The sequence below is a fragment of the Idiomarina sp. HB genome (assembly GCF_048059115.1).
GTDB classification, from domain to species: Bacteria; Pseudomonadota; Gammaproteobacteria; order Enterobacterales; family Alteromonadaceae; genus Idiomarina; species Idiomarina abyssalis.
This window is the reverse complement of sequence record NZ_JAYLVU010000001.1, coordinates 804164-918641: the sequence shown is the minus strand read 5'-3', so window position 1 is coordinate 918641 and position 114478 is coordinate 804164. Positions and strand designations below refer to the sequence as shown.

117 protein-coding genes and 7 tRNA genes (2 of these 124 cut by a window edge) are annotated in these 114478 nt (G+C 46.3%); 77 read left to right on the top strand and 47 right to left on the bottom strand.

Annotated features, from left to right (window positions below):
• Positions 1–555: the 5' portion of an NAD(+) kinase gene (nadK, locus tag VBY75_RS04650; RefSeq protein WP_199494418.1), read on the bottom strand. 324 nt of this gene lie to the left of the window's left edge; only the first 555 of its 879 coding nucleotides appear in the window; its start codon is at positions 553–555; its stop codon lies beyond the left edge, outside the window.
• A 142-nt stretch (positions 556–697) separates the two neighbouring features.
• Between nadK and grpE the strand changes: the two genes are divergently transcribed.
• From grpE to VBY75_RS04600, 10 genes are all read left to right on the top strand, one after another.
• Entirely contained in the window at positions 698–1363 is a 666-nt protein-coding gene (gene grpE, locus VBY75_RS04645) for a nucleotide exchange factor GrpE (protein WP_199494419.1), read from the top strand.
• 105 nt (positions 1364–1468) lie between these two features.
• Positions 1469–3397, top strand: a complete 1929-nt coding sequence (gene dnaK, locus VBY75_RS04640) for a molecular chaperone DnaK (RefSeq protein WP_199494420.1) — start codon at positions 1469–1471, stop codon at positions 3395–3397.
• A 102-nt stretch (positions 3398–3499) separates the two neighbouring features.
• Positions 3500–4651: a molecular chaperone DnaJ gene (gene dnaJ, locus VBY75_RS04635; RefSeq protein ID WP_054487028.1), complete on the top strand. Its 1152-nt coding sequence runs from the start codon at positions 3500–3502 to the stop codon at positions 4649–4651.
• A gap of 50 nt (positions 4652–4701) precedes the next feature.
• Entirely contained in the window at positions 4702–5535 is an 834-nt protein-coding gene (locus VBY75_RS04630) for a M48 family metallopeptidase (protein ID WP_416511253.1), read from the top strand.
• Between the two features lie 129 nt (positions 5536–5664).
• Positions 5665–6897, top strand: a complete 1233-nt coding sequence (locus tag VBY75_RS04625) for a dicarboxylate/amino acid:cation symporter (RefSeq protein WP_199494421.1) — start codon at positions 5665–5667, stop codon at positions 6895–6897.
• A complete protein-coding gene (gene dapB / locus VBY75_RS04620; RefSeq protein ID WP_222236764.1) occupies positions 6897–7703 on the top strand; it encodes a 4-hydroxy-tetrahydrodipicolinate reductase in 807 nt (268 codons plus the stop codon). The genes VBY75_RS04625 and dapB overlap by 1 nt, the downstream gene beginning before the upstream one ends.
• A gap of 158 nt (positions 7704–7861) precedes the next feature.
• A complete protein-coding gene (gene carA, locus VBY75_RS04615; RefSeq protein ID WP_416511250.1) occupies positions 7862–9007 on the top strand; it encodes a glutamine-hydrolyzing carbamoyl-phosphate synthase small subunit in 1146 nt (381 codons plus the stop codon).
• Between the two features lie 58 nt (positions 9008–9065).
• Entirely contained in the window at positions 9066–12290 is a 3225-nt protein-coding gene (gene carB / locus VBY75_RS04610; RefSeq protein ID WP_054487038.1) for a carbamoyl-phosphate synthase large subunit, read from the top strand.
• Positions 12287–12763: a transcription elongation factor GreA gene (gene greA, locus VBY75_RS04605; protein WP_054487040.1), complete on the top strand. Its 477-nt coding sequence runs from the start codon at positions 12287–12289 to the stop codon at positions 12761–12763. The genes carB and greA overlap by 4 nt, the downstream gene beginning before the upstream one ends.
• Positions 12764–12912: 149 nt before the next feature.
• Positions 12913–13440: a hypothetical protein gene (locus VBY75_RS04600; RefSeq protein WP_054487042.1), complete on the top strand. Its 528-nt coding sequence runs from the start codon at positions 12913–12915 to the stop codon at positions 13438–13440.
• Here the strand turns inward: VBY75_RS04600 and yhbY are convergent.
• Complete coding sequence (yhbY, locus tag VBY75_RS04595) at positions 13437–13733, bottom strand: ribosome assembly RNA-binding protein YhbY (RefSeq protein ID WP_054487044.1); 297 nt, start codon at positions 13731–13733, stop codon at positions 13437–13439. The two genes, VBY75_RS04600 and yhbY, sit on opposite strands and share 4 nt — an antisense overlap.
• A gap of 91 nt (positions 13734–13824) precedes the next feature.
• Here yhbY and rlmE point away from each other — a divergent pair, with 91 nt between their 5' ends.
• The 17 genes from rlmE (at position 13825) to VBY75_RS04510 (ending at position 31152) form a co-directional block, all read left to right on the top strand.
• Positions 13825–14451: a 23S rRNA (uridine(2552)-2'-O)-methyltransferase RlmE gene (rlmE, locus tag VBY75_RS04590; protein WP_416511247.1), complete on the top strand. Its 627-nt coding sequence runs from the start codon at positions 13825–13827 to the stop codon at positions 14449–14451.
• Positions 14452–14492: 41 nt separating this feature from the next.
• Positions 14493–16439, top strand: coding sequence for an ATP-dependent zinc metalloprotease FtsH (gene ftsH / locus VBY75_RS04585; protein WP_054487048.1), 1947 nt, complete (start codon positions 14493–14495; stop codon positions 16437–16439).
• Positions 16440–16515: 76 nt separating this feature from the next.
• Positions 16516–17331: a dihydropteroate synthase gene (gene folP / locus VBY75_RS04580; RefSeq protein WP_224798024.1), complete on the top strand. Its 816-nt coding sequence runs from the start codon at positions 16516–16518 to the stop codon at positions 17329–17331.
• Entirely contained in the window at positions 17328–18668 is a 1341-nt protein-coding gene (gene glmM / locus VBY75_RS04575) for a phosphoglucosamine mutase (RefSeq protein WP_054487051.1), read from the top strand. The genes folP and glmM overlap by 4 nt, the downstream gene beginning before the upstream one ends.
• A gap of 87 nt (positions 18669–18755) precedes the next feature.
• Positions 18756–19514 carry a triose-phosphate isomerase gene (gene tpiA, locus VBY75_RS04570; RefSeq protein WP_416511244.1) on the top strand — a complete coding sequence of 253 codons (759 nt, stop codon included), beginning with the start codon at positions 18756–18758 and terminating at the stop codon, positions 19512–19514.
• A gap of 4 nt (positions 19515–19518) precedes the next feature.
• The gene (secG, locus tag VBY75_RS04565; protein ID WP_054487056.1) at positions 19519–19860 is read left to right on the top strand and encodes a preprotein translocase subunit SecG; all 342 of its coding nucleotides are present in this window, start codon (positions 19519–19521) and stop codon (positions 19858–19860) included.
• A 7-nt stretch (positions 19861–19867) separates the two neighbouring features.
• A tRNA-Leu gene (locus VBY75_RS04560) sits at positions 19868–19954 on the top strand.
• A 75-nt stretch (positions 19955–20029) separates the two neighbouring features.
• Positions 20030–20106: transfer RNA gene (locus VBY75_RS04555), tRNA-Met, on the top strand.
• Between the two features lie 175 nt (positions 20107–20281).
• The gene (gene rimP / locus VBY75_RS04550) at positions 20282–20740 is read left to right on the top strand and encodes a ribosome maturation factor RimP (protein ID WP_054487058.1); all 459 of its coding nucleotides are present in this window, start codon (positions 20282–20284) and stop codon (positions 20738–20740) included.
• A gap of 26 nt (positions 20741–20766) precedes the next feature.
• Positions 20767–22266: a transcription termination factor NusA gene (gene nusA / locus VBY75_RS04545; protein ID WP_199494425.1), complete on the top strand. Its 1500-nt coding sequence runs from the start codon at positions 20767–20769 to the stop codon at positions 22264–22266.
• A 26-nt stretch (positions 22267–22292) separates the two neighbouring features.
• On the top strand, positions 22293–24983 hold the full coding sequence (gene infB / locus VBY75_RS04540) for a translation initiation factor IF-2 (RefSeq protein WP_054487063.1): 2691 nt from the start codon (positions 22293–22295) through the stop codon (positions 24981–24983).
• A gap of 18 nt (positions 24984–25001) precedes the next feature.
• Positions 25002–25388: a 30S ribosome-binding factor RbfA gene (gene rbfA, locus VBY75_RS04535; RefSeq protein ID WP_054487065.1), complete on the top strand. Its 387-nt coding sequence runs from the start codon at positions 25002–25004 to the stop codon at positions 25386–25388.
• On the top strand, positions 25388–26320 hold the full coding sequence (gene truB / locus VBY75_RS04530) for a tRNA pseudouridine(55) synthase TruB (RefSeq protein WP_416511240.1): 933 nt from the start codon (positions 25388–25390) through the stop codon (positions 26318–26320). The genes rbfA and truB overlap by 1 nt, the downstream gene beginning before the upstream one ends.
• Before the next feature lie 96 nt (positions 26321–26416).
• Positions 26417–26686: a 30S ribosomal protein S15 gene (rpsO, locus tag VBY75_RS04525; protein WP_054487070.1), complete on the top strand. Its 270-nt coding sequence runs from the start codon at positions 26417–26419 to the stop codon at positions 26684–26686.
• 179 nt (positions 26687–26865) lie between these two features.
• A complete protein-coding gene (pnp, locus tag VBY75_RS04520; RefSeq protein ID WP_199494427.1) occupies positions 26866–29016 on the top strand; it encodes a polyribonucleotide nucleotidyltransferase in 2151 nt (716 codons plus the stop codon).
• Positions 29017–29140: 124 nt separating this feature from the next.
• A complete protein-coding gene (gene nlpI / locus VBY75_RS04515) occupies positions 29141–30025 on the top strand; it encodes a lipoprotein NlpI (protein ID WP_416511237.1) in 885 nt (294 codons plus the stop codon).
• Positions 30026–30036: 11 nt separating this feature from the next.
• Complete coding sequence (locus VBY75_RS04510) at positions 30037–31152, top strand: peptidase (protein WP_416511235.1); 1116 nt, start codon at positions 30037–30039, stop codon at positions 31150–31152.
• A gap of 16 nt (positions 31153–31168) precedes the next feature.
• On the opposite strand, the gene VBY75_RS04505 is transcribed toward VBY75_RS04510, so the two are convergent.
• From VBY75_RS04505 to VBY75_RS04400, 22 genes are all read right to left on the bottom strand, one after another.
• A complete protein-coding gene (locus VBY75_RS04505) occupies positions 31169–31561 on the bottom strand; it encodes an MAPEG family protein (RefSeq protein WP_199494430.1) in 393 nt (130 codons plus the stop codon).
• Between the two features lie 15 nt (positions 31562–31576).
• Complete coding sequence (gene lipA, locus VBY75_RS04500) at positions 31577–32545, bottom strand: lipoyl synthase (protein WP_054487081.1); 969 nt, start codon at positions 32543–32545, stop codon at positions 31577–31579.
• On the bottom strand, positions 32529–33194 hold the full coding sequence (lipB, locus tag VBY75_RS04495) for a lipoyl(octanoyl) transferase LipB (protein WP_054487083.1): 666 nt from the start codon (positions 33192–33194) through the stop codon (positions 32529–32531). The genes lipA and lipB overlap by 17 nt, the downstream gene beginning before the upstream one ends.
• Positions 33195–33238: 44 nt before the next feature.
• Positions 33239–33505, bottom strand: coding sequence for a DUF493 family protein YbeD (gene ybeD / locus VBY75_RS04490; RefSeq protein ID WP_054487085.1), 267 nt, complete (start codon positions 33503–33505; stop codon positions 33239–33241).
• 12 nt (positions 33506–33517) lie between these two features.
• Positions 33518–34675, bottom strand: coding sequence for a D-alanyl-D-alanine carboxypeptidase family protein (locus VBY75_RS04485; RefSeq protein ID WP_199494431.1), 1158 nt, complete (start codon positions 34673–34675; stop codon positions 33518–33520).
• Between the two features lie 62 nt (positions 34676–34737).
• On the bottom strand, positions 34738–35565 hold the full coding sequence (locus tag VBY75_RS04480; RefSeq protein WP_199494432.1) for a septal ring lytic transglycosylase RlpA family protein: 828 nt from the start codon (positions 35563–35565) through the stop codon (positions 34738–34740).
• Complete coding sequence (mltB, locus tag VBY75_RS04475; protein ID WP_416511231.1) at positions 35552–36523, bottom strand: lytic murein transglycosylase B; 972 nt, start codon at positions 36521–36523, stop codon at positions 35552–35554. The genes VBY75_RS04480 and mltB overlap by 14 nt, the downstream gene beginning before the upstream one ends.
• 13 nt (positions 36524–36536) lie before the next feature.
• On the bottom strand, positions 36537–37655 hold the full coding sequence (gene rodA, locus VBY75_RS04470; protein WP_199494434.1) for a rod shape-determining protein RodA: 1119 nt from the start codon (positions 37653–37655) through the stop codon (positions 36537–36539).
• Positions 37642–39537 (bottom strand): penicillin-binding protein 2, encoded by a 1896-nt coding sequence (mrdA, locus tag VBY75_RS04465; RefSeq protein ID WP_199494435.1) that lies wholly within the window; start codon positions 39535–39537, stop codon positions 37642–37644. Before mrdA ends, rodA begins: the two co-directional genes overlap by 14 nt.
• An 8-nt stretch (positions 39538–39545) precedes the next feature.
• Positions 39546–40016 (bottom strand): 23S rRNA (pseudouridine(1915)-N(3))-methyltransferase RlmH, encoded by a 471-nt coding sequence (rlmH, locus tag VBY75_RS04460; RefSeq protein WP_054487098.1) that lies wholly within the window; start codon positions 40014–40016, stop codon positions 39546–39548.
• Entirely contained in the window at positions 40017–40337 is a 321-nt protein-coding gene (gene rsfS, locus VBY75_RS04455) for a ribosome silencing factor (RefSeq protein WP_199494436.1), read from the bottom strand.
• 63 nt (positions 40338–40400) lie between these two features.
• Positions 40401–41030, bottom strand: coding sequence for a nicotinate-nucleotide adenylyltransferase (gene nadD, locus VBY75_RS04450; protein ID WP_224798030.1), 630 nt, complete (start codon positions 41028–41030; stop codon positions 40401–40403).
• Positions 41027–42109 (bottom strand): DNA polymerase III subunit delta, encoded by a 1083-nt coding sequence (holA, locus tag VBY75_RS04445; RefSeq protein ID WP_416511227.1) that lies wholly within the window; start codon positions 42107–42109, stop codon positions 41027–41029. Before holA ends, nadD begins: the two co-directional genes overlap by 4 nt.
• A gap of 12 nt (positions 42110–42121) precedes the next feature.
• Positions 42122–42607 (bottom strand): LPS assembly lipoprotein LptE, encoded by a 486-nt coding sequence (lptE, locus tag VBY75_RS04440; RefSeq protein WP_199494439.1) that lies wholly within the window; start codon positions 42605–42607, stop codon positions 42122–42124.
• Between the two features lie 3 nt (positions 42608–42610).
• Positions 42611–45187, bottom strand: coding sequence for a leucine--tRNA ligase (gene leuS / locus VBY75_RS04435; RefSeq protein WP_416511225.1), 2577 nt, complete (start codon positions 45185–45187; stop codon positions 42611–42613).
• A 36-nt stretch (positions 45188–45223) separates the two neighbouring features.
• Entirely contained in the window at positions 45224–45421 is a 198-nt protein-coding gene (locus tag VBY75_RS04430; RefSeq protein WP_054487112.1) for a hypothetical protein, read from the bottom strand.
• Between the two features lie 88 nt (positions 45422–45509).
• Complete coding sequence (gene lnt / locus VBY75_RS04425) at positions 45510–47021, bottom strand: apolipoprotein N-acyltransferase (protein WP_416511222.1); 1512 nt, start codon at positions 47019–47021, stop codon at positions 45510–45512.
• The gene (gene corC / locus VBY75_RS04420; RefSeq protein ID WP_271331540.1) at positions 47021–47908 is read right to left on the bottom strand and encodes a CNNM family magnesium/cobalt transport protein CorC; all 888 of its coding nucleotides are present in this window, start codon (positions 47906–47908) and stop codon (positions 47021–47023) included. Before corC ends, lnt begins: the two co-directional genes overlap by 1 nt.
• Positions 47905–48396 (bottom strand): rRNA maturation RNase YbeY, encoded by a 492-nt coding sequence (gene ybeY, locus VBY75_RS04415; RefSeq protein ID WP_199494441.1) that lies wholly within the window; start codon positions 48394–48396, stop codon positions 47905–47907. Before ybeY ends, corC begins: the two co-directional genes overlap by 4 nt.
• The gene (locus tag VBY75_RS04410; RefSeq protein ID WP_054487120.1) at positions 48396–49385 is read right to left on the bottom strand and encodes a PhoH family protein; all 990 of its coding nucleotides are present in this window, start codon (positions 49383–49385) and stop codon (positions 48396–48398) included. The genes ybeY and VBY75_RS04410 overlap by 1 nt, the downstream gene beginning before the upstream one ends.
• Before the next feature lie 15 nt (positions 49386–49400).
• Complete coding sequence (gene miaB, locus VBY75_RS04405) at positions 49401–50840, bottom strand: tRNA (N6-isopentenyl adenosine(37)-C2)-methylthiotransferase MiaB (protein WP_199496384.1); 1440 nt, start codon at positions 50838–50840, stop codon at positions 49401–49403.
• 79 nt (positions 50841–50919) lie between these two features.
• On the bottom strand, positions 50920–51807 hold the full coding sequence (locus VBY75_RS04400; protein WP_224798035.1) for a DMT family transporter: 888 nt from the start codon (positions 51805–51807) through the stop codon (positions 50920–50922).
• A gap of 88 nt (positions 51808–51895) precedes the next feature.
• On the opposite strand from VBY75_RS04400, the gene VBY75_RS04395 reads away from it, so the two are divergent.
• Positions 51896–53038 carry an FAD-dependent monooxygenase gene (locus tag VBY75_RS04395; RefSeq protein ID WP_416511218.1) on the top strand — a complete coding sequence of 381 codons (1143 nt, stop codon included), beginning with the start codon at positions 51896–51898 and terminating at the stop codon, positions 53036–53038.
• Between the two features lie 77 nt (positions 53039–53115).
• Here VBY75_RS04395 and VBY75_RS04390 read toward each other — a convergent pair.
• The 7 genes from VBY75_RS04390 to VBY75_RS04360 all read right to left on the bottom strand — a co-directional run bounded on the left by VBY75_RS04390 (position 53116) and on the right by VBY75_RS04360 (position 55824).
• Positions 53116–53202, bottom strand: a tRNA-Leu gene (locus VBY75_RS04390).
• A 14-nt stretch (positions 53203–53216) separates the two neighbouring features.
• Positions 53217–53291, bottom strand: a tRNA-Gln gene (locus VBY75_RS04385).
• A gap of 37 nt (positions 53292–53328) precedes the next feature.
• Positions 53329–53403: transfer RNA gene (locus tag VBY75_RS04380), tRNA-Gln, on the bottom strand.
• A gap of 20 nt (positions 53404–53423) precedes the next feature.
• A tRNA-Leu gene (locus VBY75_RS04375) sits at positions 53424–53508 on the bottom strand.
• 19 nt (positions 53509–53527) lie between these two features.
• A tRNA-Met gene (locus VBY75_RS04370) sits at positions 53528–53604 on the bottom strand.
• 144 nt (positions 53605–53748) lie between these two features.
• The gene (locus VBY75_RS04365; protein ID WP_222236777.1) at positions 53749–54417 is read right to left on the bottom strand and encodes an SDR family oxidoreductase; all 669 of its coding nucleotides are present in this window, start codon (positions 54415–54417) and stop codon (positions 53749–53751) included.
• A 24-nt stretch (positions 54418–54441) separates the two neighbouring features.
• Entirely contained in the window at positions 54442–55824 is a 1383-nt protein-coding gene (locus VBY75_RS04360) for a class II fumarate hydratase (RefSeq protein WP_416511215.1), read from the bottom strand.
• A 133-nt stretch (positions 55825–55957) separates the two neighbouring features.
• On the opposite strand from VBY75_RS04360, the gene VBY75_RS04355 reads away from it, so the two are divergent.
• From VBY75_RS04355 to VBY75_RS04340, 4 genes are read left to right on the top strand one after another with little or no spacing between them, the layout of a single operon-like run.
• The gene (locus VBY75_RS04355; protein WP_278355636.1) at positions 55958–56641 is read left to right on the top strand and encodes a methylamine utilization protein; all 684 of its coding nucleotides are present in this window, start codon (positions 55958–55960) and stop codon (positions 56639–56641) included.
• Positions 56638–58926 carry a putative bifunctional diguanylate cyclase/phosphodiesterase gene (locus VBY75_RS04350; protein ID WP_416511212.1) on the top strand — a complete coding sequence of 763 codons (2289 nt, stop codon included), beginning with the start codon at positions 56638–56640 and terminating at the stop codon, positions 58924–58926. The genes VBY75_RS04355 and VBY75_RS04350 overlap by 4 nt, the downstream gene beginning before the upstream one ends.
• Before the next feature lie 2 nt (positions 58927–58928).
• Complete coding sequence (locus VBY75_RS04345; protein WP_416511210.1) at positions 58929–59789, top strand: DUF3034 family protein; 861 nt, start codon at positions 58929–58931, stop codon at positions 59787–59789.
• A gap of 9 nt (positions 59790–59798) precedes the next feature.
• Complete coding sequence (locus VBY75_RS04340; RefSeq protein WP_199494752.1) at positions 59799–60206, top strand: group I truncated hemoglobin; 408 nt, start codon at positions 59799–59801, stop codon at positions 60204–60206.
• Positions 60207–60257: 51 nt separating this feature from the next.
• Here the strand turns inward: VBY75_RS04340 and ychF are convergent, their stop codons facing one another.
• The 6 genes from ychF to lolB form a co-directional block, all read right to left on the bottom strand.
• The gene (gene ychF / locus VBY75_RS04335) at positions 60258–61349 is read right to left on the bottom strand and encodes a redox-regulated ATPase YchF (RefSeq protein WP_054487137.1); all 1092 of its coding nucleotides are present in this window, start codon (positions 61347–61349) and stop codon (positions 60258–60260) included.
• A gap of 6 nt (positions 61350–61355) precedes the next feature.
• Entirely contained in the window at positions 61356–61952 is a 597-nt protein-coding gene (gene pth / locus VBY75_RS04330) for an aminoacyl-tRNA hydrolase (RefSeq protein WP_416511207.1), read from the bottom strand.
• Between the two features lie 14 nt (positions 61953–61966).
• Positions 61967–62635 (bottom strand): 50S ribosomal protein L25/general stress protein Ctc, encoded by a 669-nt coding sequence (locus tag VBY75_RS04325; protein ID WP_199494750.1) that lies wholly within the window; start codon positions 62633–62635, stop codon positions 61967–61969.
• A 139-nt stretch (positions 62636–62774) separates the two neighbouring features.
• Complete coding sequence (locus VBY75_RS04320) at positions 62775–63722, bottom strand: ribose-phosphate pyrophosphokinase (protein WP_199494749.1); 948 nt, start codon at positions 63720–63722, stop codon at positions 62775–62777.
• Positions 63723–63737: 15 nt separating this feature from the next.
• Positions 63738–64601, bottom strand: a complete 864-nt coding sequence (ispE, locus tag VBY75_RS04315; protein WP_416511204.1) for a 4-(cytidine 5'-diphospho)-2-C-methyl-D-erythritol kinase — start codon at positions 64599–64601, stop codon at positions 63738–63740.
• Positions 64592–65218: a lipoprotein insertase outer membrane protein LolB gene (lolB, locus tag VBY75_RS04310; protein WP_054487148.1), complete on the bottom strand. Its 627-nt coding sequence runs from the start codon at positions 65216–65218 to the stop codon at positions 64592–64594. The genes ispE and lolB overlap by 10 nt, the downstream gene beginning before the upstream one ends.
• Positions 65219–65350: 132 nt before the next feature.
• On the opposite strand from lolB, the gene hemA reads away from it, so the two are divergent.
• From hemA to VBY75_RS04260, 10 genes are all read left to right on the top strand, one after another.
• Complete coding sequence (gene hemA / locus VBY75_RS04305; RefSeq protein WP_054487150.1) at positions 65351–66622, top strand: glutamyl-tRNA reductase; 1272 nt, start codon at positions 65351–65353, stop codon at positions 66620–66622.
• A 4-nt stretch (positions 66623–66626) separates the two neighbouring features.
• On the top strand, positions 66627–67721 hold the full coding sequence (gene prfA / locus VBY75_RS04300; RefSeq protein WP_404813274.1) for a peptide chain release factor 1: 1095 nt from the start codon (positions 66627–66629) through the stop codon (positions 67719–67721).
• Positions 67718–68563 carry a peptide chain release factor N(5)-glutamine methyltransferase gene (gene prmC, locus VBY75_RS04295; RefSeq protein ID WP_416511202.1) on the top strand — a complete coding sequence of 282 codons (846 nt, stop codon included), beginning with the start codon at positions 67718–67720 and terminating at the stop codon, positions 68561–68563. Before prfA ends, prmC begins: the two co-directional genes overlap by 4 nt.
• 2 nt (positions 68564–68565) lie before the next feature.
• The gene (locus tag VBY75_RS04290; RefSeq protein ID WP_054487157.1) at positions 68566–70038 is read left to right on the top strand and encodes a DUF3369 domain-containing protein; all 1473 of its coding nucleotides are present in this window, start codon (positions 68566–68568) and stop codon (positions 70036–70038) included.
• A gap of 21 nt (positions 70039–70059) precedes the next feature.
• Positions 70060–70434: a SirB2 family protein gene (locus tag VBY75_RS04285; protein WP_054487160.1), complete on the top strand. Its 375-nt coding sequence runs from the start codon at positions 70060–70062 to the stop codon at positions 70432–70434.
• A gap of 15 nt (positions 70435–70449) precedes the next feature.
• Entirely contained in the window at positions 70450–71721 is a 1272-nt protein-coding gene (locus VBY75_RS04280) for a DUF819 domain-containing protein (RefSeq protein WP_199494746.1), read from the top strand.
• 15 nt (positions 71722–71736) lie between these two features.
• Positions 71737–72579 (top strand): 3-deoxy-8-phosphooctulonate synthase, encoded by an 843-nt coding sequence (gene kdsA, locus VBY75_RS04275; RefSeq protein WP_054487165.1) that lies wholly within the window; start codon positions 71737–71739, stop codon positions 72577–72579.
• Positions 72580–72583: 4 nt separating this feature from the next.
• Positions 72584–74077 carry a TrkH family potassium uptake protein gene (locus tag VBY75_RS04270; protein WP_271331529.1) on the top strand — a complete coding sequence of 498 codons (1494 nt, stop codon included), beginning with the start codon at positions 72584–72586 and terminating at the stop codon, positions 74075–74077.
• 114 nt (positions 74078–74191) lie between these two features.
• Entirely contained in the window at positions 74192–74818 is a 627-nt protein-coding gene (locus VBY75_RS04265) for a TetR/AcrR family transcriptional regulator (protein WP_054487168.1), read from the top strand.
• Positions 74819–74881: 63 nt separating this feature from the next.
• Entirely contained in the window at positions 74882–77221 is a 2340-nt protein-coding gene (locus VBY75_RS04260; protein WP_054487170.1) for an acyl-CoA dehydrogenase, read from the top strand.
• Between the two features lie 19 nt (positions 77222–77240).
• Here the strand turns inward: VBY75_RS04260 and VBY75_RS04255 are convergent, their stop codons facing one another.
• Positions 77241–78581, bottom strand: coding sequence for a S41 family peptidase (locus VBY75_RS04255; RefSeq protein WP_278358363.1), 1341 nt, complete (start codon positions 78579–78581; stop codon positions 77241–77243).
• Between the two features lie 133 nt (positions 78582–78714).
• On the opposite strand from VBY75_RS04255, the gene nagZ reads away from it, so the two are divergent.
• On the top strand, positions 78715–79707 hold the full coding sequence (gene nagZ, locus VBY75_RS04250) for a beta-N-acetylhexosaminidase (RefSeq protein WP_278355930.1): 993 nt from the start codon (positions 78715–78717) through the stop codon (positions 79705–79707).
• Positions 79708–79975: 268 nt separating this feature from the next.
• Entirely contained in the window at positions 79976–80491 is a 516-nt protein-coding gene (locus VBY75_RS04245) for a DUF6174 domain-containing protein (protein ID WP_278358364.1), read from the top strand.
• A gap of 138 nt (positions 80492–80629) precedes the next feature.
• Here the strand turns inward: VBY75_RS04245 and queC are convergent, their stop codons facing one another.
• Positions 80630–81289: a 7-cyano-7-deazaguanine synthase QueC gene (gene queC / locus VBY75_RS04240; protein WP_416511196.1), complete on the bottom strand. Its 660-nt coding sequence runs from the start codon at positions 81287–81289 to the stop codon at positions 80630–80632.
• Between the two features lie 62 nt (positions 81290–81351).
• Here queC and queE point away from each other — a divergent pair, with 62 nt between their 5' ends.
• The 13 genes from queE (at position 81352) to VBY75_RS04175 (ending at position 90372) form a co-directional block, all read left to right on the top strand.
• A complete protein-coding gene (queE, locus tag VBY75_RS04235; RefSeq protein ID WP_416511194.1) occupies positions 81352–82023 on the top strand; it encodes a 7-carboxy-7-deazaguanine synthase QueE in 672 nt (223 codons plus the stop codon).
• A 97-nt stretch (positions 82024–82120) separates the two neighbouring features.
• Positions 82121–82396 (top strand): Flp family type IVb pilin, encoded by a 276-nt coding sequence (locus VBY75_RS04230; protein ID WP_054487182.1) that lies wholly within the window; start codon positions 82121–82123, stop codon positions 82394–82396.
• Positions 82396–83619: a pilus assembly protein TadG-related protein gene (locus tag VBY75_RS04225; protein WP_416511191.1), complete on the top strand. Its 1224-nt coding sequence runs from the start codon at positions 82396–82398 to the stop codon at positions 83617–83619. The genes VBY75_RS04230 and VBY75_RS04225 overlap by 1 nt, the downstream gene beginning before the upstream one ends.
• Positions 83606–84145: a hypothetical protein gene (locus VBY75_RS04220; protein WP_234972448.1), complete on the top strand. Its 540-nt coding sequence runs from the start codon at positions 83606–83608 to the stop codon at positions 84143–84145. Before VBY75_RS04225 ends, VBY75_RS04220 begins: the two co-directional genes overlap by 14 nt.
• Before the next feature lie 2 nt (positions 84146–84147).
• On the top strand, positions 84148–84648 hold the full coding sequence (locus tag VBY75_RS04215) for a hypothetical protein (protein ID WP_054487187.1): 501 nt from the start codon (positions 84148–84150) through the stop codon (positions 84646–84648).
• Positions 84645–84836 (top strand): hypothetical protein, encoded by a 192-nt coding sequence (locus tag VBY75_RS04210; RefSeq protein ID WP_054487189.1) that lies wholly within the window; start codon positions 84645–84647, stop codon positions 84834–84836. Before VBY75_RS04215 ends, VBY75_RS04210 begins: the two co-directional genes overlap by 4 nt.
• Complete coding sequence (gene cpaB / locus VBY75_RS04205) at positions 84833–85540, top strand: Flp pilus assembly protein CpaB (protein WP_416511189.1); 708 nt, start codon at positions 84833–84835, stop codon at positions 85538–85540. The genes VBY75_RS04210 and cpaB overlap by 4 nt, the downstream gene beginning before the upstream one ends.
• The gene (locus VBY75_RS04200; RefSeq protein ID WP_416511187.1) at positions 85525–86727 is read left to right on the top strand and encodes a type II and III secretion system protein family protein; all 1203 of its coding nucleotides are present in this window, start codon (positions 85525–85527) and stop codon (positions 86725–86727) included. The genes cpaB and VBY75_RS04200 overlap by 16 nt, the downstream gene beginning before the upstream one ends.
• Entirely contained in the window at positions 86727–87950 is a 1224-nt protein-coding gene (locus VBY75_RS04195) for a CpaF family protein (protein WP_278354839.1), read from the top strand. The genes VBY75_RS04200 and VBY75_RS04195 overlap by 1 nt, the downstream gene beginning before the upstream one ends.
• The gene (locus VBY75_RS04190; RefSeq protein WP_416511185.1) at positions 87932–88783 is read left to right on the top strand and encodes a type II secretion system F family protein; all 852 of its coding nucleotides are present in this window, start codon (positions 87932–87934) and stop codon (positions 88781–88783) included. Before VBY75_RS04195 ends, VBY75_RS04190 begins: the two co-directional genes overlap by 19 nt.
• Positions 88780–89568, top strand: coding sequence for a type II secretion system F family protein (locus VBY75_RS04185; RefSeq protein WP_199494733.1), 789 nt, complete (start codon positions 88780–88782; stop codon positions 89566–89568). The genes VBY75_RS04190 and VBY75_RS04185 overlap by 4 nt, the downstream gene beginning before the upstream one ends.
• Positions 89565–89957 (top strand): DUF192 domain-containing protein, encoded by a 393-nt coding sequence (locus VBY75_RS04180; RefSeq protein WP_054487201.1) that lies wholly within the window; start codon positions 89565–89567, stop codon positions 89955–89957. Before VBY75_RS04185 ends, VBY75_RS04180 begins: the two co-directional genes overlap by 4 nt.
• Positions 89944–90372: a hypothetical protein gene (locus tag VBY75_RS04175; protein WP_416511183.1), complete on the top strand. Its 429-nt coding sequence runs from the start codon at positions 89944–89946 to the stop codon at positions 90370–90372. Before VBY75_RS04180 ends, VBY75_RS04175 begins: the two co-directional genes overlap by 14 nt.
• Positions 90373–90420: 48 nt before the next feature.
• On the opposite strand, the gene VBY75_RS04170 is transcribed toward VBY75_RS04175, so the two are convergent.
• The 3 genes from VBY75_RS04170 to VBY75_RS04160 all read right to left on the bottom strand — a co-directional run bounded on the left by VBY75_RS04170 (position 90421) and on the right by VBY75_RS04160 (position 92116).
• A complete protein-coding gene (locus VBY75_RS04170) occupies positions 90421–90774 on the bottom strand; it encodes a DUF805 domain-containing protein (protein WP_416511181.1) in 354 nt (117 codons plus the stop codon).
• 191 nt (positions 90775–90965) lie between these two features.
• Entirely contained in the window at positions 90966–91184 is a 219-nt protein-coding gene (locus VBY75_RS04165; RefSeq protein WP_416511179.1) for a hypothetical protein, read from the bottom strand.
• 20 nt (positions 91185–91204) lie between these two features.
• Positions 91205–92116, bottom strand: a complete 912-nt coding sequence (locus VBY75_RS04160; protein ID WP_416511177.1) for an alpha/beta hydrolase family protein — start codon at positions 92114–92116, stop codon at positions 91205–91207.
• 248 nt (positions 92117–92364) lie between these two features.
• Here VBY75_RS04160 and VBY75_RS04155 point away from each other — a divergent pair, with 248 nt between their 5' ends.
• The 6 genes from VBY75_RS04155 (at position 92365) to VBY75_RS04130 (ending at position 95474) form a co-directional block, all read left to right on the top strand.
• A complete protein-coding gene (locus VBY75_RS04155; RefSeq protein WP_054487210.1) occupies positions 92365–92580 on the top strand; it encodes a DUF1653 domain-containing protein in 216 nt (71 codons plus the stop codon).
• Positions 92581–92589: 9 nt separating this feature from the next.
• The gene (locus VBY75_RS04150; protein WP_416511175.1) at positions 92590–93123 is read left to right on the top strand and encodes a DUF1543 domain-containing protein; all 534 of its coding nucleotides are present in this window, start codon (positions 92590–92592) and stop codon (positions 93121–93123) included.
• Positions 93124–93201: 78 nt separating this feature from the next.
• Entirely contained in the window at positions 93202–93549 is a 348-nt protein-coding gene (locus VBY75_RS04145; protein ID WP_054487214.1) for a DUF6249 domain-containing protein, read from the top strand.
• A complete protein-coding gene (locus VBY75_RS04140) occupies positions 93542–94084 on the top strand; it encodes an RNA polymerase sigma factor (protein ID WP_199494725.1) in 543 nt (180 codons plus the stop codon). Before VBY75_RS04145 ends, VBY75_RS04140 begins: the two co-directional genes overlap by 8 nt.
• Positions 94081–94380 carry a hypothetical protein gene (locus VBY75_RS04135; protein ID WP_222236793.1) on the top strand — a complete coding sequence of 100 codons (300 nt, stop codon included), beginning with the start codon at positions 94081–94083 and terminating at the stop codon, positions 94378–94380. The genes VBY75_RS04140 and VBY75_RS04135 overlap by 4 nt, the downstream gene beginning before the upstream one ends.
• Positions 94381–94463: 83 nt before the next feature.
• On the top strand, positions 94464–95474 hold the full coding sequence (locus VBY75_RS04130; protein WP_222236794.1) for an alpha/beta hydrolase family protein: 1011 nt from the start codon (positions 94464–94466) through the stop codon (positions 95472–95474).
• A gap of 33 nt (positions 95475–95507) precedes the next feature.
• Here the strand turns inward: VBY75_RS04130 and VBY75_RS04125 are convergent, their stop codons facing one another.
• Positions 95508–95996: a histidine phosphatase family protein gene (locus VBY75_RS04125; RefSeq protein WP_244994826.1), complete on the bottom strand. Its 489-nt coding sequence runs from the start codon at positions 95994–95996 to the stop codon at positions 95508–95510.
• Positions 95997–96110: 114 nt separating this feature from the next.
• On the opposite strand from VBY75_RS04125, the gene VBY75_RS04120 reads away from it, so the two are divergent.
• The gene (locus VBY75_RS04120; RefSeq protein WP_416511171.1) at positions 96111–96650 is read left to right on the top strand and encodes a DUF924 family protein; all 540 of its coding nucleotides are present in this window, start codon (positions 96111–96113) and stop codon (positions 96648–96650) included.
• A gap of 2 nt (positions 96651–96652) precedes the next feature.
• Here the strand turns inward: VBY75_RS04120 and VBY75_RS04115 are convergent, their stop codons facing one another.
• Positions 96653–97324, bottom strand: coding sequence for a haloacid dehalogenase type II (locus tag VBY75_RS04115; protein ID WP_416511481.1), 672 nt, complete (start codon positions 97322–97324; stop codon positions 96653–96655).
• A gap of 167 nt (positions 97325–97491) precedes the next feature.
• Between VBY75_RS04115 and VBY75_RS04110 the strand changes: the two genes are divergently transcribed.
• Positions 97492–99867: a TonB-dependent receptor domain-containing protein gene (locus VBY75_RS04110; protein ID WP_416511169.1), complete on the top strand. Its 2376-nt coding sequence runs from the start codon at positions 97492–97494 to the stop codon at positions 99865–99867.
• A gap of 262 nt (positions 99868–100129) precedes the next feature.
• Positions 100130–102022, top strand: a complete 1893-nt coding sequence (locus tag VBY75_RS04105) for a GGDEF domain-containing protein (protein ID WP_416511167.1) — start codon at positions 100130–100132, stop codon at positions 102020–102022.
• 8 nt (positions 102023–102030) lie between these two features.
• Here the strand turns inward: VBY75_RS04105 and VBY75_RS04100 are convergent, their stop codons facing one another.
• Entirely contained in the window at positions 102031–104031 is a 2001-nt protein-coding gene (locus VBY75_RS04100) for an LTA synthase family protein (protein ID WP_416511165.1), read from the bottom strand.
• A gap of 125 nt (positions 104032–104156) precedes the next feature.
• On the opposite strand from VBY75_RS04100, the gene VBY75_RS04095 reads away from it, so the two are divergent.
• The 9 genes from VBY75_RS04095 (at position 104157) to VBY75_RS04055 (ending at position 111348) form a co-directional block, all read left to right on the top strand.
• Positions 104157–104516, top strand: a complete 360-nt coding sequence (locus VBY75_RS04095; protein WP_054487232.1) for a diacylglycerol kinase — start codon at positions 104157–104159, stop codon at positions 104514–104516.
• A 142-nt stretch (positions 104517–104658) separates the two neighbouring features.
• Positions 104659–105258, top strand: a complete 600-nt coding sequence (locus VBY75_RS04090; protein ID WP_416511162.1) for a thermostable hemolysin — start codon at positions 104659–104661, stop codon at positions 105256–105258.
• Positions 105255–106646: an AMP-binding protein gene (locus VBY75_RS04085; RefSeq protein ID WP_416511160.1), complete on the top strand. Its 1392-nt coding sequence runs from the start codon at positions 105255–105257 to the stop codon at positions 106644–106646. Before VBY75_RS04090 ends, VBY75_RS04085 begins: the two co-directional genes overlap by 4 nt.
• Entirely contained in the window at positions 106633–107298 is a 666-nt protein-coding gene (locus VBY75_RS04080; RefSeq protein WP_222236800.1) for a TenA family transcriptional regulator, read from the top strand. The genes VBY75_RS04085 and VBY75_RS04080 overlap by 14 nt, the downstream gene beginning before the upstream one ends.
• Complete coding sequence (locus VBY75_RS04075; RefSeq protein WP_416511157.1) at positions 107295–108101, top strand: SDR family oxidoreductase; 807 nt, start codon at positions 107295–107297, stop codon at positions 108099–108101. The genes VBY75_RS04080 and VBY75_RS04075 overlap by 4 nt, the downstream gene beginning before the upstream one ends.
• The gene (locus VBY75_RS04070; RefSeq protein ID WP_416511155.1) at positions 108088–108747 is read left to right on the top strand and encodes a tetratricopeptide repeat protein; all 660 of its coding nucleotides are present in this window, start codon (positions 108088–108090) and stop codon (positions 108745–108747) included. The genes VBY75_RS04075 and VBY75_RS04070 overlap by 14 nt, the downstream gene beginning before the upstream one ends.
• Before the next feature lie 20 nt (positions 108748–108767).
• A complete protein-coding gene (locus tag VBY75_RS04065; protein ID WP_054487244.1) occupies positions 108768–109430 on the top strand; it encodes a response regulator transcription factor in 663 nt (220 codons plus the stop codon).
• Positions 109421–110797 carry a histidine kinase dimerization/phospho-acceptor domain-containing protein gene (locus tag VBY75_RS04060; RefSeq protein ID WP_271331509.1) on the top strand — a complete coding sequence of 459 codons (1377 nt, stop codon included), beginning with the start codon at positions 109421–109423 and terminating at the stop codon, positions 110795–110797. The genes VBY75_RS04065 and VBY75_RS04060 overlap by 10 nt, the downstream gene beginning before the upstream one ends.
• 56 nt (positions 110798–110853) lie before the next feature.
• Positions 110854–111348, top strand: coding sequence for a cytochrome b/b6 domain-containing protein (locus VBY75_RS04055; protein WP_416511153.1), 495 nt, complete (start codon positions 110854–110856; stop codon positions 111346–111348).
• Positions 111349–111397: 49 nt separating this feature from the next.
• On the opposite strand, the gene VBY75_RS04050 is transcribed toward VBY75_RS04055, so the two are convergent.
• Entirely contained in the window at positions 111398–112324 is a 927-nt protein-coding gene (locus VBY75_RS04050) for a D-2-hydroxyacid dehydrogenase (protein WP_271331507.1), read from the bottom strand.
• Positions 112325–112514: 190 nt separating this feature from the next.
• On the opposite strand from VBY75_RS04050, the gene VBY75_RS04045 reads away from it, so the two are divergent.
• The gene (locus tag VBY75_RS04045) at positions 112515–113135 is read left to right on the top strand and encodes a hypothetical protein (protein ID WP_416511150.1); all 621 of its coding nucleotides are present in this window, start codon (positions 112515–112517) and stop codon (positions 113133–113135) included.
• A gap of 85 nt (positions 113136–113220) precedes the next feature.
• Here VBY75_RS04045 and VBY75_RS04040 read toward each other — a convergent pair whose 3' ends face one another.
• Entirely contained in the window at positions 113221–114036 is an 816-nt protein-coding gene (locus tag VBY75_RS04040; RefSeq protein ID WP_224797572.1) for an NAD-dependent protein deacetylase, read from the bottom strand.
• A gap of 152 nt (positions 114037–114188) precedes the next feature.
• Between VBY75_RS04040 and VBY75_RS04035 the strand changes: the two genes are divergently transcribed.
• Positions 114189–114478: the 5' portion of an OmpA family protein gene (locus VBY75_RS04035; protein WP_054487254.1), read on the top strand. Its footprint extends 337 nt past the window's final position; only the first 290 of its 627 coding nucleotides appear in the window; it begins with the start codon at positions 114189–114191; the stop codon falls past the right edge of the window.

Sequence of the window (114478 nt, the reverse complement as noted above, 5' to 3'; positions counted from 1 at the left end):
TGTTGGTGTTGCGCAGATTAATCCATCTGAGCGTTGGCTGAAGACAAAGTGATCATCGACATAAAGTTCGAACTCAATCATGTGAGCGACTTTGTCTGAGTGCAGGACTATTTCATTAATTGCACGGCCGGTGCCTGATGATTCTCCGTTACTAATGACTTCCGCTGAGAGCAGAAAGCGTTCTTCAACGTGGTAGTCCCCGTTTAAAACGGCAAGTAGGGGAGTCATAACTTCATCTGGATCCAGATCGGTTAGAAAACCTAAATTTCCCCGGTTAACACCGATGACACCAACGTTGTGTTCGCACAAGGCTCTGGCAGCCCCCAGCATATTGCCGTCACCGCCAACGACAATGGCAATTTCCGCCCATTCCCCTAAGTCCTGAAGACTGAGTGTTTCAACTTGCTCTGGTAAGGTCAGCTGCTCGGCTGTGCGGGTCTCCAGGCACAGACTGAATCCGCGATGGATCAAAGCGGTGGTAATTGTTTCTAAGGTTAACTGGGTACCACGATCATTGGCTTTTCCAAGCAGTCCAATTTTTTTAAAAGCACTCATTCATAGGATCCTTATGCGGTCGTGTGGTTACGCTACGATGAGCAAGAAAATTTATCAAGTGAGAGAAATCCCCTTGAAAGAAAAAAACTTGCCCCCATTAACTTGGCAACCTCAATTTAAAACTGGTTAAAGAGAGTCACTTATGACCGACAAAAACGATTCTAAACAAAAAGCTGAAGCGGCTAACGAACCGACAGTAGAGCAGCAGAAAGCTGAACAGGAAGCCGCGCAAGCGGCGGAAGATGCGTTGCAGCAGGATGTAACTGCTGATGAGGCTGAAACAGCAGGTCAGTCGTCTGAGCAAACCGATCGCATTGCTGAGCTAGAGCTAGCGCTGAGTAAAGCTGAAGCAAAAGTGAATGATCAGCGTGACTCGGTGCTTCGCACACAGGCTGAAATGGAAAATGTTCGTCGCCGAGCTAGTCAGGATGTTGAAAAGGCACATAAGTTCGCGCTGGAAAAGTTCGCTAACGAGATACTGACTTCGGTAGATAACTTAGAGCGAGCTTTACAGCTGGCTGATAAAGAAGACGAAGCGAACAAAAATTTTGTGGAAGGTATAGAGCTGACCTACAAAAGCTTAACTTCAACGCTTGAAAAATTCGGCGTTAAAGCCATAGGCGAAGAAGGCGAAGCCTTTAATCCCGATCAGCATCAGGCTATGTCGATGCAGGAGTCGGACGACCACCCGAACAACACTATTATGGCAGTTATGCAAAAAGGCTACGAGCTGAATGGACGCTTGTTGCGCCCCGCGATGGTGATGGTTGCGCGTAACTCGAGCTCTGGTGTCGACACTAAAGCGTAACAAAATTGAAAATTATCCCCTTGTTGGGTATTGAAATTCAGACATGGGCACCCCAGATAAAGGGTATCGAAACAAATTACATGAATTAGAAGTTGGAGACGAATCATGGGTAAAACGATTGGTATTGATTTAGGTACAACAAACTCTTGTGTTGCTGTACTGGATGGTGGCAAAGCTCGCGTAATTGAAAACGGCGAAGGCGACCGTACAACCCCGTCAGTAGTTGCATTTACTGACGATGGCGAAATTTTGGTAGGTTCACCGGCGAAACGTCAGGCAGTAACCAACCCAAATAAAACCTTGTTTGCGATTAAGCGCTTAATAGGCCGTCGCTTTCAAGATGAAGAAGTACAACGCGACATCGGTATCATGCCTTACAAAATTGTTAAGGCAGACAATGGCGATGCATGGGTAGAAATTGATGGTGATAAGAAAGCACCACCACAGATTTCTGCTGAAGTTTTGAAGAAAATGAAGAAGACCGCCGAAGAGTTTTTGGGTGAGTCGGTAACTGATGCTGTTATTACCGTACCGGCATACTTTAACGATGCTCAGCGCCAGGCAACCAAAGACGCGGGTAAAATCGCAGGTCTTAACGTCAAACGTATTATTAACGAGCCAACAGCTGCTGCATTGGCGTACGGTATGGACAAGAAGTCCGGCGACAATGTGATTGCTGTGTATGACTTAGGTGGTGGTACGTTCGATATCTCAATCATCGAAATTGATGAAGTTGAAGGCGAGCACACTTTTGAAGTACTGGCGACCAACGGTGATACGCACTTAGGTGGTGAGGACTTCGATAACCGTTTGATTAACTACTTAGTTGAGCAGTTCGAAAAAGACCAGGGCATTGACCTGCGTAAAGATCCGCTGGCTATGCAGCGCTTAAAAGAAGCGGCAGAGAAAGCGAAGATTGAACTGTCATCTGCGCAGCAGACTGAAGTTAACCTGCCTTACATTACGGCAGACAACACCGGTCCTAAGCACATGGCTATTAAAGTGACTCGTGCGAAACTGGAATCACTGGTTGAAGACTTAATTAAGAAGTCGCTTGAGCCACTGAAACAAGCATTAGCTGATGCTGACCTGTCTGTTAGCGATATCCAGGATATCATCATGGTCGGTGGTCAGACTCGTATGCCGAAAGTACAGGCTGCAGTAACGGACTTCTTTGGTAAAGAGCCACGCCGCGACGTGAACCCTGATGAAGCGGTTGCCGTTGGTGCTGCGGTTCAGGCGGGTGTTCTACAGGGCGACGTTAAAGACGTGCTGCTGTTAGACGTATGCCCTCTGTCGCTGGGTATTGAAACCATGGGCGGCGTAATGACGAAACTGATTGAGAAGAACACCACGATTCCAACCAAAGAATCGCAAACCTTCTCAACGGCTGAAGACAATCAATCTGCAGTAACCATCCATGTTATACAGGGTGAACGTAAACGCGCAGGGGATAACAAATCTCTGGGTCAGTTTAACCTGGAAGGCATTCGTGCAGCGGCTCGCGGTGTGCCACAAATTGAAGTCACTTTTGACATTGATGCGGACGGTATTCTGCACGTATCAGCCAAAGATAAAGACACAGGTAAAGAGCAGAAGATTACGATCAAAGCATCTTCTGGTCTGGATGAGTCTGAAGTCGATAAAATGGTTAAAGATGCCGAGGCTCACGCTGAGGAAGATAAGAAATTTGAAGAAATGGTTCAGGCACGTAACCAGGCCGATGGTTTGGTTCACGCAACCCGTAACCAGCTGAAAGAAGTTGGCGATGCCTTGTCTCAGGAAGACAAAGATGCGATTGAGAAAGCTTGTGAAGAACTTGAGCAAGCGTCTAAAGATGGTGATAAAGAAGCCATTGATGCAAAATCTCAAGCGCTGATGGAAGCGTCGCAGAAGCTGATGGAAGCGGCTCAACAGCAGCAAGCTCAGCAAGGAGCTGAAAGTGCGGCTGGCGGCGAACAGCAGTCGTCCAAAGCTGATGACGATGTCGTTGATGCTGAATTTGAAGAAGTTAAAGACGACGATAAGAAGTAAGCATTAAGGCAACTTCGCAAAAGCACACGGGTGTTGCCGCAAGGTAATACCCGTGTATTTGTATCAGGCTGACATACCAGCATAGATAGAAGACGAAGAATTATGGCGACGCAAGATTTTTATCAGGTTCTGGGCGTATCAAAAGACGCTAACGAACGTGACATTAAAAAAGCCTACAAACGTATGGCTATGAAGTATCACCCCGACAGAACTAAGGGTGATAAAGAGATGGAAATAAAGTTTAAGGAAATTAAACAGGCGTACGAAGTCCTTTCCGATCCTCAAAAACGTCAGATGTATGATCAATATGGGCACGAAGCCTTCGAACAAGCACGTCAGGGCGGCGGTGGCCATGGTGCAGGTGGATTCGGCGGTGGTGCTGATTTTGCTGATATCTTTGGCGATGTATTTGGTGATATTTTTGGTGGTGGCAGACGCCAGCAGGCACGCGCTCAGCGTGGAGCAGACTTACGTTACAACCTGGATATGTCGCTGGAAGAAGCGGTTCGGGGTAAGACTGTCGAGCTGGAGATTCCAACGCTGGTTGAATGTGGTGACTGTGGCGGCAGCGGTGCTAAAAAAGGCAGTAAACCGCAGACTTGTGGACATTGTCATGGTGCCGGTCAAATTCAAATGCGCCAAGGCTTTTTCGCCGTACAGCAAACCTGTCCGCAGTGTCGGGGTAAAGGCACGATTATCAGTGATCCTTGCCGTACTTGTCATGGTCAGGGCCGTAAGGAAGAAACCAAAACCTTATCGGTTAAGATCCCATCGGGTGTCGATACGGGTGACCGCATTCGTTTAGCCAATGAAGGTGAAGCAGGTGAACATGGAGCGCCTGCCGGTGATTTATATGTTCAGGTTCATGTTCGTGAACATCCTATCTTCGCTCGTGATGGCAATAACTTATTCTGTGAGGTGCCGGTCAGTTTCACTAAAGCTGCTCTTGGCGGTGATATCGAAGTGCCGACGCTTGATGGCAAAGTGAAGCTTAAGGTTCCGAAAGAAACGCAGACAGGCAAGCATTTCAGATTGCGCGGTAAAGGCGTTAAGTCTGTGCGGACAGGTGCAGTAGGCGATTTAATCTGCAAAGTTGTGATTGAAACGCCTGTTAATTTGTCGTCCAAGCAGCGTGATATGCTTCAAGAGCTTGAAGATTCAATGGGAACGGGTGATGAAGCCGCAAAATTCCGACCCAAAGAAAAAGGCTTTTTTGACGGCGTAAAACAATTTTTTGATGACTTACGCAGTTAGATTGTCTATCACTATATAAGTGCATGACATAAAAAGACCGGAGGCAGTCAATGAATTGGAAAACCACAACGTTAAGTGCTTGTACGTTAGTCTTACTGGCGAGTTGTGCAGAATCTCCAACGGGACGTTCTCAGTTACAGCTTTATTCTAACAGTGAACTGAACAAAATGGGGGCTGCCTCTTATAAGGAAATGCGGGAAGAGGAAAAGATTAACGAGGATGCTGAGGTCAACGCTTATGTTCGTTGCATTAGTGATGCGTTAATTGAAAACTTGCCCGGTGATTACAGTCAAATGGATTGGCAGGTCACTGTGTTTGCGGAACCAACGGTGAATGCCTTTGCTCTGCCGGGTGGCTATATTGGTGTTTATGACGGTTTGATCGAAGTTGCCGAAAATCAGCATCAACTAGCCGCCGTTATTGGTCATGAAATTGGTCACGTTATTGCTGAACACAGTAATGAGCGGATTTCCAGCAACATGATGGTTGGGCTTGGGCTGCAACTGGGGGGCATACTTGCCAGTACGCAGCTTGATAGCAATGAAGCGGGTTTATTGATGGCTGCTTTAGGTGTTGGTGCTCAGGTCGGTATCCTGTTGCCTTATTCGCGTACTCATGAATCTGAGTCAGACGAATTAGGTATGGAATATATGGCAGACGCCGGCTTTAAACTGGATCAGGCTCCTGAGTTGTGGCGCAATATGCAAGCAGCGTCAGGTGGTGAGTCTCCCCCTGAGTTGTTATCGACGCACCCGAACCCGCAAACCCGAATTAAAGATCTGGAAGCTTTAATTCCTTCTTTACAGGAAAGGTATGAAGCGGCTCGTGCTGCAGGAAACAAACCCGCTTGTGCACGTCCGGCTTCTGTAGACAGCGAAGACTGAAATAATTAAGGGGATTCGCAGGTTTCCCCTAAACCTCCTGAAAAGTTATAACCTAGTCCAATTTGTTCTTTTTGTTACTTCTATGAACGATTTACCCTAGCAGCCATTTTTTAAAGCTGCTGGGGTTTTATGTTTAAAGCTTGGTTTGCAATTCCATTTTGGCAACGCGTTTTAGGCGCTTTTGTCTTAGGCATGTTGATAGGCGGGTTGGCACCTGAGGTGGGTGTAGCACTAAAACCACTTGGCGACCTGTTTATAAAAGCTATTAAGATGCTCGTTGCGCCACTTATTTTCTGTGCAATTGTTAGTGCAATAACTGATCTTAATGACGGCAAAAAGCTTGGACGACTGGGAGCCAAAACCGTTGGCTTGTTTATGGTTACCGCGGTTATAGCCAGCGCTATCGGTTTAACCCTGGCAAGTTTAATTGATATGAGCCCAGCAACGACGCTGACTGCCACTGAGCAGGCAGAAAAACAAATTCCGAGTGTTGCTCAGGTGTTCCTTAATTTTGTGCCCAGTAATCCTTTTGCCGCTCTGACTGAAGGCAACGTTCTGCAAATTGTGGTATTTGCTGCGTTGGTCGGTATAGCTATTCAGCGTTTAAAAGAACGGGGCGAGCCTTTGCGCAAGACCATTAAGTCTGGCGCAGAGGTGATGTATGAAATTACTCGCATGGTCTTACAATTGACTCCAATAGGCGTACTTGGATTAATGTCCTGGGTTATCGGTGAGTATGGTTTTAGTACTTTACTGCCGCTGGCTAAGTTTGTCGGGGTTATTTATTTGGCCTGTCTTATTCATATTATTGTTGTTTATGGTGGTCTGATCCGTACCGCTGGGGGAATGAGCCCCTGGCAGTTCTTCAAAGCGATATTCGATGCACAGATTGTCGCCTTTACCACCTGCAGTTCGTTTGGATCATTACCTGCCGCGCACCGAGCCGTTACCGAAAGGTTGGGCGTTTCTAAAGACTATGCCAGCTTTGTGTTACCACTGGGTGCAACGATTAATATGGATGGTTGCGGTGGTATTTATCCGGCCGTTGCGTCTATTTTTATTGCGCAGCTGTACGGAATACCATTAGAGTGGATGGACTATGGCTTGATCATGTTGACGGCAACTTTAGCGTCAGTAGGAACTGCGGGTGTACCAGGCACCGCTTTAGTGATGCTGACCGTAACGCTGAATGTTATTGGCTTACCTTTAGAAGGTATTGCTTTTATCGCAGCTATTGACCGAATAATCGATATGGCCAGAACACTGACGAATGTGACCGGCGATATGATGGTTTCCAGAGTTGTTGCACGCAGTGAAAACCTGTTGCAGGATCAGGCCCATTTAGCAACGGAGTCAAAATAATGATCAATGTGGGTGTGCTCGGAGCTTCCGGCCGAATGGGGAATGCTGTCATTCAGGCATTAACAACTGACAGTGATGCGAAATTGGCCGCTGCGATAGTCCGGAAAAACAGCTCAAGTTACGGGAAAAGTGCAACGGAAAATGAACCCGTTCACTTCACCAGTGCTGAGGAGCTGCAACCCGATAAAATCGACGTCCTGATTGATTTCTCACTACCTGAAGCATTGACTGAGAACCTGAAGCTCGCTGAGCAGTATCAACTGCCCATAGTCATTTGCACCACAGGTTTGAACGACGAACAAAAAGAGCGACTGGCTCAGGCCGCTGAAACGGTGCCTGTATTATATGCCAGTAATACCAGCATAGGCATAGCGTTACTTGAGCAACTGGTGGGGCTAAGCAGCGCCGCGTTACCCGATGCAGACATCGAAATTTTTGAAGCGCACCATCGTCATAAAAAAGATGGCCCGTCGGGAACGGCAATTACTTTGGGACAAGCCGCAGCGAAAGGTCGGGAACAACGTTGGGAAGAAGTGAATGATGGTGTCCGGACTGATGGTGTGCGCAGTGAGAAAGGGATAGGCTTTTCAGTAATGCGGGCGGCGGATATTGTCGGTGAACACCAGGTGACTCTGGCTGTTGACGGCGAGCGCGTAGAAATTGGTCATCGAGTCAGTAACCGTAAGATTTTTGCTGAGGGCGCTATAAGGGCTGCTAAATGGCTTAAAGAGCAAGCTCCTGGGTTATTCAGTCTGCAAGACACACTTAACTTGCAGGATATCCTGCAACGCTTACTTAAGCGATAAATACTGCTGGACGATTTTCGTAAAATTTCGTAGAATAAGTGCAATTTGCCTGAATCAGTCCGAAGGCTGGCGTGATTTGGCAAAATGCGCGGTTCAGGACGCAAAACGGGGAAGTCAAATTATTGATTCACCCGTTTTTTTATGTACGGAGGTTGCCCTTGAGTATTCTAGCGAGTCAATCCGCTAAACGAGCGATTCTGGTGCTTGCTGATGGGACCGTGTTTCGCGGGACCGCTATTGGAGCCGAAGGCTCCGCAGTCGGCGAAGTGGTCTTTAACACGGCCATGACAGGCTACCAGGAAATTCTTACCGACCCATCTTATACCGAACAAATCGTTACTCTAACTTATCCCCATATTGGCAATACCGGCACCAACTCAGAAGACGAAGAGTCTGACAAGGTTTGGGCCAAAGGTCTTATCATCAGAGACTTGGCAATGAAAGCCAGTAACTTCCGTAGTGAGGAAACCTTGAGTGCCTATTTGCAACGTCATAATGTGGTAGGCATTGCGGACATTGATACGCGCCGTTTAACTCGCATATTGCGCGAGAAAGGTGCTCAAAATGGCTGCATCATGGTTGGTGAACTGGATGAAAACAAAGCGCAGGAATTAGCGCAGAAGTTTCCCGGATTAAAAGGCATGGACCTTGCCAAAGAAGTTTGCTGTGACAAAGCTTATGACTGGTCTGGTGGTAGTTGGCAGTTGGGCGAAGGGCACACTAAACCTGAGCAAAGTCAGTACCATGTGGTTGCATACGATTATGGGTGTAAGCACAACATTTTACGTTTGCTGGCAGACAGAAACTGTAAAATTACCGTTGTACCGGCACAGACCACGGCTGAAGAAGTTTTAAAGCTAAACCCGGACGGTATTTTCTTGTCGAACGGGCCTGGCGACCCAGAGCCCTGTGACTACGCTATTACAGCAATCAAGATCTTACTGGATAAGGACATTCCAATATTTGGTATTTGTCTTGGACATCAATTGCTGGCCATCGCCAGTGGTGCGCGTTCAATGAAAATGAAGTTCGGCCACCATGGTGCGAACCATCCCGTACAAGATTTGACAACGAAGCGGGTTATGATCACCAGTCAGAACCATGGCTTTGCGGTGGATGAAAAACAGTTACCAAACAACCTGGAAGTGACTCACGTGTCGTTGTTTGACGGAACACTGCAGGGGATTCGTCGTAAAGATAAACCTGCGTTTAGTTTCCAGGGGCACCCGGAAGCAAGCCCTGGTCCACATGATGCCAGTGAACTGTTTGACCACTTTATTGAATTGATGCAGGCCAATGCCTGATTCGTCGAATGATATTCGATACCGTCATCCGTAGCGAAAGGACAGATAGAGCGACTTTATGCCAAAACGTACCGACATTAAAAGTATTCTGATTCTGGGCGCAGGCCCGATTGTTATTGGCCAGGCGTGTGAGTTTGATTACTCTGGAGCTCAAGCGTGTAAAGCGCTGCGCGAAGAAGGTTACCGGGTAATTCTGGTTAACTCTAACCCCGCTACCATTATGACCGATCCGGAAATGGCCGATGCCACTTATATTGAGCCTATTCACTGGGAAGTGGTCGAGAAGATTATAGAGCGTGAACGTCCTGATGCTGTTTTACCGACCATGGGTGGGCAAACAGCTTTGAATTGCGCTTTGGATCTTGACCGACACGGTGTACTTGAACGTTATAAAGTGGAAATGATTGGCGCCAATGCAGACGCTATTGATAAAGCCGAGAACCGTGACCGCTTTGACAAAGCGATGAAAGCAATTGGACTTGAGACACCTAACGCTGAAATGGCACACAGCTTAGATGAAGCCTTCGATGTACTTAGCCGATTGGGTTTCCCTTGTATTATTCGTCCGTCTTTCACTATGGGTGGCAGCGGCGGCGGTATCGCTTATAACCGCGAAGAATTTGAAGAAATATGTCGTCGTGGTCTGGACTTATCGCCAACTAATGAGTTGTTAATTGACGAATCGTTACTGGGCTGGAAAGAGTACGAAATGGAAGTTGTGCGCGACAAAAGCGACAACTGCATCATTGTTTGTACTATTGAAAACTTTGACCCTATGGGCATTCACACCGGTGACTCAATTACGGTTGCGCCTGCCCAGACGTTGACAGACAAAGAGTTCCAAATTATGCGTGACGCTGCCATGGCGGTATTGCGCGAAATTGGTGTGGAAACTGGTGGTTCAAACGTACAGTTTGGTGTTAACCCTGATACCGGGCGTATGGTTATCATTGAAATGAACCCCAGGGTATCGCGTTCTTCTGCACTGGCTTCAAAAGCCACAGGCTTCCCAATTGCTAAAGTTGCAGCCAAACTTGCCGTTGGTTACACCCTGGATGAGCTTGAAAATGAAATAACAGGCGGCAGAACGCCGGCCTCATTTGAGCCAGCGCTTGACTACGTTGTGACAAAAATTCCACGTTTCAACTTTGAAAAATTTGCTAACTGTAATGACCGCCTGACCACGCAAATGAAGTCGGTTGGTGAAGTTATGGCTATTGGGCGTAACTTCCAGGAGTCAATGCAAAAGGCTCTAAGAGGTTTAGAACTTGGCGCTTCGGGTTTTGATCCCATTGTTGAGATTGATTCAAAAGACGCTCGTTCTAAAGTTATCCGTGAGCTTAAAGAGCCAGGCGCTGAAAGAATTTGGTATATCGCTGATGCGTTCCGCTTGGGCATGACCGTTCGAGAAGTGTTTGAACTGACACGAATTGATGAGTGGTACCTGATTCAAATTGAAGAGCTGGTTAACCTTGAAAAAGAAGTTGATGAGCTTGGCTTGGCCGGACTGACTTCTGAGGTTATGACGGTATTGAAGCGGCGCGGTTTCGCCGATTCAAGAATTGCTGATGTTTTACACGTCAGCGAAGCAGAAGTCCGTAAAAAGCGTCACAAGTTTAAAATTCATCCCGTTTATAAACGAGTTGATACCTGTGCGGCGGAGTTTGCTTCGGGTACTGCTTATATGTACTCAAGTTACGATGAAGAGTGCGAATCGGCACCGTCGGATAAAGACAAGATAATGGTTATTGGCGGTGGGCCTAACCGCATAGGGCAGGGTATAGAGTTCGATTATTGCTGTGTGCATGCCTCACTGGCTTTACGCGAAGATGGTTATGAAACCATTATGGTGAACTGTAACCCAGAGACCGTTTCAACGGATTATGACACCTCTGATCGCCTTTACTTTGAGCCGATTACTCTTGAAGACGTACTGGAAATTGTACGCATTGAGAAGCCAAAAGGGGTTATCGTCCAGTACGGTGGCCAGACACCATTGAAGTTAGCTCGCGAACTTGAAGCAAACGGTGTTCCGATTATTGGTACATCACCCGATGCTATCGACCGAGCAGAAGATCGCTCAAGATTCCAGACCGCAGTGCGTCGCCTTGGCTTAAAACAACCGGAAAACTCAACGGTAACCGGTTTTAACGAGGCATTAACGGAAGCTAAGCGTATTGGTTATCCGTTGGTTGTGCGCCCATCCTACGTATTGGGTGGCCGGGCTATGGAAATTGTTTATGATGAAGCCGACTTGCAACGTTATTTGACCGATGCGGTCAAAGTATCTAACGATGCGCCGGTACTGCTGGACCGTTTCCTTGATAATGCGGTTGAAGTGGATGTCGATGCTATTTGTGACGGTAAGGATGTGCTTATTGGCGGTATCATGCAGCATATTGAAGAGGCAGGGGTTCACTCAGGTGACTCAGCTTGCTCATTACCACCTTATTCTTTAAGCGATATCATTCAGGCACAACTGCGCGAACAAATGCGCAAGTTAGCTTTTGAGCTGAACGTAAATGGTTTGATGAATGCTCAGTTTGCTGTAAAAGACGAAGAAATTTACCTTATTGAAGTAAACCCAAGAGCGGCACGTACCGTACCTTTTGTTTCTAAGGCAACAGGCGTTCCATTAGCGAAAGTCGCCGCGCGGGTTATGGTGGGTCAGTCACTGCAGCAGCAGGGCTATGTGAAAGAAATTATTCCGCCATATTATTCGGTGAAAGAAGTGGTTATTCCTTTTGCTAAGTTTCAGGGGGTAGACCCAATCCGCGGCCCTGAGATGCGTTCAACCGGTGAGGTTATGGGTGTAGGTGAAAGCTTTGAAGAAGCCTATGCCAAAGCGAACCTTGGCGCGGGTGAAGCATTAGCGAAAAAAGGGAAAGCTCTGATTTCAGTAAAAGACAGTGATAAGCAACGTTTAATGGACCTGGCTCGTGGTTTATTAGCTTTAGGCTTTAGCCTGGAAGCGACGCGAGGTACGGCGAAAATGCTTGGTGAAGAAGGTATAGACTGCAGTATCGTTAATAAACTGCAAGAAGGGCGGCCAAATATCGTTGATGCCATAAAAAATGGTGAATATAGTTATATTATCAATACGGTAGAAGGGCGTCGTGCGATAGAAGACTCTGTTTATATTCGTCGTGAAGCACTGTTGAATAAAGTGATTTATACTACAACGTTGAATGCTGCATTTGCGACAGTTAAAGCAAATACAGCGGATGATCGAGCTCGAGTCAGTTCGGTACAAGAATTACATAAAAGGGTGTCGTTAATATGAACCAGATTCCAATGACGGAACATGGCGCGCAATTGTTACGTGATGAGCTCAAGCGTTTAAAAACGGTAGAGCGCCCACGTATTGTTGAAGCTATAGCTGATGCACGCGAGCACGGAGATTTAAAAGAGAACGCTGAATATCACGCGGCGCGTGAGCAGCAAGGTTTTTGTGAAGGCCGTATTCAGGAAATTGAATCAAAACTTTCCAATGCACAAATTATTGATGTCACTAAAGTACCCAATAACGGAAAAGTTATTTTTGGTTCAACGGTCACCGTTTACAATACAAAAACGGACGAAGAAGTGACCTATAAGATCGTGGGTGACGATGAAGCTGATATTAAATCAAATTTAATTTCTGTGAACTCGCCAATAGCTCGCGCATTAATTGGTAAAGAAATTGACGAAATTGCAACAGTAACTACACCCAATGGTGAAGTTGAGTACGAAGTGGTTGCTGTAGAATATAAGTAATACTAAAACTCGTAATAAAAAGGCTGGAAACGAAAGTTTACCAGCCTTTTTGTTTTTATACGTCGAGTCGTTTGTTTTTTGTACTTGTTATTGTATAGTTCGCAGTTCAACTGGATTTTTAACATTAAATCAACAAAAGAAGAACTGCAATGGACAAGGAAACGTCACCAACATCTCAAACACCTCAATACACACCACTTGATGAATTAACGGTTACGGAATGCTTTGAACGTTTAAAGCTGGTTTCGCAGAAAGGAACCTATAAAGACGTTTCTCTGTGGCTAGGAAAAAAGCCTAACGACTATGCCAATAGGAAGCGCAGCAACAGAATACCCTTTGCTGAGATTATTCGAAAGTTACTGCAGGAACGAATCTCTTTAAATTGGTTTTTCGCACCGGGCTATACTTTGCACGAACCAACCTATTCCTATACTCAGCCAGATTATGTGAAAAGCAGTGTTGCAGAAGAAGAGCGTAAACGTCGACTTGAATTTCTAAAAGCCCATCGAAAAATAGAGCCTTTCCTAAAAGCCTACAACCTGGAAAGCGATGAACAATGCCTGGAAGTGATGCTGGATGTCTACTTTTCGACTAAAGACAAGTGGATGGAAAAGTCGCAGGCGTTGGAGCTGGTCGCTAAAGCATTGTCGCTAACGCCTGCGAGCAAAAGAGACTAGCCGCGGGGAAGGCGAATTTTAGGCTCTTCGGCTGGTCGGTATATCACCTGCGTTTTACCGATAATTTGCACTTCAGAAGCACCGGTTTCGTGTACAATAGTGGCCATAATTTGTTTTCTGAGCTCACGGTCTTCTTCCGGAACTTTTACTTTAATCAGTTCGTGGTGATCAAGTGCCTGCTCAATTTCTGCAAGAACACCTTCAGTCAGGCCGTTAGCCCCAAGCAGTACGACTGGCTTTAACGGGTGTGCCAGACCTTTTAAATGTTGTTTTTGCTTATTACTTAATGACATTCGATAATATCCGTTTTAGAGCTTGATTTTTTAACATTGTAACGCCAGATCAGGTATTCAGGCCAGACAATTAAGGAAACTTCGTTAAATTATGGGAAAAAAACGCAGTGTGAGCAGTCAACGCTGGCTGAAAGAACATTTTGACGATCAGTTTGTCCAAAAAGCACAGAAGAAAGGACTCCGTTCTCGTGCTGTTTTTAAGTTAGAGGAAATGCAGCAAAAAGATAAGTTGATCAAAAAGGGTCAAACTGTCGTTGATTTAGGTGCTGCTCCCGGAGGATGGTCTGAGTACGTAGCTGACTACTTTAACGGAGATGGTCAGGTTATTGCTTGCGATATTTTGGCGATGGATCCAATCGTCGGAGTCGATTTCCTCCAGGGCGACTTTAGGGAAGAAGCGGTATTAAATGCATTGCTTGATCGTATTGGTGGTAAAAATGTTGATGTTGTGCTGTCGGATATGGCACCAAATATGAGTGGTAATGGTACGGTAGATCAGGCTCGCTCTATGTATTTAGTAGAGCTGGCGCTGGATATGTGTCACCAGGTTTTAAAGCCTGGCGGGAGTTTTGTCGTAAAGGTGTTTCAGGGACAGGGTTTTGAACCTTTCCTAAAAGACATTCGTGCGGCATTTAATAATGTGAAAACCAGAAAACCAGAGTCCTCCCGGGCACGTTCCAGAGAGGTCTACTTGGTAGCGACAGATTATAAACTGTAGTACCCTGTTGGGTAGTTGATTTTTAATAGAGGTAATAGGCTTTGAGCGATATGGCAAAGAATCTCATCTTGTGGCTTGTGATAGCCGTCGTACTGATGAGCGTTTTTCAGAGCTTCAGTCCGAGCGGAACGACATCGGCGACCATGACATACAATGAATTTGTGTCTCAGGTTAACAATGGCAATATCCGTCGTGCTGAATTTGGTGATGATGGACGCACTATTTCAGGTATGACTCGCAATGGTCAATCTTATAAAACAGTTGTGCCAACTCAGTATGACCCGAAAATTTTGGATGACTTGTTGGCAAACGATGTAGAAACTCAGGGTACCCCACCTGAAGAGCAGAGTATTCTTGCGTCAATCTTTATCTCGTGGTTCCCAATGCTGTTGCTTATTGGTGTATGGATATTCTTCATGCGTCAAATGCAAGGCGGCGGTGGTCGTGGCGCCATGTCGTTCGGTAAGAGTAAAGCGAAGCTCATGAACGAAGAGCAATCAAAAACAACATTTAAAGATGTTGCTGGTTGCGATGAAGCTAAAGAAGAAGTGTCAGAATTAGTTGATTACCTGAAAGACCCTTCTAAGTTCCAGCGTTTGGGCGGAAAAATTCCTAAAGGCGTGCTTATGGTTGGTCCTCCGGGAACCGGTAAAACGTTATTAGCTAAAGCCATTTCCGGTGAAGCAAAAGTGCCGTTCTTTAGTATCTCTGGTTCTGACTTCGTTGAGATGTTTGTTGGTGTTGGTGCTTCTCGTGTTCGTGATATGTTTGAACAAGCTAAAAAGTCGGCTCCTTGTATCATCTTTATTGATGAACTTGACGCCGTAGGTCGCCAACGTGGTGCCGGGCTTGGTGGTGGACACGATGAACGTGAACAAACACTGAACCAAATGCTGGTTGAAATGGATGGCTTTGAAGGCAACGAAGGCATTATTGTTATCGCTGCAACTAACCGTCCAGATGTATTAGACCCTGCACTGTTGCGTCCGGGACGTTTTGACCGTCAGGTTGTTGTTGGTTTGCCAGACGTACGCGGTCGTGAACAAATTCTGAAAGTGCACATGCGCAAAGTTCCTCTTGGTGACGACGTTAAGCCAGAGTTGATTGCTCGTGGGACGCCAGGATTTTCCGGGGCCGATTTAGCGAACTTAGTCAACGAAGCCGCATTGTTTGCCGCGCGTGGCGACAGACGTGTTGTTTCAATGGAAGAGTTTGACAAAGCTAAAGACAAAATCATGATGGGTGCTGAGCGCCGCTCAATGGTTATGACGGACGATGAGAAAGCCATGACGGCTTATCATGAAGCTGGTCACGCTATTGTGGGTCGTCTGGTACCAGAGCATGACCCTGTCTATAAGGTCTCTATTATTCCGCGCGGTCGTGCATTGGGTGTCACTATGTACTTACCAGAGCAGGATAGAGTGAGCCACAGTAAGCAACATCTTGAAAGCATGATTTCTAGCTTGTTTGGTGGTCGCCTGGCTGAAGCAATTATCTTTGGTGACGAGAAAGTCACTACCGGCGCGTCAAATGACATTGAGCGTGCAACAGAAATTGCTCGCAAAATGGTCACTCAGTGGGGCTTGTCTGAAAAGATGGGACCATTACTTTACGCTGAAGATGAAAATGAAGTCTTCCTTGGGCGTTCAGTAACTCAGCATAAGCATATGTCTGATGACACTGCACGGGCTATTGACGAAGAAGTGAAGTCGGTTATTGATCGTAACTATCAACGGGCGAAAAAACTGTTGGAAGAGAACGTCGATATCCTTCATTCAATGAAAGATGCGTTGGTTCGGTATGAAACTATCGATGCCGACCAAATTGATGACTTGATGAATCGCCGAGATGTTCGTCAGCCGAAAGACTGGGATGACAGAGACAGTGGTGGTAATGGTTCGGATGGCGGTGCTGCCAAGGCAGATGAGACCGAAGAGCGTCCTGAACGACCCATCAATGTCGACAAGCCCGGGGATGCAACTTCTTAAAGTTGACTCTTTTTAAAAGCCACCGAGAGGTGGCTTTTTTGTAAGAATAAGAAACAGCAATTAGCGGAGCCGAGTTATGCCTAAAAACCCCAACCCTTTGCAAGTTATGGGTATTGTTAATGTTACGCCGGACTCATTTTCAGACGGAGGTGAATACAATCGCTTAAATGATGCGATTGATCACGTGGCGCAGCTGATAAGTGATGGTGCTGATATGATAGACATTGGTGGGGAGTCAACTCGGCCCGGCTCATTAGCTGTCCTGGAACAAGAAGAGCTCGATAGAGTCATTCCTCTAGTCGAAGCGGTACGACAACGTTTTGATGTATCAATTTCTGTCGATACCACTAAACCGGTTGTTATGACTGAGTCTATAAAGGTCGGTGCAAATATCATTAATGACGTAAACGCATTACGAGAAGAGGGCGCCCTGAAAGCTTTGGCATCAACCTCTGCAAGAGTTTGCTTAATGCATATGCAGGGAGAGCCTAGAAGCATGCAGCACAACCCAGACTACGACGATGTTGTCTGTGACGTTAAGGCTTTTTTACAAGAGCGTATTATTGCCTGTGAGCAAGCAGGTATTGGCAGAGAGCGAATTTGGTTGGATCCTGGTTTTGGGTTCGGCAAGTCTCAACGACATAATTACCAGTTGCTACAAAGGCTACAGGCGTTTCACGAATTACAGTTACCCTTGTTAGTCGGAGTGTCGCGAAAAAGCATGATTGGCCACGTTACGGGACGTGAAGTTAAAGACAGATTAGCCGGCAGTTTAGCTGCTGCAACCATTGCAGCTATGAAAGGAGCACGTATAATTCGCGTTCATGATGTTAAGGAGACAGTTGATGCAATGAAAGTGGTTGCAGCAACTTTAGAAGGAGAGCACCTTTGAGTGAGCGTAAATATTTTGGCACCGATGGCGTGCGCGGACGAGTCGGGCAGTTCCCGATAACCCCTGAGTTTGCCGTAAAGCTTGGCTGGGCTGCTGGCCGAGTGCTGGCTGCAAAAGGTACCAGCCGCGTATTGGTTGGTAAAGATACCCGGGTTTCCGGTTATATGCTGGAGTCAGCTTTGGAGGCCGGACTGGCTGCAGCCGGTGTCGGTGTGGATTTCTTAGGCCCTATGCCCACTCCCGGCATTGCGTATCTGACACGGACATTCAGAGCCGCGGCCGGTATTGTTATTAGCGCATCGCATAATCCGTATTACGATAACGGCATAAAGTTTTTTGCTGACAACGGACACAAACTTCCAGATGCCGTAGAGCTGGAAATTGAACGTCTGTTAGATGAGCCAATGGATTGTGTGATTTCAGAAGAGCTGGGTCGTGCTAAGCGAATAAATGATGCCGCTGGTCGCTATATCGAGTTCTGTAAAAGTGTTTTCCCTAACGAAATGACTCTGGAAGGGTTACACATTGTCGTCGATTGCGCGCATGGTGCGACCTATCACATAGCGCCTAATGTGCTTCGTGAACTTGGTGCTGAAGTGACTGAAATTGGTACTCAGCCTAATGGCCTTAACATCAATAAAGAATGCGGCGCAACTCACCTGGAGGCATTACAGAAAAAGGTACTGGAGACTAAAGCGGATTTAGGCATAGCTCTGGACGGTGATGGTGACAGGATCATGATGGTGACGGAAAATGGTCGCCCAATTGACGGTGATGAAATCCTTTATATGCTGGCTGTGACTGCACAGAATCAGGGGCAGTTACAAGGAGGTGTTGTCGGCACACTAATGACAAACTTTGCCCTGGAAAAAGAACTCGATAAAAGACGTATTCCCTTTGTCCGGGCAAAAGTCGGTGATCGCTATGTTATCGAAGAACTGGTTAAGCGAGACTGGTACCTTGGCGGTGAAAATTCGGGCCATGTGATTAACCGTCAGCACCACACTACCGGTGATGGTATTGTTGCCGGACTGCAGGTACTGGCAGCTATGTATCAGGAACAAAAGTCCCTGGAAAAATTAAGCTGCGATTTTCATAAGTTGCCACAAATTCTTATCAATGTCCGCTTTGACAGCGATAAGCAGCCTTTAGAATCGGCGAATGTTAAAAGTGCGGTACGAGAAGTTGAAAAAGCGCTGTCGGGCAGTGGTCGGGTACTTTTACGGAAGTCGGGCACTGAGCCTTTAATTCGGGTAATGGTTGAAGGCGAAAACGAAGCTAAGGTAAAAGCCTTTGCTCAACAAATAGCGAACGAAGTTGAAGCGGCTACAAATTAAACAGTTAGCGGGCAGCGATGAAAATCTCGCTTGTAAGTTGGCGAGTGTTTCGCTACTATTCCCGCGCTATGAAGTAGAGGACAAACTATGTCTAATGCATCACTAGTGATTGCAAATTGGAAAATGAACGGAAATCGCGAGCTAACGAAAACGATGTCGGTGGCGTTGCGAGAGAAACTTAGCCAGCTTCAGAAGGTTAAGATCGTAGTCTGTCCTCCGTTTACCCTTATCAGTGAGTTGGCAAGTCAATGTTATTATGATGACATTGCCATTGGTGCACAGAATGTTTCTGAACATGCCAGTGGAGCCTATACAGGCGAAACCTCGACAACTCAACTGCAAGAGTTTGGGGTTAGCTACGTGCTCGTCGGGCATTCAGAACGTCGTCAATTGTTTGCAGAAACGGACGACAAGGTAAACGAGAAAGCACTGGCGACCGTCAATGCAGGTATGACAGCAGTAATTTGTGTTGGCGAAAATAAAGCTCAGCGCGATGAGGGGAATACCTGGAAGGTTGTAGCAGAACAAGCGAAAGCTGCGTTGGCAAACCTTCCTAAAGAAAAAGCCGGGAAAGTTGTTTTGGCCTACGAGCCAGTTTGGGCAATCGGTACCGGAGAAACAGCATCACCGGAACAAGCACAGGACGTTCATGCAAAACTAAGAACGTTACTGGTAGAGCAATTTGGCGCGATTGGTGAGAAAATGCCGTTATTGTACGGTGGCTCAGTTAAAGCTGATAACGCTGCCGAATTATTTGCGCAAAAAGACATTGATGGTGGTTTGATAGGTGGGGCGAGTTTGAAAGAATCAGACTTTGTTGCTATCTGCCAGGCTGCTCAAGGGTAAAATTATGTACGAAATTTTAATGATTGCATTTCTCGTTGTTGCTTTAGTCTTAATTGGCTTCATTATGCTACAACAAGGCAAAGGCGCAGGTATGGGCGCATCTTTCGGTGCAGGCGCATCGAACACTGTTTTCGGCTCTTCAGGTTCAGGAAACTTTCTGACACGCGCTACGGCAGGGTTGGCGGTAGTCTTTTTTATTCTGAGTTTGGTGTTGGGTAACTTATCGACCTCTACGGACGAAAGCTCAACAGACTTCTCGGACTTGTCAGTACCTGAAGAAGAGCAACAGTTGCCTCCAGCGGAAGACGAATCAGATCCTGAATCTGACGTACCGCCAATCGACTAAAAATTTTGCAGAAGTGGTGGAATTGGTAGACACGCTACCTTGAGGGGGTAGTGCTCTTACGGGCGTGCGGGTTCAAGTCCCGCCTTCTGCACCAAAATTAGCCCTCTGATTGTTGCGTCAGAGGTTGAAAATAAACGAAAAATACGTATAATGTGCAACAAGTTTCGGACGCGGGGTGGAGCAGTCTGGTAGCTCGTCGGGCTCATAACCCGAAGGTCGTAGGTTCAAATCCTGCCCCCGCAACCAATTTTAGTAGCAGCGTTTCGCATTAGTCGGCGCTTTTGCTAAAATAACTGACAAAGGGTCCAGTGTTCAGAAAGCCCCGCAGCAGCTCGGGGCTTTTTGCTATGCGGCCTTAGCTATCTTAGGATAGCCAGAACACTGGGCGCTTGCGCCCTTTTTTTGTTTCAGGAGGCAGTAATTGGCAAATTTGCAAGAACGGTTAACCGATATGATTCGGCCAGCAGTAGAAGCTCTGGATTTCGAATTATGGGGTGTGGAGTTTGTCCGCGCCGGTAAGTTTTCGACGTTACGAGTGTACATTGATCATCCGGAAGGAATTAGTGTGGACAACTGTGCGGATGTCAGTTATCAGGTCAGTTCCCTATTAGATGTAGAAGACCCGATTAACGTTGAATACAACCTGGAAGTGTCCTCTCCGGGAATGGAAAGACCGTTTTTTAATGCCGAACAAATGCAGCCTTACGTGAATGAAACCGTTGCTTTTGAGTTAGTAGCGGCACAGAAGAACAAAAGGAAGTTCAAAGCGAAATTGATAGCGGTTGAGGGGGAAGAACTGACCCTTTCCGTAGATAACGATACTCTTCAGGTGAATATGCGTGATGTGAAAAACGCTCACCTGGTTCCAACATTTGATTAAAAGATTGCGTTGGCGAGGCAGCACTCATGAGTAAAGAAATACTGTTAGTCGCAGAAGCGGTTTCAAACGAAAAAGCGGTACCACGCGAAAAAATATTTGAAGCTTTAGAGTCAGCATTGGCTCATGCGACCAAGAAAAAATACGACGGTGATATTGAGGTTCGTATCGATATCGATCGCAATACTGGCGAGTTCGATACCTTTCGCCGTTGGTTAGTTGTTGAAGACACGGACACAGGGTTAGAACACCCTTACCGTGAAATTAGCTTGTCAGCAGCGCAATATGAAGACCCGTCGGTTCAAGCTGGGGACTACGTAGAAGAGCAAATTGACTCAATTCAGTTTGACCGTATTACGACACAAACCGCTAAACAGGTTATTGTACAGAAAGTACGCGAAGCAGAGCGCGCACAAGTCGTGGATGAATATCGCGATCAAGTGGGCGAAATGGTTAGCGGTATCGTTAAGCGAGCAAACCGTGAGCACGTTATCCTCGACTTAGGTAATAATGCTGAAGCTATTATTTACCGTGATGAAATGTTACCGCGTGAGTCGGTACGCCCCGGTGACCGAATTCGTGGCTTGCTTTATGACGTGCGTCCCGAGGCTCGTGGTGCACAGTTATTCGTTAGCAGAACCAACCCTAATTTCTTGTTGGAACTTTTCCGTATCGAAGTACCGGAAATTGGCGAAGAAATGATTGAGTTGCGTGGCGCTGCCCGCGATCCGGGTTCTCGTGCTAAAATTGCAGTGAAGAGCAATGATAAACGCATCGATCCGGTTGGCGCTTGTGTCGGTATGCGCGGTGCGCGTGTGCAGGCTGTTTCCGGCGAGCTGGGCGGTGAGCGTGTGGATATCGTGCTTTGGGACGACAACCCGGCACAGTTTGTAATTAACGCAATGGCTCCTGCAGAAGTTGCTTCTATTGTCGTTGACGAAGACGCGCACACAATGGATATCGCCGTAGCGGCTGATAACCTGGCGCAGGCAATCGGTAAAGGTGGACAGAACGTTCGCCTGGCCAGTCAGTTAACTGGCTGGACATTGAATGTCATGACAGAAGACGAGTTCAATGAGAAAAACGAAGCAGAAGCTCAGCGTTTATTGAACTTGTTTGTTTCAACCTTAGATATTGACGAAGACTTTGCAACCGTGCTTGTTGACGAAGGCTTTTCTTCGTTAGAAGAAGTGGCTTATGTTCCGGTCGCGGAGTTCCTTGATATTGAAGGAATGGACGAAGATATCGTAGAAGAATTACGTAGCAGAGCGCGTGCTTATTTAACGACCAAAGCTTTAGCTACAGAAGAATCTCTGGAATCGGCTGAACCAGATGAAACGCTGTTGAATCTTGAAGGAATGGATCGCCACCTGGCCTATGTGTTAGCCAGCAAGGGTGTGACCAGTCTGGAAGAGTTAGCGGAACAGGGCGTTGACGACTTAGCCGATATTGAAGAATTAAATGAACAGCAGGCTGGCGATTTAATTATGAAAGCCCGCAATATTTGCTGGTTCAATGAAGAACAGTAGAACGATCAGCGGAGGTACAACAGACTATGGAAGAAGTAACGCTCGATAAGCTGGCCAAAGATGTCGGTACAACAGTTGATCGTCTGGTTCAGCAGTTCGCTGAAGCGGGCATGACCAAGAAAGCGGGTGATTCTGTTAATGAAGATGAAAAACAGAAATTACTGGCTCACTTGAACCGTCAGCATGGCGGTGGCGGCAGCTCTGAACCCAGCAAAATGACTTTAAAGCGTAAAACGAAAAGTACGTTAAGTGTTGGCGGCGGAAGAGATTCTAAATCCGTTCAGGTAGAAGTGCGCAAAAAACGCACTTATGTCAAACGTTCGGCGAGTGAAGAGCAGGAACGTGAAGAGCAAGAACGCTTAGCCAAAGAAAAAGAAGCAGAAGAAGCTAAACTTCGCGAAGAAGAGCAAAAACGCGAAGAAGAGAAGCAGCGCAAAGAAGCTGAAGCGAAAGCTAAAGTAGAGCGCGAAAAAGCTGAGAAAGAAAAAGCTGAAAAAGAGAAACTGCGTAAAGAAAAAGAGAAGGCACGTCAAAAGGCGGAAGCTGAGAAACGTGCAGCGATGACACCTGAAGAACGTGAAGCGGCAGACAAAGCGAAAGCAGAAGCCGAAAAACTGAAGCGTCAGCAGGAAGAAGAAGCCCGTAAAAAGGCCGAAAAAGAAGCGGAAGCGCAAGCGGAAGAAGCTCGTAAACTAGCTGAAGAGAATGCAAAACGCTGGGAAGAAGAAGAGCAGAAACGTAAGCAGCAAGAGCAGGAAGATGTGCACTTTACAACGTCTTCTACAGCTCAGGAAGCTGAAGACGCTCAGGACTTCGACGAAGAACGTAAAAGTCGCAAGCGCGGCAAAAAACGTCGTCGCAAAGATGAAGAAAGTGATGAAACGCCGCGTCGCGAGAAGCGTCGTAAAGGTGCTCGTCGTGGTTCATCACTGCAACAGGGCTTTAATAAGCCAGCGCAGCCGGTCGAGCGTGATGTAAAAATTGGCGAAACCATTACTGTTGGCGAACTGGCTAACCGTATGGCAATTAAAGCCAGTGAGCTCATCAAGACCATGATGAAAATGGGCGAGATGGTTACGATTAACCAAATTCTTGACCAGGATACAGCAGCCTTAGTTGTTGAAGAGCTTGGACACAAGCCCGCGCTTGTCAAAGACAATGCGTTGGAAGAGGAAGTGCTTTCTGACCGCCATGAAGGTGGTGAAGAAGCACCTCGTGCTCCGGTTGTAACGGTTATGGGTCACGTAGACCACGGTAAGACGTCGTTACTGGATTACATTCGTAAAGCGAAAGTCGCATCCGGCGAAGCGGGTGGTATTACCCAGCATATTGGTGCATACCACGTAGAAACCGGTCACGGAATGGTAACCTTCCTTGATACTCCGGGACACGCGGCCTTTACCTCGATGCGTGCACGTGGTGCCGGCGCAACCGATGTTGTTATTTTGGTTGTTGCAGCGGACGACGGCGTTATGCCACAGACCAAAGAAGCGGTTCAGCACGCGAAAGCAGCTGGCGTACCTCTGGTGGTCGCTGTAAACAAAATGGATAAAGAAGGCGCAGATCCGGATCGTGTGAAAAACGAACTGTCTCAGCTGGAAGTCATTCCGGAAGACTGGGGTGGTGACGTGCAGTTTATTCCGCTGTCAGCTCACACCGGTGAAGGCATTGACGAGCTGTTAGAAGCAATTCTGTTGCAATCTGAAGTACTGGATTTACGCGCAGAAAAAACCGGCATGGCCTCAGGTATCGTGGTTGAATCACGTCTGGACCGTGGTCGTGGACCAGTAGCGACGGTTCTTGTTCAGCGCGGCTTGTTGAAGCAAGGTGACGTTGTTCTTTGTGGCCTTGAGTACGGACGTATTCGTGCCATGCGTGACGAAACCGGTAAAGAAATTAAAGAGGCCGGTCCTTCAATTCCTGTAGAAATACTTGGCTTGTCCGGTGTTCCTCAGGCAGGTGACGAAGCAACGGTTGTTAAGGACGAGCGTAAAGCACGTGAAGTAGCTAACTACCGTCAGGGTAAATACCGTGATGTGAAATTAGCGAAACAGCAAAAAGCGAAACTGGAAAACATGTTTGCGGACATGGCTGAAGGTGACGTTGCTGAACTGAACATTGTCCTGAAGTCAGACGTACAAGGCTCATTGGAAGCGATTTCTGATGCTCTGACTAAGCTGTCGACTGATGAAGTGAAAGTGAACATCATTGGTAGCGGTGTTGGTGGTATCACTGAAACCGATATTTCTCTGGCCAGTGCATCGAATGCGATTGTTGTTGGTTTTAACGTTCGTGCCGAAGCGGCCGCTAGAAAACTGGTTGAGCAAGAAAGTGTAGACTTGCGCTATTACAGCGTCATTTACGACTTGATTGACGAAGTTAAAGCAGCGATGAGCGGTATGCTGCAGCCTGAGTTCAAACAACAGATCATTGGTCTGGCAGAAGTTCGCGATGTCTTCAAATCACCTAAGATCGGTGCAATTGCCGGTTGTATGGTAACTGAAGGTATCGTCAAACGTTCAGCACCAATTCGCGTACTACGTGACAACGTTGTTATTTACGAAGGTGAGCTTGAATCACTGCGTCGCTTTAAAGATGACGTTCAGGAAGTTCGTAACGGCATGGAATGTGGTATCGGTGTTAAGAACTACAACGATGTCAAAGAAGGCGACCAAATTGAAGTCTTCGAAACAGTCCAGATAGAACGTACGCTTTAATCAAGGACACAGTAATTTATGGCACAAGAGTTTAGCCGTACCGAAAGGGTACGGCACCAGCTACAACGAGAAATCGCTATGATCCTGCAGCGCGAGATAAAAGATCCTCGCGTTAGCATGGTCACAGTATCCGATGTGGAAGTTTCTCGCGATTTAGCTTATGCCAAGGTGTTCGTTACCTTTTTTCAAGATGACCCTGAACAAGTTAAGCAGGCGTTAAAAGTGCTGAATGAAGCATCTGGCTTTATTCGTTCTTTGTTAGGTAAACGTATTAAGGCACGCATAGTTCCGCAACTTAAATTCCAGCACGATGCCTCGTTAAATGAAGGTATTCGCATGGGTAAGCTGGTTGCAGAAGCACGCGAGCGAGATAAAAAAAGCAGTGAAAACAGCGGAGACGATTAATGTCTAAAGCTCGTCTACGCAAAGGCCGTGCAGTCACGGGCGTAGTTTTATTGAATAAACCGCAGGGCATGAGTTCAAACCATGCCCTGCAGCATGTTAAGCGCCTGTATAATGCACAAAAAGCCGGTCATACCGGAGCCCTCGATCCTTTAGCCACTGGTATTCTGCCCATCTGCCTGGGAGAAGCGACAAAGTTCTCACAGTACTTACTTGATGCCGATAAAGCGTATCGGGTTGAAGCTTTGCTAGGCGTCCGAACGACTACGAGCGACGCCGAAGGCGAAGTTGTTGAAGAAAAACCGGTTTCGGTTGATGCTAAACATATTGCCGAGGTAATTCAGGACTTTATTGGTAAGCAAGCGCAATCACCCTCTATTTATTCAGCGTTAAAGCATGAAGGGCGGCCTCTGTATTATTACGCTCGGCGCGGTATTGAGGTTCCCAAAAAGACACGCGAAATTACAATACACTCTATAGAGTTGTTGGCTGTCGAGGGAAATAAGGTCGTTCTTCAAGTCAGTTGCAGCAAAGGTACGTACATTCGGACGCTGGTGGATGATTTGGGTCAGGCTTTGGGGTGTGGCGCACACGTTTCCAGTTTGCATCGTAATGCGGTGGCCGATATTAACGAATCGACCATGGTAACGCCGGAGCAGTTGGAAAAAGCGGCGTCGCAGGGCCAGTCTACGCTGGATGATTTGTTGCAACCAGCTGACCTGCTGTTAGGCGAACTGCCAAAGATTACAGTAACTCAGACACAGACCAGAGACTTTCTTCATGGGCAGCCTATTCCTTTACCGGTAAGCGATGCAAATGAAGCCGAAGAGTGGCGGGTCCTTAATGAACAGTCTCAGTTTTTAGGCGTTGGCCGGGTGAAAAATATGGAATTATGGCCGCGTCGCGTTATTGCTCTTGAGTATGCTGATTTATAGTTGTTTTTGTGTTGTTAGGTGGGTATAATCGCCGCCTTCATATCGACGCTGAATTAGTGATTGGCGTCGATCATTTTGACAAACTTAGGAGTTATCATGTCACTAACTGTTGAACAGAAAGCTGAAATTGTAAAAGAATTTGGTCAAGGCGAGAACGATACGGGTTCTCCTGAAGTGCAGGTTGCGCTTTTGACAAAAAACCTGGCTGAATTACAAGACCACTTTAAATCACATAAGAAAGATCACCATTCACGTCGTGGTCTGTTACGTATGGTTAGCCGTCGTCGTAAGCTTCTTGATTACCTGAAGCGTAAAGACGAAAAACGCTATGTAGCACTTGTTGAGCGTTTAGGTATCCGTCGCTAAGACACGCCAACGCATAAAGAATTTTTAAAAAGGGCCTTTTGGCCCTTTTTTTGTATTCTTTTTAGGCTTATGGGTCTTAATTTTGTCACAATTCCCTTATACTATGCGACGAGATAAATAAAGAGAGAAGACGAGTATCAATCCGGATACTCTATATTTTGAAGGTAAAGGAAAGAAACGTGAATCCAATAACTAAACAATTTCAGTACGGTCAGCATACAGTCACATTAGAAACTGGCGTAATAGCACGTCAGGCGACTGGTTCTGTACTTGCCAGCATCGATGATACAACAGTCTTAGTCACTGTTGTTGCCAAAAAAGAAGCACGTGAAGGGCAAAACTTTTTCCCGTTAACAGTCAATTACCAAGAAAAGACTTACGCAGCCGGTAAAATTCCTGGCGGTTTCTTTAAGCGTGAAGGGCGTCCTAGCGAAAACGAAACGTTAACCAGCCGCTTAATTGACCGACCAATTCGTCCATTATTTCCAGATGGCTTCATGAACGAAGTACAGGTTGTTGCTACTGTTGTTTCAGTAAACCCTCAGATTAACCCTGATATCGTCGCTTTAATTGGCGCGTCAGCAGCTTTATCTATTTCTGGTGCTCCTTTTGCAGGCCCAATTGGCGCAGCACGTGTTGGTGTGGTTAATGATGAATACGTACTAAACCCAACCGCCGACGAGTTAGAAAACTCCAAGCTGGATCTTGTGGTTGCGGGTACGGATAAAGCCGTATTAATGGTTGAATCAGAAGCTGAGTTGCTGTCTGAAGACCAAATGCTTGGTGCCGTTATGTACGGTCACGAAGCAATGCAGGACGTTATTAAAGCCATTACTGAATTTACTGCAGAAGCAGGCAAAGAGAAGTGGGACTGGCAGGCTCCTGCAAAAGATGAAAGCTTGCAGACCAAAGTTCGTGAATTGGCAGAGCAAGGTATTGGCGAAGCCTACCGCACTACCGACAAAGCAGAACGTAAAGGTAAGCTTGACCAAGTTAAAGAGCAGATGGTCGAGAAGCTAACTGCTGAAGATGAAAATGTCGATTTAGAAGAAGCCGGCAAAATCTTCCACGACCTGGAAAGTGACATTGTACGTAGCCGTATTATTGCTGGTGAAAAGCGTATCGATGGCCGCGACCCTGACATGGTTCGTGCTATTAGTGTCGCTACTGGTGTATTACCGCGTACTCACGGTTCATCATTGTTTACCCGTGGTGAGACTCAGGCGTTGGTAACTGCTACCTTAGGTACCGATCGTGATGCTCAGATGATTGACGAGCTGACTGGTATGAACACAAATCGCTTCATGCTGCATTATAACTTCCCTCCATACTGTGTTGGCGAAACGGGTATGGTTGGATCGCCAAAACGTCGTGAAATTGGTCATGGTCGTTTGGCAAAACGTGGTATTCAGGCAGTTATGCCTAGCCACGATGAATTCCCTTACACTATTCGTGTGGTTTCAGAAATTACCGAATCAAACGGTTCAAGTTCAATGGCCTCAGTTTGTGGTTCTTCATTGGCGTTAATGGACGCTGGTGTGCCAATTAAGTCTTCTGTAGCGGGTATCGCTATGGGCTTGGTTAAAGAAGGCGACAAGCACGTTGTTCTTTCCGATATCCTTGGTGATGAAGATCACTTAGGTGATATGGACTTTAAAGTAGCCGGTAACACCGATGGTATTACTGCGTTGCAAATGGACATTAAAATTGATGGTATCACTCGCGACATCATGGAAAGTGCATTAGCGCAGGCTAAATCAGCTCGCCTACACATTCTGAAAGTGATGGACGAAGCCATTGGCGGTCACCGTGAAGAGCTTTCTACTTATGCGCCTCGCTTTACCACTATCAAAATTGATCAGGACAAGATCAAAGACGTTATCGGTAAAGGTGGGGCGGTCATTCGTGAGCTGACCGAATCAACCAATACCAACATTGAGATTGGTGATGACGGTACCATTAAAGTTGCAGCAAGCGACCAGGCAGATGCCGACGCCGCTATTGAGAAAATCAAGCAGTTAACGGCTAATGTTGAAGTAGGTAAAATTTACCAGGGTAAAGTAGCGCGTATCGTAGACTTCGGTGCGTTTGTTACTGTGTTACCAGGGAAAGACGGCTTAGTTCATATTTCTCAAATTGCAGAAGAACGTGTTAATGACGTAAACGAATACCTGAAAGTTGGTGATGTCGTTCCGGTTAAAGTACTGGAAATTGATCGCCAGGGTCGTGTCCGTCTAAGCATGAAAGAAGCTGCTGAGAAAAAAGAAGAGCCAGCAACTGAAGCTCCTGCAGAACCAGCTGCTGAAGAAGAAAACAAAAGCGAAGAATAATCGTAAAGATTCTCTAAGCTTTGTTAAAAACCCCGTTTAAACGGGGTTTTTTTATGTCTGTCTTTTGCCTGTTTGGCTTCGAGTGTGCTGTAATAGAGCTATAGGTTTATTCAAAGGAAATATTATGCAGGTGCGAACAAGTAGTGCATTCATCGGAGCTCTTTTGTTGTTAGGAGCGTTGACCGGGTGTGCGTCGCAAAATTCAGTTAATCAATTGCCGGACAATGTTGTGCTTGCAGAGCCTGAGCGCGCAGAATTTCGTTATGAAATAGAGCTCGCGCGTATTGCTCAGATGTTGGGAGAGGATTTAACCCAGGAACAACGAGCAGAGCTATATTATCGCCGTGGCGCCCTATACGATGCTGTCGGACTAAGAACTCTGGCCAGAATGGATTTCACTCGTGCGTTGGAATATAACCCGAGACTAGCGGATGCCTATAATTTTTTAGGTATTCAATACACACAGTTAGAAGAATTCGATTATGCGTATGAAGCTTTTGACTCAGCAATTGAGTTGGATCCCGAGCATCGTTACGCTTATTTGAATCGAGGAATAGCTGAGTACTACGATGCAAGAACCGAGCTTTCTCAGGAAGACTTAGAGTATCATTTGGAGAAAGAACCGGAAGACCCTTACCGGGTTATTTGGCTATTTTTAGCGGAATATGAAAATGATCCGGAACAGGCGCAGATTAGTCTGGAAGGAAATTCTGAAAAGCTTGATAAAAGCGAATGGGGTTATCAGATTACGCAACTGTATGCGGATAAGCTTTCTAAAGAGGCTTTTTTAGAACGTATGACCCGTAACTTGGGTGATTCTGAAAAACTGACAGAGCGTTTATGTGAAGCTTACTTTTATTTGGGAAAGTATATGCAGATAAAAGGTGATCAGCTGGAAGCTATGAATTATTTTAAACTGGCTTTAATGACGAATGTTTATGAGTTTGTTGAGCACCGTTATGCGTCGGTTGAGTTAACGCGTATTCGTCACGCGTTATTAAACCGGTAAAGAGCCATTTGATGAAAGGACGGCTGTTAGTACTTTCTGCTTTTTTGGTTATAAGTAGTGGGTCTCATCAAGTCTTTAATTCACAGCAAACATTGAACTGGTCAGCGCATAAAGGTAATGCGAAAGCGCAATATCAATTAGCTAACCGTTATTGGCAAGACAAAAATCGCACTGCCGCTCATTACTGGTGGCAGCGCTCTGCCAAACAAAAGTATTCTCCTGCCATCGAAAGCTTAATTCGTGCTTTTCCTAAAGCTAACGACGACTGGTTAAAATTGGCTGTCGCTGCTGGTGACCCCGCCGCTAAGCGGCAAGTTGCAATGACTGAACTGACAGACAATAACATTTCAATAGGACAGTGGCAGCACCGTTGGCAAAGTGCCGATGAAGCCTGGTTAAAGCAAAAGTTTGCGTTACTTGAGCGTTACCAGAAAAATGATAACTGCGATATAAGTATTAAAGTTATAGCGGCTAATCAAAGCGCAAAAAAGCGCTACCTTGATTTTTTATCGGCCGTAAAAAACTCCCCTTTTACGACCAGTAACTGGTGCATCGGTTGGGCTCTGGACGAGGAATTATCATGCACTATTGGTGATGAGCGCGGTAGAGCAAGTTGTCGTTCAGATAAAGTGGCTGACAGAATAGTGATATTGGCGGATAAGGGGATTGCGAGTGCGGACAGTCGAACATTGACATTGACCCCCGATAGCTCAGAAAAAGTTATTCAACATGAGCTAGGGCATTGGCTGGGCTTTGCCGATGAGTATGCCATGTCGGAGTCTCTGGCCCGGAAATTTTGCAACGGCCATTATGAGCATGAAAGTTTAAATATTATTGTTTCCGGCCATGCTAAGTACTATTCCAGCGACCAAATACGGGACATCTATGACAACTTACCATGGAAAAGTGAAATACCTTCATGGAAAGAAATAGCCCAGAAAGAAGGGGAGAAGTGGCGCCTGGGCAGCTCGGAAAGTCGCGATATAGGACTTTTTAGAGCTGACACCTGCAATGCTATTAGTGATAAACAAGCTTGGCGTCCGGTAAATGTCAAAACGGCGATGGAGCAGCACAATACCGGACTATGGCCAGAGCTTTATTTGAAGTTATTGCGGAAACATCAATAACTGCCGTGTAAGAAGACTATACAGAGAGCGCTACTTGAGCCAGGATAAGCACCGGACAAAGTGTTGCCAGAAACCAGATGAGCGAACGTAACTTGTCGTAGTTGCTTAAGTACGCAATGTGGTAAAGCACTCTTAACACAATGAATGAAACGCCCAGAAACTCAATTCTTTCGGTTACCTGAGAAGTGGCTATAGCAGCTAGAATTGCAGCGGCAAATAACGGGAAAGCTTCATAGGCATTGTAATGACCTGCAACAGCGCGGGCACCTCGCCCAAGTAAGCGCTGTTGCTGAGCTCTGGGATGTTTATTGTCGTAACCGTTGTCGCGATTCTGAAAATAAACCACAGGAGCCTTGGCTAAAATAGGCAAGACTCCGGCAATGAGTAAACACCACAGTAAAAGGCTCATGGTCAAGCTTCCTAATTAACGTACAGTTTCACCCGCTGCCTGCAAGTCGGCATGATAAGAAGAACGTACTAGCGGACCGCTGGCAATATGGCTGAAGCCCATTTCAACACCTGCAACGCGCAGCTCTTCAAATTCATCCGGGTGAACATAGCGGGCAACCGGAATATGGTGGCGGCTAGGCTGTAAATACTGGCCGATAGTTAACATGTCGACATCATGCGCACGGAGGTCTTTCATAACCTCCAGTATTTCTTCTTTGGTTTCGCCAAGGCCAACCATCAGCCCTGATTTAGTGCGTATATCAGGACGAGCCTCTTTGTATTTTTGCAGCAAATCTAAAGACCACTGATAGTTTGCACCTGGACGAGCTGCTTTATAAAGGCGCGGCACAGTTTCAAGGTTGTGGTTGAACACATCAGGCGCTTCATCTTTCAGGATATCAAGCGCTACTTGCATACGGCCACGAAAGTCCGGTACAAGTACTTCAACCTGAATATTGTTTTCGCTGTGTTTACGTATTTCACGAATACAATCGGCAAAATGCTGAGCCCCGCCATCGCGTAAATCATCACGATCAACTGAGGTAATAACGACATACTTCACTTTCATGTCGCGAATTGTTTTGCCCAGTTTTTCAGCTTCTTCAGGGTCCGGCGGAAGAGGGCGACCATGAGCAACATCGCAGAATGGACAACGACGCGTGCAAATATCACCCAGAATCATAAAGCTGGCTGTACCGTGGTTAAAACATTCCGGTAAATTTGGACAGGAAGCTTCCTCACAAACAGAGTGCAGGCCATGGCTGCGCATAGCCTGCTTAATTTCATCAATACGCTCAGTTGAAGAAGGGAGCTTCACCTTCAACCACGACGGCTTACGCAACATCTGGTCGCGTTCTGTGGGAATAATTTGTACTGGTATCAGTGCCATTTTATCGGCGTCACGCATTTTGACACCAGGTTCAACTCTAACTGGCTTTGACATAATCTTGAGCGAGTCCCGTTTGTTGAAGAATGTTGCTGTAGGAAACTGAACTAGTGAAGTGTTTTATCACTGCATTAGCGGCTTCACTAAAGCTTTCAGGACCATTGAGATCCTTGGTTTGAATCATTTTTATGCCCGATAGCCCACAAGGGTTGATCCGGGCAAAGGGTTCCATATCCATATTGACGTTTAACGCCAACCCGTGGAAAGAACAGCCTTTACGAATACGCAGCCCTAACGAGCAAATTTTATCATTACCAACATAGACACCCGGAGCATCGCGTCGAGCTTGAGCATCAATACGGTAATCGGCAAGAGTCCCGATAACCGTGTTTTCAATTTGATTGACTAACTGGCGGACACCGTAATTTAGGCGACGAATATTCAGAAGAAAATAAATAACAACCTGACCCGGGCCGTGGTAGGTTACCTGCCCACCTCTGTCGACTTGAATAACGGGAATATCGCCAGGAGCCAGAATATGCTCGGCCTTTCCGGCCTGCCCTTGGGTAAACACAGGGTCATGTTCAACCACCCACAGCTCGTCTGCAGTGTGTTCGTCGCGCTGGTCGGTGAATTGTTGCATAGCATGCCATACGGGTTCGTATGGCTGCCTGCCTAATTCACGAATAATTAAGGTATCGTTCATGCCGTCATTATAACGTTTGTCTAGAACAACGGCTAGTCTTGCAACTACAGAACGTAGCGAACGTCGTCAATATCTGACAACGATCGATAAAGAATTTCAATATGTTCCTGACTTTCTACACGCACAGCGACAGAAACCGAATGATAATTGCCTTTACTGCTAGGTTTTACCGAAGGAGAATAATCACCGGGAGCATGCTCCTGTAAAACTTCGACAACTTGATCAGGAAGGCTGGCACTGGCAACCCCCATCACTTTAAAAGTAAAGTGACAAGGGAAGTCTACCAGTTCATCAAAGCGTGTCTTTTGCATCTATCTTAACCTTTATTCTTCACTAAACTGCTGTTTAATATAATCCATAATTTTCTTGAAGAAACCGCCTTCCTCAACTGCCTGCAGAGTCACTAACGGGAAAGATGCGACATCTTCATCGTTCAACTGAAGGTAGACTGTTCCAACATGCTGGCCTTTTGATAATGGCGCTTGCAACTGCTGATCAAGTTCAAAGTTAGCTTTCAGTTTGTCGCGCTGACCTTTCGGTAAAGTAATGACCACATCTTCACTGATTCCAAGCTCAACTTCGTCAAGGTCTCCCCCCCAAATGCGATGAGAAATAAAGCTCTCACCAGCACTATAGGCTTTGACGGTTTCGTAGTAGCGGAAACCGTAGTTAAGCAGCTTTTTACTTTCTACTTTACGAGCCTGTTCGCTGTTCGTCCCCATTACCACAGCAATTAAACGTGTGCCGTCTTCAACTGCAGATGAGACAAGGCTATAACCTGCTTCGTTGGTATGTCCTGTTTTTATGCCGTCTACGTTTAAGCTGCGGTCCCAGAGTAATGAGTTGCGGTTGTACTGCTTAATGTTGTTGAAGGTGAACGACTTCTCCGCATAAAGTGCGTACTCTTCCGGCGTTTCTTCAATTAAAGCACTAGCTAACGTCGCCATGTCACGAGCAGAAACGTACTGATCGGGGTCTGGTAAACCGTGACTGTTTGAGAAGTGGCTGTCGTTCATGCCAATTTGTTCAGCGTAGTTATTCATTAAGTCGGCAAATGCGTCTTCGCTGCCGGCAATATGCTCAGCCATAGCCACGCAGGCATCGTTACCTGACGAAATAATAATGCCGCGATTCAGGTCTTCCACGCTGATTTCTTTGCCAACCTCAATGAACATTTTTGAGGACTCAGGGAAGTTCTTTGCCCAGGCATTTTCGCTAATGGTAACCATGTCGTTTGAGCTAATACGGCCGGCAAGTATTTCTTTACCAATGATATAACTTGTCATCATTTTGGTCAGGCTTGCAGGAGGAAGGCTCTCAGCAGAGTTACCTTCGGCCAGCACCTTACCCGTGGTGTGATCGATAAGTATGTAAGCTTTGGCGTTAATTGACGGCGCATTGGGAACCAATGACTGGGCCGCAAAACTTGCTGAGCTGAATAATAGGGTTACAACTGTAAAAAGGTGACAAATTTTTTTCATTGGAATTATCTTTATCTTATCGGTCAAAAGGTGAATCGAGTGCGTAATGGGGCCGGATTATATCAGTTCTGATGCTTAGCGTCAGGAGTATCGGACTGACTTTGCGCTGCCTTTACGCGAAAAGCTTCCGGGTATCCTGAAGACCGTATTTGCTCCAGCAAATCGTAGCTGTCATCTTCTGAAACCGGACCCAGCATTAATTTATGTAGACCATGACTTTGTTCAGTAGTTGCAATCTCCTGAAACTTCGGCGGTAAGTCGTGTTTTAATTGCGATAAACGGTCAGGGTTTGACGATGCCACTAATTGAATGAGGTAATCAGGTCGGTTTTCTGCGGCTGTTTTTTGTGCCGCAGGCATGGGAGTATTCAAACTTATAGCCTCAATTTTGACCGGAGCTGTGCCACTGTCTAACATGTCCAGTTTATAGGCTGCAGCGAAGGATAAGTCGATAATACGTTCCGGATGAAACGGACCGCGGTCATTCACTCTGACCACAACGCTACGGTCATTTCTCAGGTTAGTGACTTTAACGTAGGTTGGCAGAGGCAGGCGTGTATGCGCAGCGGACATGCTGTACATGTCATAATACTCGCCATTAGAAGTCAGGTGCCCGTGAAACTTATTGCCGTACCAGGAAGCGTAACCTTCCTCGACATAGCCTGCTGCACTTTCCATGACTTCATAGTCATTACCCAGTACCCGGTAGTCACGGTTGCCTTGAGGACTAATAGGTTCGTGAACAGGAACGGCATTACGCAGTTCCGACTCGTTAGGTAGCCGGGTGGGGGCGCTGTCTTTGTGTTGACTGTAGCGACCCGTTGGCGAATTTGAGCAACTGCTGAGCAGAAAGGTACTCAGCAGTAATATCAATAAGCTATTCCACTTCATTCTTCAGTTGCTCACTAAACTGATAGACGGCCATCGCATATAAAGGGCTATGGTTATATCGCGTAATAACATAGAAGTTATCGTACGCTAACCAGTATTCATGGGCTTGTTCGGTTTCAAACTCGAAAACTCGCACTTTAGTCTCGTCATTGACTGCGCTGTGAGATGGAAGTTCATAGCCTTTACTTTCTATATCAGAGCGCTTTAGGTTTGGCTTCATACCGTCACTGACCAGGTCTTTCCAGTTTTGCGATTCATCAAGTGGCTGAGCAACAGGCTGCCCTTGTTGCCATTTATGCTTCGCGAAGTAATTCGCGACACTGCCTATGGCATCGATCGGATTGGTTAAAATGTCTCGCTGACCGTCGCCATCAAAATCGACGGCATAGTGGCGGTAACTGGACGAAATAAACTGTCCGAATCCCATAGCACCTGCATATGAACCCTTGGCTTCACTGACGTTCCAGCCTTCTTCGGAGGCTAACTGGAAAAATTCACCAAGTTCAGAGCGAAAGAATTTTGAACGGGGAGGGTAGTGAAAACCTAAAGTGTAAAGTGAATCAAGGACAGAGTATTTGCCCATATAACTACCATAAAAGGTTTCAACGCCAATTATAGCAACGATGATTTGTGCCGGAACGCCATATTCTTGCTCAGCGCGCTCAAGCGTATCTTTATGTTCGCGCCAAAATTTAACACCCGACTCAAGACGCTTTTCCGTGAGGAAAATAGGGTAATATTGATACCAGGGTTTGGCTTCCCATGGGCGCTGGATTGCTTCAAGCACTTCTTCATTTTTGTTGGCTTTTGAAAGCCATTGACGAACTTTGTCTTCATCAAGCTGATGTTCTTGAACCTGATCTTGAATAAAATCTTCAACTTCACTCGACTGCTGTTGAGCCGTTGCATAAAAACTGGTTGTCGCGGTAAGCAAAGCTAACCCAAATAAAGCGCGCATAGGAATCCCCTGTTTAGCCATTTTTCATTACCAGGCGATGGTGGGTCGCAATGGACATCAAAATGCCAAACCCGGCCATCAGCGTCACCATTGAGGTGCCCCCGTAACTGATTAAAGGTAATGGTACCCCAACCACAGGTAAGAGTCCTGAAACCATACCAATATTTACAAAAACATAAACGAAGAAAGTCAGTGTCAAAGAGCCCGCCAAGAGTTTGCTAAAAATATCCTGTGTTTGCAGAGCGATAATTAAGCCTCGCAAAATAACAAAGCCATAGAGGGCAAGCAGAAGGATAACGCCGGTAAGCCCAAACTCTTCGCTAAACACTGAGAAAATAAAGTCCGTATGGCGTTCAGGTAAAAACTCTAGCTGAGACTGCGTGCCTTGCAACCAGCCTTTGCCATCTATGCCACCAGAGCCGATGGCTATTTTTGACTGGATAATGTGGTAACCGGAACCCAGAGGATCGCGCTCAGGGTTCAAAAAAGTTAATACGCGTTGGCGCTGATAGTCGTGCATAAGGTAGAACCAGAGAACCGGCGTAAAAGCGGCAGCTGTAATCCCTGCAGTGGTGACAAGCTTCCAACTGAGTCCGGCGAGGAAAATGACGAAAATTCCTGCGCAGGCTACGAGTAGGGATGTCCCTAAATCTGGCTGTCGAGCAATGAGTAAAGTGGGAATAATAACCAGAACTAAAGCCCCAAACAGCCGGTAAATTGAAGGCGGAATGGGACGCTGATTCATATACCAGGCCAACATTAGTGGCATAGCTAACTTCATAATCTCTGACGGTTGTATGGTTAACGGGCCAATATCCAACCAGCGTTGTGCGCCTTTTCCCATTTCGCCAAAAGCAAGTACTGCGATTAGTAACAGTACTCCCACAATAAAAGCAGGCACTGCAAAACGTGACAGAGCGCGGGGAGGAATTTGCGCAACGATGAAAAGGACGACAAATGACAGACCAATGCGAACGGATTGTCTTTTTACAACATCAATGTCCTGACCTGCAGCGCTGTAGATAACAAAGAGGCTGACAATCGACAGGATGATCAAAGGGAGAAGAAGCGGTCCATCAATGTGGAGCTTCTTTAGTAACGGATTGCGTTGGCGCTCTTCAGTCGTCAGCATTAGTATTTTCCTGCTGTTTATTGCCGTTATTAAAGCGAGTATGCCAAAGATCAAGCATTTTTCTTGCGACCGGAGCTGCCACGCTTCCGCCGCCACCCAGAGAGTTTTCAATGGTTACCACAACAATAACTTTGGGGTCATCAGCTGGTGCATAACCTACATACATGGCGTTGTCCCGGTAGCGTTCTGCGATATCTTCGGCATTGTATTCTTCTTCTTGTCCCAGGCTTCTTACCTGAGCAGTCCCTGTTTTTCCCGCGGATGAATAGGGGGCATCTTTAAAGGCAGACTGCGCTGTTCCTTTTTGCTCCATGTTAACGTTACGCATTGCTTTAGTAATGATTTCCCAGTTATTACTGTCCTTTAACTTTAACGGTTCGCGATGAGTAATTAACGCCTCTTCAAATTCGCCGTCCTGTATTTTGCCTTTCAGTAGACGAGGAACCAGGTGTTCGCCTTTATTTGCAACCATTGCGGTAGCTACCGCCAATTGCATTGGGGTTGCCGTCCAGTAGCTTTGACCTATACCGACTGATAGTGTTTCGCCAGCGTACCAGGGCTGGCCAAAGCGGGCTCGTTTCCAGCCGCGAGATGGCATCAGAGCGGATACTTCTTCATGGAGATCAATACCGGTTTTCTGGCCAAACCCAAACTGTTCCATAAAGCTGGATATTTTATCGACCCCCAGTTTTAACGCTAAGTCGTAGTAGAAGGTGTCGCAACTTTCAGTAATCGCTGTTTCTACATCAACCCAACCGTGCCCCCAGGCGAGCCAGTCCCGGTAACGCCTGTCGACACCTTTAATTTCAAACCAGCCGGGGTCCCAGATGCGGGTTTTTTCTGTAATGGTTCCGTCTTCTAATCCAAGCAAACCAATTTGCGGTTTTACTGTCGATGCAGGGGGATATGCCCCCTGAGTGACCCGGTTTAACAGAGGGCTTTGGGTTGAGTTTAATAAAGATTGATACTGTTTGACGGAAATACCGTTGACGAACCAGTTAGGATCATAACTCGGCGTACTGGTCATGGAGAGAATTCCGCCGGTTGTTGCATCCATTAAAATAATAGAACCTCGTTGTTCGCCCAATAATTCAGCCGCTTTGCGTTGCAACTCAAGGTCCAGTTCTAAGACAATATCCTGACCGGGTGTTGGCGCTTCTATACTGAGTGTGCGCACGGCTCTGCCACGGTTATTAACTTCAACACTCTGGTAACCAACTTCACCATGTAATTCTTTTTCGTAATACTTCTCAATGCCGAGTTTACCAATGGTTCTGCTGGCTGCGTAATTGGGTAGCTCTCCGCTTTCACGGAGTTTCTCTACATCGTTACGATTAATTTTCGCAACGTAACCCACGGCGTGCGTTAACAGTTCCTTGTGAGGGTAGTTACGTATTAGCCGTGCTTCAATACTAACGCCCGGATATTTATGTTGCTGCGCTGCAAAGATAGCAAGCTGCTGCTCATTCAGGTCGTCCAGTAGGGGGACATTGTTAAATCGCCGCTGGTTTTTCAGGTTCCGATAAAAACGATCAATAGTGGTATCCGGAAAGCTCAGCAATTTCTGAAGTTGACTCAGGGTGCTGTCCAAATCATCGATTTCTTCAGGAGTGACATCTAAACTATAAATAGGAGTGTTTTCAGCAAGCAAAACGCCGTTACGGTCATAGATTAAGCCCCTGTTAGGTGCCAGCGGCAGCAGCTTTATCCGGTTATCGTTGGAACGGGTCTGAAGTTCATTATGTTCACTAACCTGCAAGTGATACATGTTGGACGCTAACGCAACAAAAGCGGCCACGACAATCACCATCGCGACTAAAACGCGACGCCCAAAAACGGCTGCTTCGGTATCATGATCACGTATGTGGGTGCGCTGACGCATTGTTATTATTATTCTCTATGGTACGGATGATTGTTATTTAGGCTCCAGGCCCTATATAAACTCTCTGCGACAATTAACCTTACCACTGGATGGGGCAGAGTGAGTTTAGACAATGACCAGCGTTGTTCAGCTGCAGCCAGGCACTCATCAGAGAGGCCTTCGGGTCCGCCTATCAACAGAGTGACATCTCTGCCATCCATTTGCCACTTTTCTAACTGTTGAGCAAGTTTAGGTGTGTCCCAGGCCTGACCTGTGACCTCTAAAGTGACAATTCGGTTCCCTTTAGGTATTGCTTGCAGAAGTAATTTACCTTCTTGCTGCATAACGCGCTTTAAATCCGCTTTGCGGGTACGTTTTTGAGCAGCAATTTCATGTAAAACCAGTTTGCAATCTGCCGGGAACCGCTTTTTGTATTCGTTAAAGCCTTCAGTAACCCACGTGGGCATTTTGGTGCCAACGGCGAGTAATTGAATTTGCACTTACTGGCCCCAGAGTTTTTCTAATTGATAGAAATCGCGAATGCTATCCTGCATTACATGCACCACGACATCACCAAGGTCAACCAAAACCCACTCAGATTGTTCACCACCTTCAACGCCAATTGGAGGTGTACCAGCATGTTTCGCCTCTGTAGCGACATGTTCAGCAATACTTCGTACATGCGTTTTCGAGCTGCCAGAGCAGATGATCATGTAGTCAACAACGTCAGTTTTATCATGAACATCTAAAATTTGAACGTCACGACCTTTAAGATCATCGATTTTATCAATGACAAATTCACGCAATTCTTCTGCCTGCAAAAGATTTTCTCCGATTTGAGGATTAAAACCCGAAGTTTAACAGAAATTAAGAAAAGTGTTCAGTCACAAATACAGCTGATGTTGCCTTATGTAGTCATAAACACTGGAGGGTAGGGGGAGGTTAGGTTTGCGTTGCTGCAATTGTTCGCGTAGTTCAGTCGCTGAAACATCAACCATCGGGGTTTGTGCAATATAGACATAACCTGAAGATTGTTCGGTTAAATCTTTTTTGTGTTTCGTCAGATGCGTTGCAATAAAGGACTTTAGCTCGTCATCCTGAGGGCTAAAGTCTACGCCGGCTCGCGGCATAACAATCAGGTGTGCGTTATCGGTAAGTTGTGTCCAGTTATGCCATTTATGGAGACTCATTAAGGAGTCCATACCCATAACAAAGAGCAGAATGTCATTGGGAAAGCGCTCTTTAAACTCGCTTAATGTATGAGCGGTGTAGGAAAGTCGGTCTTGTTTTAATTCCCAGTCTTCAGCCGTAAAAGCAGGGTGTTGCTGACAGGCAAGCTTCACCATTTCCAGTCTTTGCCGGGCACTGGCGCAGGGTTGAGACCGGTGCGGAGGCACGGCGCTTGGCATGAGCGACAAAGTAGCAATGTCCAGTTCATCGACCAGAGCTGAGGCTGTTTCTAAATGTCCGTTGTGAATGGGATCAAAAGTTCCGCCAAAGAATGCTCGTATCATAAATGAATAAACTGCTCATTAGGCTCAATGCCGTGACTAAATACAGAAAGAGTCTGATTAATGGCATCAGCGTTGTTGCAACACAGTAAACTGAGAAGGTGCGTCGTTAATATCAGAGGCGACTCGCCGCTGTCGAACTTTAATGCAGCCTCGATTCTTTCAATAAGTCTTTGTGCGCCAAGCAGCGTTTTTTGGCTCAGCTGAGAGGCTCGTTTATGATAGCCGGGTTGCTGATTCGGCCAAATCATAAACTGCCGGAACAGGGCGTTTGTATCAGCCTGTGTTTGTTGCGCCTTTTGCAGAGCCGATAACAGTTGCACCTCGCGTTGGAGGATCCAGATGAGCCGATGGAAATCGTTTTCTTCATCTAACAAGCGATTTAACCGATGCAAAGCGCCTTCGTAGTCCTGTTGCTGGATGCTCTCCTGAAGCGCAAATACGCTGAAGCGGCTAACATCATCAATAGATGTTTGCAGAAATTCTTCGGTAATGATTCCGTCATTGCTCAGAAGTTGCCACTTACTGAGCTCCTGATCCAGAGCTAATAAGTTGCCTTCAAACCAGTCCGATAACTTTTCAGGAACGCCCGTAGCTAAGGTTAATTGATAACGTTGAGCTCGTTGATGAATAAATGCCGGTAGTTGGGATTTATCCGGGCTTTGTGTCCGGACTAAAGGGCCGCGTTCCGCCAGCGCTTTGAACCAGCGGCTGTTTTGAGTTTCTTTTTTAAGGCGATCACCAATAACAACGAATATGTCGTTTTCAGACTGATTTTGTGCATACTCTGTTAAAGCCGTAGAGCCGTCACGACCCGGCTTATTATCCGGAAGCTCAAGTTCCAGCAAACGTTTATTTCCGAACAGGCTCATTGACTGTTCACCGGAAGAAAGCTGTTGCCAGTCAAAGTCCTTACTTTGCAGCCAGTGTATGCGTTCGAGATCATCGGAGGATAAGTACTTGCGAATGCAACTTAGTGCGTCGTTCCTGAGTAAAAGGTCATCACCAAATACCAACAAAACGGATGGAACGCCATTTTGCTGCAAGTAGTGTTCAAGCTTTTCAGGATAAATGGTTTGCATTGCTTTAAGGTTTTACTCCGACATTTCGGAAATGATTTGCTGCAAAATAAGACGAGAAGCTTCCGCTCTCATTTCATCGACCAGCATTTCGCGTTCACGGGTTTTTGCCAGAGCAAAGTTTGGATCGTCCTGGTAATCCCGGGCCACTTCAACCGTGCGTTCAAGTAATAAACGCTGGTTTTGTATTAATTGATAGTTAACCTGGTACAGCAATTCATATTCGGCAACCTGGCCGCTTTCGAACAAAGACAATGTTCTTCGCTCTAATTTGTCGGAAGTTAAGTGAACCGTTATTGGTTGTGCTTCATCTGAAAGTTTAATGCCAGAATGCGCAAAGCGTTGCTGCATATGCTCATTGAGCTCTTTTGACACCTGACTTTTCAGAGAAACCGACTGCAGTGTTTCGGGCAATTGATAGTTCCCGCGCAGCTGAAAGCCACAACCGGTTAGGGTGGCTATCAGCACTAGGATGAGAACAAGGTTTAACGTTGCGCGCATAGCTTATCCAACAACAATATTGAGGATTTTCCCGGGAACATAGATCTTCTTACGTATCTCTTTTCCTTCGGTGTGCTTCTGTACAGAGTCTTCCTCAAACGCAATTTGCTCAACTTGCTCTGCTGAAGCATCGGCAGGTACTGTCAGTTTAGCCCGAACCTTGCCATTAATTTGCACCACAATCAGCTTTTCGTCTTCAACCAAGGCACTTTCATCGACGCTTGGCCATTGAGCGAACGCCAGAGGTTCTTCATGGCCAAGTTCTTGCCACAATTGCTCGCAAATGTGCGGTGTAATAGGAGCTAGCATGCGCACCATGGCGTCTATGGATTCAGCCAGTATTTGTCTGTCTGCCTCGGTTTCCAGTGGCGCTTTTTGCAGGTGGTTTAACAGCTCCATAATTGCTGCTATCGCGGTGTTGAAGTGTTGGCGACGACCCATGTCGTCACTGACTTTAGCGATGGTCTTATGCAGTTCGCGGCGCAGTTGCTTTTGATCTGAGTTTAAACTGTGGCCGTTGCATGCACCACCCGCATTAACTAAGTCGTAAGTCAGCTTCCATAAGCGGCGCAAAAAGCGTTGCGCTCCTTCAACACCCGAGTCTGACCATTCCAGGGTCATTTCAGGTGGCGCCGCAAACATCATAAATAAGCGGACGGTGTCGGCACCGTAGCGCTCAACCATGGTTTGCGGGTCGATACCGTTGTTCTTCGACTTTGACATTTTGCTCATGCCGCCTATAGCAACCGGCTGGCCGTCTTGCTTATGTTTAGCTCCGGCAATAGCGCCTTTGTCATCGCGTTCAATATCAACGTCAAGAGGGGATACCCACTGCTTGCCGCCTTTCTCGTCTTCGCGGTAATAGCTGTCGGCTAAAACCATGCCCTGACAGAGCAGGCGTTTGAATGGCTCGTCAGAGTCAACCAGCCCTGTGTCGCGCAACAGCTTATGGAAGAAGCGAGCGTACAATAAATGCAGAATTGCGTGTTCAATACCACCAATGTATTGATCAACCGGCAACCAGTAATTGGCTTTTTCTGGATCCAGCATGGCGTCATCGGTTTGTGCGCTACAGTAACGAGCGTAGTACCACGACGATTCCATGAAAGTATCGAAGGTATCGGTTTCGTGCTCTGCCGGTTGACCGTTGTATTCCGTTTTGCGCCATTCCGGGTCGGATTTAATTGGCGAGTTAACACCATCCATGACCACATCTTCCGGCAGTTTAACCGGCAGTTGGTCTTCCGGAACCGGCACGGATTCACCATTTTCCAGGTTCAACATAGGAATAGGAGTGCCCCAGTAACGTTGGCGTGATACACCCCAGTCGCGCAGGCGGTAATTGACTTTACGTTCGCCAATACCTTTTTCTTTTAATTTAGTGGCAATGGCGTCAAAGGCTTGTGCTGAACTCATGCCGTCGTAAGGCCCGGAGTTAATGACGGTGCCTTTTTCGGTAATAGCCGCTTTTTCAATATCACTGTCGCCGCTAATAGGCTCAATAACCGGGCGAATCTCCAGCTTATATTTAGTTGCAAACTCCCAGTCACGCTGGTCGTGTGCCGGCACTGCCATAACGGCGCCAGAGCCATAGTCCATTAAAACAAAGTTAGCGACCCAAATAGGGATCTCTTCACCTGTCATTGGGTGAGTGGCTTTAATGCCGGTGTCCATGCCCAGCTTTTCCATTGTTGCAAGGTCGGCTTCTGCGACTTTGCTGTTCTTACAATCTTCAATGAAGCTAGCCAGTTCAGGGTTATTTTTTGCGGCTTCAATAGCTAACGGATGTTGTGCGGCAACACCCATATAGGTAACACCGTATAAAGTGTCGGGACGCGTGGTATAAACGCGTAAACTTTCACCAGTGGCTGCAACTTTAAAGTCAATTTCGACGCCTTCAGAGCGGCCAATCCAGTTACGTTGCATGGCCTTAACTTGCTCTGGCCAGCCATCCAGTTGCTCAAGGTCATTCAATAACTCTTCAGCGTAATCGGTAATTTTAATAAACCACTGAGGAATTTCTTTTTGTTCTACTTTGGCACCTGAACGCCAACCGCGCCCATCAATAACCTGTTCATTAGCCAGAACCGTTTGATCAACCGGGTCCCAGTTAACGGTTGCGTTCTTTTTATAGACCAGCCCTTTTTCATACAGCTTAGTGAAGAACCATTGCTCCCAGCGGTAGTAATCAGGGGAGCAAGTTGCAAGCTCACGCTTCCAGTCATAGCCAAAGCCAAGACTTTTCAGCTGTTCGCGCATATAGTCGATATTTTGGTAAGTCCATTTAGCCGGCGCGGTTTTATTTTGTATTGCGGCGTTTTCAGCAGGTAGTCCGAAGGCGTCCCAGCCCATGGGTTGCATGACATTTTTTCCGAGCATGCGCTGATGGCGACTAATAACATCACCTAAGGTGTAGTTACGAACGTGTCCCATGTGCAATTTACCACTGGGGTAGGGGAACATGGACAGGCAATAGAACTTATCCTTGCCCGGTTGTTCTTTCGCCGTAAATACGTCTTGCTCCTGCCAGCGTTTTTGCATGGCAGATTCGATTTTGCTCGGGTTGTATTGTTCTTGCATAATTCCTGCTGATTCCGGTTGAATTTAAGTGTCGGCTTAGCTAATTGCGTACCACATAAGAAGCATAATGATAATGCCCGCCAGACCAAAGAAACCGTTTTCAAAAACAGCGCGCTGTTTGACTTCGGCTGGCTCTGACTTATCAATGCCGAAAAGCATAAGCCAGGAGCTTAATCCAAGACCACCTGCAGCAATAAGCACAGCAAAAAGAATGGCATCAAAAATATTTTCCATAATGATATCCCTGTAGAAAAATGGAAAAGAACAGCAACAGAACCGTTCTGTTAAGCTTTTATAGTGTACTGATTTTCGTACCGGATGACTATGCTTGAGCGCGCTTCTTAGTGCGTTTTGTAGCGATTATCGGCAACAACCCAAGTAAGGCGAGAATTATCGCGCCCCAGTTGCCTATGGTGTTAAAGATAGTGGAGCCCTGAACACCATAAACATTGGTAGATAGCGTCGTTGCTTTAAACTGCGGTGCTAACGCAAGGTAGTTGCCGTGCTCGTCAACCGCGGCTGTAACTCCGTTGTTGGTCGCTCTTAGTAAAGGTTTCCCCAGCTCCATAGCGCGCATACGGGCTATTTGCATATGTTGCCAAGGGCCGTGAGAGTCACCAAACCAGGTGTCATTGCTAATAGTGACCAGATAATCTGTATCATCGTAGGTATTGCTTCGCACTTGTCCTGCAAAAGCAATTTCATAGCAAATAGCCATGGCAAGGTTGCTGCCGTTAGCCTCGAGGTTGGGTTGCTGGTATCCGCCACGACTGAACGACGACATAGGTAAATTGAATAGCGGGGCTAACGGACGCAGAAGGTTCTCAAAAGGAACGAATTCACCAATGGGAAGCAGCTGATGTTTCTGATAACGGTTGGTGTTGCCATAACTGTAGCTCTCATTGTCCAGAACAATAACGGAGTTGTAAAAATCGTCGTTGAGTCTGTCGTAATCAATAATACCGGTAACTAAGGCGGAGTCATTAATACTGGCAGATTGCTCAACAGTATTGAGGACATCACTTGCATAGGGTTCGAGGGCGGTAATCGCCGATTCCGGCCAAATAACCAAGTCGTGATTAAATTTAGGGCGGGTTAAATCCAGATAGCGTAAAATATTTGGCCATTGTTGTTCCGCCTGCCATTTTAACGATTGCTGAATATTACCCTGAACCAGTAATACTGACATGGATTCGGTTTTTCTCTCTGTCGGTTGTATTTTAGGAAATACTACAGCGCAGGTGAGAAAAATGAGCGGTATTAACAGCGGCGTCGGTTTTTTGAACCGCAAAGCCATAACTATGCTGAGCGCTGCGAACCATAAAGCGACTGTGATACCTGTTTCACCAAGAACCGGGGCCAATCCGCCAAATACGCCGTCAGTTTGACTATACCCCAGGCTTAGCCATGGGAAACCTGTAAATAGCCAGCCCCGTAGCAATTCCGCAATGAGCCAGAAAAACGGCAAACTGAAACGCCAGGCAAACTTACGGTGAGAGAGTTTTTGCCAACACCAAAATGCCAGTGCAGGGAACAGTGACAGGTAAGCAAACAGCAGAACCAATAACAGCAGCGTGACCGGTACCGGCACACCGCCATATTGATCGATGCTGACATATATCCAGCTTAGGCCAGCGGCAAACCAACCCATTCCAAAGATAAAACCAGCTCTGAATGCCCGTTTAGGCGCTAAAGGCCAAATAACACCAACCACAATAGGCAAGACAATAAAAGGCAGCCAATGCCAGTGGAACGGTGAGTAAGCGAGCGTTAGAACTGCACCGCAAAGTAACAAGAGCACGGAGCGTGTGATGCCCCCCGAAAGCTTCATCATTACTGTTCGGACTCCGGTGAGTCATCGTCATCTGAGTTCAGACTAACTTGTAACTGCTGAATACGTCTTTTGTCGGCGTTTGTGACACGAAAGGTCATATTACCTAAAGTGACTTCTTCACCTGCCTGAGGCAGGTGCCCGAAACCATGAGCAACAAGTCCGCCAACAGTGTCGTGCTCTTCATCGCTGAAGTTGGTATTAAAGTACTGATTAAAGTCCTCGATGGTTGTAAGGGCTTTAATGGAATAGCGGCTTTGGCTAAGACGACGGATATTGTTTTTGTCGTCATCACCCTGAGCGTCCGTTTCGTCTTCAATTTCTCCGACAATCTCTTCCAGAATATCTTCTATAGTGACCAAACCAGACACGCCACCGTATTCATCAACCACAATGGCCATATGATAACGGTTAGAGCGGAATTCTTTGAGGAGTACATCGACCCGTTTACTCTCAGGAACGATTACCGCAGGTCGCATCACTTTCTCAAGTGAAAACACCTCTTCTGTCATGTTAAAGCCGTAGCTCAGCAAATCTTTTGCTAACAGAATACCTTCAACGTGATCTTTGTTGTCGGTGACAACAGGGTAACGACTGTGTTGAGAATCGATAACGATGGGGAGGAATTCGTCCACGCCTTGATGAATGTCAATGGTGACCATTTGTGAACGTGGAATCATGATGTCGCGTACTTTGAGTTCTGCAACGTCAAGCACGCCTTCAATCATTTCTCTGGTATCGTTGTCTATCAGGTCGCGATCTTCAGCGTCCTGAATTAAATCGACGAGTTCTTCTCTGCTTTTCGGCTCACCAGCAAATACTTGCAGCAGTTTTGCTGCCCAGGATTTTCCCGACGAGCCGTTGGCTGAGTGGGGGTTGTCGTCGCTCATTGAGTGTTAAGCTCCATATTGTCTATCGGTTGATACGGGTCTGAGATGTTCAGACTCGCTAAGATGTTACGTTCAATTTGTTCCATTTCTTCTGCTTCGTTGTCGTCAATATGATCGTAACCTAATAAATGCAGAGTACCGTGTATGACCATATGCGTCCAGTGAGCAATCGCTGACTTTTGTTGCTCCTGCGCTTCTTTTTCTACAACGCTTTGGCAGATCACTAAATCACCTAAAAGTGTGACAGGTAATTCTACCGGGCTATTGAAAGGGAAGGATAAAACATTGGTTGCATAGTCTTTACCACGAAACTCGTTATTCAGTTCCTGGGCTTCCCGTTCTGCGACAATGCGTATTGTTAGTTCAACCGCTTTGCTGTCTTGTTGGAGGTAATCCAATGTTGTTGAAACCCAGGCGCGTACGGCGTCTTCATCAGGAGCATCAGTAACGCCGTCAGCGAGTTGGTAATCCAGTGTCAAATCAGCCATTAGTTTTTGTCAAAATCCTCGTAGGCTTGCACAATTCGTTGCACCACAGGATGTCGAACAACATCACCTGCCTGGAAGAAAGTAAAGCTAATGTCAGGGACTTTATTGAGAACTTCAATGGCGTGTCTCAAACCTGAGCGCTGCCCGCGGGGTAAATCAACCTGAGTAATGTCTCCGGTAATAACGGCTCGTGAATTAAAGCCGATACGGGTAAGAAACATCTTCATTTGTTCACAGGTCGTATTCTGGCTCTCATCTAAAATGATGAAAGCATCGTTAAGTGTACGACCGCGCATATAAGCTAATGGTGCGACTTCAATAACGTTACGTTCAATCAATTTTTCAACTTTTTCAAAGCCGAGCATTTCAAACAAAGCGTCGTACAGAGGGCGTAAGTATGGATCCACTTTTTGTGCTAAGTCACCTGGTAAGAACCCCAGCTTTTCGCCTGCTTCAACCGCTGGGCGAGTCAGAAGGATACGGCGCACTTCCTGACGCTCCAAAGCATCCACTGCGCAAGCCACAGCCAGATAAGTTTTACCGGTACCAGCCGGACCAATACCAAAGTTAACGTCGTGAGCTAAAATGGCACGAACGTAACCGGCCTGGTTATGGTTACGGGGCTTGATTAGACCCCGCTTTGTTTTAATGTGAGTCATTTTTTCTGCGGCAGGGTCACCTTGTTCATCGTTTTGCTCAAGCACTTTTGCTTGTTGAATAGCAAGGTGGACTTGCTCGGGCTCAATGCGACCTTCTTTTCCTTTTACGGTTGCGGTTTCAATGTACAAATCAAGCAGAAGCTTGTGCACAGCAGAAACGCTGGAGGCATTGCCGATTAATCGAAATTGATGGCCGCGATGCGTGATCTCGACACCCAGGCGGCGCTCAATGTGCTTCAGATTTTCATCTAAAGGGCCGCAGAGATCGGAAAGCCGACGTGAATCCGTCGGCTCTAGCTCAAAATCAAGTGTCTGTGTTTGTGGACTCAATCGTTTCCTCTTTACTTAACTGGCTTGTCGAGGCATTTGAACGACGCCCAGATCATCAGGCTCGCTCGACTTTCCTCGTTGTAAAATAGTTTCCGGCGCTGTATCAATACGCAGCCCCATATCCGCTTCTTCACGAATTAGCTCGCCCCGTAACGAATTAGGAAGCACTTCGGTGATGCGTACATCGACGAACTGTCCAATCATATGGGGTTGACCGACAAAGTTTACAACCCTGTTATTCTCGGTACGCCCGGTAAGTTCCATCGGGTTCTTTTTCGATGGGCCGGTCACCAGAATACGCTGCTCTGTTTCCAGCATACGGCGTGCATGCGCCATAGATTGCTGATTCAGGCGTTGCTGTAACAACTGCAAGCGCTCTTTCTTGGTTTCTTCACTAATATCATCAGGTAAGTCAGCCGCTGGTGTTCCCGGGCGTGCACTGTAAATAAAGCTGAAGCTCATATCGAAGTCAATAGTCTGGATAAGATCCATCGTTGCTTCAAAGTCTGCGTTGCTTTCGCCCGGAAAACCAATAATAAAGTCCGATGACATAGCAATGTCTGGTCGCGCTTTCTTTAAAGCACGAATTTTTGATTTGTATTCCAGTGCGGTGTGTCCACGCTTCATCATGGTTAAAATTCGGTCTGAACCACTTTGAACCGGTAAATGTAAATGACTGACCAGCTCAGGAATGGTTTTATAGGCTTCGATGATGTCATCGGTAAACTCGACCGGATGAGAGGTGGTGTAACGAATGCGATCAATACCATCGATTGCGGCAACGATATGCAGCAATTCAGCAAAGCGGCAAACAGCACCGTCGTAGTGTTCTCCACGGTATGCATTAACGTTTTGGCCTAAGAGATTTACTTCGCGAACGCCTTGTTCAGCCAACTGAGCTATTTCATAAATAACGTCATCAACGGGGCGACTGACTTCTTCGCCACGCGTATAAGGTACGACACAGAAAGAGCAGTACTTACTGCAACCTTCCATAATGGAAACAAAGGCACTGGCGCCATCGGCTTTGGGTTCAGCCAGCCGGTCAAACTTCTCAATTTCCGGAAAAGAGACATCGACCATGGGGGCGTGAGTTTCAGTGACCTGGTTTACCATTTCCGGTAAGCGGTGCAGAGTCTGAGGCCCGAAGATAATATCGACAAAAGGAGCGCGTGCGCGGATTTCATTGCCTTCCTGAGAAGCAACGCAGCCACCAACCCCGATTAATAAATTGGGGTTGTTCTTTTTCAGGTTTTTCCAACGCCCTAACTGATGAAACACCTTTTCCTGAGCCTTTTCGCGGATGGAACAGGTATTCAGCAGAATTAAATCTGCGTCTTCAGCTTCTTCGGCAACATCGTAGCCGTGGGTTGAGTGCAGCAATTCTGCCATTTTAGCAGAATCGTACTCGTTCATTTGGCAACCCCAGGTTTTGATATATAGCTTCTTACTCATGACCACTCGATGGTTGATTGATTTCGTTTAAGGCGCTTATTTTATCGCGTATTGGAGCAGATTGCCAAGTTTGAAATGATTAACTTTTGCGCCGCGTTCGAATAGCAAAATAGCCTGCAACAACAATGATTAACGCACCCCATAACATGTGCCAGGCAAGTTCTTCCCCGAACAGCCAGTAACCCAGCAATGCCGCAAATAGAACTGAGCTGTAGGTAAACACCCCAACTTTAGCCGGTGGAGCTATGGAAAAGGCTTTGGTCATTGCTAACTGGCCGTAAACTGCAAGCAGGCCCATAGCAATAACACCAACCCAGTGTTGTGTGGGTATAGGCTGCCATAGCCATAGTAAAGGAATGCCGGATGCGATTGTGGCCAGAGTAGAAAAATAGAACACGATTTTACTTGTCGACTCGGTGTCAGACATACGCCGAATGACAGTTTTGGTGAATGCAGCTAATGCGGCCGCCAAAAAGGCTAATCCAATAACCGGAGAGAGTTCGCTGTTCATGGGGTCAAGAAATATGAAAACACCAATGAAACCCAGTGCTATAGCCAGCCAGGTTTGTCGGGCTACATAGTCGCGTAGCCAGAGCCAGCCGATAACCGGAATTAAAAAGGGTGATAGCAACAGCACCAATGTGGCCTGCGCTAACGGGATAGTGGCAATGGCATAGAAGAACAAATACATTGCCGCTATGCCTGCGGCGCCACGAACAAGGTGCAGTCTTAAGCGCTGTGTTTTTAGGTTGCCGGCTCCCTTGCGCCATAGCCAGGGGAGCAGTACAAGAAAAGCGGTCAGGTTTCGAAAAAAGACCAGTTGTTCAAAAGGTTGGTCTTTACTGATGTATTTTACCAGGGCACTGACACCAGCGAAGCTGGCCTCAGCACTTAAAATAAGCAATGAGGCAATAATCACAGCTTTTTGTGTACTTTCCCTGGCCTGCATAAAAACTACTCTGAACATCGTCTAATTGGCTATGATAACGGAAATTAACCCTTAGATGTGTTATTTATAAGGGCTAGCGGCAAATACCCCAAGTGAGAGCATAGACATGGAACAGCTATCAGTATTAATTAACGGCGGCGGAATGGTCGGGGCGGCAGCAGCGTTAGCTTTTGCTCAGAAAGGCGCGCAAGTGACTTTGCTGGAGCCAAAACCGCCAAGTGTTGAGGAAAATACTGATCCCGAATGGGACTTACGCATATCTTCGGTGAATAACAGTAATTGGCAGTGGTTGCTGGGGCTGGGCATTGGGGAAGATGTCCGGCATTCACGGGTTTTTGATTATGACCGCTTAACGGTCACATCGATAAGCGGAACGAGCTTATCTTTTCATGCTGACGAAGCCGGTCTTTCAAAATTGGGCGTCATGGTTGAAAACAACGCTTTGCAACAGGCGCTGTGGGCTCAACTACGGGCTTTGAAAAATGTGAATTTGAGAACCGATGACAAACTTGAAGGGTTTGATACATTATCCCGCACGGCCTTTTTAAACAAAGGCGAACGTCTGAATTATGATTTACTGCTCGGCTGTGACGGCGCTCACTCTAAAGTAGCGCAAGCTGCAGGTATTGATTACAGAGGGTGGGATTATGATCAACGATGCTTACTGGCAAATGTTCGTGTTGAAAAGCCGATAGCGGGTGAAACCTGGGAAGTGTTTCGTTCTCAGGGGCCTTATGCATTGTTACCGCTGACAGAGAATCAGGCTTGCTTAATTGATTACAGTAAACGTGATGACATCACTGCGTCAGAAAAAGATAAGCGAGCACTTGAGTCTCACTTAAAACAGACGTTTGCGCCACATATTGGTAACTTCCAATTATTAAAGAGTGCCAGCTTTGCTCTGCAGAGAAAGCATGCGTGTCATTATGTTAAAGACGGCTCTATTGTTCTATTAGGTGATGCGGCTCACAGTATTCACCCAATGGCCGGGCAGGGGGTTAACCTGGGTTTTGCCGATGTCCGCTGTCTGATTGAAACCTTAGAGCAATACTCGCAAAGCACCGCACTCGTTGAATATGAGCGAACCCGTCGGCGTGAAAATGCAAAAATGATGCGAATGATGGATGCGATACAGTTTGGCTGGCGAAACAGTAACCCTATAATGCAGCTGGCAACGTCAGCATCATTGAAAGTAGCGGGTGTACCCTGGGTTAAGCGTTGGTTGTTGCAGCAGGCTGTCGGTAAGTAACAGGCACAAAAAAACCACCTTAAGGTGGCCTTTCTGTTTTTCCACTCTTACTTGAGCAGAATAACACTCGAGTAATGTGGTGCGGAGGGGGGGACTTGAACCCCCACGTCCTTGCGGACACTAGCACCTGAAGCTAGCGCGTCTACCAATTCCGCCACCACCGCAACAGTAGTTAGTATGGCTGGGGCACCAGGGATCGAACCTGGGAATCGCGGGATCAAAACCCGCTGCCTTACCGCTTGGCTATGCCCCATCCTACTAGGACTGCAATCACTTTTGGAAACAACTAATGGCTGGGGCACCAGGGATCGAACCTGGGAATCGCGGGATCAAAACCCGCTGCCTTACCGCTTGGCTATGCCCCAATCTTAGCTGCTCTGAGAGTTGGTGCGGACGGAGAGACTTGAACTCTCACGCCGTGAGGCACTGGAACCTAAATCCAGCGTGTCTACCAATTCCACCACGTCCGCATCATAATCAGTTAAAGGTTGGTGGCTACGGCGAGATTCGAACTTGCGACCCCAGCATTATGAGTGCTGTGCTCTAACCAGCTGAGCTACGTAGCCATACCTTTTTACTTACCGCTCTCTGTGAGTGCGGCGCGTATTATGCAAATCGCTCCGCAGCCCGTCAACCTATTTTTGATAAAAAACGAGATTAACGGGCGCGTTTGAGCAAAAAAACAGTGATTTGTTTAAAAAGGCATCAAATCACCAAGGAAGACCTTCACCGTTGCTATGGAAAAACTGACCTGTGGTATCCAAACTTAGTTCATCAATACGTTGAATTAAGCGCTCTGCTGCGGTTTCAGCAGGAATATCGCCGGCATGATTCACCATATCGGTTTGTACGAAGCCTGGGTGCAGCAAAACAACAGAAATTCCTTGATCTTTTAAGTCCAGGGATAAAGATTTTCCCGCCGCATTCAATGCCGCTTTTGACATACGGTAACCATAGCGACTGCCGGAACCATTATCGGCAATAGACCCCATTCGGCTGGTAATCATTGCTACTTTGCTGCCTTCTTTTAAGTTGGGCAGCAGAGCTTCAGTGACACGCAGAGGCGCCAGAGCGTTCACCTCAAATTGGGCGCGAATATTACCAGCGTCAAGTTCTCCTAGTACGTCTTTGTGCAGCAAGCCTGCGTTATTCACCAGTATATCGATCTTTTTATCGCCTAAAGTTTCAGAAAGGCGAAGAAGATCCGATGCTTTAGTCACATCTATGCCTTCAACAATATCGACATCCAGCTCCGTTAGTTGTTTTGAATTGTTACGACAAACCGCAGTAACTTTATAGCCCTGTTTGGCATATTGGCGTGCAAATTCGTAGCCTATACCGCGGTTTGCTCCGGTAATCAGAACTTCTTTTTGACTCATTTTGTACTCCACATATTAACTGCGTTACTCGTTAACGCCGCCTTCGGTTAGTTTTTTAGGGTCCAGTAACTGTTCAAGTTTATCCCGACCTAAGTCTGTCATTTCGTCCGCAACGTCAATAATCGCGCGCCCATCTTTATAAGCCGTTTTGGCTATTTCAGCGGCTTTATTGTAGCCAATAACCGGGTTAAGAGCGGTAACCAGAATGGGGTTTTTAGACAGTGCCTGCTCGAGACGCTTTTCATTAACTTCAAAATCAGCAATGGCTTTACTGGCCAGGGCGTTGCAACTGTTGCTCAGTAAATCAATGGACTGGAGTAAATTGTAACCAATAACCGGCAGCATTACGTTTAACTGAAAGTTTCCCTGCTGGGCCGCTGTTGTCACTGTTGTGTGATTGCCATTAACCTGAGCTGCAACCATTGCCACTGCTTCGGGTATTACCGGGTTCACTTTACCCGGCATAATACTGCTTCCGGGCTGTAATGCGGTGAGCTGAATTTCGCCTAACCCGGCCAGTGGACCGCTGTTCATCCATCGCAAGTCGTTACTGATTTTAAGTAGCGTTGTCGCCAGCGTATTCAGTTGGGCCGAAAGCTGTAAATTGACTTCCTGCCCCGCAATACCGGTAAAGGGGTTAGCGGATGACTTGAATTGACTGCCGCTTAACTGGGTTAGTGCGTCGGCAAATTCAGCGGCAAATTCTTTGGGCGCATTGATACCTGTACCTATCGCTGTTCCACCTTGAGGAAGGATACGACTGCGTTGCAGTAATTGCGGAAGCTGCTCGGTTGTGACTTCCAGTTGGCCCGCCCAGGCTTCTAATTCTTGCGCCATGGTCATAGGCATGGCATCCATCAAATGCGTTCTGCCTGTCTTTACAACATCCCGTAATTCAATGGCTTTGCTTCTGATGGTGTCAACTAACTGCTTTAATGCCGGCTCTAACTGTTTTTCGACCGCCAGAACACTAGCAATTTGAATGGCAGTAGGAATAACATCGTTACTCGACTGACTTTGATTGACATGGTCGTTGGGGTGAATGTCCAGCCCTTGCTGCTTTGCTAAATTTGCAATGACTTCATTGGCGTTCATGTTAGAACTTGTGCCGGAGCCTGTTTGGAATACATCAACCGGAAAGTGTTGGAGATGTTTTCCATCAATGATTTCCTGAGCGGCTTTCTCAATAGCGTCGGCATGTTTTTGGTCTAACTGCCCGATTTTAGCGTTAGCCCTTGCCGCACTGGCTTTTACCATTGCTATGGCTTGTATCATCTTAGCCGGCAGAGTGAGCCCACTAATGGAAAAGTTATCAACTGCACGTTGGGTTTGCGCGGCGTAAAGTGCGTTTTGGGGGACTTTGATTTCGCCCATGCTGTCTTTCTCTGTGCGATAATCCTGGCTCATGAGTATCCCTCCTGTCATCGAGCTAAAGAGTACAACATTCTATGCCTAACCTACCGAAAGTGAACTATAGTGGATCACTTATACGTACTCCAATCATAGCGCAGTTTGTTTTTTTCAGTTAAGTTATAGTTGAGTGCATCAAGTTATTGTTGGGGGTGGTGTGAAGCATTTAGTTGCAGTTTTTTTATTTACGATTTTAAGTGTTCAATATGTGTCAGCTCAAACGATTAAGGTTCAGTTGGTGGATGCAAACGGGCAGCCATTAGCTAATGCGGCGCTATTAATTGAAGCTCGGAAGCCTGAACTTAAAGAAAGTAACGAAGCGATAGTCGATCAGGTAGATAAGCAGTTCACCCCTATGGTGAGTTCTATTAGGCGAGGAACTGATGTTATATTCCCTAACAGCGATAATCTTCGGCATAACGTATATTCATTTTCTGAGGCTAAGAATTTCGAGTTAAAGCTATATTCAGATGAAGAAAGGCCAAGCGTCAATTTTAATAAAGAGGGTATCGTAACTCTCGGCTGTAATATTCATGATCAAATGATAGCTTACGTTCTAGTTAGTAATGACTATGATGCAGTTGTGACTAATGAACAGGGAATAGCACAACTGAAAATCGCTGAAGATGAAGAAATGGAACAGGTGAAGGTTTGGCATTATTGGATGGGCGATAATTTATCTCAAGCTCAGATTATCGCTTTAGCACATAATGGGCAGGAATTTACTGGGCAAGTTCAGATATCGGCTCCTGAGCAGGAAGAAAAAGAGCCTTCTCGTTTAGAACAGCGATTTAACCGTAAAGGGAACCAATGATCACACGGTTTAGAACTCGCTTAATTATTATTCTTGCTGGTTTGGTAGCCGGAGCTTTATTGGTCGCCTTAGCAGCGGTTTGGATTGCAACGGAAAACCAACTGGAACGCTCAATTGAACGAGAGCTGAGTGTCAGTGAAAAGGTATTCCGTGAACTGCTCGATAGCCGCAGCACTCAGCTACTTCAGGCGGCTGAAGTTCTTACCGATGACTTTGGATTTAAGCGGGCGGTATCCTCTAAAGACAGAGAGACTATTATTTCGGCGTTAGTGAACCACGGTGAACGGATAGAAGCCGAATTAATGGTACTGCAAACACCCGACGGGAAAGAAATTGCTTCATCACATGCCTTCGATGAGTTGCGTATTAACCCTCGTGCGGCCGGTTCAAACCGAGAGTTAGCCGTAGTGGAAGACGAGCTCTTTCAATTAGTTACTGTGCCGGTGAATGCGCCTAATTTAATTGCATGGGCAACGCTTGGCTTTGAGGTTGATTCTGAATTGGCTGAGGAGTTAAAAAGTCTGGCTAATGCTGATATCAGTTTGTGGCTGGAAAGCTCTAACGATGTTCTCGCTTCAAGCCTATCGCAGCCGCAGGTTTCCTCTTTGTCGGAGAACTTGACTCAAAGTAACGGAATTTTGGATGCCTGGTTACTAAACAATGATTTTGCCGGTAATGAAGTCATCCTTAATCTTGACTCGGGCGACGCTGTTCATGTTGTGCTGACGACATCTTTGAGCGCTGCAACCGAGGAATTTACACGGCTGCGTTGGCAGATTGTTTTAATTGCCATTGCCGCTTTGGTTGTCGCTATGTTGTTAGCTGTCATTATTGCGCGCGGCGTGTCACGCCCATTGCAGCAGTTGTCAGGAGCCGCGAAGAAACTGCAGCAAGGCGACTACAGTGAAACGAATTTGTCATTAAATGATGATGAGTTCGGTAAGCTCGCTGACACTTTTGGTAGCATGCGAAAGGCTATTTCTGAGCGTGAACAGCGTATTTCTTATCAGGCATCTCATGATCACCTAACTAACTTACCTAACCGACGGTTTTTCCGAAAAGAGTTGGAGAAGCTGCTACATGCGAATAACAGTGGCTGTTTATTATTGTTAAATATTCGACAGTTCCGTGTTTTGAATGACAGTGTTGGTCAGGAAATTGGCGATGATATTTTGCGGCAATTGTCAGACCGTTTACGGCAGTGCTGCGCAAATTCAACCTTGTTAGCGAGAGTCGGTGGTGATGAGTTTGCTATTTTGTACTCTTTCGAACAATTAGCATTTGAATTAAACAGCAACGTAAATCAATTAGAGGCGTTTCTTAAGTCGCCGTTTAAAGTAGGGGACAGTGACTATCGTCTGGCTTTTAATTTAGGTGTTGTTTGTTTTCCCGAACAAGGCGCAGAGGTTGATTTATTGATTCGACGCGCGCAGGTCAGTGTACAACAAGCGAAACTTCAGCAGAGCTTCTACGTAGAGTATCAGCAAGGGCTGGATGAGCAGCACATGAGACGCCTGCAAATTATAGAGTCGTTAAAAGACGCCGTAAAAGATGAAGAGCTGCATCTGGTGTTACAGCCTAAGATTAACTGTCAGAGCGGCACCGTCGTGGGTGCTGAAGTACTTTTAAGATGGCAGAGTGAGAAGCTGGGCTTTGTTGGCCCTGATGAGTTTATTCCTTTGGCAGAGCAGTCGGGAGCTATTACCGATTTAACAGACTGGGTCTGCAGGCAGTCTGTGGAGCTGCTCCGTAACTGGGAACAGCAAGGAAAAACTCTCAAACTGAGTATTAATTTATCGACGGTTGACCTGTTAAGTGACGCCTTACCTTTATTGTTTGAACAATTGATAAAAGGTTTCCCTCAGTTACCGCAGCGCTTGGTTCTGGAAGTGACGGAAAGTGCCGTTATGCAGGACCCTGAAAAAGCGATTGCCCGACTGGAAACCCTCAAGCGCCTTGGGTTTTCTATTTCTATTGATGATTACGGCACCGGACATTCATCCCTGGCCCAATTACGTAGACTGCCTGTGGAAGAACTTAAAGTTGACAGGGCGTTTGTGCAGTATTTGAGTGAAGAGGCTATGGATGAATCCATTGTCCGTTCAACGATTCAGCTAGCCCATGAACTGGGCCTTCGAGTGGTTGCAGAAGGTGTTGAAGATGAAGCCAGTTGGAAGGTACTGCAATCGCTGCAGTGCGATGAATTGCAAGGCTACTATTTTAGCAAACCCTTAGCTATTTCAGATTTTAAGAATTACTTAACCGACCATGAGTTAAAAGAATGAAAATGAATATAAGAGATTCTTTAGTGTATGGAAGCCACTTTATTTTGGCTGGTGTTTTGCTTTTTAGCTCTGCCACGTTTGCAGATCAGGGAACAAGACTGTTAGCAACGGGCGGTGCCAGTACGTTAGAAGGAGCCGGGGGAGGCGGTATAGTTCCCTGGGCAACATTAAGCAGTTACGCAGGGAAAGGTCAATTTGGTGCTACGGTCAATTTAAGTGAAGTTGCTGTAGATGACTTTCGGTTAAGCGTACAGGGCGCCAGTGTCAGTTGGAATAACCGAATAGAATTGTCGTACGCGGAACAAACATTTGATCTGTCCACTATTGGTGGTGAGCTTAGTCAAAGTATTCTTGGTGCTAAAGTACGTTTGGCCGGCGACCTCATTTACGGCGATTTACCTCAAGTCAGTGTGGGCGCGCAGCACAAAAAGAACAATGACTATGCATTGCCTTCAGCCGTTGGTTCTCAGGATGACAGCAGTGTTGACTGGTATGTCAGTGCCGCAAAAGCCTGGTTGGATGGGCCTTTTCATCGTACCTGGGTCGCAAACTTAACCTTGCGTTCAAGCAAAGCGAATCAACTGGGTCTGTTGGGCTTTGGCGGAGACAAAGAAAACAGCAGGGACTGGCTGGCGGAAGCGTCGGTAGCGGCTTTTTTGAACCGTTATTGGGCTGTAGGTATTGAATACCGCCAGAAGCCCGATAACCTAAACTTCGCTGAAGAGCAGGACTGGAAAGATCTTTTTGTCGCTTACTTCCCAAATAAACATGTGTCCGTTGTTGGCGCTTACACTGACTTAGGTTCAATAGCGGGACTCGATGATCAAACCGGCTGGTATTTGTCTGTTCAGGCAGCTTTTTAAGGAGAAATTATGAGAATAGGTGTGTTACTGGCGGTGTTATTATTTGCTCCGCTTTCAATTGCCCAGAACTTGTATCAGCAGCTGGGAGAGAAAGAGGGTATTGAAACCGTTGTCGAAGAAATGCTTTACAGAGTGGGTGGCGATGACCGTATAGCTCATCATTTTACTGATGTGGACATTATGCGGGTGCATAAACTGATTAGTGAACAAATATGTGACGTTAGTGGTGGTCCATGTGACTACAGCGGAGATGATATGAAAACTTCGCATCGCAACATGGGCGTTACTAACGCGGACTTCAATGCGCTGGTGGAGCACCTAATAGCGGCAATGGAAAAGCATGATATACCGGTTGCGGCTCAGAATCAGTTACTGGGTCTGCTGGCGCCAATGCATGGCGATATTGTAGAAAACTAAAGGTACAGGGAAAAGATTGTGGCCCGCTCTGTGCGAGCCACCAATTGCTTATTAAACGTTAAAGCGGAAGTGAATAACATCGCCGTCTTTAACGATGTACTCTTTTCCTTCTAAACGCCATTTACCAGCATCTTTTGCACCTTGCTCACCATTATTGGCAATGTAGTCGTCATACCCAACGATTTCGGCACGAATAAAGCCTTTTTCGAAATCGGTGTGAATGCGTCCTGCTGCCTGAGGTGCCGTTGAGCCTACTTTCACTGTCCAGGCGCGAACTTCTTTTACGCCGGCAGTGAAGTATGTGTGCAGGTTTAACAGTTCGTAGCCACCACGAATAACGCGGTTCAAACCTGGCTCGTCCTGACCCAGTTCACTCAAAAACTCTTCTTTGTCGGCTTCGTCCAGTTCGGCTATTTCTGATTCAATAGCAGCACACACGGGAACAACAACAGCGTTTTCGGTTGCTGCAATTTCACGTACTTTATCCAGGTGTGGGTTGTTTTCAAAACCGTCTTCGTTGACGTTGGCAATGTACATGGTTGGCTTTAAAGTCAGCAAGTTGTAAGAGCGAATGGTTGCGCGCTCATCTTTGCTGAGCTCTACAGAGCGAGCCATTTTACCTTCATCAAGTGCCGGCTTCAGTTTTTCCAGGACCGCAATTTCTGCTTTGGCTTGTGCGTCACCGCCTTTCGCTTTTTTACTCAGACGGTACAAAGACTTATCAACAGAGTCTAAATCGGCGAGTGCCAACTCGGTGTTAATGGTGTCAATGTCATCGGCAGGGTCAATACCGCCACTGACATGCACAATATTGTCGTCTTCAAAGCAACGCACGACATGACCAATAGCGTCGGTTTCGCGAATGTTTGCTAAAAACTGGTTACCTAAACCTTCACCTTTGGAAGCGCCTTTAACTAACCCGGCGATATCAACAAACTCCATGGTTGTTGGAATAACGCGCTCGGGATTGACGATAGCGGCTAATTTATCCAGGCGAGGATCGGGAACAGGAACGACACCCGTATTTGGTTCGATGGTACAGAATGGAAAGTTTGCAGCTTCAATGCCTGCTTTTGTCAGTGCGTTGAAAAGTGTGGATTTACCCACATTTGGTAAACCAACGATACCACATCGAAATCCCATGAGAATTTAGCCTTTCTGTTCAGGGCGGTAGCTGTGCAGACGCTGCAGTGCAGGTCCCCAGCCGTCCACCATTAATGTGTCGATACTGCGGCTGGCTTCATCGATACAATCATCGATAAGCCGCTGTTCATTTGCTGAGGCTTTGCCTAAAACAAAACCCGTAACTTTCGTTTTATCGCCCGGGTGGCCAATACCAATGCGCAGTCGCATAAAGTCCTGGCTGCCCGTCTGGGCAATAATGTCTTTAATTCCGTTGTGCCCGCCGGCACCTCCACCTTTCTTAAACTTAGCAATGCCGGGTGGTAAATCGAGTTCATCGTATGCCACTAAAATTTCGCTAGCCGGTATTTTATAAAAGTTAGCTAGAGCCGCCACAGAGAAACCGCTGCGGTTCATAAAATTTTGTGGTAGTACAATGCGAAGATCATGAGCGCCTTGCTGCCAGCGTCCGATCAGGGCTTTGCTTTTTGTATCAGGGGAAAGTGTAATTGCGTGGCGTCTGCAGAAGTCTTCGACTAACCAGAAACCAGCGTTGTGGCGAGTTCGTTCATACTCGGGGCCCGGATTACCCAGGCCCACAAGTAGTTTTACTTCAGTTCCCATAACAGGAGACTGACTTACTCTTCGTCAGCGTCGTCTTTGCTGTTTTCAGCAGGAACGTCGCCAGGTGCTACTGTATCTTCTTCGGTCTCTTCTTTCTCGACACGAGGAGCAGTAATAGATACAACCGCCTGGTCGTGATCATCACCTTTAGTCAGTTCAACTAACTCAACGCCTTTAGGCAGTTTTAAGTCAGTCAGGTGAATTGTGTCACCAACGCTGAGCTCAGCAATATCAACTTCCAGGTACTCAGGTAAGTCTTTCGGCAATACAGTGATTTCTACGTCGTTGACGTGGTGAACAACAACACCGCCTTCTTCTTTAACACCCTTCGCAGTTGTCTCGTTTAAGAAATGCAGAGGTAAGTTAGTGTGAAGTTTGTGGCCTTTCTCAACGCGCTGGAAATCCAGGTGAGTCAATTTTGGCTTATACGGGTGACGCTGCATGTCTTTAAGGATTGCCTGATGCTTCTTACCATCAAACTCCAGCGTCAAAATGTGCGAATAAAAGGCTTCGAAGTCAGCCATGTTATTCACTTTGTTGTGGTCCAGTTCTAGTGCTACTGGCTCACCTTTACCACCATATAAAATTGCTGGTACTTTGTCCGCGTGACGCAGGCGGCGGCTCGCACCTTTCCCCTTGTCCGTACGGACGGTAGCTTTGATGTTAAAATCTAATTCAGCCATGATGTGGCCTCTCAATGTTTAAAGTTTTTTATTTGTCAGCACTCGCGACCAAGAGCTGACCCAGAAACTTAGAAACCGACAACGTGGCCGGTTTCTAAGGGCGCGCAATACTAGCACTGAGCGGTATTAATTACAACAATCAGTACTCGAACATTGCGGAAATGGACTCTTCATTACTTACCCGGCGAAGTGCTTCTGATAACATACCAGACAATGTCAGTTGGCTGACTTTACCGGTTGCTTTCATAGCGTCGCTTAGCGGCACGCTGTCTGTCACTATCACTTCATCAATATCTGAATCTTTGATGTTCTCTACGGCATTGCCTGAGAATACCGGGTGAGTTGCATAAGCGAACACACGTTTAGCGCCATGTGACTTCAATGCTTCTGCGGCTTTACACAAGGTTCCGCCGGTATCGATCATGTCATCAACAATGATGCAGTCACGGCCTTTAACGTCACCAATAATATGCATAACCTGCGATACGTTAGCAGAAGGGCGGCGCTTATCGATGATAGCTAAGTCAGTGTCATTCATAAGCTTGGCAAAAGCACGAGCACGGACGACGCCACCGATATCGGGAGAAACAACAACTGGGTTGTCAAAGTTTTGCTGACGCATGTGCTCTAATAACACCGGTGTTCCGAAAACGTTATCGACAGGCACATCGAAAAAGCCCTGAATTTGTTCAGCGTGTAAATCTACAGTCAACACTCGGTCAACACCAACGCTTGATAAGAAGTCTGCAACGACCTTTGCCGTAATTGGAACTCGAGCTGAACGAACCCGACGGTCCTGGCGAGCATAGCCAAAATAAGGCATAACGGCAGTGATACGGCCTGCTGATGCACGGCGCAGTGCATCGACCATCACAATGAGTTCCATCAGGTTGTCATTGGTCGGAGCGCAAGTAGATTGAAGAATAAAGACGTCGGAACCGCGGACGTTTTCGTTAATAGCGACGCTAATTTCGCCGTCACTAAAGCGACCAACGGATGCTTCACCAAGTTTGATATAAAGGCGATCGGCGATTTTCTGGGCTAGCTCCGGAGTGGCGTTGCCGGCGAAAAGTTTCATGTCAGGCACAACATACCTCGACTTTTATTGGGTTAATGTCTGGATAAGTGGTGAACGGTTCTGGCCTTGAGCGATAAATGAGCGTAACCCTCTAGGGACATGCTGCTGCGCTTCCTTTGCGGCTTGCCTTGTTTCAAATGAAGAAAAAAGACATGCTCCACTGCCAGTGAGCCGAGTCGGAGCGTATTCTAGCAAGGCACGACGCAACATAGCAACTTCGGTGTGTAGATCGCAGACCACTGGCTCAAATACATTAGTGACGTTTTGAGTGTCCCAGTTTTGGGCACTAACAACCGCGCAGTCTCGTTTTAGCTGTGGGTGAGAAAACAGCTCAGCTGTGCTTATGGAAACTTCGGGTTTTACCACTAAATACCAAAGTTCCGGTGGTGATACGTCGGTAAAAATATCGCCGATACCTTCGGCAAAGCATGCCTGCCCATGAATGAATACGGGAACATCTGCACCGAGCTTTCCACCAATTTTCTGCAACTCAGAAGATGAAAAGTGACTGCCCCATAGGCGGTTTAATCCAACTAAAGCAGTCGCAGCATTGGATGAACCTCCGCCCAGACCTGCACCTTGCGGCAGGTGTTTTATCAACTCAATAGTACAGCCGGGTAGTTGCTCAATGCCTTTTTCTTTGTATGCCTGCTTGAGTGCTGCCTGAGCTTTCCAAACCAAGTTTTCCTGTTCGGGTATTTGACTACTGTTATCAATTAAACGGAATTGTCCGTCAGTTTTGTCCGTGTGAAACTTAAGGGTGTCGCCATAGTCCAGAAACTGAAATACGGTTTGCAGATTGTGATACCCGTCCGGACGACGGCCTGTAATGTGCAAAAACAGGTTCAATTTTGCCGGTGCAGGGAGTGTTAATGTCGTTACTGCCATTGATTCACTTGCACCTTGATTAAGAGGTTTGAACTTTCTAAGTGTATTTGTTCGGGCAGGGTGAGCGTTTGGCTCTTACTTTGGTCGTAAAACCAGTTTATCTGCCAGTCTTGCCCCTGGTTAAACACCCGGGACTGAGACAGAGTGCCGTCGTTATGATAGCGGACGGCTTTCAGCGCTACAGTTTTTTTACCTATAACCCAGTTATGCAGCTGCTCAAAAGGAACGCTCGCACCGAGTATTTGGTAAAGCAGAGCATCGGCTGAAGGTGCCCATCGTTCTTCATTATCGGAACCAACTAACAGAGCGCCGCTGTCATCAATGGTTAATTTCGCTAACTGACCTTTTAACGGGTGGGAAAAACGAATGATTTGTTGGTGTGGCAAATAAGCCCAGTTGATATAAAAACTGTCACGCTCTTCTTTCTTTTTCTGGATAATAGCCATGCGGCCACTTAACGACCATTGTTGCAGCTGCTCTAATTGTTGCTGGTGAGCTTTGATAACTTGCTGGTTCACCTGGGTGCTGCTGCGTTGCTCTGGCGGGGTTGGTAGTGCGCACCCACTGAGCAAGGTAACGGTAACGAGATAAACCCAGAAAATTCGACGTTGAATCATATTTCTCTATTGGTGCAATCGGAATGCCAGTAGTTGACCAGAAAGCGCTGTGACTTTCAATGACTAAGGCTTTCACGTACAATCGGACAACTTAGATTTTGGCCGCGTTGGGATAACGAGTTTCACAGTCAGATGACCATTTCAGCTCTTGGAATTAATCACAAAACAGCATCGGTAGATTTGCGTGAGCAAGTCGCGTTTAGTGCCGAACAGCTCGACACTGCGTTGCAGGCCGTGCGTAACCTTCAAGGCGTTGAAGAAGCGGTTATTGTCTCTACTTGTAATCGTACAGAGCTGTATTGTCGCGGTGAAGTATCCGGTGACTTGCTATTGGGCTGGCTGACAGGTTTTCATAGCCTGTCTCCTGATGCTCTGGAAAATCATCACTATTTATTTCAGGGCGAACAAGCCATCACCCACCTTATGTCCGTTGCCAGCGGTTTAGACTCTCTGGTGCTTGGCGAACCGCAAATTCTGGGGCAGGTAAAGCAAGCGTACCAGGCCGCTAAACGACAAGCTTCTGTCGGTGGCATTCTCGAGCGTTTGTTCCAGCAAACTTTCCGGGTAGCAAAAACCGTAAGAAATGAAACTGCAGTTGGTCAGAATGCGGTTTCGGTAGCCTATGCTGCCGTTTCTATGGCGCGCCATATTTTTGCCAACTTACAGAACTCAAAAGTCTTGCTTATTGGTGCCGGCGATACATCCGAGCTCGTTGCTCAGCATTTAAAGCAGCAAGGTGTCAGCGAAATTATTGTCGCTAACAGAACCTTGCAGCGTGCACGTGAAATGGCTGAGAGAGTCGGGGCCACAGCACACAGTTTATCGGAGCTTTCTGAGTTACTACCACAGGCCGATATTGTTGTCAGTTCAACTGCCAGTACTCTGCCTATTGTGGGTAAGGGCAGTATTGAAAAAGCGCTGAAAAAACGTCGTCACAGGCCTATGTTATTGATAGATTTAGCGGTTCCCCGAGATATAGAAGAACAGGTTAACGAACTGGACGACGCCTACCTTTATACCGTGGATGACTTGCAAAGCATTATTAGCGAAAACATTCGCAACCGTGAACAGGCGGCGCGTGAAGCGCAAGTCATTATCCAGCAGCAGACTCAAGAGTTTAATGACTGGCTGAAATCTCTTAACAGTGTTGAGCTTGTGCGAGAGTACCGGACACATACGCGAACTCTGGCCGACGAGCAGTTAAAAAAGGCGCTGGCCCAACTTGAGCAGGGTAAAGACCCGGCTGAAGTTCTGCAAAGGTTCAGTCACCGTCTGGTGCAGCAGTTAACGCACAAACCGACAAACTTATTAAAATCTGCCGGCGAAAATAACGATCAATACACGCTGGCCGTTTTGCAACAACTTTGGTCAGAGCCATCCTCTGACCCATCAGAAGGCAAATAAAAACATGTTGAATCCATCCATTGAACGCAAACTAGAAGGCTTAGTTGAGCGTTATCAGGAAGTGCAGGCTTTATTGGGTGAGCCCGATGTGATCAGCGATCAAAACCGTTTCCGTGCTTTATCTCGCGAATATTCTCAACTGGAAGAAGTGGTCGGGTGCTTTGAAGAGTACCGCCAGAACCAGGATGATCAAGCCGCAGCCAAAGATATGGCTGAGGATGATGACGCAGAGATGCGAGAAATGGCGGCAGAAGAGCTGAAGCAAGCCAAAGAAGCAGAAGAAGATCTGGAAAACCGCCTGCAGCTGTTGCTGTTGCCTAAAGACCCGAACGACGACCGTTCATGCTACTTAGAGATTCGGGCCGGTGCCGGTGGTGATGAAGCTTCAATATTTGCTGGTGACTTATTCCGTATGTACAGCCGTTACGCAGAAAAAAATGGTTGGAAAGTGAATATTGTCAGTGCCAGTGATGGCGAACACGGCGGTTATAAAGAAATTATTGCGCATATGAGTGGTGACGGTGTTTACGGTCGAATGAAGTTTGAATCGGGCGGCCACCGCGTACAACGTGTTCCCGAAACAGAGTCGCAGGGTCGTATTCATACTTCAGCTTGTACCGTAGCGGTGTTGCCGGAAATTCCGGAAGCCGAAGCTGTTGAAATTAACCCGGCCGACTTACGTGTTGATACTTACCGCGCCTCAGGAGCGGGTGGTCAGCACGTTAACCGTACCGATTCAGCGATTCGCCTTACCCACTTACCGACAGGGGTGGTCGTTGAGTGTCAGGAAGAGCGTTCTCAACATAAAAACCGGGCGAAAGCCATGTCGGTTTTGCAGGCAAGAATACAGCGTCTGGAAGACGAGAAGCGCCAGGCTGAAGAAGACAGCACGCGTCGTAACTTAGTGGGCAGTGGTGACCGTTCGGAGCGTATCCGTACATACAACTATCCGCAGAGCCGTGTTACAGACCACCGCATTAACCTTACCTTGTACCGATTAGATGAAGTGCTAACCGGCGATATCGACTTAATACTCGATGCAATCATTACTGAGCATCAAGCCGATCAACTGGCGGCGTTGTCTGAAGGACAGCAATGACACTACAGCAGGCGATAATCTGGGGCAGAGAGCAGTTGAGTCAAAGCGAAGACGCGGCTGCTGATGTATCTGCCTTACTTTGTTATGTGTTGAATAAAGAAAAAGCCTATCTTCTGACCTGGCCTGAAAAAGAACTCACGGCTGAGCAGCTTGAGCATTATCGGAGCGTTATTGCAGCTCGCTATAAGGGGCGTCCGGTGGCTCATATAACCGGTCGCCGCGAGTTTTGGTCACTGATGCTTGAAGTTAACGACAGCACTTTGATCCCCCGGCCTGACACCGAAACCCTGGTTGAAGCCGCCCTTAGCCTGGAGCTTCCTGAAAACGCCCGTGTGCTCGATTTAGGTACAGGAACCGGAGCGGTGGCACTGGCGCTAAAGTCGGAACGCCCCGGGTGGCAGGTCATGGCTTGTGACAGCAATGAAGCAGCCGTTGAACTGGCTAAGCGTAATAGTAAAAAATTAGGCTTAGATGTTGATATTTTGTACAGCGACTGGTTTCAATCTGTGCCAAAGTCGCTTAACTTTGACTTGGTGCTATCCAACCCACCTTATATTGATGCTGGCGATCCACATTTAGGCGCAGGGGATGTTAGATTTGAACCCCATACGGCATTAGTTGCAGAAAATAATGGTTTAGCCGATATTGAGACTATTATAAAACAGGCTAATGAACGTTTAGTTGAACAGGGCTGGTTACTACTTGAGCAAGGATGGCAACAGGCAGATAGTGTCGTTGAGCTGTTGTTGAAAAATGGTTATAAAATGATTAACCGTTGGCAGGATTATGCTAGGGTAGAACGAGTTACCGGTGGGAAGAAAGCCAGGGCGGAGAGAGAATAATAATGAGCAATCAGTTTATGTTTGCTGACGAAGCCAGCCAGCAAACCACAAAATTACCGACAGAATACTGGAAAATTCTGATTGTCGACGACGAACCAGAGGTGCACGCCGTAACCAAACTGGCCTTAAACGACTTTAATTTTTTAGGTCGGGGGTTAAAGTTTTACAGTGCTTTTTCTGGTGAAGAAGCGCGGCAATTAATCGATGAACACCCTGATGCGGCAATACTGTTACTGGACGTCGTCATGGAAACAGACGACGCCGGACTGCAGGTGGCGCGCTATATTCGCGAACAGGCAGACAACCACTTTACCCGCATTATTCTGCGAACCGGGCAGCCGGGGCAAGCGCCAGAGCGCACGGTTATCGTTAATTACGATATTAACGACTATAAGTCTAAGACAGAACTTACGGCGCAAAAACTCTTTACCGCAGTCATGTCATCGTTGCGTTCATACCGCGATATTATGTCGATTGACCAAAGCCGTCACGGGCTTGAAAAAATCATCTCAGCTTCTGCGAACCTTTACGCTTTACAGCCAATGAACAGCTTTGTTGATGGTTTAGTGCAACAACTCAGTTGGGTTATTGGCGGGGCAAAGCAGACGCTTTATGCAACGTCTAACGAAGACGGCTCCACCTATAAAGTTCTGGCCGCTCATGGTGAAGACTCGAAAGTTTGTGTCGGGCAAACGTTACGCTCTGTTATCCCGTCAAAAGCTTTGTCAGAACTTGAGCATGTTATTGCGAACCATGGTTCCTATTATGGCGACGACTTCGTACTTTTATATTGCCGCAGTCACTGTCGTGCACATGGATCCGTTTTGTTTATCGGAGGCTTGTCTCGCCCTCTGACCGCAGACGATCATCACGTTCTTCAATTGTTTTCAGAGAACGTCCAACTGGCACAGGATAACGTTGTGTGCCTGGAAGATTCCGATAAATTCCTGGCGCGCTTAGCGGATCAGCTCATGCTTCACCATGCAAGCCAGTTTAATCGTGTTCTTGAGCAAGACAATGAAGTTCGTTTGACTTACGAAATAGCACAACGGGTTGTTGCAGATGACGCGGAAACGACCGCATTAGCCTGGTCATTGTTCGCACAAGCTCGGCCATTACTCGATTGCGCAACTGATGCCGCAGCTGCCGTAGAAACAACCTGTCAGCAGCGTGTTGCACGTTCACTGAGAGCATTAGCGCATGGTGAGCATGAAGCAACACAGAGTGCCCACAGAGCATTAATAGAAAGGCTTGAGCGGTGGGACGGACTGGGTTTACCGGAAGGTAAACAAGGTTCCGATATTGCAATAAGTACTCAAGTTTTGTTATTAACTGAGCAGCTCCTGGAATGGTGGGAGAGTGGCATCAGCGATGACGATATTACAGTACGGTTGAACGATGAAAAAGGTCGCTACTATTCACCCAAGTTTCTTGATGTAGTGATTAAAGCCCTGCCTGAACTTAGAAAAATTTAATTAAATAATAAGAGGTTACTTGTGTACACTGCTTTTAAACACTTACATGTATTGTTTGTGCTGATTTCGATCAGCCTTTTTTTATTCCGTTTCGTACTGCAATTAATTGACTCGCCATTAGTTAAAAAGAAGTGGTTAAAAATAGTCCCTCACGTTAACGACACCTTATTGCTGCTTAGCGCCGTTGGTATCATGGTGAGCTTAAGTATGTACCCAATTCAGGTTCCCTGGCTAACGGACAAAGTGATAGGTGTTATTGCTTACATTGGCTTTGGCGTATTAGCCATGAAAGGAAAGACAGCTGGCGCTCGCTGGCTTGGGTTTATTGGCGCCTGTGGCTGGATAGCATTTCTGCTGCACGTTGCAATGTCAAAACAAGCACTTATTGCCGGTTAATTTAAGGGAATATTTATGTTGGCGCCTGAATCAGTTGTTTCTCAAACCAATGCGTTAATTACCAACGACGGAGTTGTTGCCGGACTATTATTTGCAATTCTCGGTTTCGTTTTTTATACCAACACCAGTGAACATCCTGCTTTCAAAAAGTTTTACCGTTTTGTTCCTGCGTTGTTGCTTTGTTATTTTCTGCCGTCTTTATTGAATACCTTTGGTATTGTTGACGGAAACCAGACAGCAGTAACCGATATTGCTATGGATTACCTGTTACCTGCCTGTATGGTTTTATTGACCTTAAGTCTGGATGTTAAAGCCGTTTTAGGTCTTGGTTCTAAGGCTCTTATTCTGTTTTTAACCGGTACCTTCGGTATTGTGATTGGTGGTCCAATTGCTTTGCTACTGGTTTCTACTCTGTTTCCGGAAATGATAGGCGGAGCAGGGCCTGATGCTGTCTGGCGCGGAATGACAACAATTGCCGGAAGCTGGATTGGCGGTGGTGCGAACCAGGCCGCAATGAAAGAAGTGTATGAAGTGGGTGGCGATATTTTTTCCGCCATGGTCACTGTTGATATTATTGTCGCCAACCTCTGGATGGCAGTATTGCTGTATATGGCTGCAAACTCTAAGAAGATAGACGCTCGTACGGGTGCAGATACATCGGCTATCGACAATATTCGCCACAGAGTTGAAAAGTATGAAGCCGAGCATGTCAGAAACCCCAGCCTACGCGACTTGATGCTCATTTTAGCTATTGGCTTTGGTGTTGCTGGTTTGGCGCATTTATTAGCTGACTGGATTGCACCGGCAATAGCGACGAATTACCCGGCATTGAGTAAATTCAGTTTAGACAGCTTATTCTTCTGGGTGATTGTGCTTGCAACTGCTGGCGGTATCGCGCTGTCCTTTACCCGGGCCCGGTCAATGGAAGCTGCCGGCGCCTCGAAAATTGGCTCAGTTTTCGTCTATGTTCTGGTTGCCAGCATAGGCCTGCATATGGATGTCACAAAAATTGTGGAAACACCGAAGTATTTCTTAATTGGTGCTATCTGGATGATCATCCACGCTGGCTTGATGCTATTGGTGGCAAAACTGCTGCGCGCTCCGGTGTTTTATATGGCGGTTGGCAGTCAGGCGAACGTTGGTGGTGCGGCGTCAGCACCCGTTGTGGCCTCAGCTTTTCATCCTTCATTAGCGCCGGTTGGTGTATTATTAGCGGTAATGGGGTATGCGCTGGGAACTTACATGGCGTACTTTGCAGGCCAGATCTTACGTGTTGTTGGTAGCTAATCGCAGGAGTTTAGGATGATCAAAGAATTGCAGCTGGGCGACATTCAAATTGCAAATGACAAGCCGTTTGTTTTATTTGGCGGAATGAATGTGCTGGAGTCTCGTGACTTAGCCCTGCGAATTGCCGAACATTATGTGGAAGTAACCAGCAAACTGGGTATTCCATACGTGTTTAAGGCATCATTTGATAAAGCTAACCGGTCGTCCATTCATTCATTTCGCGGACCCGGCCTGGAAGAGGGCTTACGCATTTTTGAAGAGGTAAAGCAGCAGTTTAACGTGCCTCTTATTACCGACGTCCACGAGCCCCATCAGGCGGCCCCGGTAGCGGAAGTGGTTGATGTATTACAGCTTCCTGCGTTTCTTGCGCGACAGACTGACCTGGTGGTTGCCATGGCGGAAACTGGCGCTATGGTTAACATTAAAAAGCCACAGTTTCTCGCGCCGCATGAAATGAAGCACATCATCAAAAAGTTTGCAGAAGCGGGCAACGAAAAAATCATGTTATGTGAGCGTGGCTCAAGCTTTGGTTACAACAACCTGGTTGTTGATATGCTTGGCATGGATGATATGAAGCCCATGGCGCCGGTTATCTTTGACGCTACTCATGCCTTGCAACGTCCGGGAGGACGAGCTGACTCAGCCGATGGTCGGCGGGCACAGGCTGCACAACTGGCTCGCTCTGGTATGTCATTGGGTATTGCCGGTTTGTTCATTGAAGCTCATCCTAACCCCGATGAAGCCAAGTGCGATGGACCCTGCGCGTTACCTTTACATGCGTTAGAGCCTTATTTGCAGCAAATGAAAGCCATTGACGACTTAGTGAAGTCATTTGCGCCTTTAGATACGTCTAACTGACACTATGTCATTGCAAAGCAATCAATCCTTACGGCAAACGCCGCTTGATAGTCGACAGGCCATTAAGCTACTGCTAAAAGCGGTGGGCGGATTGATTGCGCTGCTTTCTATTGCGTTGCTTGCCCCTTTCGTTATGGCGGTTGTCAGCGGCGAGAAAGAGCAATGGACCTATTTAACGCTCTCTATTATTGGCTTGGTTGTTGGCTTGGTTTTATTTCTGCAGCCAGTTGGCGATGCTAAGCTCAGAGCTCGACAAGTCTTCTTGCTGACCTCGTTGTGTTGGGTGTCAGCCAGCTTATTCGCAACCTTGCCTTTTATTTTTGCGAAGCCTTATCTCGATTTCTCAAGCGCCTGGTTTGAAGCCATGTCGGCTATTACCACAACCGGTGCAACGGTTATTTCAGGGTTGGATGATCTACCCGCCAGTGTACTGTTGTGGCGCGCTATGCTGCAGTGGCTAGGTGGTATTGGAATCATCGTAATGGCAATGGCAATTTTACCTTTCCTCCAAGTGGGGGGGATGCGCCTGTTCCAGGCCGAATCATCCGATATGTCGGGCAAGTTTATGCCGCGCTCAAGCCATATGGTTATGGCAATAGGACGAGTGTACCTCATATTAACGGCGGCGGTTATTGGTCTGTATTTAATTGGCGGAATGGGCAGTTTTGACGCTTTTGTCCACGGCATGACGACTATTGGCACTGCCGGTTTCTCAAACTACGATGCCTCTTTTGGGCACTTTTCTGATACCCCATTCCTGGTTGTAACGGGCACCATTTTTATGGTGGCCGGGGCACTGCCCTTTGTGCTTTATATACGGTTGCTGAAAAGAGACTTTGAACCGCTTTGGAAAGACACTCAGGTGCGCGCCTTTGTAACTTTTCTGCTTATTGCTATTGCGTTGATTACTTTGGTGCAAATAGCCAAAGGTCGGGAATTTGGCGATGCGTTAATGCACACTGCTTTTAACGTGGTGTCGGTGGTAACAACAACGGGGTACGCAACAGAAGACTACGGCAGTTGGGGAAGCTGGTCGTTAATGGTCTTCTTCTATTTGATGTTTATTGGTGGTTGTACCGGTTCAACTTCCGGTGGCATGAAAATTTTCCGTTTTCAGTTGTCACAACTTTTATTAAGAAAGCAGTTCAGCCAGTTAATTCATCCTAACCTGGTTAGTGTGCAAACTTATCAGGAGCGCCGGGTCAACGACTCGCTGCTGGGCTCTATGGTTGCTTTCTGTTTTATGTACTTTCTTCTTATAGCCGTTATAGCGCTGGGTTTGTCGTTATTTGACCTCGACTTTTTGACAGCAATATCCGGTGCTGCCTCGGCGGTGGGTAACGTCGGCCCTGGTTTAGGCGAAATTATAGGTCCGGCAGGTAACTTCTCAAGCCTGGACGGCGGCGCTAAATTGCTGCTTATTTTTGCAATGTTGGCGGGTCGTCTTGAAATTATGACCGTACTTATTCTGTTCCACCGTCATTACTGGCGGCATTAAATCTTATGCAATTAAGTTTACGCGGCAGATCAAAATAAATTCAGCGAACACTTGCACGCTGAAACGACATGAATTAGATTAAACGCATGTTTAAATCATGCGTTTATTTATTTCATGGCAGCACGCATTTCGACTCAAAAGAAAATACTCAACGCCGCAGAAATGCTTTTTTCCAGAGATGGATTTGAGCAAACCTCTTTACGGCAAATCACGCAGGAGGCGGGGGTTAACCTTGCCTCTGTCAATTATCACTTTGGTTCAAAAAAAGCGCTTATTCAAGCGGTAATGGCACGCTATTTAGTTATTTTTATGCCCGTTTTGGAAGAACAGCTGCAACAGGCTGAACAGCAAAGCGAGTTAAAAACAGAAGAACTGTTTAAGCGTTTCAAAATACCGCTGGCAAAGTTAACTGAGGTTAATAAACAAGGGCCGGATATCTTTTTAAGATTACTCGGCTTTGCTTATTCTGAAATTCAGGGGCATTTGCGCAAATATACTCAGCAAGAGTTTGGCGGTGTATTGCAGCATTTATTAGCTCTGTTAAAGCGCGCAAATCCACATTTAGATGAGCAACAAATGTTTTGGCGTCTACACTTTATATTAGGCGCCGCCGTTTTTGCTCAAGTATCGGGGCAGGCTTTAATTGAAATTGCTCAGTCGGAATTTAATGAAAAGGTTGAGGCGCAGGACGTCATTGATCAGCTCATACCTTTTGTTTCCGGCGGGCTTGAAGAAGCGTAAAGATACCGTTGTAAGTTCGAGATTTGACGACACTTTTATTGTGATGGTGCACTGGAGATAACCATGGAAATTTTTATTCTGTTAGTGGTTTTAGTGGTACTGGTGTTTGCAGTCGGAGATATCCGTCGCAGCCTGGTAACTAAACCGGTTTTTGCTATTTTTAAGCGCATTTTGCCGCCTATGTCGGATACCGAACGCGAAGCTATGGAAGCGGGTGACGTTTGGTGGGACGGCGAGTTGTTCAGCGGCCGCCCAGACTGGCAGAAGTTACTTGATGTACCCGAGCCAAAACTGACCGCTGATGAGCAGGCGTTTGTCGATAACCAGTTGGCAAAACTGATGGACATGCTGGACGATTTTAAAATTGTTCAACAAGACCGTGACTTACCCAAACAAGTTTGGGACTACCTGCGTAAAGAACGTTTCTTTGCCATGATTATTGGCAAAGATCACGGCGGCCTGGATTTTTCTCCCGCGGCAAACTCTTACATTGTTTCGAAAATTGCCAGCCGCTCTATCAGTGCGGCGGTATCGGTCATGGTGCCTAACTCATTAGGTCCGGGTGAGTTACTGACTCACTATGGTACAAAAGAGCAAAAAGACTATTGGTTACCACGCCTTGCGGACGGAACAGACATTCCTTGTTTTGCACTGACAGGACCTGAGGCTGGCTCCGACGCGGGTGCTATTCCCGATGAAGGCATCATTTGCAAAGGCGAGCACGAAGGCAAAGAAGTTGTCGGTATTCGTCTTAATTGGTCTAAGCGCTACATTACACTGGCTCCGTCAGCAACCGTTTTGGGTTTGGCCTTTAAACTCTATGACCCCGAAGCGCTTTTAGGCAGTAAAAAAGAAATAGGTATTACTTGTGCGTTAATTCCTACTTCGCACAAAGGCGTTGAAATTGGCGACCGCCATTTCCCGCTAAACCAGGCTTTCCTTAACGGTACAACCTTTGGTAAAGACGTTTTCATTCCGCTGGACTGGATTATTGGTGGTGCGGATTACGCCGGTAAAGGCTGGCGTATGTTGGTTGAATGTCTGTCGGCTGGCCGTGGTATTTCTTTACCGGCCTTGGCTACGGCGTCGGGCCACGTTACCCAGCGTATGACCGGTGCTTATGCTTACGTTCGTCAGCAGTTTGGTATGCCCATTGGTATGTTTGAAGGCGTTCAGTCATCAATGGGTAAAATTGGTGGTACCAACTACATTCTGGAATCAACACGCCGACTGACTATTTCTGCATTATGTCAGGGGCAGAGCCCGTCTGTTGTTACGGCCATGACTAAGTACCATATGACCGAAATGGGGCGCGAGGTACTTGAACACGCCATGGATATTCATGCCGGTAAAGGCATTCAGTTAGGTCCGCATAACTATTTGGGTCATGCGTACATGGCAACACCGGTATCCATTACCGTTGAAGGCGCGAATATTCTGACTCGTAATTTGATGATATTTGGTCAGGGGGCAACGCGTTGTCACCCTTACGTGTTAAAAGAAATGAAGGCTGCAGCTAACCCGAATGAAGACGAAGGTATGCGCGAGTTTGACAGCCTGCTACTGAAACATATTGGCTTTGCTGCTAGCAACGTCTTTGGCAGCTTGTGGCTGGGTCTTACTGGTGCTCGTTTTGGTGAATCACCGGTTAGTGGTGAAACTGCACACTATTACCGCAAGCTGGGCCGTATGAGCCGCGGTCTTGCATTAGCGTCGGACATTTCCATGCTGATGATGGGAGGCGACTTAAAGCGTAAAGAGATGATCTCAGCCCGTTTAGGCGATGTTTTAAGCCACTTGTATATGGCTTCGGCAGTACTTAAGCGCTTTGAAGATGAAGGTCGCCAGGTGGCTGACTTGCCTTACGTTCATTACGCGCTTAAGCACCATTTATTCAGCATTGCTGATGCCTTCTATGGCTTCTTTGACAATTTCCCGAACCGCTTTATGGCGTGGGTAATGCGTATACTGATTTTCCCTCTGGGAAATCACTTCAAAAAGCCATCAGATGAGATCTTACAGAATATCAGCACCAGCATGATGGAGCCGGGTGTTACCCGTGACCGTCACACCTTCTTGTGCTACTGGAAAGACAGCATCGGTGACGCTACCGGACACATGGAAAAAGCGTTCTTGTCTATGCTGGAAATGAAGCCGGTTTATAAAACACTGCGTAAGGCGCAAAAACGTGGTGAGTTATCGTCTAACCTTAATGGTCAGGAACTGGCCGATGCGGCACTGCAAAAAGGCTTAGTCGACAAAGAAACGGCTGATAAGTTGGCTGAAACCGAAGAACTGCGTTTAACCGCTATTGGTGTCGACAGCTTTGCGCCGGGTATTATTGAGAATAATCAGTTCTATACGGCGAAAGGTGACATAAGAAAAGCAGCGGTTAAAGACTAACCGCTGCAAATACGAGTTCTTACTGAATAGACTCGCGCTTATCTTTCATATTGTAGATAGGTGTTACAAAAGAGCGCTTCTGAGCGCTCTTTTTCGTTTCTGCGCTAGCTGAAGCGGCAGGGCAGCTGCCACTGCTGATATAAGTATTTGCAGCCGCTGTGAGTGGGTCTTCAGAGCTACCCCAGTCTCCGACAATTTCGTCTTCAACTGAACAGTTCGGAGCAATACCGTCGTAATATTTGCCTTCGCCTTCTGAGTTTACGGTCTCAAAGTTAATCGCAAAGGTGACTTTATCGCACAGCTCTTCGGGCTGTTGGCCTACCGGTTTCCCACAGGTGGGTTCACCAACAGTAACAACCTCAATGTGAGGACTCAGGGAGTTAATAATGATTTCTGAAGACGAACAACTGCTGCCGGTAGTCAGTACAAATACACGGTCTAAATCTAGCTGTTCAACGCCATCGACCAGACTAAAGTCAATGCTCTGATTATTGCTGCTGTTTTGTTCGTTAAAACGGTATTCCAAAAAGGTTTCACCCTGCACATTTATGCCTGCCGCCTGAGTTGCGACCTGGTTAGCGTAGCGGATCAAACCACCACCGTTGTAGCGAACATCAATGACTAAATGGTTAATACCTTCAGCTGCAAATAAATCAAAGGCATTGTTTAAGTCGTCGCCGGTGCGGTTAATGAAAGAATCTAATGTAAAGTAGCCAACGGTTTCGCCGTCCAGCTGGTAAGTTTGAGCGCCCATAACGGTATTGGTTTCTACTTCAACTTTACTTAGCACTTCAGTTTGTTCTGTGCCGTCGGGCTTTTGCCAGGTAATTTCGCGGCTCAGGCCTTCTTCATTAGGGCCCAGTGCGTCATTAAATTCACCATTAGCAAGCAGTTCAGAAACCGCTACCCCCTCAATAGCAATAAGTTCATCGGCGCGGTCAATGCCTGCGGTATCGGCAGGGGAGTCGTCATAGACAAAGCGAAACTTAACGCGGCTTTCACTAATTTGTTCCATAGAGAAGCCAAAGCCGAAGTAGGTAGCGCTGACAAACAGCTGATCGTACTCTTCCTCCGTTAATATATAGCTGTAGCGGTCCTCCGGTACACGCAGTTCTTCAAGTACCGCATACACATCGTCAAAAGCTTCAGGATCTAAACTGTCCTGCAGTTGGTCAGCCCAAAAATAGTCGTCCTTCATGTATTCGAAAAAGCGCTGATTTTGGTCCTCGACCGAGCAAAAAGCGTAACCATCGTCGTTATTGGTTCCACCAGAGTTGTCCGTACCACCGCTATCTGAACCACCACAGGCAGAAAGGGCCAGAGTAATACCTATGCATAAAAGTGATTTGTCGAGTCTCATACTGCATCTCTTATTGTGTTGTAAAAATGTTAATTTAGCATAAGGAGCAAAAAGATAAACAGGGAACATGGCGTCTTTACTTAACTCATGGCAAACTGCTGACTATTGAAAACCAAACGAGAAAGCCGCTGTTATGGCACAAGTAATGATAGATATTGCGGGCACTGAGCTGACCGCCGAAGACAAAAAACTTCTTGCGGCACCCGCCGTTAACGGCCTTATTTTATTTACACGCAACTTTGCGTCCTTAGAGCAGTTACAGGCGCTGACACGCGAGGCACGAGCGGCCGCCGGCAAACCTTTGCTCATTGCGGTAGACCACGAAGGTGGGCGTGTGCAGCGTTTTCGTCAAGGCTTTAGCGCCATTCCTGCTATGGGGTCGCTGCAAAAAATAGAAAACGAAGACGAACGTCAGCGCGCCGCCCGCGATTTAGGCTGGTTAATGGCCGCAGAGGTTCAGGCCGTAGGTATTGATATTAGCTTTGCACCAGTGCTGGACGTAGACGACTGCAGTGATGTTATTGGTGATCGCGCTTTTTCGGCTGTGCCATCTGAAATTTCTAAACTGGCGTCGTCTTTTATTGAAGGCATGCACGAAGCGGGCATGGCGTGTACCGGTAAACACTTCCCGGGGCATGGCTCCGTTCAGGCCGATTCCCACATTGCCATTCCTGAAGATGACCGAACTCTGGCGCAAATTAGGGCCCATGACTTAAAGCCGTTTTTGTCATTAAGCCAGAAACTGGACGGCATTATGCCGGCCCATGTTATTTACCCGCAAATTGACCCTCAGCCCGCCGGTTTTAGCGAGTTTTGGTTGCAACAAATACTGCGCAGCGAGCTGCAGTTTAATGGCACCATATTTAGTGACGACCTGTCTATGCAGGGCGCTACCGTTGCCGGTGACATGCAGCAACGCGCCGTAGCCGCTCTGAACGCCGGCTGCGACATGATACTGGTGTGTAACGACAGAGCGGGCGCAGTGCAAGTGCTGGACGCGAACTTACCGGCTACCGAGCCAGAAAGCGCACAACGTGTGAATAGAATGCTGATGTCATCGCCAGCGGTTTCGCTGGAAGAGTTAAAACGCACCGAGCGCTGGGAGCAAGCCCAACGCTGGTTGTAGGTTCGTTGCTTAGGTTATTCGTAACAAACTTAGCTTGCTGCTACCTACTGATAGTTTTAAGTAAGGTGGGATCAACACCGATACGAACCTGACGCTTCTTAACATCTAAAATGGTGATTTTTATATCACTATCAGTTTTCAGATTTTTTTAAGTTTAAAGGTAGGGGAAACTTAACTGCGGAAGTATTGAATGCATTTAATATAACCTTTAGTATGACGATCATAATATTGGTGGCAATTAATTTAATACAGTCAAGATATACAAATAATGAAATTTTTAACTCCACTTTTTGCAATTGCACTCGTATCTTGTGGTGGTTCTGAAACAGATAGCCAAGAACCCGTAACGGATCCTAGGGTTGCAGATGTTTTAGAGGAAGTGAACTCGGCACAGCAGCTGTGGGAGTCTCATGACCTTATTGATTATAGTTTTGCCTATCATCAAAGGGTCAACCAAGCATGTGGTGATGGAGTCGTCGATGAGGCAGCGCCATCCTATAGAGTTATTGTCGATGACAACGTAATCACAAGTGTTACTAATTACGATTCTGGGCAGGAAATAGAGCCGCCAACGGGCGACCATTTCGGTACGTTTGATGAAATGTTTGTTTATCTAAAGTCCGAGTTAGAGAGGAGTCCGCAGGTTGTTGCTAAAAGTTGGGGGGAGCAATCAGAATTACCGACTTTCGATGACAGCTTTGGCTTTCCAATAAACTACTATCTTGAATTTAATGATAGTGATGAGTGTTATTCGATTAACGTAAGTATTGATGAGTTCATGTAAGAATTTATTATGGAGATAATAATTAACATAATACCGCTCCATTCGCACCAGTGGCTGGGCGCTTTTTAGCGCAGCGTAAGAAAGAGATGGGGCGATGTTTATTTGAAATTAACTTGATACTCTCTATTTAACTAAAACTTATTCTTCGTAAAGAATGGGGTCTTCCATGCCGTTAGCGGTGAAGGCCTCTAAGCGTTCCTGACACGCACCGCATTTACCACAGGCTTTGTCACGGCCGTTATAGCAAGTCCAGGTTTGGCTGTAATCCAGCCCCATTTTCAGGCCGTCGGCTAAAATTGCATTTTTATCTACATCTAAGTAGGGGGCGTGAACGGCTACCGGGTCGTAGTTCGCCATTTTACTCACTACATCCATTTGGCGTACAAACTCCGGGCGGCAGTCGGGGTAAATGGCGTGGTCACCCGAGTGCGCGCCATAGTAAACCGCCGAGGCGTTTTCAGACACAGCGTAACCAATGGCCAGTGACAGCAAAATCATGTTGCGGTTGGGTACTACGGTAGATTTCATTGACTCTTCTTCGTAGTGACCTTCGGGAATGTCTATGTCGTCGGTGAGTGAACTGCCAGAAAGGAGCGAATTAATAGCGGTAATGTCGACAACTTTATGGGGTATTCCATGTTTTTTACAGACGTTAGCCGCAACTTCAAGCTCTTTGACATGGCGTTGCCCATAGTTAAACGACAGTGCCAGAACCTCGTTTCCCTCTTGCAGAGCTTTGTGCAAAACGGTAAACGAGTCCATTCCGCCTGAATAAATAACAACGACCTTTTGCGACATGCTGTAACTCCCCGTATAATCCGCATTCATACATTCTAGCCAAAGCCATTTTAACGGAAGCTATGCCTTACCGCATCAACGAAATTTTTGAAACCTTGCAAGGCGAGGGCACCTTTACCGGCGTGCCATCCATTTTTCTGCGTTTGCAGGGGTGTCCTGTGGGTTGCCCCTGGTGCGATACCCAGCACACATGGGAGACCAACCCAAGTGACCAGGTAAGCGTTGAGCGCCTAATGGCAAAAACCGAAGCCACCGCTGAATGGGCTGAAATGACGGCAGAAGACATTATCAGCCGCTTTGAAAAAGAAGGTTACACCGCCAAACACGTGGTGATAACCGGCGGCGAACCGGCTATGTTTGACCTGTTGCCGCTTGGCAACGCCCTAGAAGCCAAAGGCTACCAGCTGCAAATAGAAACCAGCGGTACCTTTGAGCTAAAAGTAACAGACAGCACCTGGGTAACGGTGTCGCCCAAACTGGATATGCCAGGCGGCTACCTGGTACGCCCAGACTGTATGGCACGCGCTAACGAAATAAAGCACCCGGTAGCCATGCAAAAGCACATAGACGCGTTAGACTCCCTTCTAAAACGTTGCCCACCCAAAGCAGACGCCATTATTTGTCTGCAACCCATAAGCCAACGGCCACGCGCCACAGAGCTTGCCATGAAAACCTGCATAGCGCGTAACTGGCGCCTTTCTGTGCAGATGCATAAATATCTCAATATTGAGTAAGACATTTGCTACTTCTGATCTGACCTTCTAAAACCCGATCTATACTTCCTGAGCTCAACGCCAATTGTGGTGTTTGACTGTATGCCAGGAGGGAATTATGAATACGGGTTTTGCTCGACGTTCTCGCGGTCAGGGAATGACAGAATATATTATTATTGTAGCTTTGATTGCCGTTGCGGCAATCGGTGTTTACTCACTTTTCGGTAAGTCCATACGTAACCAGGTCGCTGGCCTTGCTCAGGAAATGACAGGGCAGTCGTCTTCCCAGCAAATCAATAGAGCTCGCCAATCTTCGCGCCGTGCCGGTACAGTTGCTAATAAGGAAGTAAACCTCGGTAACTATAATGAAGCTACGGAGCAAGGCGAACAATAATGAGCGTCTTGACGGCTTCTAATCCACGTGCAAAAGGGCAAACCCTGATTTTAATGATCGGGGTGTTGCTATTGGTGTCATTATTATTATTTGCCGTAACGGATATGGGTAAACACGCCAGGCGTCAGTGGTACTTGCAAAGTGTTGCTGATAACGCATCTTATAGCGCAGCTGTTGCAATGTCTCGTCAGATGAACTTTCTAGCATTAACAAATCGCGCGCTTATTGGTAATCAGGTGGCAATTGCCCAATGGGTGGGGTTGGCGAGCTATTTAGCTATGCTCGATCGAACGGCTGATAATCTCGAAGCCGTTACATCATTCATTCCATATCTGGGACAAATCACCCGAGCACTATCAACAATAATTTCGCGTATTGAAGAAGGCTTTGAGCAGGTTGTGAAAACCCTGATTCTTTTCCAGTCTGCGGTAATACAGGGAATATCTGCAGCGCAAAGACTGTTAGATGCAAGCTTTGCTATAGAACTGCCTTTGCTTATTCAGGATATCGTTTCCAAACATTCAGAAGAGCTTAGCTGGGAAGCATATCAAGGCGGCGGAATAGCACCGTTTCCAAGCCTATGGTGGCGCAAGACTGAAGTGCGTAACACCAAGAATAAAAACGAATCTAAGGAGTTAGAAGAACTTACTCTTAAAAGTCTTGACCCGTTTAGCAAAAGTAGAGGATACGATTGGGTCAATGTTTTTACCCATAAAATAGTGAAACGAGGTGGTACAGAATTATCGAGAAACAGGAACGGGGGCTGGGATTGGCATGCTTTAGATTCTGTTTCACTCCACGGTCGGCGTTGGTTTATAGGAAGCTTCAAAGAACAGCTTCCGTTAGGTTGGGGAGCAAAGGCTCAGGATCAACGACGTTATCATCGTTCAAATTATGGTGGTGCCTTTCGCAGCAACTCGATGTCTTCTCGGATGGCTCTGGCGCAGATGGGGTCGTTAAATGATGAGCCTCGTCGTTTTAGTTTCATGCGTCTTAGTAGTTTTCTAAACATGAGTATGGATACGGTCATAGTTAAGGTAAGTGGTATTAAGCAAGCTGCGTATGCAAAATCGAGAACAAGTTTTAACCGACCAAGCAGTGTTTTTCCGCGGGCTGATGAGTATATAGAAACTGATAACCTCTTCAATGCGTTGTGGGAAGCTGAATTAGTAGCCATTTCAGACATCGATAAGATAGGGATATTAGGCCGTGAAGCCCTTTAAGCAAACTGGACAGGCTGTTATTGAGTTCATTTTGTCGGTTGGAGGGCTTGCCGCTATTTTTATTTCGGTACAGGAAGTGCTCGCTCCAGCTATAGAAATTAATACAGCTGACTTAATCGCAGCCCGTGAGGCTATATGGGAAAGAGTTAGGAGCGATGATAAAACCAGCCTATCCGGTGATTATCGTTTAAACAAACATACTGAGATATTTTTTGACCCAATAAATAGGTTACTACCTATAGGTCTTGAAGGGGATAATTTACGGGTTCTTAAGCCGTCTAACAATGAAGCTTTTTATCCAATGGCGCGGCTCAATAATAGCTGGCAAGCACAAACCCCAGATGAATTATCAAGTCGACCTGCATCGTTAGTTGTTAATAACGCGCTGTCGGGGGATGCAGTGCGGTTAATACAGGAAGGAATAGGGTGGATTTTTTTAGCTGAAGAACTTAGTTCGGATTCACTAATATTTGGAACGATTTCTCCAGATGTTGTTCCACCGGAAGCATATAAGAAAAAGGATTAATTATGGATTTGCCTGTCGTGCTAGATGATTGGAGTTGGGTAGAACAGCCTATTAGCTCTTCTATTAGTGTTAATGCACTTTTTTTGGATGATCCTAAAGTTCCAGACTGGGAAGCGCTGGAACAGTTCTATCCATACTGTCCGGGGGGAAAGACGATTTTCTGGCTTTGTCCTATCGACGGGACGGACTGGACGCTATTTGAAGTTGAGAATGAACAGTGGGTGCTAATGCCAATGACTAGTTTCCCACCTAAAGAGAAACTTTTAAAAGGTCCGTTTACTCCAATTTCAAAACATGAAAATAACGGTAAAGAAGTGTGGGTATACTTGGCTAGATACCCTCTTAAACAGCTACAAACATCGATGATGTTTTATTACAGCCAAAAAGTTGATGCTTTCCAATCTATTGAAAAAGAGAACGATGTCTGGATTTTCAAAGAAGATATGGGCCGCCTCATGTTCTCTGAGCAAGGCGAGTATGTGATTTTGGTTCATATCTTATGATTCGAAAGGAAAGTGGTCAGGCATCAACTGAGTGGTTGCTCATTTCGCTACTGATAATGACCGTTTTGTTAATTGTTGAAGAGCAGTTTTCTCTCATTGATTACTTAATAGAGACAGGTCGAAAGGCGAAAGAGTTCTATCACTTTATTTGGCGCTATTTAGTTTTAATTCCAGGAGGGTCTTCATGACAAAAAAGGCGAAATGGATTTTTGCCGTTAGCTTTAGCTTTGTAATTTCGATAGTCACAGTCTGGCTAATTAACCAGTACTTACAACAAGAAACGTCACGGAGATTAGAAGAAGCATCGAGAAGCACGGGGAGTGTCGTTGTATTTGCTAAGGATTTGACTGCCGGTCACGTACTTTCGGCGAAGGACTTATTGGCTCGCAAGTATCCGGAAGAATTAATTAATGAAAACTGGTACGTCGAGCGTGAGGCTGGTCTAGTTCTTGGTCGACAGCTTCGAGATTCCGTTGAACCAGGAGAGCCTGTTTCCGAACGTGTGTTAGTGAACAATAGAAATAGTGGTCTCTCAGAAAAGTTGCCTAATGGTTATTACGCTATCACGGTTAATACGGATAATTTAGGGCACCATAACGCCTTGTTAAAAGAGGGGGATGTGGTTGATATCGTTTTTGTTGGAGATTCATTTGATAAAGGTAGGGAATATAACGCTTTTAGTTCGATAGAAATATTTGAAACTCACGGCTTAGAGGAAGGGTACGGCTCGTATTCTTTGACTTTATTAATATCGCCTAATGAGGTTAAGAGTTTTACCAGAGCCTTGGGGAGTCCCATGTTGGTATGGGCTCGTGGCCGTCAGTTATCTAAAACAAAAGTTTGGTCCAAAGATTTAAAACAAAGCAAGGTGGAACCATGGAAGGTCCAATAAAGTTAATGTGCTCAGCATTACTCTGTTTATTTATCTATATTGCAGGGGCGTATGCTAGTGATCTCTCCTATGTCCTTAAGAAAGGTGAAACTCAAATAGTCAGTATTGATCCTGGCACAGACATTGTAGTTAGCGACGAGAGCATAGTGGATGTTCATGTTTTAAGTAATTCTCAAGTCGTTCTAAGGGCTTTAGGAGAAGGAGAGACTGATATTTGGCTCAGTCATCGAGATGAAGTGAGAAAGTTGGACATCAGTGTTTCCGATACTCTTTCCCTATCAACCAGTGCGCGTATCAATGCGATTGTGGAAGAAGAAAATGATCTAAGGAAAGTAGATAAGCAAGGAGTGACTGTACTGTCGGGTCAGGTATCGAAAAGGCACTATGATGAATTAAATAGGCTATCTCAAAGTAACGAGAGAGTGCTGAACTTAACTGAGCCTTTTTCAAAACAAGCCCCCATGCTTACCCTCCGAGTTAATATTCTGGAGACTAAGCGGCAGTATCTTGAAGACATTGGAATTCGCTGGCAAGGGACAACCAGTGGACCTACTTTTTCAAGCGCTTTATCCGGGCTATTTGAATGGGATGCAGAAATAAACTCACAACTAATGCTTATGCAGCGTCGCGGTTTGGCTAAGTTATTAGCGAACCCTACTTTATCTACTCAGAGCGGTGAAAAAGCAACTTTTCTTGCAGGTGGCGAGTTGCCAATTCCTCAAGTCGTGGCTCAAGGAATGCAGGATGTGACGTTTCGTGAATACGGGATAAAGCTAATTATTGAGCCGGTTGTATTGGCGGAGAACAAGATAAAGACCCGGTTACATGCAGAACTAAGCAATATTGATCCAGCAGTTTCCGTGTCTGGTGTTCCGGGAATATTGAGTAGACGAACAGAATCAGTATTTCTATCAAATGACGGAGATACGATGGTTTTATCAGGGCTATTAAGTACGGATGAGTCAGCTCAGGAAGATAAAGTTCCAGGGATAGGGGAGCTACCTGTGATAGAGAATGCTTTCAATAGCCAACAAAGCAGAAGTCAAGCTACGGAACTCGTGATCATGGTTACGGCTGAACGTATGGATACTGCCCAGAAACAAGCTCGTGACAGGCGCGATAAACTAGCACAGAAAAATGGCTGGTTCAGGGATGATTCAATTTTGCAGTTGAAGGAGACATTCTGATGGCATCTGTCACCTTAATTAATTGTCTCAGAGCTCGTTTAGATATGCGAGATCCTAGTATTGATGAGATGAATGAGTCCGAATTAAGAGTCTACGCTGAGTCATTCTTAAAAGAGAACACCAGTGCAGATGATCGAGATATCAAAGATGCAGTCGCTGAAGTTATTGGCTTGGGACCAATTGAAAGGCTTCTTGCTGATGATACTGTGAGTGAAATCATGGTGAATAGTTTCGAACATATTTATGTCGAGCGTGCAGGTAAGCTAGAGAGAGCCTTTGAACAATTTAGTAATGAAGCAGCGTTACGCAGAGCTATTGATAAAATAGTTCTTCCTCTCGGAAGACATATCGATGAAGCATCCCCGATGGTTGATGCTCGCTTACCTGATGGATCCCGCGTTAATGCTGTATTGGCGCCTCTTGCAACTAAAGGCTCTTGTCTCACTATACGGAAATTTACGAATAAATCCTTAACAATAGAAGACTTGGTATCCGGTAACTCTCTGACTCAACAGGCTGCAGATTTTTTGAAATTCGCCGTTCGTTGTCGTCAGAATATCATTGTATCTGGAGGTACCGGGACAGGGAAAACGACCTTGTTAAATGTCTTATCTCAGGAGATATCAGAAGAAGAGCGAATATTAACTATTGAAGATGCCGCAGAACTCAGACTGCATCACGATAACTTAATTAGCCTGGAAGCCAGACCCAAAAACCAAGAGGGCGTAGGTGCAATTAGCATCAGAGAGCTTGTCATTAACGCATTACGAATGAGGCCAGATAGACTTGTTGTAGGTGAATGCAGGGGACCGGAAGCTTTAGATATGTTGCAGGCAATGAATACCGGTCATGCAGGCTCGCTTAGTACGGTACACGCAAATAGTGCCAGAGACGCATTGAGACGTTTGGAAATTATGGTTCTCATGGGAGGGATTGAGCTGCCTGTTTCAGCTTTGCGGCAACAGATAGCAAGTGCTGTTGACCTTGTTGTACAAATAGCTCGTCTGCCTGATGGCAGAAGAGCCGTAATTAGTATTAATGAGGTCATAGGAGTCGATGATGATGTTCTTCAAATGTCAGCACTATTTGAATATTCAAGTAGTCAAAAGTCGCTAGTGAGTAATCAGGTTCTTTGTAAATTCGCGGAGGATCAGAGGGAAGATATTCGTGAAGATATACGGAGATCAATTATGGAGGCTGGCTCATGTTCACCCTCACTCTAGTACTATTGATTATTATTAGTGGACTTTGTTGGATATGGGTTTTGTCACACCTGACGCCTAAGCGCTATCAAAAAATTGAAGAAAAACTGGCTGGCTCTGCTGTTCGATCATTAGAAGAGTTTTTCTTGAGGTTACCTGTGAAAACTCTGCTCAGGTTTTACTTGATAGTTGCTTTGTTATTTCCTTTATTAGCTTGGGTATATGTTGATGTTAAGTGGGCTGCTATTACTTTTATTTTTACTTTACTGGCCCCGCCTTTTTCTTATCGATACTTCAAAAAGCGGCGTCTGCTAAAAATTGAAAAACAACTTCCAGGAATGTTGATTGCTTTAAGTAACCAAATTAGAAGTGGAACAAGCGTTGGTTCAGCTCTAAAGAGCTTTAAAGGGAATATGACTGCTCCTCTTGGTCAGGAGATAGATGAGTTATTGAGACAGGAGAAAATGGGAAAACCGCTCATAGACTGCTTAGAGCATTGGCAATTCAGGCTGCCAATCTTCTCAATAAAGCTCGTGGTTCAATCTTTGGTTTTAGGTTTGAGAAGCGGAGGTCAGCAGTCGGAGTTATTTCTGAGGTTAGCGGATAATTTACAGCAACAGCAGCACCTTCGAGAGCGTCAACTGACTCTTACTTCGCAAGCTAGAATGCAAGCGAAAATTCTAGTTCTGATGCCGGTTGGATTGTATTTCCTTTTGAGCTGGATTAAGCCAGAGCATACCGCACTTTTTACGGAGTCTCTCGCCGGTATTTTTATGTTGATGACTGCTTTTTTCTTAATGTCAATTGGCGGGTGGATGGTTAAACGTATTATGCATCCAGAAGATGAAAGATGATTCTAATAGCCTTATTAATATTTGCCGCATCATTAAGTTGCGTATTGCTCGCTGTGACAGTTTGGCAGTTTCTAGCTCTTGGAGACAAGCTTGATAATTTAATATCGACGATCTGGCTTTACCTACCTGAAAGATCAAGGAAATGGATTGCCAGTCATTTAAAAATCGAAACTTTAAATAGTGAAGCCCGTTCTTTTTTCTTCTGGATCGTAATGGCTAGTGTATCAGTAGGAGTGTATTGGGCGTCCGGGGTTTGGCTGGCGTTAGCGATTTATATATTGCTGATACTGCAAGTAATTAACAAGAGAAGAGTTGCAGCTAGGAAAAGTAATCGCGCTGTAGTTCGCCAGTTACCTGACTTCTGCGATTTAATCGCAATGATGATCGCCTCTGGTGTCCCTCTTATTTCAGCGTTGGAAAAAGTGTCCGAATCATGTAGTGAGCTACTGCTTGCGACTGAAATAAGAGCGATGCTGAGCCGACTACGGAGGGGAGCTAGTTTTTCACAGTCTATGGAGGAGCTTTCGGAACGGTATGAGGCTAATGAACTTAAAGAGTGGAGCTTAATGCTAATTAAAGGGTATCAACAGGGGGCAAGTCTCACAAAGTCATTACGGTTTTATGCGAATCAACTGAGACAGGAGTTACTTAACTCGGCTGAGAAAAGAGCTCAGGAAGCTCCTGTTAAGTTGTTGTTTCCACTGGTAACTTGTTTTTTTCCAGTAAATTTTTTGGTTATTTTGGGGCCTGTTATTGTGCAGTTAAGCCAAGGAGGGTTTGGATGAGTGAAAGTCGGGAAGTGACTTTATGGCCTAAAGTAAAAGAAATGAAAAAATTTCATCAGCGATTAATAGGGATGATGAATGAACCGCAACCAACACCAGATAGAGCTTTTTGGTTCCCATTCTGTAAATCAATTCACACGTGGGGAATGAAGGAACCTATCGATGTTGTTGCTCTGGATAAAGATAGAATTATTATCGAGGTTCGCCGTTTGATATGTCCAAATGAAGTTGCGCGCTTTAAGGGAGCATATGGATTAATTGAAATGGCTTCAGGAAGTTTTTGGCCCTTAGAAAAATGGATTGGAAAGAAACTAAAATTTGTTAAAGCGCATGGAGAGCGAAATGAAAAGAAACCTTACGATTGTAGTATTTCTATTGAGCTTAGTTAGTTCTGGGTGTAGTACAACGGTTCAGGAGAAGCTTGCACGAGAACAAAGTATTGAATCTGCAATTAATTGGTATCAAACCGGTGATCTTCTGTCAGCGGAGCAGCATTTGCATTGGTTGCATAAAAAGGGACTTGGAACAGATAAAAGCTGGAAATTGCTAGGTAATATTTACTTCAGACAGTATAGGTTTGAGGCGAGTCAGTCAGCTTACAGAAACTCACTGAAAATGAATGCAGCAGACGAGGAAGTCTGGTTTAACTTGGCTTTATTAAGCCTTCGGCAAACAACGAACATTTTAATGGATGCGCGAGTAGAGTTGGATACTTTTGATGGAGAGCTTAAAATTTTGTTAAGTGAGCTGTTAGAGCTTCAGAAAACCCGGCTCCAAGAGACGCCAGAGAATGAGGGGACTTAGTTTGGAAATGGTGTAAACAGCTTTGCATATGCACATACAGAGCCTAAGTTAGGCGGGCTCTGTTGTTTTCTTAAATTGATTGGCAGGCATCAAGGCTAAAACTGTAACTATCAATTGCCCAAACGGAACAAAAATTAGTAAAACCCACCAGCCGCTAATTCCTGTATCTTTTAATCGCTTCGCCGTGAATGGTATGTACGTGACAAGTAATATAAGGCTACTTATTGCTCTGGTTAACTCGACAGAATAAGGCACTTTCACCCAAATACCATCAGTAGCATAGAGAACTACGCAGGTAGCTATCAGTACTAAAAGTGTTGCCCAGTAGCGGCCTCGAGACACGGTGCCAAAAATATTAAAAAAGTACATGAATGCGTCTATGGGCAATCTTAATAACGACATTTCAGCTCCAAAAATTAATTAGAATGGGTCTGGTATTACTTGCTCCACTCCGTATAGGCTACCTAATTACACCTAATTGTTGTAGAGCAACTTTTGTTATTGTTTGTGAAAGTGAATTTAGCCGAAGCCCGGTACTTAGCTGCCTTAAGAACAGTTATTGAGCACTTTTATTTCGACCGTCCATAGGACGATCAAAGCTGCTCATTTTCTTGGCTTTTTTCTTTATGCGCTGTCCACCAGTGGTAAAGCGATGAAATAAGTAGTGCTATGAGAAAATCCTTAAACTCTGAGCTGTGTAGGGCAAATTCACCCGCTTGAAAGGATTTAACGATAGTGCCACCCACGAGGTAACCACCAATCAAAACAAGTGCCCAGTAAATGGTGGAACGTATTTTATTATCTGTTTTCATATGCGCAGCTCATTCCGTTTTCAGTGTTTCTCAAACCATTCTCGCATGGCAGTTAGTGCCGAGTTATTAATGTCATTGCTGCTGTCATGCCGCAGTCCATGGTCAAGTTGCTCAAAGAATTGGTAGTCGACATTTCCTGAAGCATCCAGGCTCTCTACCATGGCATGGGTTTGTTCGGGGTCTACTGAGTTGTCTTGTCCAGACTGAATAATAAGTAGAGGCGTTTCCCCGCTCTTTATGACTTTAGTTTGCTCAAGTGTGAGCATTTCTTTCCACCACTTGTAGCCATGTTGGCTTGAATCAACAGCGAATGCTTTATCTGACTCTCTGATTTTATCTGCAAACCCGCGAAACTCCTCAAGCACCGCACCTGTAACCTCTGGGGGAGTGGATGCCTCTATGTTGTGCTCAATGTCGTTTTGAAATGAATTTCCGCCACCGTTAAACGCTATAGTGGCGGTAATACCAGGCAGGGCTTTGCGTAGCATAACGGCAATAACCGCTCCCTCGCTGCCACCAAGAACGTACACCGACTGGTAACGTTTCTTTTCCTTTAGGTGATTTAGTACTTGTTTGGCATCGCTCACGCGTTGCGATGGTGAATCATTGTCGATATAGGCTTGCGGACAGGCATTAATGTCCGGGCTGAGCCCCCATTTCTCTATAATTAGAACATCGGCGTCCTGTCGTACTTTGGGGAAAGCGCTTTTAATGGAATTGATGCTTAATGCGCTCCGACAGTCAGAGCCTTGCAATATGAGCAGTAGGTTATTCGTCGGCTTTTCTCTCGAACCGAGGTGATAGGTGATCTTAGATTCGGATGCTAACGAGCGCTTCAGTGTATGTGTCCCAAACGTCAATTCTGATGCAGCTATTGAGCAATAGCTGATAACCAAAAATATAACAGCAAGAAGCAGATTAAGTTTACGCATGAATCAAATACCGGTTAATTGCCTCGTTACCCACAGTAACGGTTGAACTGAGTTTACCGCCACACGATTCAATCATCCGGCATGACGCTACATTGTTCGTATGACAATATCAGGCAGATTATCGGTTAAATGAGTGAAGCACAAACTATTATATTTCGGTAGCTGAGAGCAAATGAATAAACCCTATACGCGACTTTTGGTAAGATGCCAAAGTCACGTAATAATCATGAATAACGGAACAGACCAACATGACCATAAAACCAGGCATTTACGAGCATTACAAAGGCGGACGTTACCGCGTTATTGATACCGCCCGCCACAGTGAAACTGAAGAGTGGGTGGTGCTTTATCAGCCCCTTTACGGTGAACAAAAGCTTTGGGTACGCCCCTTTGATATGTTCGTGGAAACCGTAAACGTGAACGGTACCCAGGTACCGCGGTTTCAATTTGTTGGTAACGAGTAGGGTAAAACAATGAGCGAAACCGATAACAAGTTGTTTCTGGTTTATGTGGGTGGCACAGCCCCCGGTGCCAATATAGAGCTGCACGACGTTCGCTTTGTGGTGGGTAAGCGCATGGAAGATACCTATCCTGCCATTCGCAAAGGCTGGTTTGGTACACAGAAAGGACTGCACCTGGACAGCTTTGTTCACTTGCACCACGTAGATGGCTACCGTATTCATCTTACCCAAACCAAGCCGGCTGAAACTTCGGGTAAGCAGCTATACTTTGTGAACTTTGGTGGCTATTTCTCCAATAAACTTGCTGAGTATCACGACTTTACGTTGGTGGTTGCTGACTCGCCCAATTCGGCAAAGCAACTGGCGCGTGCGCAAGTATCTAAAGCAGGCTTAGCTGGCGCAGAGCAAATTCATAAAGACGACTTATTGGCTGTGGATGACTGCCTGTGCGTAGACCTGGTGGATGAGCATTTCATAACGCTTGAATATGACGGTGAGCAGCAGGCTTTAGTGCCGGACTGGAAAGGCTATCAGCCACTGCCATAAATTTTTTGCATCCAAAGGTATGCGTTGTTGTGTCTAATACTGTGTAAGTCAAACAATTGAACAACAATAGGGGGCGTTATGTCCGATCTTTGGGTACCAATTACAGCCATGCTGAGTATTTCAATCGTTATTATTGTGGGCTTGGCTTTATCGGCTCATCATAAAAAGCATTTACAGTTAACTTTGCAAAAGCATCTGGAAAACGGAGGCACACTAACTTCGGAGCTTTTAGGGCAGTTGGGCACTTCGCCCAGTAGTCGTCATGGCGACCGTCGTAAAGGCCTGGTTTTGGTGTCAGCAGGGCTGGCCTGTTTAGTGGCCGGGTGGTCAGTGGGTGACTTGGATGTCGGCGTTATGTTCGGGGTTTTCCCGGTATTTATTGGCGTCGCCTTCTTAATTTCGGCTTACTTAACTAACGATGAATGATAAAGCGCTGATTGCACGGGTTATTGCCCGTGGCGATCAGCACGCCTTCGCGACTCTGGTTCGCCAGCATCAAAATGGCGTCCGGCACTTTCTGCGTCGATTAACCGCGGGCGATCACGCACAAGCGGATGACTTGGCGCAGGAGGTGTTTTTGCGCGCCTACAAGAGCCTGAAAAGTTTCCGTGCCGAGGCAAGTTTCAGTAGTTGGCTGCACAGCATAGCGTACCGTAGCTTTTTGAATGAGCAGCGTAAGTCGCATCACCATAATGAGGTAGCTGGCGACGCCTTGCCTTTTATGCCGGGGCCATCCAGTACGGTTGATAGCGACATTATGGTTGAGCGGCTAATGCGGCATCTTTCGGTGCCGGAACGCACCTGTTTAACCTTGTCTTTAAGTGCCGGAATGAGCCATCAGGAAATTGTCGCGATTACTGACTTACCGCTTGGCACGGTTAAATCTCATATTGCCCGGGGAAAACAAAAGCTGATTGATATTGTCAGCGCCCCACAAAACAAGCAGGAGGTTGCCTCATGAGTGCACCCGAACATGACGCTTTGAATGATCTTCTCAGCTATAAAACTCGCTTAGTTGATGAAAGCTTTACTGAGCAAACGTTGAGCTCAATTCGAAAGTCTGAGAAGAAACGTCGCATTCTTGTTTTGCTGGCATTTATGAGTGCGCTGTTGGTAGCGGCTGCTTTATGGGTGGTGTCTGGGAATCAAATTCTGACTCCGGTACGGAGTTTCATGGCTCAGTCACCGTACTTGCTTACACTGGCTATTGTAGCTTTTTGCTCAATAACGTTCTGGTCAACGCGGAAAAACAGTTAAAGGCAGTTTTGTGTTATTACTAAGCGTATAGTAAGTTGTTATATCTATTGATTGGTATAACACTTAAAACCAAGGAAGGAAAAATGATAAGAACAATAAAGCAAACTCTTATGTTTAGCCTTTTCGTAACTATGAGCTTTGTGGCGATGCCAGCCAAGGCGGAGCCCGACGTTAAGTTAATGGGTACAAGCGACTGTTTCAAAGGAAGGTTTGCCAGCTATGATAGCTGGATGCAGATGATTGCAAAAATGCAAGGTGATAAGCCTGGTGCCGAAAAATTTATGAGCAAGGTGAAAGCTGCCTATAAAAAAGAAGATTTTGAGAGTTATCGGCAGAATCTGGATTGCAAAAACGTTATGTATAAAGTCGACGGTGCAGTGGTTCACTCATACTACGTTGCTCCTAAAAATGAGTCTGACCTTCCCGTGATTATCTATAACCGCGGGGGGAACGCGAGTTTTGGGTCCTGGACGTTTGCCCGAGTATTCAGCCGACTTTTTAATTTAGCGACAGAGGGCAATGTGGCTATTTTTGCCTCAAGCTATCGAGGAGCTTTTCCAAAACTACCCGGTGAAGATGAATTTGGCGGCGCAGACGTGAAAGATGTCGTCGCTTTGCCACAGTTATTCGAACACTTTCCTAATGTGAACCCTGAAAAAGTCGGCGTATTTGGCGCTAGCCGCGGTGGCATGCAGTCCCTTTTAGCGGTAAAGCAGGGGTTAGACGTTGATTCTATTGTTCTTTATGCCGGGCAATACAACTTATTTGAGGGATTAGAGCACCGTCCAGAAATGGTGCGACTTTATAAAGAGCGAATCCCAAATTATGACGAAGAAAAAGAAGCTGAATTAAAGAAGCGCTCAGCGGTTTTCTGGATGGATGAAATTGATAATGATATTCCTATTCTCCTGATACACGGCGAGAAGGATGAACGTGTGTTAGTGGATTCCAGTATAGGGTTGAGTAAAGTGCTTGAGAAAGAAGGGTTTACTCATAAGCTTTCAATATATGAAAGCGGCAAACATCGCTATGGCAAAAACGCGGAAGCCATAGAAGGTGAAATGCTGTCTTGGTTTAAAACGAACTGGAAGTAAGTTGTCCGTAAACTGAGTTACCGGTCGTACAGGTCATTGTATGACCGGCACATAGAGCCGGTTGGTGATAACGCTGTCGCCGCTTATCACCACCTGAAATAAGTCGCCGAAGTCTTCTTCTCCAAGTTTCTCAGCACTTCCGCCTGCTGCTTTCACCAGTTCAGGCACGGTATTGCTGTGGCCAATAATCAGTGCGTTCTTTTTGAGCTCCTTTAAGCTGGTTACTATTCCTTTAAAGTCTTTAGCTGGGTAGGTTTCTACTGATACCCCCAATTGTTTTGCCAGTGCTTCTGCGGTTTGCTGAGTGCGCTTATAGTCGGTAGAAAATATGGCTTCAATGTCGCTGTTTTTCAAAACCTGCGCGAGAACTTGCGCACGCTGTTTGCCAACCAAACTGAGGTCGGGGTCGGTCTTGTCGGTTGTTTTCTCCATATGACGGGAGAAGTAAAGAGTATAAGTGTCGGCTGATGCCTCGCCAGAGAAAAAGCTCATAACAATAAAAATAAAAAGTAAACGGCGCATAAGTTGTTAAAGGTTGTCATATAAGGTTAGTTTATAGCAATAAAACATACCTTTCAGCAGGCCCATAAACAAGCGTTATCCTCTGGAAAAGGTGGAAAGTAGTCAGGAGGGAAAATGAAAGCACAGCCAGTTTTAGACTTTTGGTTTAAAGAGTTAACACCAAAGCAGTGGTTTGCTAAAAGTGACGAGCTGGACAATACCATAGCCAAACGCTTTTCCGATACGTTAAAGGCTGCAGCTAAAGGGGAGCTCTGGCATTGGCGCGAATCGCCTCATGGCCGTTTGGCAGAAGTAATTGTGTTAGATCAGTTTTCGCGAAACATATACCGTGGTAGTCCGAAGGCTTTTGGGCAGGACGTGATAGCGTTAGTGCTGGCGCAGGAAGCCGTAGAGAAGAGCGCAGACAAGTCGTTGGATGCTAATGAAAAGGCCTTTCTCTATATGCCTTACATGCATAGTGAGTCGGCGTTAATTCATGACGAGGCTATGCGGCTTTTCAGTCAACCCGGGCTTGAAAACAACTACAAATTTGAAGTAAGACACAAGGAAATTATTGACCGCTTTGGACGGTATCCGCACCGTAACCGGGTACTGGGGCGCGAGTCGACCCCGGAAGAAGAGGACTTTCTTAAACAGCCGGGGTCCAGTTTCTAATACTACTTTATGTTTTCAATCAGCTGCGAAAGCGAGCTGACGGTAATAGTGGGATTAATGCCCCAGGGGTCAAACTGAGCTTCTCTGGAACGTTTAACCCAGGCGGTTTTCCAGCCTGCTGCGCTGGCGCCAATAATGTCGAAACTGTTGCTGGATATAAGCCAGGTATTTTGCTCCTTACTGCCGCTTTTATCGAGAAAGTGCTGGTAAACCTGTGGGTTAGGTTTAAAGCTTTTAATGTCTTTGCAACTGATTATGTCTTTAAAGTAGCGGCTGAGCTCGGCACCCTCCAGCAGTTCAGTTACTGCATCGGCACTGCCGTTAGAAAAAGCAAAACACTCTATACCCGCCGAGTTCAACTTGCTCAGTGCGGTTTTCGCGTCATCGAATGCCGGTAAGCTCCGGTATTTTTCCAATAACTCTTCCTGTTGCGGTGCAGTTAACCCGGCTCCCAGTTCATTGTTGGTGAACAGAAGGGCGTCTTTGGTACAGACCGCAAAGTCTTCATACTGCTGCATAAGCCCACGACGAAATGAATACTCTAGTTGCTTATCACGCCAGCGGCTCGAAAACTCTTGAGCTTTGTCATCGCCAAGGTATGAACTCAGCAGGGAGACTAAGCCCTGAGCGTCAATAAGTGTGCCGTAAACGTCAAAAGCTAAGGTCGTCAAAATTACGCTCCAATTGCTTAATAAATTCTGTACATAGGTGTACGGCGTTATTCCGAATTTAGTTTGCCTTTAATTAAGTAATGCGAATTATTGTCATTTGTATTTACATTTAGAAAAAGCATCGGTAGCATACTGAGCCGCTTAGCCAACTTAATTAAGGACAATGAGAAATGGATAAATTCGTACCCAGCGCAATTGCTACCGTAATAGCTTCAACTCTGGCAGGTAACGCCCTGGCAAATGATTTCGAACTGCCCGACGGTATGGAGCGTATTGTTGTTACTGCTACTGGTTTTGAGCAAAAGCTGACGGAGGCGCCGGCAAGTATCTCAATTATTACCAATGAGGAAATACGGTCGCGCTCGTTTACGTCACTATTAGATGCTGTTAAATACCAGGAAGGCATTGATATAGGCACATCGCGGGATAAAACCGGGCAGGGCAGTATCAGCATGCGTGGGTTAACAGGTGACTACACTTTAATTCTGGTTGATGGCATACGTCAGAATAACCACGGTGATATTTACCCGAACAACTTTGGGGGCAACGCGTTTAACCACATTCCTCCGCTTGAGACAATTGACAGAATTGAGGTAATTCGCGGCCCGGCATCGACGTTATACGGAGCCGACGCACTTGGCGGTGTTATTAATGTTATTACCAAAAAGCACACTGACGACTGGTCTGGTGCTATCACCTTTGGTCGCAGTTTGCAGACAGATGATAACTTTGGTGACGACTTTACGACAGATTTCAGCGCAACGGGGCCTTTGATAAAAGATGTATTAAGCCTGGGAGTGCGCGCTAGTTTGTATGACCAGCAAGCATCTTCCCCTCAGTTTGAGCCAGCGGTTGATCCAAACGGTACCGTGCACATACGGGAATTAGGGTTTGGCAGTGGTGGTCGAACCGTTGACAACAAAGACGAACATTACGGTTTTTCAGTGTCCTATACTCCGGCAAAGGGACACAACATTAAGTTTGATTACGACAACTCACATCAGTCTTATGACAATACGCCGTCTTACGATGTAGAAACGGACACCATTACTTATCCGCTGGGTACCAAAGACAGCATTGAATCGATTTGGCAGGCTCGTGGCGGACAAGTTAACCCCCGGGCGGGTTATGCGGCGGATCAAAGCTTTGATCGCACCTGGTGGTCAATAGCTCACGATGCCGACTGGTCCTTTGGTTCAAGTATGGTGTCGCTGGCTTATGTGGATACACAAAACAACGGAAGAACCTTACCCTTAAGTGTTGATGAGCGTTTGTTGCTGCAGCAAATGTACGATGGAACAGGGGACTACTCCGGCTTACCTGAAGACGAGCGGCGCTCTATTGCTGAGGAAACTTTTCTGCCGAGACCTGATCGCGCATTAGACAGTAGCCAATATACCCTGGACGCAAAACTGGATATTCCTTTTTCAGGTTTTGCCGGACACCACAATTTGGTGATAGGCGGCCAACTTATTGATGGCGAGCTAAAAGACGGTGTTTTTGGTCTGGAAGAAGGCAATGCCGGTGCTATTCAAGAGCAGAAAATGTATTCGCTGTTTGTTGAAGATAACTGGATGCCAATAGCGGACTTCACCCTGACTGGCGGCGTTCGCTACGACAAGCACGATGTTTTTGGCAGTCAGGTGTCGCCTCGTCTTTATGCGGTTTATAACTTAAGCCAGGCCTGGACGGTTAAAGGCGGTGTAAGTACGGGTTATAAAACACCGAAAACAACCGATTTATACGACGGTATTGTCGGCTTTGGTGGACAGGGAACCATGCCTTTTGCCGGTAACCCAGAGCTACAGCCTGAAACCAGTGTTAACTCTGAAATTGCGCTTTACTGGAACTCAGACAACGGCGATAACAACTTTAATATCACCTACTTTAATACGAGCTTCGAGGACAAAATTGCCCGCGGTGATACCGTTCAAAGTTGTGATCAAACCGGCGGTGTGCGTCCATGCGTTAACTTAGGTGAATATGAACAACTGGGTTATGACACATGGAGTCAGAGTATTAATATCGATAAAGTCGATGTACAGGGTGTCGAAGTTGCTGCTCGTTACGTTATGAGCGAGGCGTGGTCAATACGTGGTAATTACACCTGGACTGACAGCGAGCAAAAAAGCGGTAGCCAGGCTGGGTTGCCACTAACCAACACTGCAGAGCATATGGCCAACCTTTGGCTGAACTGGCAGGCGTCGGATGTTCTGACGGTTTACCTGCAAGGCGAGCTTCGTTCTGACCGTTATCGTGGCTATGACAGCAATATTGATAAACAACTTTATTTTGAAAACTACAGCCTGCTTAACTTAGGTGCGAATTATAAATTAACGGAATCGGTCGATTTAAACCTGCGTATTAACAATTTACTGGACCGTGACTTCACGACGTATTCAACAACCTATACTGATTTAAATGGTGACGGCGAGTTTGAATACGTAACAGGTCGCGGCGCGGTAAGCGAAGTTGTTTTCACCGACGATTACAATGTTAAAGATAAAACTCGTAACTTATGGATGGGAGTGACGGTAAGCTTCTGATCATATCGCTGATAAACTTCCTTCTCAAAGCTGCTGCTTACGCGCACTACTATGCGAAAAAGTAATGTACAAAGCGGCTTAGTGAAGGAAGTCTCCTGCTAAAAGGTTCATAGTAGCAGTCACTATAAGTTTCCCTGACTTGATGGTATAAATTTAAAACGAGTCGATACTCGTGTTAAATAAAAAATAGTAAGGGACTGACATTTCGCTGGTTGGTGGAAGCCGGTTCGTTAAACTTAAAGGAAAACAGTGGCTCACTATTGTGGATAGACGACAGGAAGAACGTAGGCTTCAGCGCCGCGAAAAACTGACAACAGCTCTGCTTGTAAAAATTAGTGTATGGGCTGTTTCTATCGTTATTCTCGCTTCAGCTATTACGTTTATAACAACCTATAGTAATGCCAGAGATAGAGTTATAAGGGTATTGCAACAAGATTTATCACCAACATTAGAACGAAACCAGGCGTTATTTAATCGTATTGAAAAAAATGCGGTGATTCTAAGTGATGAATTTCTCTCTCAATATAGTTTATTGAAAGGTTCTAACTCTGCTGTAGAAAACTTTAAAACCTGGTATCAGGAAACATCTCCCGGGGTTTTCCGTTTGAAACCTGATTTTAATGGCGGAGTTTCGGTAAATCAAAGGTACTTCCAACACCTTAGTGCTTTTTTAGGACCCCGGCCGAATCCTATTAGTAACGAGTTAAGAAAACGGGTAGTCGCCGCCCAATACACTTTAAATGAATTAGCGCCGGCATGGCAAAACGATGTTGCTAATACGCACTTTTCCATGCCGGAAAATATTCTTTTAATGTATTCGAAGGACTCGCCCTGGGGACTGCTGGCCGACAAAGGTTTGGTTATTACTGATTTTTCGGTGGTTAAGTCGACTTTGCAAAGTCAAAACCCTGAAAGAAAACCGAACTGGACGGGTCTTTATTATGATATTTCCGCTGATGTATGGACTATTACCTATCAAAAGCCTGTCGACTTAGACGGTCGACATTTAGCTAACGCTAGTTTTGATGTCGGTTTAGGCAGTTTATTAAGTGATCTAACCGAGAGAAAACGTGCGAACTCTGAGCACATGGTGCTAAATACAAAAGGTGACCTAATTGCGGCTTCAAATATGTCGCAAGAAGCAATAGCTAAACGCTCAACATTGAACTCAAAAACATATAGTGAACCTTTGTATCAAGCCGTAAGTCAGTTAGTTGCCGATAATGTTTTTAAGGAAAAGTCGGTTATTTTGGAAGATGGGGTAGAGGGACAATTACTCATTGTCGATAAAATGGATGGCCCTGGTTGGTGGCATGTGACTTTATACCCACTTCGGGAAATTCGCCAGCAGGCTATTGCGTTGCCACTTCAATTGGTAGCGGGCGGTGTTGGCTTGGTGATACTTATTTTGTTGATGGCCTACTGGCTTATTCAACGAGAGGTGAGTAAGCCTTTGCATGAAGTTGCCGTTGTTGCTTCTCTTATGGGGCAGAAAAACTATCAAGAAGCTTTGTCCCATAGAGCCGCTTCGATAAAAGCCCGTGGTGAAGTTAAACAGGCATTAGATGCCTTTAAAACCATGGCAGCCCGATTTATTTCAGCCCAAAATGAGCTTGAGCAACAAGTTGAAGCACGAACTGCAGAGCTAGCAGAAGCTAACAAGCAACTGGACGCACTGGCGCATATGGATGGTTTAACTGGGTTGTTTAATCGAAGAGCTTTTGACAGGGATTTGAATGCCGCTATCGAGTCAGGGAAGTCTTACTATTTAATGATGGCCGACATTGACGAATTTAAGCCATACAATGACAACTACGGGCATGACGCGGGTGACAGTGCGCTGAAAAAGATAGCGCACTGCATACGGGACAAAACTCCGATGAAAGTTTACCGGTACGGCGGTGAAGAGTTTGCGATGATCATCCCGGCGACTGAATCAATAGAGAAAAAGCTTAACGAGTTGCGCGAAGCTGTAATGACTTTAGCTATTCCACATGACTACAAACAAGCGGAATTGCCGATTTTAACTCTAAGTATGGGAGCTGCACGGATTCAGGAGAATGAAGCCGCAGCTGATGCAATTCGAAGAGCCGACCGGCAACTTTATCAAGCCAAAAGAGCCGGTCGAAACTGCGTTTTTGTTGAGCCTCAGTAAGAGGCTTTTTATTTTAATTTAGGCACATAGTAGGCGCGCCTTTGATAAAGCACTGAAGGTAACATCGCATAAGAAGTGACTTTACGTATGTGTTCACCGCTTACTGATTCTTTTAACGGCAAGAGTATCTTTTGCTCGGGCTCGAAATGGAACAGTTGCGGTGGCTGCTCTACTTGAAGTACTGTCAGTATTTGTCCGTCCTTACTGCCCTCCAACCAACCGTAGTTATCACCAAATTGCATCATAGCCCTGTTTGCTGGCGTAAATTCAGGTCGGCTTAAGTCTTGCCCAATGGTTGGTGTATAAGTCGACACTCCGGCTAATGACATTAAGGTCGGAGCCAAATCAATTTGACTGGCTATTTCTGATACGGTTTTAGGTTGAATGTCGGCGCCCAAAATTAAGCCGGGAATGTGAAACTTGTCGACAGGTACGAGCTCCTCGCCATAAACTCGAGTATCGTGGTCAGCAACCACTAGAAATAATGTGTTTTGCCAGTAGTCACTCTTCTGTGCTTTTGCAAAGAACTCGCCTAACGCATGGTCTGCGTATTTAACGGCATTGTTGACCGTCTGCTTAGGTTGTTCTGCTAATGTAATCTCACCATCAGGGAACTCAAATGGCTCGTGGTTTGACGAGGTAAACGCAAGAGTAAACTGGGGGACTGAGTTATCGGCTTGTGACAAGCGTTGATGTAACTTATTAAGTAAGTCTTGGTCACTAACTCCCCAACTACCTGCAAATTTGGGAAACTCATAGTCGTCCTGGTCGATGACAGACTGAAATCCATTACCAATAAAGAAACTCGCCATATTGTCGAAATGGGCTTGTCCTCCGTAGATAAACTCAGTGTTGTAGCCTTCTCTGGAAAGCGCGTCTGCGAGCGTAAAAAACTGACGCTGTGACCCCGATAGCTTGACGGTTGATCGAGCCCGGGTTGGCAGAAAACCGGAAATTACGGCTTCGATACCTCTGACTGAGCGAGTACCGGTTGCGTAGAGGTTTTCAAACCACCACCCCTGTTTTTTTAAACGTTCGAGGTTCGGCGTTAACGGTTTACCACCCAGCGACTCAACAAAGTTCGCACCAAGGCTTTCCTCCAGAATGACCACAATATTTAAAGGTACTTTGCGCTTGGCTGAGGCAGGTTGGTAATGCACGGTAGGATACTCGGCAAATGGAAACTCTAAATTGGCTAAATAAGGGACTTTTCGTACTTCATTAATGATCTCCTCGTCAGTGAGTTTCCCGTAAACACGATTTGCCTGTGCTTCGTGCTTTAGGTTATACAGTGCGTACTCAAGGGTGTAAGTGGAGTTTAAAATTAATGAATTAACCATTGCATCGGAGGTGACCGCAAAAAATGCCGGATTGGCAGGCCGATGTGCCAGAGTCGATCGAATGCCGAACAATGTTGTAACGATTAATACTGGAATGACTGCTATTAGGTAACGCCGTTTTATGGCTCTTGGTTGGAAGTTATGTTCGGATTTCTTATACCAACGATATGAAAGGTAAACGAATACCAGTGTTGAGGCAATTCCGGTGAAAAGCCAACCAGCAAAGCCATGTATTAGGGTAGAGAAAACTTCTTTGGGGTACGCAAGGTACTCAAAGAACAATCGGTTTGGGCGCGTATCATACTGTGCTAAGAATGCGGGTGTTGAAATTTCCATAAACCACAACACTAATGCACAAATAAAAAACCAGACTGTCCATAATCGCCGCCACCACCGCTGAGCTATCGATTTGTGTAAAACCACACTTAATGGCGACAATACTAATAATGGAATCAGTGTAAAGTATCCTACTTGAATTAAGTCTGCACGTACGCCAAGTACAATAAAGTCGAGCCAGTTAATGGCGCTGTCAACGCGCTCTGCATAGAGTCCAGCAAGTAATAAACGACAGCAGGTTAACAGCGCCAAAGTGGCTCCTGCGAAATAGGCTACTGGTTTAAACAGTGCCAGAGTTTGCCATAAGGTATTGTTAGACGTTGCTGCCCGCATAGATGTTAGCTCTTCTTTTTACTGACTACGTGAAGAAACTAACAGGCATTTCTTAAGTAAAGCTTAAGACTGCTTTAATAAACTGTGCCGAGTATTTTAAATCAGGGACCAGGAGAGGATAAACAATGAAGCCAGCCTATACCGGTATGACTCGAATTTGGAAAGCGACGTTTAACTCACTCCGAGGGATAAAAACTGCCTGGCGTTATGAAGCCGCGTTTCGACAGGAAGCTCTTATGTGTGCTGCTCTAATACCGGTTGCATTGCTCGTTGAAGCGTCGGTTGCAGAGCGCCTGCTACTCATTATGAGCTTATTTGTTTTAGTCATTACCGAGCTACTTAATTCGGCTGTAGAAGCGGTTGTTGATCGTATTGGTGCTGAGTTTCACGAGTTGAGTGGTCGTGCAAAAGACATAGCGTCAGCTGCGGTATTCTTTGCGTTGCTGCTGTTAATAGTCACCTGGATCAGTATTTTGTTTTTCTAATTTTCTAAAAAAATTGGAACTTTTAACCAAACGCTTAAGCCATGATTTCTGACTGCAACTTAAGCTTTCCTTAAGTCTTTATTTATAAAGTGACAGCATCGAAGCTGTTTCAGCCGTAGGGGCTGACTTAAGGAGTAAACATATGCGTCACTGCTGGATATTACCGGAGCATCCGTTACGTGAGCAGGTTGAATCATTTATTTGTGAACGTTACTGGCTTAACTTCAATGCCTGTCTACGCTCTTTGCCGCGTTTACTTATCGCTGTATTCGATGACGCTAAGCTGATTGCTGCCTGCGGAGTTCAGTTGGCTGACGAACAACCGCTATTTTCGCAAACGTATTTAACCAAACCTATTACTGGTTACCAGGTGAATTCCAGATCTCTGCCGCCCCCGGAACGCCTGGCCGAAGTTGGGTCAATGGCGGCATTAGATCCAAGTTACTTACCCTTATTATTTCGTGCGGTAGTTAGGCTTCTGAACTCGCATAACCGAACGGCTGTGATATTTACCGCCACTCGAGCGCTGCAAAAGTACTTTAGTCGTTTGGGTATTGCATTAACAGCATTAGAAACCGCGCAACAAAGCGCGTTACCTGAGTCAACACGTGACCTCTGGGGGAATTACTATCAGCATCAGCCGGTGGTGTTGGCCGGGTGGTTAGAGCAAGGCTGCGTTTTTGAGCAACTTATTACGACACAAGAATCAAATCATGTCTCTGTTCGCGAGGTTGCCTTATGAATGCTTTGTTCGAACGAATTCAGCAGCACGCATTAACTGCTCCTGATGCAATTGCACTGTCCTCTGAACAGCAAAAGCTGAGTTACCAAGCGCTTGTAGACGCGGTTTATAAACGAGTTGAGCAACTTAAACAGCAACCTCAGAGAATCTTTCTTTTACAAAACCCAGACTCTATTGCGTGGGTGATTGAAGACTTAGCGCTCATGCTGGCTAATAAGGTTTGCATACCGGTACCGCCATTTTTCAGTCAGCAACAGCAGGCCTACTTACAGAAAAAGGTAAGTGATAACAAACCGCTTCCGTCTGGAACATCAAAAGTTACTTTTACCTCAGGTAGTACCGGCGAACCCAAAGGTGTCTGCTTATCTGTCGAAAACCAACTGAACACGGTTGCTGCTTTGGCTGAGCGTGTTGCTGAGGTTAGTGTCTATCGCCACATGGTTATTATGCCGTTATCTATTCTTCTGGAGAATATTGCGGGTGTTTATCTGGCATTGTGGCTAGGAGCAGAAGTTCTGCTTTTTAAAGGCGAAACACTAGGGCTGAAAGGCTCGTCCTCAATACACGCTAATACGTTCTTTTCAGCATTATCTCACTATCAACCCGATAGCTTAATTCTCACGCCGGCGTTGCTTAATGCTCTTGTCGAAGGAACTAAACGCAGGGCTATTGATGCGAAACAGTTCAAGTTACTCGCCGTCGGTGGTGCTCGTCTGAGTTCAACCTTGGAACGACAAGCATTGGCGTTGGGGCTGCCTGTTGTTCAGGGGTATGGGTTATCTGAATTCAGTTCGGTGGTTGCGCTGAATGCGCCCGCTGCGGTCGTGCCAGGAACGGTTGGACACCCTCTGAACCATGCCGTTGTCACAATACGCGATGGTGGTGTGGTCGTCAGAGGAAATACCATGCTGGGTTATTGGGACAGCCCTGACAGCTGGTTTCCGAGCGAGGTTAACACGGGCGATTTAGGGCAGTTTGATGAAGACGGGCGATTAATCATTTTAGGGCGACGAAAGCACATCATTGTGAATGCCTATGGCCGTAATATTGACCCTGAGTGGTTAGAGGCAGAGCTGTGCAGTCAGCTATCTATTCACCAAGCGGCAGTATTTGGCGATGAAGAAATACCGCTGACAGCGTTGGTGGTGCTAACGAGTCCTTCAACAGCTGAGCAGGTTAGCTCGGTTATTTATCAGGTCAACCAACAGCTCCCGGACTACGCGCGTATCCAACGTTATGTTGTTTTGAAAGAACCTTTCACCGTCAGCAACGGTTTGTTAACCGGCACCGGGCGCTTACGACGTCTCGCTATCAAAGACGCTTATCGGGTTGATATTGACCCTACAACTTATTCATCTGCTAACGAGGTATACGATGATGTTCTTTAATACTTTATGCGAACAAACCCAAAACGAACAACGCTATTTACTGAGCGCGCCTGCCATTCAACAAGCGTTGCAGGGTGAGATAACCATAGAAAGATATCGTGCTTTTTTAACTCAGGCTTACCACCATGTTAAGCACACCACGCCATTATTAATGCGCTGTGGCAGCAAGCTGTCGTTTCGGGATGAGTGGCTGCGTAAAGCAGTCATCGAGTATATCAATGAAGAATACGGCCATGAACGCTGGATACTTAATGATATTAAGGCGGCTGGCGGTGACGTTGAAGTCGCGCAGTCGAGTGAACCACATACGTCAACCCAGGCGATGGTATCACTGGTTTATCAAGCTATCGACAATGAGCACCCTGCGGCATTTTTCGGCATGGCGCATGTGCTGGAAGGCACTAGCGTTAAGCTGGCAACGCAGGCTGCGGGAAAAATAAAAGACGCACTGCAACTACCGGATTCTGCGTTCAGCTACTTACTGTCGCACGGTGACTTAGACCAGGAGCATGTGCAGTTTTTTGAACAGCTGATGAACCAAGTGACCGATGAACAAGCTAAGGAAGTCATTGTGCGTACAGCGAAGCATGTTTATCGGCTTTACGGTGACATGTTTCGCGCTCTTCCTGAACTGGCAGGAGAGCCGCTATGAGTCAGTTTAACTGGCAACAGCAAACTATTGTACTAACCGGTGCGGCGGGTGGGCTTGGTCAATCCCTTGCCGAAGCACTGAGTCAACGAGGGGCCAGGCTTATTATGGTAGGGCGCACCAGTGGCACGCTTGACGCTCTGGCAAAGCGGCTTAATCAGACGCCATTTTTGGCTGATTTAACTCAACAGAGTGAACGTGCGCGGCTGCTTAAATTTATAACAGAGCAGGGCGCAGCGGTAACCGGATTAATTAACAATGCCGCAGTCACTCATGAAGGCCTGTTCGGTAATGCTACTGCCGATGATATTGAGCGTGTCATTACTACGAACTTAATGGTGCCCATTGCATTGACTCATGATTTTCTGCCGGTGTTAAGCGCAAATAAAGGGTGGGTTTTAAATGTCGGCTCGGTATTCGGTGCTATCGGTTTTCCGGGGCAAGGCCTTTACTGTGCCAGCAAATTCGGCTTGCGAGGCTTTAGCGAAGCGTTGAATAGGGAGTTGCTGAACAGCGATATTCATGTGATGTACGCAGCCCCACGTGCCATTAAGACCTCACTGAATAATGGTTTGATTAGCCGGTTAAATACAACACTTAAAACCAAACAGGATGCTCCGCAGCGGGTTGCGCAGCAGCTTGCCACGCAAATAGAGAACCGTTCGTGGTTGCGAACACTCGGATGGCCGGAGCGGCTATTCGTTCGCCTAAACGGGCTGTGGCCTGAACAGGTAGGACGGAGTTTGAAAAAAGCACGAGATACTTTATATCAATTACTTGAGGAATACCGCGATGAAAAGCACTAAATTATACGCATTTGTTCTAATCGGTTTATTGGGGCTGCCAGCGTTATCGGCTGAATTTAATAGCAGCGATAACAGCCAGCAACGCTTGCATGACCTTCAACAGCGCTGGGCAACGGTGAACTACCAATTAGAAAGTGACAAACAAAAGCAAGAGTTTGAAGCGCTTGTCGCAGATGCTCAGCAGTGGGTTGAGCAAGAACCTGAGTCCGCCCCCGCACACATTTGGTTGGGTATTATTAAAAGCACTTACGCAGGTGCAAAAGGTGGGTTAGGAGCGCTGAGTCTGGCGAAAGAGTCGAAAAAGTCGCTGGAGAAAGCGCTTGAGTTAGATCCGAATGCGCTCGATGGTTCAGCTTATGCCTCTCTGGGTACCTTGTATTACAAAGTCCCGGGTTGGCCGTTCGGATTTGGTGACGATGATAAGGCACAGCAACTGCTTGAAAAAGCCTTAACAATTAACCCTGATGGCATTGACCCTAACTACTTTTACGCGGATTATTGGTTTGAGCAGGGCAATTACGCAAAAGCAGAGCATTACGCTCAAAAAGCATTAAAAGCGGCTCCCAGACCTGAACGACCATTAGCGGATGAAGCGCGTCGTGCAGAGGTGAATCAGTTGTTGGCTAAAATACAGCGCGAACAATAAATAGTAAGGATGTTGGCTACATGGATCTATTGTTGGTCGAAGATGATGCAATGCTCGGACAAGCCGTTGAACTTGGTTTGTCCGAGCGGCAATTTAATGTGCAATGGGTTCGTACTGGTGCGGCAGCGATTAGTGAGAGTCAGCGAGTTAATTATGATGTCGTTGTCCTTGACCTGGGGCTGCCGGATTTAGATGGTAGTCGCGTATTGTCCTCCTTGCGTAAAAAAGGACAAGTGCTGCCGATATTAGTGCTGACAGCGAGAGACGACAGCTCAGAAACTGTGAAGCTGCTGGATCTTGGTGCTGATGATTACATGATAAAGCCTTTTGATATGAACGAGCTTGCAGCGAGACTGCGCGCTTTAGTAAGGCGTCAACGAGGGTATGCGACACCAGAGTTGAGTTGTGGGCCTATCAGCCTGGATGAGTTAAATTTTCAGGTGCTTGTTAATCAACAGCCAGTGAACTTGTCGAAACGTGAGTTTGAGTTATTGCGTGCAATGATGGCTGCGCCGGAACGGGTTCATAGTCGAGATAAGTTAGAGCAAATCGTTTTTCGTAATGAGCAGCAGGTAGAGAGTAATGCGTTGGAAGTGCATGTCCACAACTTGCGCAAAAAGCTTGGCAATAAGGAGTGGATTCAGACCATTCGCGGCGTGGGGTATCGTTTAGCATGTGGCTAAATAGCAGAGTAAAAACGAAACTCAACTCGATACGTCGGCGAATCCTTGTCGCTGTCTCTGCGGTTTATTTGTTAAGCGCGACGGTATCTGCCATATGGATTTACGCAGAAATAAGTCACGAGGTTGATGAGCTATTTGATGCAGAGATGGTTCAGCAGGCAAAAACGCTATTGGCATTATTACCCCGCGATGGAGCTGTCGTATCGCGTGACATAACGATTAGTCGTATAAATGCGCATTCATATGAAGACAAACTCTCCTATCGTATCGAGACGATTGACGGTAAGCGCATAATGCAAACGGAAGGATCTTTGGACCCCTCTGTTATCCCTTTTAAAGAGGGCTTCTCAGTTAAGACGGTAGATAATGAGCTTTGGCATAGCTTCGGTTTGAGTTCGCCGGCTAGAGATTATCGCATTCTTCTCTTGCAGCAAGATGAATTTCGTTCTGAAATACGCGGTGATCTGACGACCGACATGGTTGTGCCCATTTTAACCTTATTGCCATTAATGTTGTGGTTAGGTTGGTGGACCATAAACCAAAACTTTGCCAGCTTCAGAAGGCTGGCAGAAGCACTTAGGCGCAAGCGATCAGACGATTATAGGCCGTTCGTTGAGTCGAATGATACTGAGGAAGTGTCGTTGGTGAAAGGCGCGTTAAATCATTATCTGACGCGTATTGAGCAAACATTTTTGCGCGAAAAGCAGTTTTCTGCGGATGCCGCGCATGAGCTCAGAACGCCACTGGCCAGCCTGAAAGCGCAGTTGCAGAATCAGTGGCAAAAAGCTTCAACTCAGCAGCAAAAAGAAGAGCTGGAATCGCTGTTAGCCAGTACGGATAGGTTAGTAAGTCTGGTCGAAAGTCTACTTTTACTCTCCAAGACGGAGCTACCGCCGCAGCATTGGAAGCAGGTCAATGCTGCCGCTATTCTTCGACAAGTCATTTCGGATTATTACCAGTGGGCTGATTCGCGGCGGTTAGTGATGGATGTGAATCTTCCCGACACCGTCTTATGGCGCTCAGAAGAGCGTTATCTAACGATGTTATTCAGTAACCTTGTTGATAATGCGATTAAATATGCAGCACCTCAATCGTCGATTGACATTCAATGCCATGGCTCTTCATTTACGATACGCAATCGTATCGAAAAATCTCACCATGTTGACGCTAAGCGGCTGACCGAGCGTTTTTATCGTGGTGGGCAGTTGAGAGAAGAAGGCGCAGGGTTAGGTCTGAGTATTGTCAGTAATTTAGCCAAACAGTTAGGGTTAAAGTTGACTCTTGCTCTTGAAGACGATTGGTTTGTTGCAAAAGTTGAGGCTGATCAAGCATTGCTTGAAAAGCCTGTAATCTCCAGAAAGCCTTAATGTTGGCTTAATATTGTCCTGTTACTCTGAAGTTAATGACTAGAAGGAGTAACATTATGGATAGGCATTATTCACCATTATCGCGCATATTGCACTGGCTAGGCGCCATGGCAGTTATTGTCATGCTGACACTCGGGTTTATGATGTTTTTTGCCGACTCCCGGGAGGTAAAACAATTTTCTGAAGCTGCCCACATTGGTGTTGGCTTTTTTGCCTTCTTATTAATAGGCTGGCGCAGTGTATTACGACTGTATCAGGGGTTCCCTGAGCCGGCCCACACTTCCACAGAAAGGGTTGCCAGATACCTTCATTACGCTCTGCTATTAACAATGCTGGTTTTAATTGTAACGGGACCACTGTATTTATTTACTGAAAATGATCCACTGTCAGTTTTTGGTTGGTTTGCCGTATCATTTGACTTAAGAGTTCTCGAATGGATTCATGAGCCTGCAGAGGAAGTGCACAAGGTGCTGGGTACTTATATACTGCCGTTTCTATTGATATTACATATTGGTGGCGGGGTTCGCCACTTCTATAAACACCGTGCTTAACTCGCGTTACTTTTCACGAGTTAAGCCGTTATCAGTAGTAAGAAGGCTATCACTTTAACGCTGAGATATTTTCAGCCGTTAATTCAATAATGCGTTGTCGTGCTTCTGGAGAGGTCCAGGCGTTATGCGGCGTTACAATGAGGTTCAAGGGCTCATTTAACGCATCTAGCAACGGATGACCGTCTTTTGGCGGCTCTTGCGGAAGAACATCCGTTGCATAGCCGCCAATTTGGCCTTTCCGTAATGCGTCCAGCACGTCGTGCTCGTTAGCAACGCCACCCCGGGCATTATTAATGACTAACGTGTGAGGCCGGCAATGCTTGATATTCTGGCGGTTAAGCAAGCCTTTTGTTTCGTCGGTTAGCGGACAATGAAATGAAATAACGTCGGCTTCAGGCAAGAGTTCATCAAAACTTGGGCGCGAGTCGTCTGTTTTACCCGGTCGTGCGGTAAAGGTCACGCGCATACCCAATGCTTCAGCCTGTTTTTTTACCGCTTGCCCAAGCTCACCCGAGCCGACAATAATCAGACGCTTGCCCTCAAGTTGAAACGTTGGCGGATCAAGCAGAGTAAATAAAGGGGACTTTTGCCAGTCGCCAGCGGCCATACGCTTTTGCATAACCGGCATCTTTGTTGCCAACGACAGCATCATCATTAATGTGTGCTGAACCACACTGGGCGTTCCGTAGGCTTCGACATTTTTAACGGGAATACCAAGCTTTTCAGCAGCCTTTAAGTCGATATTATTCATGCCTGTGGCAAGCACACAAACGAGCTTTAACTTCTCTGCCTTCTTTAAAGAAGTCTCGTTCAGCACCACTTTGTTGGTAATAACGACATCGGCATTTTGAATACGTTCATCGACTTGATTAGGCGAGGTGAGAGGGTAGCAAACGAGCTCGCCGACTTGATTTTTAATAGGGGATAAGTCAACGCCTTCACCCAAACTATCGCTATCTAAAATCACTGCTTTCATGGCATCGCTCCGTTAAATCAAGCAAAGTTTTTAATGAACAACCCGTAGCTTATCACTAAAAACTAAAATATACAGTCGACACCATATTTATAACAATTAGTTATTAGTATACTATTGGCGCGGCTTTTTTGAGGGCTTCACGGATAACCTCGAAATACCGTTTTTAGTATTTAATAATTAAGGAAAATAAATGTTTAAAATTGGAAAGTTGATTGCGTTAGCCGTTGCGAGTTTCTATTTGTCGGGCTGTACCTCGATAATGACGGCTGAGCAAGCGGCTCCTGCCGTAAATACACCGAATGAACTTGAGTCGGTTTCAATAGCTGTGGTTGATAAGCGAGAATATGTTTTGAATAACGATAAAGCGCCAAGCTTTGAAGGGCTTTTGCGTTCAAGTTTTGGAATTCCTTACTCGCAGTACACCTACAACCGACAGCCCATGTCTGAATACTTAACAGATCGGTTAGTTGCAGGGTTTAAAAAGCAGGGTGTAAAAGCCGAGGCTTATCTGACCTCTCATTCAATGAGCGTTGGCAGTATTAAAGAAGCACTGGCAAAGCAAGAGCGACCATCAGTTATTATTGCTCTGAATGAGTGGAAATACGACTACCACGCCTTTTCCGATAGCTCCTGGTACGACGTGGACGTTATTGTTCTCGGAAAAAACGGCGAAGAGAAAACCAATCGAAGCTTTAAAGGCGAGAATGATGTAGGTAACGGGCTTATTTCAAATGAAATGCAGAGCATCTATAAGCATCGTTTTGAGTCAATTTTTTTAGACGACTCTATTCAGAAAGCCCTAATGCAATAAGTTTTTCTGGCACCAATGAGGAAGAAATATTAAGCTTTCTTCCTCAATTCAAATAAACTGATATTGTCTTTGGGAAGCTCGTAATTCATAGCAGTACGTCCTTGATTGAGCAGTTTAGTTTTATGTCAGCTATCTCGTCAGCTCGAGTCTTACCCAGCGTTAATAAGGCTATAGGCTGGTTATTTTGGTAGGCCTGTCGTGCAAAACGGTAACCTGAAAACACCATAAGTGAGGTTCCGATAGCGAGCAGGCCATTACTGTTCTTTAATGCGTTTTGGGCTTCTTCGACGCGTGGTCGGGGAACGTTATCACCAAAGTAGACAACATCGGGTTTAAGAATTCCGCCACAGCTCATGCAGTTGGCGACGTTAAACTGTTCAAAATCAGCTTCTAAATCTGCATCTCCGTCCGGTGCGGCGGTCGCTTCAAGCGCAGCAAAATCTGGGTTCATTTTCAGGCTGCGTTCGTGCATCTCCAGTCTTGGAGTAACCTGCTGGCAGCTCATACAGACCATGTCATTGGCGTACCCATGCAAATTAATTACGTTGTTCGCGCCGGCCTTTTGGTGCAGACCATCAACATTTTGCGTAATAATATGGCTAATGAGCTTCTGCTGTTGCAACTGGGTAATAGCGTGGTGCGCGGAATTAGGTTGAGCGTGGTATAGAACTGGCCAGCCAAACAAACTGCGCGCCCAGTACCTTTTACGAACAGCTTCGCTGCGCATGTAGTCCTGATGCTGAACCGGAGGTGTCCGTTTCCACTCGCCGTCACTATCTCTATAGTCAGGAATGCCAGAGTCGGTACTTATACCGGCACCTGTAATGATAGTGACCGGTGCATTCCGATGCAGAAACTCCATCAGAGCTTCGCGAGCCTGGGCAGGGTCAGTTATTGTCATAGTAATGAATATCTACAGGTTACAACTTTACCCTAAAGTTACCACTGCTGAGTACCAAGGTGAAACGCTTAGTAAAGAATCCGCAAATCTTATTAGCGTCTATACTAAAGCATGCTAGTTTTCAGGCATTAACCACTTAAAGGAGTAATGGTATGAAAAAATTAGTTTTGGCTATGACAATGTCATCGTTAGCGCTTGTGGGCTGTGAAAATATGAGTAACACCCAAAAAGGTGCTTCGATAGGTGCTGTGACGGGTGCCTTGCTTGGTAAAGGAACGGGTGATCACGATAAAAGCCGCTATGTCTGGGGGGCTGCTGTTGGCGCACTGGCAGGTGGAGCTATTGGTTCATATATGGATAAGCAGGAAGAAGAATTCAGGGAAGAGCTGGCCGACAGTGGCGTGAAGGTAATACGCGATGGCGACAACCTTCGTTTGCAACT

What these genes read in the sequence shown, in the direction of transcription:
- ybeD (WP_054487085.1), bottom strand. Translation starts at nt 33,505, where the DNA reads ATGCAAAAGACACGCTTTGATGAACTGGTAGACTTCCCTTGTCACTTT.
- VBY75_RS04195 (WP_278354839.1), top strand. Translation starts at nt 86,727, where the DNA reads ATGGCATCTGTCACCTTAATTAATTGTCTCAGAGCTCGTTTAGATATG.
- VBY75_RS04090 (WP_416511162.1), top strand. Translation starts at nt 104,659, where the DNA reads ATGCGTCACTGCTGGATATTACCGGAGCATCCGTTACGTGAGCAGGTT.
- VBY75_RS04045 (WP_416511150.1), top strand. Translation starts at nt 112,515, where the DNA reads ATGTTTAAAATTGGAAAGTTGATTGCGTTAGCCGTTGCGAGTTTCTAT.
- mltB (WP_416511231.1), bottom strand. Translation starts at nt 36,523, where the DNA reads ATGCGCGCTTTATTTGGGTTAGCTTTGCTTACCGCGACAACCAGTTTT.
- VBY75_RS04260 (WP_054487170.1), top strand. Translation starts at nt 74,882, where the DNA reads ATGGAAATTTTTATTCTGTTAGTGGTTTTAGTGGTACTGGTGTTTGCA.
- queE (WP_416511194.1), top strand. Translation starts at nt 81,352, where the DNA reads ATGCCTTACCGCATCAACGAAATTTTTGAAACCTTGCAAGGCGAGGGC.
- VBY75_RS04225 (WP_416511191.1), top strand. Translation starts at nt 82,396, where the DNA reads ATGAGCGTCTTGACGGCTTCTAATCCACGTGCAAAAGGGCAAACCCTG.
- cpaB (WP_416511189.1), top strand. Translation starts at nt 84,833, where the DNA reads ATGACAAAAAAGGCGAAATGGATTTTTGCCGTTAGCTTTAGCTTTGTA.
- VBY75_RS04230 (WP_054487182.1), top strand. Translation starts at nt 82,121, where the DNA reads ATGAATACGGGTTTTGCTCGACGTTCTCGCGGTCAGGGAATGACAGAA.
- VBY75_RS04070 (WP_416511155.1), top strand. Translation starts at nt 108,088, where the DNA reads ATGAAAAGCACTAAATTATACGCATTTGTTCTAATCGGTTTATTGGGG.
- VBY75_RS04170 (WP_416511181.1), bottom strand. Translation starts at nt 90,774, where the DNA reads ATGTCGTTATTAAGATTGCCCATAGACGCATTCATGTACTTTTTTAAT.
- VBY75_RS04110 (WP_416511169.1), top strand. Translation starts at nt 97,492, where the DNA reads ATGGATAAATTCGTACCCAGCGCAATTGCTACCGTAATAGCTTCAACT.
- VBY75_RS04085 (WP_416511160.1), top strand. Translation starts at nt 105,255, where the DNA reads ATGAATGCTTTGTTCGAACGAATTCAGCAGCACGCATTAACTGCTCCT.
- nagZ (WP_278355930.1), top strand. Translation starts at nt 78,715, where the DNA reads ATGGCACAAGTAATGATAGATATTGCGGGCACTGAGCTGACCGCCGAA.
- VBY75_RS04100 (WP_416511165.1), bottom strand. Translation starts at nt 104,031, where the DNA reads ATGCGGGCAGCAACGTCTAACAATACCTTATGGCAAACTCTGGCACTG.
- VBY75_RS04140 (WP_199494725.1), top strand. Translation starts at nt 93,542, where the DNA reads ATGAATGATAAAGCGCTGATTGCACGGGTTATTGCCCGTGGCGATCAG.
- VBY75_RS04200 (WP_416511187.1), top strand. Translation starts at nt 85,525, where the DNA reads ATGGAAGGTCCAATAAAGTTAATGTGCTCAGCATTACTCTGTTTATTT.
- VBY75_RS04290 (WP_054487157.1), top strand. Translation starts at nt 68,566, where the DNA reads ATGAGCAATCAGTTTATGTTTGCTGACGAAGCCAGCCAGCAAACCACA.
- holA (WP_416511227.1), bottom strand. Translation starts at nt 42,109, where the DNA reads ATGCAAACCATTTATCCTGAAAAGCTTGAACACTACTTGCAGCAAAAT.
- VBY75_RS04050 (WP_271331507.1), bottom strand. Translation starts at nt 112,324, where the DNA reads ATGAAAGCAGTGATTTTAGATAGCGATAGTTTGGGTGAAGGCGTTGAC.
- nusA (WP_199494425.1), top strand. Translation starts at nt 20,767, where the DNA reads ATGAGTAAAGAAATACTGTTAGTCGCAGAAGCGGTTTCAAACGAAAAA.
- VBY75_RS04180 (WP_054487201.1), top strand. Translation starts at nt 89,565, where the DNA reads ATGAGTGAAAGTCGGGAAGTGACTTTATGGCCTAAAGTAAAAGAAATG.
- VBY75_RS04245 (WP_278358364.1), top strand. Translation starts at nt 79,976, where the DNA reads ATGAAATTTTTAACTCCACTTTTTGCAATTGCACTCGTATCTTGTGGT.
- nlpI (WP_416511237.1), top strand. Translation starts at nt 29,141, where the DNA reads ATGCAGGTGCGAACAAGTAGTGCATTCATCGGAGCTCTTTTGTTGTTA.
- VBY75_RS04340 (WP_199494752.1), top strand. Translation starts at nt 59,799, where the DNA reads ATGAGAATAGGTGTGTTACTGGCGGTGTTATTATTTGCTCCGCTTTCA.
- secG (WP_054487056.1), top strand. Translation starts at nt 19,519, where the DNA reads ATGTACGAAATTTTAATGATTGCATTTCTCGTTGTTGCTTTAGTCTTA.
- VBY75_RS04060 (WP_271331509.1), top strand. Translation starts at nt 109,421, where the DNA reads ATGTGGCTAAATAGCAGAGTAAAAACGAAACTCAACTCGATACGTCGG.
- prfA (WP_404813274.1), top strand. Translation starts at nt 66,627, where the DNA reads ATGTTGAATCCATCCATTGAACGCAAACTAGAAGGCTTAGTTGAGCGT.
- VBY75_RS04120 (WP_416511171.1), top strand. Translation starts at nt 96,111, where the DNA reads ATGAAAGCACAGCCAGTTTTAGACTTTTGGTTTAAAGAGTTAACACCA.
- greA (WP_054487040.1), top strand. Translation starts at nt 12,287, where the DNA reads ATGAACCAGATTCCAATGACGGAACATGGCGCGCAATTGTTACGTGAT.
- dapB (WP_222236764.1), top strand. Translation starts at nt 6,897, where the DNA reads ATGATCAATGTGGGTGTGCTCGGAGCTTCCGGCCGAATGGGGAATGCT.
- VBY75_RS04365 (WP_222236777.1), bottom strand. Translation starts at nt 54,417, where the DNA reads ATGAGTCAAAAAGAAGTTCTGATTACCGGAGCAAACCGCGGTATAGGC.
- VBY75_RS04360 (WP_416511215.1), bottom strand. Translation starts at nt 55,824, where the DNA reads ATGAGCCAGGATTATCGCACAGAGAAAGACAGCATGGGCGAAATCAAA.
- VBY75_RS04215 (WP_054487187.1), top strand. Translation starts at nt 84,148, where the DNA reads ATGGATTTGCCTGTCGTGCTAGATGATTGGAGTTGGGTAGAACAGCCT.
- VBY75_RS04395 (WP_416511218.1), top strand. Translation starts at nt 51,896, where the DNA reads ATGGAACAGCTATCAGTATTAATTAACGGCGGCGGAATGGTCGGGGCG.
- VBY75_RS04255 (WP_278358363.1), bottom strand. Translation starts at nt 78,581, where the DNA reads ATGAGACTCGACAAATCACTTTTATGCATAGGTATTACTCTGGCCCTT.
- VBY75_RS04065 (WP_054487244.1), top strand. Translation starts at nt 108,768, where the DNA reads ATGGATCTATTGTTGGTCGAAGATGATGCAATGCTCGGACAAGCCGTT.
- VBY75_RS04135 (WP_222236793.1), top strand. Translation starts at nt 94,081, where the DNA reads ATGAGTGCACCCGAACATGACGCTTTGAATGATCTTCTCAGCTATAAA.
- VBY75_RS04185 (WP_199494733.1), top strand. Translation starts at nt 88,780, where the DNA reads ATGATTCTAATAGCCTTATTAATATTTGCCGCATCATTAAGTTGCGTA.
- VBY75_RS04130 (WP_222236794.1), top strand. Translation starts at nt 94,464, where the DNA reads ATGATAAGAACAATAAAGCAAACTCTTATGTTTAGCCTTTTCGTAACT.
- rpsO (WP_054487070.1), top strand. Translation starts at nt 26,417, where the DNA reads ATGTCACTAACTGTTGAACAGAAAGCTGAAATTGTAAAAGAATTTGGT.
- VBY75_RS04430 (WP_054487112.1), bottom strand. Translation starts at nt 45,421, where the DNA reads ATGGAAAATATTTTTGATGCCATTCTTTTTGCTGTGCTTATTGCTGCA.
- VBY75_RS04600 (WP_054487042.1), top strand. Translation starts at nt 12,913, where the DNA reads ATGGACAAGGAAACGTCACCAACATCTCAAACACCTCAATACACACCA.
- VBY75_RS04165 (WP_416511179.1), bottom strand. Translation starts at nt 91,184, where the DNA reads ATGAAAACAGATAATAAAATACGTTCCACCATTTACTGGGCACTTGTT.
- tpiA (WP_416511244.1), top strand. Translation starts at nt 18,756, where the DNA reads ATGTCTAATGCATCACTAGTGATTGCAAATTGGAAAATGAACGGAAAT.
- VBY75_RS04075 (WP_416511157.1), top strand. Translation starts at nt 107,295, where the DNA reads ATGAGTCAGTTTAACTGGCAACAGCAAACTATTGTACTAACCGGTGCG.
- hemA (WP_054487150.1), top strand. Translation starts at nt 65,351, where the DNA reads ATGACCATTTCAGCTCTTGGAATTAATCACAAAACAGCATCGGTAGAT.
- pth (WP_416511207.1), bottom strand. Translation starts at nt 61,952, where the DNA reads ATGGGAACTGAAGTAAAACTACTTGTGGGCCTGGGTAATCCGGGCCCC.
- VBY75_RS04040 (WP_224797572.1), bottom strand. Translation starts at nt 114,036, where the DNA reads ATGACAATAACTGACCCTGCCCAGGCTCGCGAAGCTCTGATGGAGTTT.
- VBY75_RS04265 (WP_054487168.1), top strand. Translation starts at nt 74,192, where the DNA reads ATGGCAGCACGCATTTCGACTCAAAAGAAAATACTCAACGCCGCAGAA.
- ispE (WP_416511204.1), bottom strand. Translation starts at nt 64,601, where the DNA reads ATGGCAGTAACGACATTAACACTCCCTGCACCGGCAAAATTGAACCTG.
- nadD (WP_224798030.1), bottom strand. Translation starts at nt 41,030, where the DNA reads ATGATACGAGCATTCTTTGGCGGAACTTTTGATCCCATTCACAACGGA.
- VBY75_RS04270 (WP_271331529.1), top strand. Translation starts at nt 72,584, where the DNA reads ATGTCATTGCAAAGCAATCAATCCTTACGGCAAACGCCGCTTGATAGT.
- VBY75_RS04325 (WP_199494750.1), bottom strand. Translation starts at nt 62,635, where the DNA reads ATGGCTGAATTAGATTTTAACATCAAAGCTACCGTCCGTACGGACAAG.
- VBY75_RS04510 (WP_416511235.1), top strand. Translation starts at nt 30,037, where the DNA reads ATGAAAGGACGGCTGTTAGTACTTTCTGCTTTTTTGGTTATAAGTAGT.
- VBY75_RS04400 (WP_224798035.1), bottom strand. Translation starts at nt 51,807, where the DNA reads ATGTTCAGAGTAGTTTTTATGCAGGCCAGGGAAAGTACACAAAAAGCT.
- VBY75_RS04055 (WP_416511153.1), top strand. Translation starts at nt 110,854, where the DNA reads ATGGATAGGCATTATTCACCATTATCGCGCATATTGCACTGGCTAGGC.
- lipA (WP_054487081.1), bottom strand. Translation starts at nt 32,545, where the DNA reads ATGTCAAAGCCAGTTAGAGTTGAACCTGGTGTCAAAATGCGTGACGCC.
- kdsA (WP_054487165.1), top strand. Translation starts at nt 71,737, where the DNA reads ATGATCAAAGAATTGCAGCTGGGCGACATTCAAATTGCAAATGACAAG.
- VBY75_RS04150 (WP_416511175.1), top strand. Translation starts at nt 92,590, where the DNA reads ATGAGCGAAACCGATAACAAGTTGTTTCTGGTTTATGTGGGTGGCACA.
- dnaK (WP_199494420.1), top strand. Translation starts at nt 1,469, where the DNA reads ATGGGTAAAACGATTGGTATTGATTTAGGTACAACAAACTCTTGTGTT.
- VBY75_RS04630 (WP_416511253.1), top strand. Translation starts at nt 4,702, where the DNA reads ATGAATTGGAAAACCACAACGTTAAGTGCTTGTACGTTAGTCTTACTG.
- dnaJ (WP_054487028.1), top strand. Translation starts at nt 3,500, where the DNA reads ATGGCGACGCAAGATTTTTATCAGGTTCTGGGCGTATCAAAAGACGCT.
- VBY75_RS04080 (WP_222236800.1), top strand. Translation starts at nt 106,633, where the DNA reads ATGATGTTCTTTAATACTTTATGCGAACAAACCCAAAACGAACAACGC.
- VBY75_RS04485 (WP_199494431.1), bottom strand. Translation starts at nt 34,675, where the DNA reads ATGAAAAAAATTTGTCACCTTTTTACAGTTGTAACCCTATTATTCAGC.
- prmC (WP_416511202.1), top strand. Translation starts at nt 67,718, where the DNA reads ATGACACTACAGCAGGCGATAATCTGGGGCAGAGAGCAGTTGAGTCAA.
- queC (WP_416511196.1), bottom strand. Translation starts at nt 81,289, where the DNA reads ATGTCGCAAAAGGTCGTTGTTATTTATTCAGGCGGAATGGACTCGTTT.
- VBY75_RS04280 (WP_199494746.1), top strand. Translation starts at nt 70,450, where the DNA reads ATGTTGGCGCCTGAATCAGTTGTTTCTCAAACCAATGCGTTAATTACC.
- VBY75_RS04160 (WP_416511177.1), bottom strand. Translation starts at nt 92,116, where the DNA reads ATGCGTAAACTTAATCTGCTTCTTGCTGTTATATTTTTGGTTATCAGC.
- grpE (WP_199494419.1), top strand. Translation starts at nt 698, where the DNA reads ATGACCGACAAAAACGATTCTAAACAAAAAGCTGAAGCGGCTAACGAA.
- carB (WP_054487038.1), top strand. Translation starts at nt 9,066, where the DNA reads ATGCCAAAACGTACCGACATTAAAAGTATTCTGATTCTGGGCGCAGGC.
- VBY75_RS04155 (WP_054487210.1), top strand. Translation starts at nt 92,365, where the DNA reads ATGACCATAAAACCAGGCATTTACGAGCATTACAAAGGCGGACGTTAC.
- VBY75_RS04345 (WP_416511210.1), top strand. Translation starts at nt 58,929, where the DNA reads ATGAATATAAGAGATTCTTTAGTGTATGGAAGCCACTTTATTTTGGCT.
- VBY75_RS04505 (WP_199494430.1), bottom strand. Translation starts at nt 31,561, where the DNA reads ATGAGCCTTTTACTGTGGTGTTTACTCATTGCCGGAGTCTTGCCTATT.
- yhbY (WP_054487044.1), bottom strand. Translation starts at nt 13,733, where the DNA reads ATGTCATTAAGTAATAAGCAAAAACAACATTTAAAAGGTCTGGCACAC.
- miaB (WP_199496384.1), bottom strand. Translation starts at nt 50,840, where the DNA reads ATGAGTAAGAAGCTATATATCAAAACCTGGGGTTGCCAAATGAACGAG.
- ybeY (WP_199494441.1), bottom strand. Translation starts at nt 48,396, where the DNA reads ATGGCTGATTTGACACTGGATTACCAACTCGCTGACGGCGTTACTGAT.
- folP (WP_224798024.1), top strand. Translation starts at nt 16,516, where the DNA reads ATGCCTAAAAACCCCAACCCTTTGCAAGTTATGGGTATTGTTAATGTT.
- leuS (WP_416511225.1), bottom strand. Translation starts at nt 45,187, where the DNA reads ATGCAAGAACAATACAACCCGAGCAAAATCGAATCTGCCATGCAAAAA.
- VBY75_RS04350 (WP_416511212.1), top strand. Translation starts at nt 56,638, where the DNA reads ATGATCACACGGTTTAGAACTCGCTTAATTATTATTCTTGCTGGTTTG.
- VBY75_RS04190 (WP_416511185.1), top strand. Translation starts at nt 87,932, where the DNA reads ATGTTCACCCTCACTCTAGTACTATTGATTATTATTAGTGGACTTTGT.
- corC (WP_271331540.1), bottom strand. Translation starts at nt 47,908, where the DNA reads ATGAGCGACGACAACCCCCACTCAGCCAACGGCTCGTCGGGAAAATCC.
- lptE (WP_199494439.1), bottom strand. Translation starts at nt 42,607, where the DNA reads ATGCGCGCAACGTTAAACCTTGTTCTCATCCTAGTGCTGATAGCCACC.
- rlmE (WP_416511247.1), top strand. Translation starts at nt 13,825, where the DNA reads ATGGGAAAAAAACGCAGTGTGAGCAGTCAACGCTGGCTGAAAGAACAT.
- VBY75_RS04625 (WP_199494421.1), top strand. Translation starts at nt 5,665, where the DNA reads ATGTTTAAAGCTTGGTTTGCAATTCCATTTTGGCAACGCGTTTTAGGC.
- VBY75_RS04145 (WP_054487214.1), top strand. Translation starts at nt 93,202, where the DNA reads ATGTCCGATCTTTGGGTACCAATTACAGCCATGCTGAGTATTTCAATC.
- lolB (WP_054487148.1), bottom strand. Translation starts at nt 65,218, where the DNA reads ATGATTCAACGTCGAATTTTCTGGGTTTATCTCGTTACCGTTACCTTG.
- VBY75_RS04125 (WP_244994826.1), bottom strand. Translation starts at nt 95,996, where the DNA reads ATGCGCCGTTTACTTTTTATTTTTATTGTTATGAGCTTTTTCTCTGGC.
- mrdA (WP_199494435.1), bottom strand. Translation starts at nt 39,537, where the DNA reads ATGCGTCAGCGCACCCACATACGTGATCATGATACCGAAGCAGCCGTT.
- infB (WP_054487063.1), top strand. Translation starts at nt 22,293, where the DNA reads ATGGAAGAAGTAACGCTCGATAAGCTGGCCAAAGATGTCGGTACAACA.
- lipB (WP_054487083.1), bottom strand. Translation starts at nt 33,194, where the DNA reads ATGAACGATACCTTAATTATTCGTGAATTAGGCAGGCAGCCATACGAA.
- rbfA (WP_054487065.1), top strand. Translation starts at nt 25,002, where the DNA reads ATGGCACAAGAGTTTAGCCGTACCGAAAGGGTACGGCACCAGCTACAA.
- VBY75_RS04210 (WP_054487189.1), top strand. Translation starts at nt 84,645, where the DNA reads ATGATTCGAAAGGAAAGTGGTCAGGCATCAACTGAGTGGTTGCTCATT.
- VBY75_RS04480 (WP_199494432.1), bottom strand. Translation starts at nt 35,565, where the DNA reads ATGAAGTGGAATAGCTTATTGATATTACTGCTGAGTACCTTTCTGCTC.
- lnt (WP_416511222.1), bottom strand. Translation starts at nt 47,021, where the DNA reads ATGATGAAGCTTTCGGGGGGCATCACACGCTCCGTGCTCTTGTTACTT.
- ychF (WP_054487137.1), bottom strand. Translation starts at nt 61,349, where the DNA reads ATGGGATTTCGATGTGGTATCGTTGGTTTACCAAATGTGGGTAAATCC.
- VBY75_RS04095 (WP_054487232.1), top strand. Translation starts at nt 104,157, where the DNA reads ATGAAGCCAGCCTATACCGGTATGACTCGAATTTGGAAAGCGACGTTT.
- rodA (WP_199494434.1), bottom strand. Translation starts at nt 37,655, where the DNA reads ATGCTGACGACTGAAGAGCGCCAACGCAATCCGTTACTAAAGAAGCTC.
- truB (WP_416511240.1), top strand. Translation starts at nt 25,388, where the DNA reads ATGTCTAAAGCTCGTCTACGCAAAGGCCGTGCAGTCACGGGCGTAGTT.